This is a genomic window from Mycobacterium malmoense (assembly GCF_019645855.1).
GTDB classification, from domain to species: domain Bacteria; phylum Actinomycetota; class Actinomycetes; order Mycobacteriales; family Mycobacteriaceae; genus Mycobacterium; species Mycobacterium malmoense.
Window position 1 is genome coordinate 1,711,926 of sequence record NZ_CP080999.1, and the last position, 112,442, is coordinate 1,824,367.

Sequence of the window (112,442 nt, forward strand, 5' to 3'; positions counted from 1 at the left end):
GTCGGCGCAGAAGAGGTATTCGCGGGCCAGCACCGGGGTGGCGAGGAACTTCAGCAGCGTGCGGTCGGTCCATGCTTCCATGGTCATCGACGGTCGGCGGCGCCAGACTCGCAATGCCAATCTGAGCACGCCCCGAGGTGGCACGGAGCCCACCAGCACCGCGGCCGGGGCGCTGCGCTGTTCGAGGTAGCGCTGGATCACGAAGCCGCCCAGGGAATGGCCGATCAGCACCGGGCCGCCACCCAGGTCGTCGGCCACCGAACAGACGTCGTCGATGTAGTCGGCGATGGAAACCGTGTGCAACGGCTTCGCCGTGGGGCTGGTGCCGTGCCCGCGCAGGCTCACCGCGACCGCGCGGTATCCCGCATCCGCGAAGAAGTCCAGGAAGTGGTCGTCCCAGCACCACGCGCCATGCCAGCCGCCGTGCACGAACAGCAGCGGCACCGGATGCGCGTCCGTGCAGGACCCCTTGTCGATCACCTCGAGCATGAGCTGACCCCTTAAAGCGGCGCCCCTTAGTCGGCGAGCGTAACGCCACCGCGAAAAATCTGGCCGCGAATCGCAGTGGCGTTACATTCGTGGCGCCGCTGCGCCCCGCGGCGCGGGCCGACCGATCACCATTAGGCTGGCGGCGTGTTTGAATCGCTGTCCGACCGGTTGACCGGTGCCCTACAGGGGCTGCGCGGCAAGGGTCGACTGACCGACGCCGACATCGAGGCCACCACCCGCGAAATCCGGCTCGCGCTGCTGGAGGCCGACGTTTCGCTGCCCGTCGTGCGGGCGTTTGTGCACCGGATCAAGGAACGCGCCCGGGGGGCCGAGGTTTCCGGTGCCCTCAACCCGGCGCAGCAGGTCGTCAAGATCGTCAACGAAGAGCTCATCGGCATCCTGGGCGGACAGACCCGCCGGCTCGCCTTCGCCAAGACGCCGCCGACCGTGATCATGCTCGCCGGCCTGCAGGGCTCCGGTAAGACGACGCTGGCCGGCAAGTTGGCCGCGTGGCTTCGTGGCCAGGGGCACACGCCGCTGCTGGTGGCCTGCGACCTGCAGCGGCCGGCCGCGGTGAACCAGCTGCAAGTCGTCGGTGAGCGCGCCGGGGTGCCGGTGTTCGCGCCGCACCCCGGGGAGTCGCCCGAGTCCGGCCCCGGTGACCCGGTCGCCGTCGCCGCCCAAGGGCTCGCCGAGGCCCGCGCCAAGCACTTCGACGTCGTCATCGTCGACACCGCCGGGCGGCTGGGCATCGACGACGAGCTGATGTCCCAGGCCGCGGCCATCCGGGACGCCATCCACCCCGACGAGGTGCTCTTCGTCCTCGACGCGATGATCGGCCAGGACGCCGTGGCCACCGCCGAGGCGTTCCGCGAGGGCGTTGGCTTCACCGGCGTGGTGCTGACCAAGCTCGACGGCGACGCCCGCGGCGGTGCCGCGCTGTCGGTCCGCGAGGTGACCGGCGTCCCCATCCTTTTCGCCTCCACCGGCGAGAAGCTGGAGGACTTCGACGTCTTCCACCCCGACCGGATGGCCAGCCGCATCCTGGGCATGGGCGACGTGCTGAGCCTGATCGAACAGGCCGAGCAGGTCTTCGACGCCGAGCGGGCCGAGGCCGCCGCGGCCAAGATCGGCACCGGCGAGCTGACCCTGGAGGATTTCCTGGAGCAGATGCTCGCCATCCGCAAGATGGGCCCGATCGGCAACCTGCTGGGCATGCTGCCCGGCGCCGGCCAGATGAAGGAGGCGCTGGCCCAGGTCGACGACAGCCAACTCGACCGGTTGCAGGCCATCATCCGCGGGATGACGCCGCAAGAGCGGGCCGACCCAAAGATCATCAACGCCTCGCGGCGGCTGCGGATCGCCAACGGCTCGGGGGTGACGGTGTCGGAGGTCAACCAGCTGGTCGACCGCTTCTTCGAGGCCCGCAAGATGATGTCGTCGATGCTCGGCGGCATGGGCATCCCGGGCATGGGCCGCAGGTCGGCGACGCGCAAGGCCAAGGGCAGCAAGGGCAAGAAGGGCAAGAAGCGCGGCCCCACGCCGCCGAAGGTCAGGAGCCCACTCGGCGCGGGCATGCCGGGCATGCCGAACATGCCGGCCGGGTTCCCCGACCTGTCGCAGATGCCCGACGGCCTCAACGAGCTGCCGCCCGCGCTGGCCGACTTCGACCTGTCCAAGCTGAAGTTCCCGGGCAACCCGGGCAAGAAGTCGTGACGATCGCGAGCGCGGCGGAGCCGGGCGAAGCGGGTCGTCACCGGCAGAAGTAGCCGCCCGTGCGGATGCACGTGCAGGGTCGCGGGCTACCCGACGAGACCGAGATCGAGCTGTGGATCGTCGACGGCCGCATCAGCACCGAACCGGTCGCCGGGGCCGACACCGTTTTCGGGGCCTCTGGAGGCGGCTGGATCCTGCCCGGCCTGGTCGACGCGCACTGCCACGTCGGGCTCGGCCACCACGGCGAAATCCCGCTCGACGAGGCGATCGCCCAGGCCGAGACCGAACGCGACGTCGGCGCGCTGCTGCTGCGCGACTGCGGCGCACCGACCGACACCCGCAGCCTCGACGACCGCGACGACCTGCCCCGCCTCATCCGGGCCGGCAAGCACCTGGCCCGACCCAAGCGCTACCAGGCCGGCTTCTCCGTCGAACTCGACGACGAATCCCAGCTGCCGGCCGCGGTGGCCGAGGAGGCCGGGCGCGGCGACGGCTGGGTCAAGCTCGTCGGCGACTGGATCGACCGCGGCGTCGGCGACCTCGCCCCGCTCTGGTCCGACGACGTCCTCAAGGCCGCCATCGACACCGCACACGCCCACGGCGCCCGCGTCACCGCCCACGTCTTCGGCGAGGACGCGCTGCCCGGCCTGATCAACGCCGGCATCGACTGCATCGAACACGGCACCGGGCTCACCGACGACACCATCGCCCTGATGCTCGAGCACGGAACCGCGCTGGTCCCCACCCTGATCAACGTCGTCGACAACTTCCCCGGCATCGCCGAGGCCGCCGTGCGCTATCCGGCCTACGCCGCCCACATGCGTGACCTGTACGCCCGCTGCCCCGGGCGGGTCGCGGCGGCGCTGGATGCGGGCGTGCCGGTGTACGCGGGCAGCGACGCCGGCACCATGGTGGCGCACGGCCGGATCGCCGACGAGGTCGAGGCCCTCAAGGGCGTCGGGATGAGCCCGACCGACGCGTTGGGCGCGGCGTGCTGGGATGCGCGGCGCTGGCTGGGCCGGCCCGGTCTCGATCACGGGGCATCGGCCGACCTGGTGTGCTACGCGCGGGATCCGCGGCTGGGCCCCGCCGTGCTGAACCGGCCCGATCTGGTGATGCTGCGCGGCAAGACGTTTCGGCCGACGGGCTGGGCGGGCGCGGCGTCGTGATGGCGGATAGGATCGCTTGAATGGCGTTGGCCAGCGGCGCGACCTTCGCCGGTTACACGGTCGCGCGGAGGCTGGGTTCTGGGGCGACGGGTGATGTCTACCTCGTCCAGGACCCGCGTTCGTCGCGCTGGCTGGCGTTGAAGGTACTTTCGCCGCCGCTGTCGACGGACCGTGACTTCCGTCGGCGATTTCGGGTGGAAACCCCGATCGCGACGAACCTTTATTACCCGCACATCGTCGCCGTGCACGACCGCGGCGAGTTCGAAGACCAGCCCTACATCGTGATGGAGTACGTCGAGGGCATCACCGCCGTGCGGCTCATGGCCGATCGCTTCCCGGCGGTTTCGCCGGCCGGCGAGGCGCTTGCCATCCTGACCGACATCGCCGGGGCCCTTGACTACGCCCACCAGCGCGGGCTGCTGCATCGCGATGTCAAGCCCGCCAACATCTTGTTGACGGACCAGGGAAGGGGCGAACAGCGAATCCTGTTGGCCGACTTCGGGATAGCCCCGCCTGCCGGCACGGTCGCCTATGCGGCGCCCGAACAGTTGATGGGCGCCGACACCGACGGGCGCGCCGACCAATACGCCTTGGCGGCCACCGTGTTTCACCTCCTGACCGGTGCGCCGCCGGTTGAGCACTCCGACCCGGCCGCCGCGCTGCGCCAGCTCCTCGACGACGCGCCGCCGAGGCTCAGCGACCAGCGCCCGGAGCTGGCGCGCCTCGACGGCGTGTTCGCGGCGGCGCTCGCCAAAAGACCCGCCGACCGGTTCGGGACCTGTAGTGAGTTCGCCGAAGCGGCAAACGAACAGGCGGGCGTCTCGACCGGTGATCGCAGCCCCGAGGCCGTGCTGGTGGCCGAATATCCCGCGTACGCCCGGCCCGGGATCGACGACGTCGACCACATCGAGTCGGCCGCCAAAGCCCAACCCGCCGTGCGGAATCCGGAAACCCTGCGGCCTGCGGCCGGGGCACTGGCCCGTCGCCTCGACGACTTCTCCACGACGCCCCGAGAGCCCGCGCCGGGAAGGCGCCTGCCGGGCAACATCGTGGTGGGCGCCGCGGCGGCGGTGCTGTTCGCCGGGCTGCTCGCCGTCGGCTTCGTCGCCGGCCGCAAGACCGACACGACCGCCGCCCCCGCCGCCCGCCCGACGACGAGCGCGTCGGCCGCCCCGACCGCTAGCACCCCGGCCGCCGCGCCCGTCCCGCTCGACGGCACCTACCGCCTCGAGATCCAGCGGACAAAGCAGACATTCGACTACACGCCCGACCCCCAACCACCCGACGTGACCACCTGGTGGGCCTTCCGCTCGTCATGCACGCCGGGCTCGTGCACGGCCGTCGGCGTGCTGCTCGACGACGGCGATCACACACAGGCGAAGTCATCCGACGGCGAGCCCGTCGTCTTGGACTTCCGCGACGGTCGCTGGCTGGCCCGGCCGGAAAAGGCAACGTTCCCGTGCATCGGGCTGGACGGCGTGCAGGCGACGCACGCCACCACGCAGGTGCTGTCGCTGCGGCCGCAGCCGCGGGGCGAGTTCGCGGGCGAAATGACGGTCACCGTGCAAAGCAACGAGTGCGTCCAGCAGGGAGCCGTGCTCCGCGCGCCCGCGGTGGCCATCCGCGACGGCGACGTGCCGCCGGGCGTGACGGTGCCCGACCCGGCCGTGATCCCCGAGAGCCCCACGGCGCCGTCGGGACCCCATCGCTGATCTGATTATCCTCGCTTGACCAGGGCTGATTCCTTCGCCGAAAGAAAGATTGCGAGCGCTTACTATCTATGCTACGGTTCTCGGCAACGCAACCACCTGGAGGAACCGTGACCTACGACGTGATCATTCGCGACGGGCTGTGGTTCGACGGCACCGGCGGTGCCCCGCAAACCCGCACGCTCGGCATCCGCGACGGCGTGGTGGCCACCGCGTCGGGCGAACCGTTGGACGAGACCGGGTGCCTCGAGGTGATCGACGCGGCCGGCAAGTGGGTCCTGCCCGGCTTCATCGACGTGCACACCCACTACGACGCCGAGGTGTTGCTGGACCCGGGTCTGCAGGAGTCGGTGCGCCACGGCGTCACCACGGTGCTGCTGGGCAACTGCTCGCTCTCGACGGTCTACGCGGAGGCCGAGGACGCCGCCGATCTGTTCAGCCGGGTCGAGGCGGTGCCGCGCGAATACGTCTACGGCGCATTGGATTCCGCCAAGACGTGGTCGACGGCCGCGGAATACGTCGAGGCGATCGACGCCCTGCCGCTCGGGCCGAATGTTGGCTCGCTGCTTGGCCATTCGGACCTGCGCACGGCCGTGCTGGGGCTCGACCGCGCCACCGACCCCGCCGTCAAGCCCACCGACGCCGAACTGGGGAAGATGACGGCGCTGCTCGGCGAGGCGCTCGACGCCGGGATGCTCGGCATGTCGGGCATGGACGCGGCCATCGACAAGCTCGACGGCGACCGCTTTCGGTCGCGCGCCCTGCCGTCCACCTTCGCGACCTGGCGGGAGCGGCGCAGGCTGATCGGCGTCCTGCGCAAGCGCGGCCGGCTGCTGCAGAGCGCGCCCGACGTCGAGAACCCCGCGTCGGCGCTGATGTTCTTCCTGACCGGCAGCCGGATCTTCGGGCGCGGCAAGGGAGTTCGGATGAGCATGCTGGTCTCGGCCGATGCCAAGTCGATGCCGTTCGCCGTGCACACGTTCGGGTTTGGCACCCGCCTGCTCAACGCCGTCCTCGGCTCGAGCGTGCGGTTCCAGCACCTGCCGGTCCCGTTCGAGCTGTACTCCGACGGAATCGACCTGCCGGTCTTCGAGGAGTTCGGCGCCGGAACGGCGGCCCTGCACCTGCGCGACCAGCTGGAGCGCAACGAGCTGCTGGCCGACAAGGAATACCGCCGGCGGTTCCGGCGTGAGTTCGACCGCCGCAAGCTCGGGCCGTCGCTGTGGCACCGGGATTTCCACGACGCGGTGATCGTCGAATGTCCCGATAAGTCGTTGATCGGCAAGAGCTTTGGTGCGATCGCCGTCGAGCGCGGACTGCACCCGCTCGACGCGTTCCTCGACGTGCTCGTCGAAAACGGTGAGCGCAACGTGCGGTGGACGACCACCGTCGCCAACCACCGGCCCAAGCAGCTCAACAAGCTCGCCGCCGAGCCGAGCATCCACATGGGCTTCTCCGACGCCGGCGCGCACCTGCGCAACATGGCCTTCTACAACTTCCCGCTAAGGCTGCTCAAGCGCACCCGCGACGCCCACCGGGCCGGCGCGCCGTTCCTGTCCACGCAGCGGGCGGTGCATCGCCTGACCGGCGAGCTGGCGGAGTGGTTCGGCATCGACGCCGGCACCCTGCGCGAGGGCGACCGGGCGGACTTCGTCGTGATCGACCCGGCTGGCCTGAACGACTCGGTGGACGGCTATTACGAGGAGGCGGTGCCGTTCTACGGCGGCCTGCGGCGCATGGTCAACCGCAACGATGACGCCGTGGTCGCGACCGGTGTGGGCGGCGCCGTCGTCTTCGGCGCAGGTCGGTTCCGCGAGGGTTACGGCCGGACCGTGAAGTCGGGCCGCTACCTGCGGGCCGGTCAGCGGCGGGCCGCCCCGAGCGTCGTGAAAGTCGGGGCCTGACATGGCCAGGACCCAGCAGCAGCGTCGCGAAGAGACCGTCGGGCGGCTCCTCGACGCCTGCATCGCCACCATCGTCGAGGTCGGCTACGCCCGGGCGTCGGCCGCCGTGATCACCAAGCGTGCGGGGGTGTCCGTCGGTGCCCTGTTCCGCCACTTCGACACCATGGGCGACTTCATGGCGGCGACGGCGTCCGAGGTGCTGCGCCGGCAGGTGGAGTCGTTCACCAAGCAGGTTGCCGAAATACCGGCCGACCGGCCCGCGCTGGAGGCGACGCTGACCATCCTGCGGGACGTCACCAGCAGCCCCACCAACGCGGTGCTGTACGAACTGATGATCGCCGCCCGCACCGACGAGAAGCTCAACGCCCACCTGCGCGACGTCCTCGCGCAGTACACCGCGAAGATTCTCGACGCCGCGCGTGCGCTGCCCGACGCGGAAAGCTTGCCGGAAGAGACGTTTCCGGTTCTGGTGGCATTGCTGACGAACGTCTTCGACGGCGCGGCAATTGTGCGAGGGGTGCTGCCAGAACCGGATATCGAGGAGGAGCGGATTGCGCTGCTGTCCGCGTTGATCACCGGGATGCTGCCCAAAGGGTAGGTGTGCCGAGCAGACGCAGAATCGCACGCGGGGGACCCGCGCAGTGCGATTCCGCGTCTGCTCGCGGGCCTATAGCGAGCCCTATAGCGAGCCGATGCCGGTCTCCGGGTTGAGCGCGAAACCCCAGTCGAACAGGCTCGCGGCCTGGTCCCAGTACGTCGGCCCGCCCTCTTTCACCAGCCCGTACATCATGGCGATCACCAGCCGTCGGCCACCGCGGCCGGCGGCGCCGACGAACGTCTTGCGGGCCGCGTTGGTGAAGCCGGTCTTGCCGCCGATGGCCCCGGGATAGCGCTGTAGCAGCTCGTCCTGGTTGAGGATTGGGTGATCGCCGTTATCGCCGGGGAACATCGCCGACGGCTCGGCGGTGATCTGCGCGAACACCGGGTTGGCCATGGCGGTCCGGAAGATGACGGCCAGGTCGTGCGCCGTCGACGCCCCGGAGCCGCCGGGCCCGTCCAGGCCCGACGGCGTCGCCGCGTGCGTGTTGGTCGCCCCCAGGGACGCGGCCTTGGCGTTCATCTTGGCCACCGTGGCGTCGGGCCCGCCCATCATGTGCGCCAGCGTGTTGGCGGCGTCGTTGCCCGACACCAGCAGCAGCGCGTCGAGCAGCTGGCGCGCGGTGTAGGTGCGGCCCGGTTTGATGCCGACGCAGTTGCACTCGACCTGGGTGTCCGCCGCGTCGGCGACGACGGTGGAGTCCAGGCTCAGCTGGTCCAGGGCCACCAACGCCAGCAGCACCTTGATGGTGCTCGCGGGCGGGTGGGGGACGTTCTGGTCACGGTCGGCGAGCACCTGACCGCTGTCCAGATCGGCCACGATCCAGGTCTGGGCCGGGCCGTCGGGGATCGGCACCGAGCCGACGGGCTGCGCGCTGTCGGCCAAGACGGCGGCCGCGCTCACGGCCGCACCGCAGGCGCCGACGGCCAGCACGGCGACGGCCCTGACCATGAAGGCCATGAGCTTGCGCATGGGCGCAAAGTTTAACGGCGTGCGCTACCCCCAGACCAACCGCGAGCTACCCCCAGACCAACCGCGAGCGTGCGCGTCTGCACACGACACACCGCGCAACGGTGTGCAATTGCGCACGCTCGCGGCCGAGGGACGGTGTTGAATCGACGCATGTTGAGCCTGGCCGAAATTTCCGACCGCCTAGAGATCCAGCAGCTGCTGGTGGACTATTCCACCGCCATCGACCAGCGCCGATTCGACGACCTGGACAAGGTGTTCACGCCGGACGCGTACATCGACTACACGGCCCTGGGCGGCATCGACGGCCACTATCCCGAAGTCAAGAAGTGGCTCTCGGAGGTGTTGCCGAACTTCCCGGTGTACGCCCACATGCTCGGCAACTTCGCGGTCCACATCGACGGGGACACCGCGTCGTCGCGGGTGATCTGCTTCAACCCCATGGTGCTTCCCGGAGACAAGAACCAGGCGCTGTTTTGCGGGCTGTGGTACGACGACGAGTTCGTGCGCACCCCGGAGGGCTGGCGAATGACCCGCCGGGTCGAATCGAAGGTCTTCCAGAAAGTGATGTGAGGCTCGGGCGGGCGAATTTATGCCCAAGACCCCAGATCTGGCACAATAGGCGGCTGTCCGCCGCGCGACCCACCTCGATCGGGGTGCTTGCGCGCCGGTCACACACGCGAGGCAAAACCGGGTCCGGGCATCCCGCCCTGGCCGCCGAATTGCAGCGTGACACACACAGGAGACATCGCTTAACCATGGCTGTGAAGATCAAGCTGACTCGGCTTGGCAAGATCCGCAATCCTCAGTACCGCATCGCCGTCGCGGACGCCCGCACCCGGCGCGACGGCCGCTCGATCGAGGTCATCGGCCGGTATCACCCGAAGGAAGACCCGAGCCTCATCGAGATCAACTCCGAGCGGGCCCAGTACTGGCTTTCGGTGGGGGCCCAGCCCACCGAGCCCGTCCTCAAGCTGCTGAAGATCACCGGTGACTGGCAGAAGTTCAAGGGCCTGCCGGGCGCCGAGGGCCGCCTGAAGGTCGCCCCGGCCAAGCCCAGCAAGCTGGAGCTGTTCAACGCCGCGTTGGCTCAAGCTGAAGGCGCGCCCACCACCGAGGCCGCGAAACCGAAGAAGAAGGCCTTGGCCAAGAAGGCCGCGAAACCGGCCAAAGCGGCCTCGTCGGAGTCCGACGCCGACGCCGACGACGCGCCGGCCGAGGGCGGCGAGCAGTCCGAGCAGACGACCGAAAGCTGACCGACATGAGCACGGTCGTCGTTGACGCTGTCGAGCATCTGGTCCGCGGGATCGTCGACAACCCCGACGATGTCCGGGTCGACCTCGTGACCAGCCGGCGTGGGCGGACGGTGGAGGTGCACGTGCATCCCGACGATCTGGGCAAGGTGATCGGCCGCGGGGGACGCACCGCGACCGCGTTGCGCACGCTGGTCGCCGGGATCGGTGGCCGTGGCATCCGCGTCGACGTGGTGGACACCGACCAGTAGCGGGGAACTCCCTTGGAGTTGACGGTCGGGCGCGTCGTCAAAGCCCACGGCATCGGCGGCGACGTGGTGGTGGAAATCCGCACCGACGATCCCGCTACCCGGTTTGCGCCGGGTAATACATTGCGCGCCAAGCGATCCCGCGATGACGGGGAACGCGACTATGTCGTCGAGAGCGCGCGCGAGCACGGTGGGCGGCTGCTGGTGCGATTGGCCGGGGTGAACGACCGCGACGCCGCCGACGCGTTGCGGGGCAGCCTGTTCGTCGTGGATTCCGATGATCTCCCGCCGATCGATGAGCCGGACACCTACTACGACCACCAGCTCGAGGGCCTTCGTGTCCGGACGACGACGGGGCAGGACGTCGGTGTCGTCGCCGAGGTGCTGCACACCGCGGCCGGTGAGCTGTTGGCGGTGCGGCGCGGCGCCGAAAGTGCCGAAGTCTTGGTGCCTTTCGTCGGCGCGATCGTGACGTCGGTGTCGCTGGGCGAGGGGCTGATCGAGATCGATCCGCCCGAGGGCCTGCTGGACCTGGCATGAGAATCGACGTCGTCACGATCTTCCCTGCCTACCTGGATCCGCTGCGGCAATCGTTGCCGGGCAAGGCGATTGCGTCGGGCCTAATCGATTTGCGCGTGCACGACCTGCGCCGGTGGACGCACGACGTGCACCACTCGGTGGACGACGCGCCCTACGGCGGCGGCCCCGGGATGGTGATGAAGGCACCGGTGTGGGGTGAGGCGCTGGATGAAATCTGTTCCAGCGAAACACTTTTGGTTGTCCCCACCCCGGCCGGTGCGCTGTTCACCCAGGCGACCGCCCAGCGCTGGACCACCGAGACGCACCTGGTGTTCGCGTGCGGCCGCTACGAGGGCATCGACCAGCGGGTCATCGAGGACGCCGCCCGGCGGATGCGGGTCGAGGAGGTCTCGATCGGCGACTATGTGTTGCCGGGCGGCGAGTCGGCCGCACTGGTGATGATCGAGGCCGTGCTGCGGCTGCTCGACGGAGTTCTCGGCAATCCCGCGTCGCATCAACATGATTCGCACTCGCCGGGCCTGGACCGGCTGCTGGAGGGGCCGAGCTATACCCGGCCGCCGAGCTGGCGCGGGCTCGACGTTCCCGAGGTCCTGCTGTCCGGTGATCACGCGCGGATCGCCGCCTGGCGCCGGGAGGTGTCGCTGCGGCGCACCCGGGAACGCCGCCCCGACCTGGCGGACTGACGCCGCCGAGCAGACGCAAACTCGCACGCGCTGAGCCGAATTCGTGCGATTCTGCGTCTGCTCGCGCGGGAAACTCGCGCGGGAAACCTGGCGCCGGTCAGATTCGGCCGTTGGGAAACATCGTCTTGACGGCCTGGGTGATCGTCTGTCGCGCGGTGGCGTCGTCGGAGGGCTGCAGCGACTGGACCACCATGACGTAGCGGTGGTCGGCGCCGATCACGCCGGTCGACAGGTGCATCCAGTCGCTGCCGATGCAGCACATCCAGCCCTGCTTGACCGCCACCGGCTCGGCGAACAGGCCCTCGGGAATGCCGAACCGCTGCGGATAGCCGTCGATCCCGTTCGGGGTGGACCGCGCCAGGTCGTTGACGATGATCGTGGCCCGCTCCGCCGGCAGCCCGCCCGACCCGTCGAGCAGCATGTCGTAGTAGTGGACCAGGTCGGTCAGCGAGCTCGTCGTGTTCCACCAGCGTCCGTCGCTGGGCGGGGTGGTGGACGAGAGCCCGTACCGGGTGGCGACCTGGGTGATGATGGCCTCGCCACCGCCCTGACCCCAGAACTTTTCGGCGGCGCCGTCGTCGGACGACTGCAGCATGACATCCAACGCCTGGCGGTCCTCCGGGGACAGGGTGGTCTTGCCCTCGGATTCGGCCAGCAGCAGATCGTCGGCGATGAAGAGCTTGGCCACCGATGCGGTGCCGACGATCTGGGTGTTGCCGTTGGACACCAGCTCGCGCGTCTTGCGGTCGAGGACGGCGACCGACAGCGCGGCCCCGCCGGCGGCGGCGTCGTCGATCGCCCGCTGGATGCGGGCCCGGAGACCGTCGAACCCGGAGCTGGGCAGGGCCTGCGTCGGCCCCGGCATCGTGATGGTGTCCAGCAGCAGTTGCACCGTCTCCGGTTGCGTCGGCGACCGGGCGGGCGCGCCGTGTGCCGGCTTGCTGGGCACCTTCGCTTGGACCTGCGGCCCGACCAATGCCTCGTCGCATCCGGCCAACACCAGCGTCATCAGCGCGATGGCGGTGAGCACGGCGGGCGGGCGGGCGCGCATCCTGTCTCTCTTTCGGCCTTGGACGTGCACGTGCGGGCCGTCTCGCCATCCGCCCCGGGGAGTTTCGGGTTCGACTAGCGCGTTTTGGCCCCAGTCATATGTACCATCCACCAGCGCCTTCGGCCCGTCGCGAACCGCGACGTTTACCTGTGATTTTCACTGCGCGCGGGCCGTCTGGCACAATTGTGCAGTTGTCTCCACCGTGTCAGCGGGCCGGGCCGCTTCCCGCCCGCTGCGAGATACGCACTGAAGCCCGAAACCCATCGGCTTGATGACCGCCCCACGCCCGCGCGTGGGCAGCCGCCGCGAGCCGCGACCGCAAGGAAGTGTTTTCTCAAGATGAACAGGCTGGATTTCGTCGATCAGGCGTCGCTGCGCGACGACATCCCGGCCTTTAGCCCGGGTGACACCGTCAACGTCCACGTCAAGGTGATCGAGGGCGCCAAGGAGCGTATTCAGGTGTTCAAGGGCGCGGTGATCCGTCGGCAGGGCGGCGGCATCCGTGAGACGTTCACCGTGCGCAAGGAGAGCTACGGCGTCGGCGTCGAACGGACCTTCCCGGTGCATTCGCCGAACATCGACCATATCGAGGTGGTGACCCGTGGCGATGTCCGCCGCGCCAAGCTGTACTACCTGCGTGAACTCCGCGGCAAGAAGGCCAAGATCAAGGAAAAGCGCTGACCGGGTGCGCCCGTTGCGGGTCGCCCAACCGGTTAGGGGCCGATTCACTCGCCGGTTTACGGGGCCACAATCTGCGCTGGCTACGCTGATCCCGTGACCGATACCCCGGACTCGCCTGAGCCCCCGTCCGACGCTGGCCAGTCAGAGCCGAAGGTCTCTACCCGCGACCCCAGGGACACCCGGGTGCCGGCCGAGGGGTCCCCGCCGCCCGAAGAGGCCGAGCCCAAGAAGTCCGCGCTGCGCGAACTCGCGATCCTGGCGGTGATCGCGGTGGCGCTCTACTACGTCATGCTGACGTTCGTCGCGCGGCCGTACCTGATCCCGTCGGAATCCATGGAGCCCACGCTGCACGGGTGCACGGGCTGCGTTGGCGACCGCATCATGGTGGACAAGCTCACCTACCGCTTCGGCTCACCGCACCCCGGTGACGTAATCGTCTTCAAGGGGCCTCCGTCGTGGAACGCCGGATACAAGTCGATCCGCTCCAACAACACCGCGCTGCGCTGGGTGCAAAACGCGCTGTCGTTCATCGGTTTCGTGCCGCCTGACGAAAACGACCTGGTCAAGCGGGTCATCGCGGTGGGAGGGCAGACGGTGCAGTGCCGGGCCGACACTGGGTTGACGGTCGACGGCAAGCCGCTCAAGGAGCCGTACCTGAGTCCCGCCACCATGATGGCCGACCCGTCGGTGTATCCGTGCCTGGGCAGCGAGTTCGGGCCGGTCGCCGTGCCGCCGGGGCGGCTGTGGGTGATGGGTGACAACCGCACGCACTCGGCGGACTCGCGGGCCCACTGCACCAGCATCCCGGCCGACGCCCTCAAGGGCGTGTTGTGCACCGGCGATCCGATGTCGGGGACCGTGCCGGTGTCCAATGTCATCGGCAAGGCCAGGTTCATCGTGTGGCCGCCGTCGCGGTGGGGTGGTGTGGGATCGGTGAACCCCCAGCAGGGCCAGTGACCATGGTCACCACCTGGCCGCCGCGGACGGTGATCCGCAAGTCGGGGGGTCTGCGCACCCTGGAGTCGGCGCTGTACCGCAGCGGCCTGGGGCCGGTGGCCGGGGTCGACGAGGTGGGTCGCGGCGCGTGTGCGGGCCCGCTGGTGGTGGCGGCCTGTGTGCTCGGCCCGGGGCGATTGGAAAGCCTTGCGGCGCTGGATGATTCGAAGAAGCTGACCGAAAAGGCGCGGGAGAGGCTGTTCCCGTTGATCCGCCGCTACGCCCTGGCCTACCACGTGGTGTTCATCCCTTCCGAAGAGGTGGACCGGCGCGGGGTGCACGTGGCCAACATCGAGGGCATGCGCCGCGCGGTGGCCGGCCTGTCCGTGCGTCCCGGTTACGTGCTGAGCGACGGCTTCCGCGTGCCCGGCCTGCCCATGCCGTCGCTGCCGGTGGTCGGGGGAGACGGCGTGGCCGCCTGCATCGCCGCGGCCAGTGTGCTGGCGAAGGTCAGCCGCGACCGGTTGATGGTCGCGATGGACGCCGACCACCCCGGCTACGGGTTCGCCGACCACAAGGGCTACAGCACGCCGGCCCACTCCATGGCGCTGACGCGGTTGGGCCCCTGCCCCGAGCACCGCTATTCGTTCATCAACGTGCGGCGGGTGGCGACCGGGTCGGGTTCGCAGGTGGTGGCCGTGTGCGAACCGGACCCTCCGGCCGAGCGTGACGGATACCGGTGAGGAAAGATGGGACCAGGTTCCCACCCGGCGACGATGCGGGCCGCGGCGGGTAAAAAGGCCCACGGAACGCCGGGGAAAGTTGTCAGGGAAGAAGGACGTCTGAGCAGGTGAGTGGCAGATGAGTGCAGAAGATCTCGAAAAGTACGAAACCGAGATGGAGCTCTCGCTGTACCGCGAATACAAGGACATCGTCGGCCAGTTCAGCTACGTCGTGGAAACCGAGCGGCGCTTCTACCTGGCCAACAGCGTGGAGCTGATGCCGCGCAACGCCGACGGCGAGGTGTACTTCGAGCTGCGACTGTCCGACGCCTGGGTGTGGGACATGTACCGGCCGGCGCGGTTCGTCAAGCAGGTGCGGGTGGTCACGTTCAAGGACGTCAACATCGAAGAGGTCGAGAAGCCCGAGCTGCGCCTGCCGGAATAGCCCCCGAAAGACTATGCGCCCGGCGTAAGCCGATCGTCGCCGTCGGAGGGCAGTTGACCACGGTTTTCGATGATGGCCCGCGCCACCTCGGCCAGCTTGATGTTCAGGGCCTGGGAGTGGCGCCGCAGTAGGTCGAACGCCTGCTCTTCGGTCATGTCGTGCAGCAGCATCAGCATGCCGACCGCCTTGCCGATTTCGCGGTTGCTGAGCAGTCCACGGCGCAGGGTCGCGGCGTCTTCACCCTTGGTGACCGCGTTGATGGCCACGCTGGCGAACGCTGCGAGCACCGCCGCCCGTCCGGCGGCCTCGGCGTCGAACAGGTTGGGGGTGTCGCTGAACAGGTTGAGCGCGGCTCCCTTGCGCTTGTCGACCAGGAGCCGAAAGCCCATGGCACCGCGCACCGGTGTCTCCGCGACCAGGACGGACGCGAGCTTGGGCCACAGGGACGGCGTGGTCAGGTCCGTGTCGATCTGGGGGGTTTCCTCCTCGATCGCATCGATGCAGGGGCCGTCGCCGGCGCGCCGCTCCAGCTCGTCGATCTGGTAGGCGAGGCGGTCGCTCGCGCCGACGGTGACATAGCGATCGTTTGTGCGCACTAACAGGCTGGCGTGGTCACAGCCCCGGATAGCCAGGGTCGCGGCGACGCAGATGGCCGCGTACATCTCTGTGGCGTCCGAGCCTTGATAGATGATCTCGGCGAGGGCGGCGAAGACGGTCGCCGGATCGGCCTTCTCCCCGGCAGCGCCCGAACCGCCCGCGCCGGCATTCGATTCGTCTGCCATGCTGTGCCTCATTTCTCGCGGTGTCGGTGGTTTGACCCGCACGCGATCGCCGTAGATTAGCGGGCCGCCAAAACGAGCCGCACGCGCTGTTGCCCACGGCCCTTCCATCGAGAGTATCGACTCGCGAATTTCGTCACTCGCGGTTTCAGGGGGACGGAAGGACACCCTGGCGGCGCTCGCTGGGAAGGCGGTCTGACACCCGGGGAGCGCGCGGCCCGCAAGGCTGTAATTTGAGTCCGTGAGATTCGACCGCTCGGCCGCGTCCGGCGATATCCCCGCCGACTACGACGAACACGCGGTTACCGTGGTGCCCCACAAACCAGAGGCCGCGGGCGTGCGAGCGGTGCTGGTCTCGCTGCAGCGGGGGTTCGAGCAGATGGGCGCGGTGCGCACCGCGGCGGCGCTGGCCCGGCTCAACCAGCGCAACGGCTTCGACTGCCCCGGATGCGCGTGGCCCGAGGAGCACGGCGGACGCAAGCTGGCCGAGTTCTGCGAGAACGGCGCCAAGGCCGTCGCCGAAGAGGCCACCAAGCGCACCGTCACACCGGAGTTTTTCGCGCGGCACACGGTGGCCGAACTGGCGGCCAAGCCCGAGTACTGGCTGTCCCAACAGGGCCGGCTCACCCACCCGATGGTGTTGCGCCCCGGTGACGACCGCTACCGGCCGATCGGCTGGGACGACGCCTACCGGGTGATCGCCGAGCATTTGGGCGCCCTGGCGGACCCCGATGAGGCCGTGTTCTACACGTCGGGTCGCACCAGTAACGAGGCCGCGTTCTGCTACCAGCTGCTGGTCCGCTGTTTCGGCACCAACAACCTGCCCGATTGCTCCAACATGTGTCACGAGTCGTCGGGATCGGCGCTGACCGAGTCGATCGGCATCGGAAAGGGATCCGTCACCGTCGACGACGTCGCGCATGCCGACCTGATCGTCATCGCCGGACAGAATCCGGGCACCAACCATCCGCGGATGCTCTCGGTTCTGGAGAAGGCAAAAGTCAACGGCGCCAAGATCATTGCGGTGAATCCTCTGCCCGAGGCCGGGCTGATCCGTTTCAAGGACCCGCAGAAGGTGAAGGGCGTTGTGGGGCACGGTATCCCGATCGCCGACGAGTTCGTGCAGATCCGCCTGGGCGGCGACATGGCGTTGTTCGCCGGGCTGGGCAGGTTGTTGCTCGAGGCCGACGACCGCGCCCCGGGCACCGTCGTCGACCGCGCCTTCGTCGACGCGCACTGTGCCGGGTTCGACGACTACCGACGCCGGACCCTCGGCATCGACCTCGATACGGTCTTCGCCGCCACCGGCATTGGGCGCCCACAACTCGAGCGCGTCGCCGCGATGCTGATGGCGTCGCAGCGCACCGTTGTGTGCTGGGCGATGGGCCTGACGCAGCACACCCATGCGGTCGACACCATCGGCGAGGTCACCAATCTGTTGCTGCTGCGCGGCATGATCGGCAAGCCGGGCGCGGGTGTCTGCCCGGTGCGCGGGCACTCCAACGTGCAGGGCGACCGCACGATGGGCATCTGGGAGAAGATGCCCGAACGGTTCCTGGCGTCCCTGGACCGCGAGTTCGGCATCACCAGCCCGCGCAAGCACGGCTACGACACGGTGGCCGCGATCCGCGCGATGCGCGACGGGCGAGCCACCGTCTTCGTGGGCATGGGCGGCAACTTCGCGTCGGCCACCCCCGATACCGCCGTCACCGAGGCCGCGTTGCGCAATTGCGCGCTCACCGTGCAGATTTCGACCAAGCTCAACCGCAGTCACCTCGTGCACGGTTCCACCGCGCTGATCCTGCCGACGCTGGGACGCACCGACCGCGACATCCGCGGCGGGCGGAAACAGGTTGTCTCGGTCGAGGATTCGATGTCGATGGTGCACCTGTCCCGCGGCGGTCTGCACCCGCCCAGCGACCTGGTGCGCAGCGAGGTGGAAATCGTCTGCGAGCTGGCGCGCACGCTGCTCGGCGCGGCGCACCCGGTCCCGTGGGAGCGTTTCGCCGCCGACTACGACACCATCCGCGACGCGATCGCCGCGGTGGTCCCCGGCTGCGCCGACTACAACCGCAGGGTGCGGGCGCCCGACGGATTCCAGCTTCCCCATCCGCCGCGCGATGCACGCGAATTCCGCACCAGCACAGGCAGAGCCAACTTCGCGATCAACCCGCTGCGGTGGGTGCCGGTGCCGCCGGGCCGGCTGGTGCTGCAGTCGCTGCGCAGCCACGACCAGTACAACACCACGATCTACGGGCTCGACGACCGTTATCGCGGGGTGAAGGGTGGCCGTCGCGTGGTGTTCATCAACCCGGCCGACATCGAGGCGCTGGGCCTGACGGCGGGCAAGCGCGTCGATCTGGTGTCGGAGTGGACCGACGCGGAGGGCCGGCTGCAGGAGCGGCGCGCGAAAGACTTTCTGGTGGTGGCCTATTCGACGCCGGTCGGTAACGCCGCGGCCTACTACCCGGAGACCAATCCGCTGGTTCCGCTGGATCACACCGCGGACAAATCGAACACCCCGGTGTCGAAGGCGATCACGATCCGGGTGGAGCCGGCGACGTAGTGGGGAACGTCACGGCGCGCCGGCGCGCGCACCATCTCACCGCGGAGCGGGCCGTCACGCGGCCGGAGACCCTGGCCGTCGAGGAGCCGCTGGAGATCCGCGTCAACGGCGCGCCGGTCACGGTCACCATGCGCACGCCCGGCTCGGATTTCGAACTTGCACAAGGCTTTCTGCTCACCGAGGGGGTGATCTGGGGTCGCGACGACGTGCTGACCATCCGCTACTGCGGCGGGCGCGGCGAGGACGGGGCCAACACCTACAACGTTGTGGACGTGACCTTGGCGCCCGGGGTCGACCCGCCCGATCTCGACGTCACCCGCAACTTCTACACCACCTCGTCGTGCGGTGTCTGCGGCAAGGCATCGCTGGAGGCGGTGCGGCTCATCGGCCGCTTTTCGCCCGGCTCGGATCCGGCGGCCGTCGCCGCGGGCACACTCAAGGCGATGCCCGGCCAACTTCGCGCCGCGCAAAAGGTTTTCGACAGCACCGGTGGGTTGCACGCCGCCGCGCTGTTCTCGGTCGACGGCACGGCGCTCGTGGTGCGCGAGGACATCGGCAGGCACAATGCCGTCGACAAGGTCGTCGGCTGGGCGCTGGAACACGAGCGGGTGCCGCTGGGGGCCTCCGTGCTGTTGGTCAGCGGACGGGCCTCGTTCGAGCTGACGCAAAAGGCCGTCATGGCAGGGATTCCCGTGCTGGCCGCGGTGTCGGCGCCGTCGTCGCTGGCGGTCTCGCTGGCCGAGGAATCCGGGATAACGCTGGTGGCGTTCCTGCGGGAGAACTCGATGAACGTCTACACCAGGGCGGACCGGATCACGTAAGCACCGCGCTGGCGCGGTGTATACCTGGGTCGATCCGGCAGCTTTCGTTCAGCTGGTCGCGAGTTCGTCGCCCGTGACGCACCTGGAGTGGGTGTGTGGCAGCGCCAGCCGTCGGTGTAGAGCGTCACGTTGCGCTCGGCACCACGTGCACCCCGGCTTGCCGTGGCGCGACCAGGCGAACACCTGGCTGACGTCACCCGGATCGCCGCAGCCACCGACGTCACACCGGTCGCCGGCGACCGTGCGGGAGAGGATGGGGAGGTTGTAAGCCATCGCCGGCGAGCATATGCCGCGAAAGCATCGAAATATTCGTTTCCAACATCCGGCTCCCAGGCCGCCTGTGGATGGTTGCGGCACTGGGGATAACTATGTGCTCCGCTGGCCATTCGGCCTTGGCAGCGCCACACCACGTCGGGGTCACCGCGCACCCTGGCCGGCATGACAACCCAAACGACGATGACCCGGATCCAGCTGGGCGCGATGGGCGAGGCGCTCGCGGTGGACCACCTGACGAGGATGGGGTTGCGGATCCTCGGCCGCAACTGGCGCTGCCGCTACGGCGAGCTCGACGTGATTGCCTCCGACGAGGCCACCCGCACCGTGGTGTTCGTCGAGGTGAAAACCCGCAGCGGCGACGGCTATGGCGGGCTGCCGTACGCCGTCACCCAGCGCAAAGTCCGACGGCTGCGCCGGCTGGCCGGGCTGTGGCTGGCGGGACAAGACCGGCGGTGGGCGGCGGTGCGCATCGACGTGATCGGTGTGCGGGTCGGGCCTAAAAACTCAGGCCGCACCCCGGAGATCACCCATCTGCAGGGGATCGGCTGATGGCGCTCGGGCGCGCATTCTCGGTCGCCGTGCGCGGACTGGACGGGCAGATCGTCGAAATCGAGGCCGACATCACCTCCGGCCTGCCGGGTGTGCACCTGGTGGGCCTGCCCGACGCCGCCCTGCAGGAGTCGCGCGACCGGGTCCGCGCGGCGGTCACCAATTGCGGCAACAGCTGGCCCCAGGCCCGGCTCACGCTCGCGCTCTCGCCGGCGACGCTGCCGAAGATGGGATCGGTCTACGACATCGCCTTGGCCGCCGCCGTGCTTTCGGCGCAGCGAAAACACCCGTGGGAACGCCTGGAGAAGGCGGTGCTGCTGGGTGAGCTGTCGCTGGACGGAAGGGTGCGGCCGGTGCGCGGGGTGCTGCCCGCCGTGTTGGCCGCCAAACGCGACGGCTGGCCGGCCGTCGTTGTCCCGGTGGGCAACTTGGCCGAGGCCAGCCTGGTCGACGGGATCGACGTCTGGGGCGTGCGCACCCTGAGGCAGCTGCAGGGCTGGCTCGGCGGTTCCGGCGACCTGGACAGCAGGCTCGGTCCGGAGGCCACGGAGCCGGAGCCGACGGCGGACCTGGCCGACGTGGTCGGGCAGGCGCAAGCGCGGTTCGCCGTGGAGGTGGCGGCCGCCGGGGCGCATCACCTCATGTTGACTGGGCCGCCCGGGGTGGGCAAAACGATGCTGGCGCAACGCCTTCCAGGATTGCTGCCGCCGCTGTCGGAAAGCGAGTCCCTGGAGGTCACCGCGATTCACTCGGTGGCCGGCCTGCTGTCGGCGGACACACCGTTGATCACCAGGGCGCCGTTCGTGGCACCACACCACAGCTCCAGCGTCGCGGCGCTCGTCGGCGGGGGTTCGGGGATGGCCCGCCCGGGCGCCGTCAGCCGGGCGCATCGCGGGGTGCTGTTCCTCGACGAATGCGCCGAGATCCGCGTCAGCGCGCTGGAAGCGTTACGAACGCCGTTGGAGGACGGGGAAATTCGTCTCGCCCGCCGCGACGGGGTGGCCTGCTACCCCGCCCGGTTCCAGCTGGTTATGGCCGCCAACCCGTGCCCGTGCGCGCCGGCCGATCCGCAGGACTGCGTCTGCGCGGCGGCGGCCAAACGGCGCTATCTGGGCAAGCTGTCCGGCCCCCTGATGGACCGGGTGGACCTGCGGGTGCAGATGCATCCGGCGCGCGCCGGGGCGTTCGCGGTCACCGACGGCGAATCGACGGACCAGGTTCGCCGGCGGGTGGCGGCGGCGCGCGACGCGGCCGCCGACCGCTGGCAACCGCACGGATTTCGCACCAATGCCGAGGTCAGCGGGACGCTGCTGCGGCGAAAGTTCCGGCCCAGCAACGCCGCGATGGACCCGCTGAAAAGGGCGCTGGACCGCGGGCTGCTCAGCATCCGCGGGCTGGATCGGACCCTGCGGGTCGCGTGGAGCCTGGCCGACCTGGCCGGCCGGGTAGCGCCCGGGCCCGAGGAGGTCGCCGCCGCGCTCAGCTTTCGGCAAGCGGGGGCGCGGCGATGAGCGGTCCGGTGTTGGCGTGGGCTTACCTGTCGCGGGTGGCCGAACCGCCGTGCGCGGAGCTGGCGGCCCTGGTGAACCGCGTCGGCCCGGTGGAGGCGGCCGACCGGGTCCGGCGCGGTTTGGTCGACGACGACGTGGCGCGGCACACCGAGGCCAGGCGCCAAATAGACCGGGCAGCAGCCGATCTCGAACTTCTCGCCCGTCGCGGCGGGCGATTGATCACGCCCGGCTGCGACGAATGGCCGGCGCTCGCGTTCGCCGCGTTCGGCAGCGCCGAGGTCCGGTCCCGCGGCGGGCCGCCGATGGTGTTGTGGGCGCTGGGCCCCCAACGCCTCGACGAAGTCTCCCAACGCGCGGCCGCCCTGGTCGGAACCCGCGCCTCGACGGTGTACGGCGAGCAGGTGGCCGCCGACTTGGCCGGCGGGCTGGTCGAGCGCGACGTCGCGGTGGTCTCCGGCGGCGCCTACGGCATCGACGGCGCGGCCCACCGTGCGGCGCTTGACTGCGACGGAATCACCGTCGCCGTCCTCGCCGGCGGGCTCGACATCCCCTACCCGGCGGGTCATTCGGCGCTGCTGCATCGCATCGGCCAGCACGGGCTGTTGTTCACCGAATACCCGCCGGGTGTCCGCCCGGCCCGGCACCGGTTCCTGACCCGCAACCGCCTGGTCGCCGCCGCCGCGGGGGCCGCCGTGGTGGTGGAGGCGGGCCTGCGCAGCGGCGCGGCGAACACCGCCGCCTGGGCACGGGCTTTGGGACGGGTGGTGGCCGCGGTGCCCGGACCGGTGACATCGTCGGCGTCGGCGGGGTGTCATGCGTTGCTGCGCAACGGTGCCGAGCTGGTCACCCGAGCCGACGACATCGTCGAGCTCGCCGGCCGGATCGGCGAACTGGCACCCGAGGAGCCGCGCCCGGCCACGGCGCTCGACGGGCTGAGCGGCGCCGAGCGCCGGGTGTACGAGGCGCTGCCGGGCCGCGGCGCCGTCACGGTCGACGAGATCGCGGTCGCGGCGGGCCTGGCGCCCGAGCGGGTGCTCGGACCGCTGGCGATCCTCGAGGTGGCCGGGTTGGCGCAGCCCGCCGACGGGCGATGGCGGATCGTTCGCACCTGCGCGGCCCCGGCTGCAGGGGCGCGGCTCGTATAGTCGACGTCGGGGTTGGGTCGGGACGGGAGGATAAGTGGCAGGTCGACCGCTGCAGAGCTTCGAAGTTGTCCGCACCGAACAGCTCACGCCGCACATGGTCCGGGTGGTGCTTGGGAGCAGTCATTTCGACGCGTTCGTGCCCAGCAAATTCACCGATTCCTACGTCAAGCTGGTTTTCGTCGCGGACGATGTCGACATGGCCGGGTGGCCCCGGCCGTTGACCCTGGACAGCTTCGCCGGCCTGCCCACCGAGCAGAAGCCCTCGGTACGGACCATGACGGTCCGTCATGTCGACGTCGCGGCCCGCGAGATCGCGGTGGACATCGTGATGCATGGCGAGCACGGGATCGCGGGCCTGTGGGCGGCGGCGGCCCGGCCGGGCCAGCCGATCTACCTGATGGGTCCCGGCGGCGCCTACACGCCCGACCCGGCCGCCGATTGGCACCTGCTGGCCGGCGACGAGTCGGCGCTGCCGGCCATCGCCGCGGCGCTGGAAGCCCTGCCCCCCGATGCGGTGGGCAAGGCGTTCATCGAGGTGGCCGACCAGGAAGACGAGATCCCGCTGACCGCACCGGATGCCGTCGAGGTGAGCTGGGTCTACCGCGGTGGCCGCGCCGACCTGGCTCCCGAGGACCGCGCCGGCGATTTCGCGCCGTTGATCGAGGCGGTCACCGCCACCCAGTGGTTGCCCGGGCAGGCGCATGTCTTCATCCATGGCGAGGCGCAGGCCGTCATGCACAACCTGCGGCCGTACATCCGCAAAGAGCGCGGCGTGGACGCCAAATGGGCCTCGTCCATCTCGGGTTACTGGCGGCGCGGCCGCACCGAGGAAACGTTCCGGCAATGGAAGAAAGAACTGGCTGAGGCCGAGGCCGGGGCTCATTAGGGCCTCGCCAGCCTGGCATTGTCTACCGCATGGCATTCACACCCCATTTCGGGGACTACCAGAACGAGATCTACCTGCAAGGCCTGGCCGGGGTGGTGCCGTCGCTGCCGATGGCCTTCGCGGAGCTGGAGGCCAAAGCCAAAGCGGCGCTGCCGCCGTCGATCTGGTCCTACGTCGCCGGGGGAGCCGGCGACGAGCGCACGCAGCGGGCCAACTGCGCGGCCTTCGAGCGCTGGGGCCTCGTCCCGCGCATGTTCGTGGGCGCCGCACAACGCGACCTCTCCGTCGAGCTGTTCGGCCAGGCCGTGCCGGCCCCGGCGTTCCTGGCGCCGATCGGCGTCATCGGCCTCTGCGCTCAGGACGTCCACGGCGACCTGGCCACGGCACGGGCGGCCGCGGTCACCGGCGTCCCGATGGTGGCCTCCACACTGTCGGCCGACCCGATGGAAGACGTGGCCGCCGCCTTGGGCGATACGCCCGGGTTTTTCCAGCTGTACACCCCGACCGACCGCGAGCTGGCCGCCAGCCTGGTGCACCGGGCGGAGGCGGCCGGGTTCAAGGGCATCGTCGTCACCCTCGACACCTGGGTCACGGGCTGGCGCCCCCGCGACCTGAGCACGTCGAACTTTCCCCAGCTGCGCGGGCACTGCCTGAGCAACTACACCAGCGACCCAGTGTTCCGCGCCAGCCTGCAGCGCCCGCCCGAGGAAGACCCGCAAGGCGCCGTGCTGCGCTGGGTGCAAGTCTTCGGAGCGCCCCTGAGCTGGGATGATCTCCCATGGCTGCGGTCGCTGACCGACCTGCCGCTGCTCGTGAAGGGCATCTGCCATCCCGACGACGCCCGGCGCGCCAAGGACGGCGGCGTCGACGGCATCTACTGCTCCAACCACGGCGGCCGGCAGGCCAACGGCGGCCTGCCCGCGCTGGATTGCCTGGCGGCGGTGGTCGAGGCGGCCGACGGCCTGCCCGTGCTCTTCGATTCGGGCATCCGCAGCGGCGCCGACATCATCAAGGCGCTCGCGCTGGGCGCGACCGCGGTGGGCGTCGGCCGTCCGTACGCCTACGGCCTGGCGCTGGGGGGCGTCGACGGCGTCGTGCACGTGCTGCGCGCGCTGCTCGCCGAAGCGGACCTGATCATGGCCGTCGACGGATATCGGACGCTCAAAGATCTCACCCCGGACACGCTTCGGCGCGTCGACTGAGACCGAGCGGGCCACGCCTGCGACCGTGGGGGAGTGCAGGCGATCCTCGAGGAGTTCGACGAGTACCTGGCCCTGCAATGCGGCCGCTCGGCGCACACCCGCCGGGCATACCTGGGCGACCTGCGCTCGCTGTTCGCGTTTCTGGACGGGCGCGGCCTGGACGGGTTGAGCCTGCCGGTCCTGCGGGCGTGGCTGGCCGCGGCGGCCGGCGCCGGCGCGGCCCGCACCACGCTGGCCCGTCGCACCTCGGCGGTCAAGGCGTTCACCGCGTGGGCGGCGCGGCGCGGCCTGCTCACCGCGGATCCGGCGGCTCGGCTGCAGGTGCCGAAGGCCCACCGCGCGCTGCCGGCGGTGCTGCGCCAGGATCAGGCGCTACAGGCCATGACGGCCGCGAAATCCGGTGCGGAGCAAGGCGATCCGCTGGCGTTGCGGGACCGGCTGATCGTCGAGATGCTGTACGCGACCGGCATCCGGGTGAGCGAGCTGTGCGGCCTGGACGTCGACGATGTCGACACTCGGCACCGGCTGGTGCGTGTGCTGGGCAAGGGCAACAAGCAGCGCACCGCGCCGTTCGGCGCGCCGGCCGCCGACGCGCTTGGCGGCTGGCTGGCCGACGGGCGTCCCGCCCTGGCGACCGCGGACTCCGGGCCGGCGCTGCTGCTGGGCGCGCGCGGCCGCCGGCTCGACGTGCGCCAGGCGCGCACCGTGGTGCACCAGACCGTCGCCGCGGTCGACGGCGCGCCCGACATGGGGCCGCACGGGCTGCGACACAGCGCGGCCACGCACCTGCTCGAGGGCGGGGCCGACCTGCGGGTCGTCCAGGAGCTGCTCGGCCATTCCAGCCTGGCGACCACCCAGCTCTACACCCACGTCGCGGTCTCCCGACTGCGGGCGGTGCACGACCAGGCCCACCCGCGCGCCTAAGTGGGCCTAAGTGGGCCTAAGTGGCGCGAGCAGACGCAGACTCGCACGTCCGGGCCCCGGATCGTGCGAGTCTGCGTCTGCTCGGCGCCGCAAAGCGCTAGCGGCTTGAGGCGGATCGGGGTGGACTTCAGCAGGCCCAGCGGATCGACATAGTGGGCGCCCGACGCCGGGCCCCACATCGCGCCCCAGTGCAGGCACGCCGCGGCCGCGCAGCCGGCATGCCCGGCCACCAACTCGCCGATCACGGTCCGCGCCGTCACGGCCTGACCTGCCCGGACGGCGGCCCGGACCGGCTCGTAGCTGGTGCGCAAGCCGCCGGGATGGGCCAGCGACACCACCGGCCGCCCGGCCAGCTGCCCGGCGAACACCACGGTCGCGGCGCCGGCGGCGTACACCGGCTGACCGGGGGCGCCGGCCAGGTCCACGCCGCGGTGCCCGCGATTCCAGTCGGGTGACGGGGCGTCGAAACCCCGGACGACCGCCGGCCGCGGCCGCAGCGGCCAATCCAGCCGGGCGTCGTCGGCAACCGCCGGTGCCGCGCTGACCAGCGCCCAGCACAGCACAAGCGCCGCCCCTCGCATCGGTTCAGTTCAGCGCAGCAGGCAGCGGGCGGGCCAGTCACCGCAGCCAACCCTGTGGAATACGGCGTGTAAACTTCTCGGCGCAGCTCGCACCAGCGGGCTGACTTCACGCGCCTGCAGCCAACCGATTGCCGTGCGGTCCCGTCAAGACGGGTGCGGCATTCCGCAGACGCCAGGGCCCGGCTCACCCGATGCCGGGCGACAACCGACACAAGTAAGGCATACGCATGGCCGTAGTCACCATGAAGCAGCTGCTGGACAGCGGCACCCACTTCGGGCATCAGACCCGTCGCTGGAATCCCAAGATGAAGCGGTTCATCTTCACCGACCGCAACGGCATCTACATCATCGACCTGCAGCAGACGCTGACCTTCATCGACAAGGCGTACGAGTTCGTCAAGGAGACCGTCGCCCACGGAGGCACCGTGCTGTTCGTCGGCACCAAGAAGCAGGCGCAGGAGTCGGTCGCGGCCGAGGCCACCCGCGTCGGCATGCCCTACGTGAACCAGCGCTGGCTGGGCGGCATGCTCACCAACTTCTCCACCGTGCACAAGCGGCTGCAGCGCCTCAAGGAGCTCGAGGCGATGGAGCAGACCGGCGGCTTCGAGGGCCGCACCAAGAAGGAGATCCTGGGCCTGACCCGGGAGAAGAACAAGCTGGAGCGCAGCCTCGGCGGCATCCGGGACATGAACAAGGTGCCGTCGGCGGTCTGGGTCGTCGACACCAACAAGGAGCACATCGCCGTCGGCGAGGCCCGCAAGCTGAATATCCCGGTCATCGCGATCCTGGACACCAACTGCGACCCCGACGAGGTCGACTACCCGATCCCGGGCAACGACGACGCGATCCGCTCGGCCGCGCTGCTGACCAAGGTGATCGCCTCCGCGGTCGCCGAGGGCCTGCAGGCCCGCGCCGGGCTGGGCCGCGGCGACGGCAAGCCCGAGGTGGAGTCCGCCGAGCCGCTCGCCGAGTGGGAGCAGGAGCTGCTGGCCTCGGCGACGGCCACCGCAACCGCCACAACCGCCGCCCCCACCGAAGCCGCTACGGGCGCAACCGAATCGACCACTGACCCCTCATAGGAAGGCTGAGATGGCGAACTTCACCGCCGCCGACGTCAAGCGGCTTCGGGAACTCACCGGTGCCGGCATGCTCGACTGCAAGAATGCGCTGGCCGAAACCGACGGCGACTTCGACAAGGCCGTCGAGGCGCTCCGGATCAAGGGCGCCAAGGACGTCGGCAAGCGCGCCGAGCGGGCCACCGCCGAAGGCCTGGTCGCTGCCAAGGGTGGGGCGCTGATCGAGCTCAACTCCGAGACCGACTTCGTCGCCAAGAACGCCGAGTTCCAGGCGCTGGCCGAGCAGGTCGTCGACGCCGCGCTGGACGCCAAGGCCACCGACGTGGACACGCTCAAGGCGGCCACAATTGGCGACAAGACCGATAAGACCGTGGAGCAGGCCATCGCCGACCTGTCCGCCAAGATCGGCGAGAAGCTCGAGCTGCGCCGCGTGCAGTACTTCGACGGCAACGTCGAGACCTACCTGCACAAGCGCGCCGCCGACCTGCCGCCCGCCGTCGGTGTGCTGGTCGAGTTCGAGGGGGAGAACCAAGACGCCGCGCACGCCGTCGCGCTGCAGATCGCCGCGCTGAAGGCGCGCTACCTGTCCCGCGGGGACGTGCCCGAAGACGTCGTGGCCAGCGAACGTCGCATCGCCGAGGAGACCGCCAAGGCCGAGGGCAAGCCGGAGCAGGCGCTGCCCAAGATCGTCGAGGGCCGGTTGAACGGCTTCTTCAAGGACGCCGTCCTGCTGGAGCAGCCGGCGGTGTCGGACAACAAGAAGACCGTCAAGGCCCTGCTCGACGAGGCCGGCGTGACGGTGACGCGGTTCGTCCGCTTCGAGGTGGGCCAGGCTTAACCCAGGCTTAGCAAGCGCGCGTGACCGGGCTAGCGTCGTTGCCATGCGACGCGTGCACGCTTTCGGTGACGATGCCCTCGGTGACCTCGACGCGGTCGGCCTGGCCGACGCCCTACGAGCCGGCTCGGTCGGCAGGGCCGACGTCGTCGAGGCCGCCATCGCCCGCGCCGAGGCTCTCAACCCGGCCCTGAACGCCCTGGCGTACGAGGCGTTTGGGCGGGCCCGGGAAACCGCGAACGCCGATCCCGCGAGTGGCTTCTTTAGTGGCGTGCCGACGTTCCTCAAGGACAACGTCGACGTCGCGGGCCAGCCGACGATGCGGGGCACCGACGCGTGGACCCCGCGCAACGCCGCCGCCGACGGCGAGTTCACCCGGCTGTACCTGGGAACGGGGCTCACCTCGCTGGGCAAGACGCAGATGTCGGAATTCGGCTTCAGCGCATCCGCCGAACACCCCCGGCTGGGTCCGGTCCGCAACCCGTGGGACACCGAGCACACCGCGGGCGCCTCGTCCTCGGGATCGGGTGCGTTCGTCGCCGCCGGCGTGGTGCCGATCGCGCACGCCAACGACGGCGGCGGCTCGACCCGAATTCCGGCCTCCTGCAACGGGCTTGTCGGGCTCAAGCCGTCGCGCGGCCGGTTGCCGCTGGACCCGGATTTCCGCCGGATGCCGGTGCGCATCATCGCCAACGGCGTGCTGACCCGCTCGGTGCGCGACACCGCCGCCTTCTACCGGGAGGCCGAACGGATCTCACGTAACCCCAAGCTGGCGCCGATTGGGGACGTCACGCGGCCGGGCAAGCAGCGGTTGACGATCGCCGTGCTGACCCGCTCGGTGCAGCGCGAGTGCGGCCCCGAAGTGCGCGAGCTGACGCTGAAGTCGGCGGCGCTGCTCGAGGAGCTCGGCCACCGCGTCGAGCACGTCGCCGACCCCCCGGCGCCGGCCAGCTTCGTGGACGATTTCGTGCTGTATTGGGGGTTTTTGGCGCTGGCACAGGTACGCGGCGGGCGGCACCTGTTGGGCGACACGTTCGACCGCGACCGGCTGGACAGCCTGACGCTCGGCCTGTGCCGCCACGCCAGCCGCAACATCCACCGGGTCCCGCTGGCGATCGTGCGCCTGCGCGGGCTGCGCCGGCGCACCGCGCGGTTCTTCGGCACCTACGACGCGGTGCTCATGCCGACCGTGGCCGACGAGACGCCGCGGATCGGATACCTGGCTCCCACCGACTATGAGCGGGTGATGGACCGGCTGATCGACTGGGTGGCGTTCACCCCGATGCAGAACGTCACGGGCGAGCCGGCGATTTCGCTGCCCCTGGCCCAATCCGCGGACGGCATGCCGGTGGGCATGATGCTTTCGGCCGACCTCGGGCAGGAGGCGCTGCTGCTGGAACTGGCCTATGAACTCGAAGAGGCTCGGCCATGGGCCCGGATCCAAGCCCGCGAGTGAACCCGTCCTTACCGGTCAGTCGGATCCGAGCCGGTCGAGCATCCGTTTGAACTCGCGCTGCTGTGCCGGGGTCAGTTTGGCCAGGATGCGGGAATCGGCGACACGGACCGCCGCCTCGGCGCGCTTGAGCAGGGTCCGGCCCGAGGCGGTCAGCGTGGCCGGTAGCGCACGCCCCGAGGACACCGATTCTGGTCGCTCCACGGCGCCCACCTTCTCCAGGCCGTGCAGCACCGTGTTCATCGCCTGCGGTGTGACGCCCGCATGCCGGGACAGTTCGGCGCTGGACCGTCCAGGGAACATCGAAAGGATGCGCAGGCAAACGAATTCGGGGAGCGTCAGGCCGAGCGGACCCAACACCGAGGAAACCTCGGGTCGCAGCACGGCTCCCACCCGGTAGAGCAGGTAACCAAGCGGAGCGTCTTCGGCCTGAACCATGTCAATGATATTGACATATCTCGGGCCTCCGGATGCGCACCTTGCGGCAATGCGCCGATAGTCCCGGGGAATCGTGGTTTTGCGGCGCCCAAAGGGGTAACCCACGTCGGGATGCACACCTGAAGGAGCGCGCATGGGCGATATGACCGAAGTCACCGAAGGGGTGGCCGAGCGTGCGCGGCGGGAAGCCGACGCATACCGCGGCGACAACCCCCGACCGTTGGAAGGCTACCCGGTGGTCCTCGGCGTCTACGGCATCGTGGTCGCCCTCACGGCCCTCGTTGCCGCGGCCACCGGGCGAAAGTTGCCCGAGCGCTGGGGCGTCCAGGATCTCGTCACCGTCGCCGTCGGCACCCACAAGCTGTCCCGCACGGTGTCCAAGGATGCGGTGACCAGCCCATTGCGGGCGCCGTTCGCCCGCTACGCCGGTTCGGGCGGCCCGGCCGAGGTGATGGAGGAAACGCGGCACGGCAGCGCGCTGCGCCACAGCCTGGGGGAGCTTTTGACCTGCCCCTTCTGTCTCGACATGTGGGTGGTCACCGCGTTTGTCATCGGATTGGTCTTCGCGCCCAGGTTCACCCGCGTGGTCGCGGGCACCTTCGCCGCCCTGGCCGGTGCCGACTTTTTGCAGCTCGCCTACGCGAGGGCACAGCAGATTACCGAGGGCTGACGAGCGAGGAGGTTTGATGCCCAAGACCACAAAAGGCGGCACGCTGAGGAAGAGCGAACCGCCCAGCACCTCGCAGTGTTCCGACGCCAAAGGGCGACGCTCGGCGTTAATCCGGGGTTTAAGCGTGGCCGCGACGGGCTATGCGGACTTTTGTGCGGTTGTCGCTCTTTGGGTGAGCAACTGTTCGACACGAAAGGAATGAGCATGAAGGTCACCACAACCGCTGTAAAGAGTGCCATTGCGGCCGGGGGAATTGCGGCTGCAGGCGTTTTGACCGCAGCTACCGCTTCTGCTGCGCCGCCCAACATTCAGGGGTTCGGGACCAGCGAACAACTTGTCGACGGGCCGTTGGTCACCGATTACACGGTGAGCAACCTGCAGCCCAGCAACGCCGCGATCCCCGGCTACACCCCTAAGGGAACGCTCTACCAGGCGGACATCACCGCCAGGTCGGACGGCGGGCTCGTTACCCCCATGGTTAACGATTTCATCGCCCGCGGGCCCAACGGTCAGAACTACCGGGTGATCGACAAGGTCGGGGCCCCGAACGGCCTTAACCCGGCGCCGATCCCTCAGGGCAGCGAGTCGACCGGCACGCTGTACTTCGACGTGACCGGCGCACCCCCGAACGGCGTCGTCTACAACGACGGAATGCAAGACATTCTGATCTGGACGTCGAACGTGCCGGGAGGCTCGGCGCCTGGGGCACCGAACTCAAGTCCGGCACCGGGCGCCCCGCCCGCCCCGGCGGCGCACACCTAATCCGATTGCGACCATCGGCGCCGAGTGTGTAACTCGACCGGCCGCTGCGGCTCAAGGCTTTCCCGCTGGCGATCTCCTGCCGGGCAAGATCGGATCCCGAGCGCGCCCGGGACGACAATTACGTCGACCGCAAGACGCCATTCAAGAAGGCACGGACGCCCTGGCGCGCAAACGCGCGCGGCCGCTCTTTTTCGAGTCTCACCGCTACGCGATCGAGTCGGTGGTGGATGCCGACGTTGAGGTCCAGATCGGGCTTAGCGCCGGCTCTCTGACGATCCATTCCGGTTGCGGTGGCGTTACCGCCATGTACCCAACGCCGCGGACGGTGTCGACCATCGATTCGTATTCGGCTCCGAGCTTGGCGCGCAGCCGTCGCACGTGAACGTCGACGGTGCGGACACGCCCGTTGCAGTCATAACCCCACACCTCGTGCATTAGCCGGGTCCGGCTGAATGCCCGGCCGGCGTGCTGCACAAGGAAATTCAACAGCTTGAACTCGGTCAGCGTCAGGCCCAGGTCCTTGCCGCCCAGCGACCCCGTGAAACTGGCCGGGTGAAGGACAAGGTCACCGAATTTCAGTGCGCCGTCCAGTGCGGCACGCCGGCGTTTGATCGCCAGCCGCAGCCGTGCCTGCAGCTCGTCGGCGCTCACCGCGGGCAGCATCACGTCGTCGACATTCCAGTCGACGTCAACCGCGACGAAATCCGCCGGTGCGACCACGGCCACCACCGCGATGCCCGGCGCGTTAGCCGTCAGCCGACGGCAGACCGTCCGGGCCGCCGCAAGGTCGGCGCGCGCGTCGATGATCGCAACGTCGACATTGTCGTGCTGCCCGTCGACGTAATCGGCGAGCGGCGCGCGCCGTACCGTGTGCGCGAACGAATTCAGCGCTGGCAAACCCGCTTCGAAATTGTCCTCATCGGTGAGGAGTAGTACGTCCAAAGACATCTCCAAAGCTCATGACGGTTGTGCCATCGCCCCATCCGTAGGCACCTCCCGTGGAGATGTCTGCCAGCGCACCGCTGAGTACCCAACTCAGAGTAGAACTAACCAACTTTTTCCGCGTCGGCGATCAATGCGTCCGGAGCGTGTCGGCGCGTCGCGACGTGTTTGCTCTCGGCCTCGCGAAAACCGATGGGTCCGGCCCGTTTTCACGAGCCGGACCCATCCTTCCCCAGTTACTGGTTGGACTTTTGGCGCTCCTCGGCCGCCTTGGCGCCGGCCCGAGCGGCCTCCGCCTGGGCCTCCTTCTTCGCCGCGTCGCGCTGTGCTTCCGCCTTGTCCTGCTGGGCCTGGCCCTCGCGAGTGAGGTCGTCGCGACCGGACACGGCCCCGACGGCTTCCTTGACCCTGCCCTTGACGTCCTCGACGACGCCCTTCACCGCTTCGGCCGGTCCCGATTTGTTGGTGTCCGCCATGAATTGACTCCCTCTGTGGCGTATGTGGTTTGGGCGACTCATGCCCAATGCCGATCGACCAGGCGATCGGCCCGATACACGGCGGTGCCGGTCCTTGTTCTCAAGACCATAGATTTTCCCGCCGCGTTGATGCGGATTCCCCGTGCCGCCGGATGCTCAAACATCACCCCGCCGACGCGGCATTGTGCTGCGATGAGGCAGGATGTGAAATGCCGTTCCGGGTGGGATCGTCCGGGATGGCACTGTCATGCGAGGAGTCTGATGACGGAGCCCTGGGAGTCCCAAGTCGCCGGCGCGGCGGCTCCGAAGCCGGAGCCGACGAGCGGCAACGGCGTATCGGCATCTTCACCGGACCTTGAGCATCGTGCCGGCCGGCCGGCGGGACGATCGAAGTATTCGAGGGTGTTGCTCAAGCTCGGCGGTGAAATGTTCGGCGGCGGCCAGGTCGGGCTGGATCCCGATGTGGTTGCGCAGGTGGCCCGCCAGATCGCCGAGGTGGTGCGCGACGGCGTGCAGGTGGCCGTGGTGATCGGTGGCGGAAACTTCTTCCGCGGCGCGCAGCTTCAGCAGCGCGGCATGGAACGCACGCGTTCGGACTACATGGGCATGCTCGGCACCGTGATGAACAGCCTCGCGCTGCAGGACTTCCTGGAAAAGGAGGGCATCGTCACCCGAGTCCAGACGGCGATCACCATGGGCCAGGTGGCCGAGCCCTACCTGCCGTTGCGCGCCGTCCGCCACCTGGAGAAGGGCAGGGTGGTGATCTTCGGGGCCGGCATGGGGCTGCCGTACTTCTCCACCGACACCACGGCCGCGCAACGGGCGCTCGAGATCGGCGCGGAGGTGGTCTTGATGGCCAAGGCGGTCGACGGCGTGTTTTCCGAGGACCCGCGGCAAAACCCCGAGGCCAAGCTGATCACCGCGATCAGCCATCGCGAGGTCATCGACCGCGGGCTGCGCGTGGCCGATGCCACCGCGTTCAGCCTGTGCATGGACAATGGCATGCCGATCCTGGTGTTCAACCTGCTGACCAATGGCAATATCGCCCGGGCGGTCGCCGGTGAGAAGATCGGGACGCTGGTCACCACCTGAAGGGAAGCAAATGATCGATGAGGCTCTCTTCGATGCGGAAGAGAAGATGGAGAAGGCCGTATCGGTGGCCCGTGACGACTTGTCCACCATCCGGACCGGCCGTGCCAACCCGGGCATGTTCTCCCGGATCGTGATCGACTACTACGGCACCAACACCCCGATCACCCAGCTGGCCAGCATCAACGTCCCCGAGGCGCGGCTCGTCGTCATCAAGCCCTACGAAGCCACTCAGCTGCACGCCATCGAGACGGCGATCCGCAACTCCGACCTCGGGGTGAATCCCACCAACGACGGCACGCTCATCCGGGTGGCCGTGCCGCAGCTCACCGAGGAGCGCCGGCGCGAGCTCGTCAAGCAGGCCAAACACAAGGGGGAGGACGCCAGGGTTTCGGTGCGCAACATCCGCCGCAAGGCGATGGAGGAGCTGCACCGCATCCGCAAGGACGGCGAGGCCGGCGAGGACGAGGTTGGCCGCGCGGAAAAGGATTTGGACAAGACCACGCATCAGTACGTCACCCAGATCGATGAGTTGGTCAAACACAAAGAAGGCGAGCTGCTGGAGGTCTAGCGGCCGCTCAGCAGCCAAGTCCGTTTAAGTCCGTGGCAACTTCCGATGCCGGCGCAAGCGCCCCGCCCGACGAGCCGGCGCGTCGGGTCAAGAAAACCATGCAGCAGGCCAAGAAGGCGTCCCGGGCGGGACGCGACCTGCCCGCCGCGATCGCGGTCGGCGCAAGCATCGGCGGCGTGCTCATCGCGACGCTGGTGTTCGCGCCCCGGTACTGGGTGCTCATCGTCGCCGCGGCCATCTTCGTCGCCACCCACGAGGTGGTGCGGCGGCTGCGGGAAGCCGGATACGTCATCCCGGTCATTCCGCTGCTCGCCGGCGGCCAGGCCACCGTGTGGCTGACCTGGCCTTTCCACGCCGCCGGCGCGTTGGCCGGCTTCGGTGCCACCGTCGTCATCTGCCTGTTCTGGCGGCTGTTCATGCAAGACAACAGCAAGCGGCCCGAGCCGTTCGCCGGTTCACCGTCGGCGAACTACCTGCGGGACGCGTCGGCCACCGTTTTCCTGGCCGCGTGGGTCCCGCTGTTCGCTTCCTTCGCCGCGTTGCTGGTTTACCCGAAAGACGGCGCGGGACGGGTGTTCTGCCTGATGATCACCGTCGTCGCCTCCGACGTGGGCGGATACGCCGTGGGGGTGCTGCTCGGCAAGCATCCGATGGTTCCGGCGATCAGCCCGAAGAAGTCCTGGGAGGGATTCGCCGGGTCGCTGGTCTGCGGGATCACCGCGGCGATCCTTACCGCGACCTTCCTGGCCGACAAATCGCCGCTGGTGGGGGCGCTGCTGGGCGTTATCCTGGTGCTCACCTGCACGCTCGGCGACCTGGTGGAGTCCCAGGTCAAGCGCGACCTCGGCATCAAAGACATGGGACGCCTGCTCCCCGGCCACGGCGGTCTGATGGACCGGCTCGACGGCTTACTGCCGTCGGCGGTGGCGGCGTGGGTGGTGCTCACACTGGTGCCCTGATCCGATACTGGACTGGTCATGGCCCCACAGTTGATGTTCTCCGAGCCGCGCCCGGGCAGGCCGCCGCGGCACCTGGCCGACCTCGACGCGGAAGGCCGCGCGTCGGCCGTCGCGGAGCTGGGCCTGCCGGCGTTTCGGGCCAAGCAGCTCGCGCACCAGTACTACGGCCGGCTGATCGCCGACCCGCGGCAGATGACCGACCTTCCGGCGGCCCTTCGCGACCGGGTCGCCGAGGCGATGTTCCCGACGCTGCTCACCGCGGTCGCCGAGGTCACCTGCGATGCCGGCCAGACCCGAAAGACGTTGTGGCGGGCCGTTAACGACCCTGCTGGCGCCACCGTCGAGTCGGTGCTGATGCGCTACCCGCAGCGCAACACGGTGTGCATCTCCTCGCAGGCCGGCTGCGGCATGGCGTGTCCATTCTGCGCCACCGGTCAGGGCGGGCTGACCCGTAACCTGTCTACCGCCGAGATCCTCGAACAGGTGCGTGCCGCCGCCGCGGCTCTGCGCGACGACTTCGGTGATCGGCTCTCCAACGTGGTGTTCATGGGCATGGGCGAGCCGCTGGCCAACTACGCCAGGGTGCTGGCCGCGGTACATCGCATCACCGAACCGAACCCGCACGGCTTCGGCATCTCTGCCCGCTCGGTGACGGTGTCCACGGTGGGTCTGGTCCCGGCGATCCGGAAGTTGGCCGACGAACGGCTCGGGGTGACGCTGGCGCTGTCGCTGCACGCGCCCGACGACGAACTCCGCGACACCCTCGTCCCGGTGAACAACCGCTGGAAGATTGCCGAGGCTTTGGACGCCGCCCGCTACTACGCCGACGTGACCGGTAGGCGGGTATCGGTCGAGTACGCGCTGATCCGCGACGTCAACGACCAGGAGTGGCGGGCGGACCTGTTGGGTAGGCGGCTGCGTCGTGCATTGGGGCCGCTGGTGCACGTGAACCTGATCCCGCTCAACCCGACCCCGGGCAGCGACTGGGACGCCAGCCCCAAGACGGTGGAGCGCGAATTCGTCCGCCGGGTCCGGGCGAACGGGGTGTCCTGCACGGTGCGCGACACCCGCGGTCGTGAGATCAGCGCCGCCTGCGGGCAGCTGGCCGCCGACTCCCGCTATTGACTCTGCGTCCACCAGGGAAAAGTGCGAGTAGAGCCCCTGGTGGCCGCAGAGTCATCAATATCCCAGGTGCAATGAACCGCGGCGACGGCCCACACGTTTCTCGCGCATGAGCATCTTTCGCTTGTTGTCCGCGCTCAAAGTGTTAGCCCTCGTGGCCGCCCTGATATTCGGGCTGGCCGAACCTCCGCGCGCGGTGGCCGAGGATCGTCTGCAGTTCACCGGGATAACCCTCAGCGGCGCGCCGTTCAACGGCGCCAGCCTGCAGGGCAAGCCGGCGGTGCTGTGGTTCTGGACGCCGTGGTGTCCGTTCTGCAACGCAGAGGCTCCTTCTCTCAGCCAGGTCGCGGCCGCCAATCCGCGCGTCACCTTCATCGGCATCGCGGCGCACTCGGACGTCGGTGCGATGCAGAACTTCGTCTCCAAGTACAACCTGAACTTCACCAACCTCAACGACGCCGACGGCTCGATCTGGGCCCGCTACAACGTCCCCTGGCAGCCGGCGTGGGTGTTCTATCGGGCCGACGGCAGCTCGACGTTCATCAACAACCCCACGTCGGCGATGTCCCAGCAGGAGCTGTCGGGCCGCGTCGCCGCGCTGACGTCATAGCCGTGGATCAGGGCCTGGTCGGTCTGGCCTTCGCCGCCGGGTTGGTGGCCGCGCTGAACCCGTGCGGGTTTGCCATGCTGCCCGCCTACCTGGTCCTGGTGGTGGGCGGGCAGCAATCCGAACGGCGGGGACTGGCGCCCATCGGCCGGGCGCTGGCGGCCACCGTGGAGATGGCGCTCGGCTTCCTGACGGTATTCGGGTTGTTCGGCGCGCTGACCATATCGGCGGCCACGACCGTGCAGCGGTACCTGCCGTACGGGACCGTGGTGATCGGCATTGTGCTTGTCGCGCTTGGGGTCTGGCTGCTGTCGGGTCGGGAGCTCACCGCGCTGACGCCCCGGCCCCTCGGCCCACGGTGGGCGCCGGGCGCGCGGGGGCTCATAGGCATGTACGGGTACGGCGTCAGCTATGCGGTCGCCTCGCTGTCGTGCACCATCGGGCCGTTCCTGGCGGTCACCGCCGCCGGCCTTCGGAGCGGATCGATCGTCACGGGCGCGGCGATCTACCTCGCCTATGTCGGGGGACTGAGCCTGGTCGTCGGCGTGCTTGCCATCGCCGCCGCGACGGCCAGCTCGACCGTGGCCGACCGCTTGCGGCGAGTCCTGCCGTTCGTCAACCGGATCGGCGGCGCCCTGCTGGTGCTGGTCGGGCTGTACGTGGCCTACTACGGGGTCTACGAGCTGCGTCTGTTCAATACCAACGCGAATCCCCAGGATGCGGTGATCGCGGCAGCCGGCCGGCTGCAGGGCGCGCTGGCCGGCTGGGTGCACCAGCATGGCGTGTGGCCGTGGGTTGCGGCGTTGTCCGTGCTGATCGTCGGCGCATTCGCCGGCACTTGGTACCGACGGGCGCGGTAGCACCACTGCGACACTTGAGGTGACACTAAAATGATGTCAGCATGACGTCATGGAACTGCAACCCTACGTCGACGCCGTCCGCCACGAGCTGAACACGGCAGCCGCCGGCGCGGACGCGCGGGACCTGGCCGACCGGCTGAGCGCCCCGCTGGAATCGGCTATGCGGCTGGCGCTGCTGGAAGCTCTGTCGGCCGCCGCCGAAGAAATCACCCGCGAGCTGGCGCCCCGGTCCGTGGACGTCCGGCTGCGGGGCCGCGACCCGGAGTTCATCGTCAGCGCGCCGCTCGACGAAGCACCTGATGACACCGCGTTCGTCGCCCAAGTCGCCCAATACGACGACGACAGCGGCGGCACCTGGCGGGTCACCCTGCGCCTCCCCGAGGGGCTGCGGTCGGCGGTCGAGGCGGCCGCTCGCCGCGACGGGGCGTCGCTGAACTCCTGGCTGGTGCGCGCGGCGGCCATAGCCAGCCAAGGTGCCAGTCAGGGGGCCGGATCCGAGTCCGGCCGCTCCGCCCGCGCTTCCGGCCACCGCGTGACCGGCTGGGTGCGCTGACGCCACCGAAGACGCCATCAACGAAGGAGAACGAACATGCCGACCTTTGACACCCCCGAGCCGATCGCCGTCCGGATCGAAGCCGGCGGCGGATCGATCCGGCTCGTCGCGACCGACCGCGCCGACACCGTCGTCGACGTGCGGCCCCGCGACGAATCGCGGAATTCCGACGTCTGGGCCGCCGAGCACACCAGGGTGGACTTCCACGACGGCAGGCTGGCCGTATTGGGCCCCAAACGCGCCTTGCCGCTCGTCCGGGGCGGGGCCATCGACGTCGAGATCGCGCTGCCGTCACGGTCGCGGGTGCACGCGTCGCTGGCCTCGGCCGACCTGCGCGCCGAGGGCGACTTCGGCGACTTCCGGGTCGCCTCGGGCAGCGGAGACGTCGACGTCGACTCCGTCACGGGAAAGGTCAAGGTGGCCAACGCATCCGGGTCGCTCACCCTGCGCGCCGCGGAAGGCGCCGTGTCGGTGGCGACCGCGTCGGGTGATGTGACGGTCGGGGATCTCGACGGCGACTTGAAGTTCAAGGCCGCCAGCGGCTCGCTCACCGTCGACCGGTTGCGCGGCTACGTGAAGTCGCGGACCGCGTCGGGATCGGTGGACGTCGCGGCCGCCGTCCGCGGCGGCGTATCGGCCCACACCAGCAGCGGCGAGGTCACGGTCGGGGTTGTCGAGGGCAGCGCGGCCCGGCTGGACATCGTCACCGCATCCGGAGACGTCAGCAACGACCTGCGGCCGTCGGACGGCCCGCAGCAGGGCGACGAGACCTTCGTCCTGAACGTGCGCAGCGGCTCCGGAGACGTCAACATCCGCCGGGCGAACCCGGCGACGGCTACCTGATCCAGCCGCGCCGGCGGCCCCACCAATCGCGCACCAGCACGAACAGCGTCAGCGCGGCGAATCCGATCAGGAACCAGTTCTCGACGTGACCGACGTGGTTGCCGCGCAGCATCGCCAGCAGAAATATGAAGATGACCACCCCGGTGGTGTGCCAGGTGCGGATGTTGATCCTGCTCCACCCCCAGGCCGCCGACGGCACCTCGGCGACGTCGACGCCGTTGAAGTGCTCGACCTCGGTACTGGCCACGGCGAATCCCCTTCGGATCGGATCGGCTTCTGCCACAGATTCTGGCACACCCGCCGCGCGGCGCCGCACGGCACAATGGGTGAGTGACCAACCCGACCGCCGACGGCCGCCTGCGCGTGCTGGTGCTGGGCAGCACCGGCTCGATCGGCACCCAGGCGCTGGAGGTCATCGCGGCCAACCCGGACCGCTTCGAGGTGGTAGGCCTGGCCGCCGGGGGCGCGAACCCGGACACGCTGGCGCGCCAGCGCGCCGAGACCGGCGTCACCAACGTCGCGATCGCCGACGAGCGCGCGGCGGCCAAGCTCGGTGACGTCCCCTTCACGGGGCCCGACGCGGTCACCCGGCTGGTCGAGGAGACCGACGCCGACGTCGTGCTCAACGCGCTGGTCGGGGCGCTGGGCCTGCGACCGACCCTGGCCGCGCTGGCCTCCGGGGCCCGGCTGGCGCTGGCCAACAAGGAATCGCTGATCGCCGGCGGTCCGCTGGTGTTGCGGGCGGCGCGGCCGGGGCAGATCGTGCCCGTCGACTCCGAACACTCCGCGCTGGCCCAGTGCCTGCGCTGTGGCGCGCCCGACGAGGTCGCCAGGCTGGTGCTGACCGCCTCCGGCGGGCCGTTTCGCGGCTGGACGGCCGCCGATCTCGAGGCCGTCACCCCCGAGCAGGCCGGCGCCCACCCGACCTGGTCGATGGGCCCGATGAACACCCTGAACTCCGCGTCGCTGGTCAACAAGGGGCTCGAGCTCATCGAAACCCACCTGCTGTTCGGCGTTCCCTACGACCGCATCGACGTCGTCGTGCACCCCCAGTCGATTGTTCATTCGATGGTCACCTTCGTCGACGGCTCGACGATCGCCCAGGCCAGCCCCCCGGACATGAGGCTGCCGATTTCGCTGGCGCTGGGCTGGCCGCACCGGGTGCCCGGGGCGGCCCTAAGCTGCGACTTCACGACCGCCGCTAGCTGGGAATTCGAGCCGCTGGACAGCGATGTCTTCCCCGCGGTCGAGTTGGCCCGGCACGCCGGGCAGGCCGGCGGCTGCATGACCGCCGTCTACAACGCCGCCAACGAAGAGGCAGCGGCGGCCTTCCTCGAAGGCCGCATCGGTTTCCCGGCAATCGTCAGGACCATCGCCGACGTGCTGCACGCCGCCGACCAATGGGCCGCTTCACCGGCTACCGTGGATGACGTACTCGACGCGCAACGCTGGGCCCGCGAGCGCGCGCAGCGGGCGGTCACACAGGAGGTCCTACCAACCCGATGATGTTCGCTATCGGCATCGTGCTGTTCGCGCTCGCCATCCTGATCTCGGTGGCCCTGCACGAGTGCGGCCACATGTGGGTCGCCCGCGCCACCGGCATGAAGGTGCGCCGCTATTTCGTCGGCTTCGGCCCCACGCTGTGGTCGACCCGGCGCGGCGAAACCGAGTACGGCGTCAAGGCCGTTCCGCTGGGCGGGTTCTGCGACATCGCCGGCATGACCCCGGTCGAGGACCTGGCGCCCGAGGAAGCCGACCGCGCCATGTACAAGCAGAAGACCTGGAAGCGCGTCGCGGTGCTGTTCGCCGGCCCCGGGATGAACTTCGTCATCTGCCTGGTGCTGATCTACGGCATCGCGCTGGTCTGGGGGTTGCCCAACCTGCACCCGCCCACCAAGGCCGTGGTCGGCGAAACCGCTTGTGTGGCACCGGAAGTGGCGCCGGGCAAGGTCGGGGACTGCACCGGGCCCGGTCCGGCGGCGCTCGCCGGGATTCGCGCCGGCGACGTCGTCGTCAAGGTCGGCGACACCCCGGTGTCCAGCTTCGAGGACATGGCCGCCGCGGTGCGTAAGCTGCGCGGCACCGTGCCGATTGTCGTCGAGCGGGGCGGCACCACGGTCACCGCCTACGTCGACATCACGCCCACCCAACGCTTTGTCGCCAACGGGCAGGGCGGTCAGCCCCAGCCCGCCACGGTCGGCGCCATCGGCGTCGGGGCCGTCCGGCAGGGGCCCGCGCACTACGGCGTCCTGTCGGCGATACCGGCCACCTTCGCCTTCACCGGGGACCTGACCGTCGAGGTGGGCAAGTCGCTGGTCACGATCCCGACGAAGGTCGGGGCGCTGGTGCACGCCATCGGCGGCGGGCAACGCGACCCGCAGACGCCGATGAGCGTCGTCGGGGCCAGCATCATCGGCGGCGACACCGTCGACCACGGGCTGTGGGTGGCATTCTGGTTCTTCCTGGCCCAGCTGAACCTCATCCTGGGCGCGATCAACCTGGTGCCGCTGCTGCCCTTCGACGGCGGCCACATTGCCATCGCCGTGTTCGAGAAGATCCGCAACCTCATCCGGTCGGCCCGTGGCATGGTCGCGGCCGCGCCGGTGAACTATCTCAAGCTGATGCCCGCCACGTACGTGGTGTTGGTGTTGGTGGTCGGCTACATGCTGCTGACCGTGACCGCCGACCTGGTCAACCCGATCAGGCTCTTCCAGTGACGTCCATTGGCCTGGGCATGCCGGAGGCGCCGGCGCCGACGCTGGCCCCGCGGCGCCCCACGCGCCAACTGATGGTCCGCGACGTCGGGGTCGGCAGCGACTACCCGATCTCGGTGCAGTCGATGTGCACCACCAAGACCCACGACGTCAACTCGACACTGCAGCAGATCGCCGAGCTGACCGCGGCCGGTTGCGACATCGTGCGGGTGGCCTGCCCGCGCCAGGAGGACGCCGACGCGCTGGCCGAGATCGCCCGGCACAGCCAGATCCCGGTGATCGCCGACATCCACTTCCAGCCGAAGTACATCTTCGCCGCCATCGACGCCGGCTGCGCGGCGGTGCGGGTAAACCCCGGCAACATCAAGGAATTCGACGGCCGCGTCGGCGAGGTGGCCAAGGCCGCCGCGGCGGCCGGCATCCCGATCCGCATCGGCGTCAACGCCGGCTCGCTGGACAAGCGGTTCATGGCCAAGTACGGCAAGGCCACGCCCGAGGCGCTGGTCGAGTCGGCGCTGTGGGAGGCCTCGCTGTTCGAGGAGCACGGCTTTTCCGACATCAAGATCAGCGTCAAGCACAACGACCCCGTCGTGATGGTCGCGGCCTACGAGCAGCTGGCCGCCCAGTGCGACTACCCGCTGCACCTCGGCGTCACCGAGGCCGGTCCCGCCTTCCAGGGCACCATCAAGTCGGCGGTGGCGTTCGGGGCGCTGCTATCGCGGGGCATCGGCGACACCATCCGGGTGTCGCTGAGCGCGCCGCCGGTCGAGGAGGTCAAGGTCGGCAGCCAGATCCTCGAGTCGTTGAACCTGCGGCCGCGGTCGCTGGAGATCGTGTCCTGCCCGTCGTGCGGTCGCGCGCAGGTCGACGTCTACACCCTGGCCAACGCGGTCACCGCCGGCCTGGACGGCCTCGACGTGCCGCTGCGGGTGGCCGTGATGGGCTGCGTCGTCAACGGTCCGGGCGAGGCCCGCGAGGCCGACCTGGGCGTCGCGTCGGGAAATGGCAAGGGGCAGATCTTCGTTCGGGGCGAGGTGATCAAGACCGTGCCCGAAGCCCAGATCGTCGAGACGCTGATCGAGGAGGCCATGCGGTTGGCCTCGAAAATGGGAACCGATCCTGGAGCAGAAACGAGCGGTTCGCCGATTGTGACCGTAAGCTGAGAGGGACCAGTGCCTCTGCACTGGTCGTCATTTCGCACCACAGGGAGTTCGCCCGATGTCGGCTCCGCCCATCTTTCGCCTTGTCGGCGACCGGCGGGTGTCCGTGGTGCGTGATGCCGCCGCCGTGTGGCGGGTCCTCGACCACGACCCGGTCGGCTCGTGCATGGTCGCGGCCCGCGTCGCGGACCACGGCATCGACCCCAATTCGATCGGCGGGGAACTGTGGACCCGCCGCGGCCCGGACGAGTCGCTGTGCTTCGCCGGCGCCAACCTCATGCCGCTGCGCGGCGCCCCGGCCGACCTGAGCGCCTTCGCCGACGAGGCGATGAGCGGGACGCGGCGGTGCTCGTCGCTGGTCGGCAGGGCGCACCTGGTGATGCCGATGTGGGAGCGGCTGGAGCCGGCATGGGGCCCGGCGCGCGACGTGCGCGACGACCAGCCGCTGATGGCGCTCACCACCCACCCGAACTGCGACATCGACCCCGCGGTGCGGCAGGTCCGCCCCGACGAGCTGGACGCCTACCTGGTGGCCGCCGTGGACATGTTCATCGGCGAAGTGGGCGTCGACCCGCGGCTCGGCGACGGTGGTCGCGGCTACCGCCGACGGGTGGCCAGCCTGATCGCGGCGGGCCGGGCCTGGGCCCGCTTCGAGCGCGGTCAGGTCGTCTTCAAGGCCGAGGTCGGCTCGCAGTCTCCGGGGGTCAGTCAGATCCAAGGGGTTTGGGTGCATCCGGAGTGGCGCGGCCTGGGCCTGGGCACCGCCGGCACCGCCACGGTGGCCGCCGTGATTGTCGGCAGCGGCCGCATCGCCAGCCTGTACGTGAACAACTTCAACACGGTGGCGCGCGCCGCGTATGCCCGGGTGGGCTTCGCCGAGGTCGGCACCTTCGCGACGGTGTTGCTGGACTGAGTGCCCGCCACCCCGCCGAGCGCCACCTCGCCGAGCGCCACGCTAGCGTGACGCTCGGCGATCAACGCCACGCTAGCGTGACGTTCGGCGGAGCAGCCGCGCGATAACGGTTAGGTCTCGGTGTGTCTGCGCCGGTATCGGAGCCACAGTTCTTAACATCAGCACCGATGGCAACAGAAACAACACTAGCCTCATCCGTCTCAGGTCTACTGCTCGTCGCGGTGATCGCCCTGTCCGGATGCACTCCGCGGCCCGACGGACCCGGACCGGCCGCCGAGAAGTTCTTCGGCGCCTTGGCCGTCGGGGACACCGCGACCGCGGCCCAGCTCAGCGACAACCCCAACGAGGCCCGCGAGGCGCTCAACGCGGCCTGGGCCGGGCTGCAGGCCACCCACCTCGACGCGCAGATTCTCGGCGCCAAGTACGCCGAGGACACCGGCACGGTCAACTATCGCTTCACCTGGCACCTGCCCAAGAACCGGACCTGGAGCTACGACGGCCACCTGAGGATGGCCCGCGACGAGGGGCGCTGGGAGGTTCGGTGGGCCGCGACCGGGCTGCACCCCAGGCTGGGTGAGCACCAGACGTTCGCGTTGCGGGCCGACCCGCCGCGGCGCGCCTCGGTGAACGAACTCGGCGGCAGCGACGTGCTCGCGCCGGGCTACCTGTATCACTACACGCTGGACGCCACCCAGGCCGGCAACGGGGCTGCCCTGATCGGGACGGCTCACGCGGTGGTCGACGTGCTACACCCCTTCAACAACGCGCTGGCCGACCCGCAGCTGCTGGCCGAACAGGCCAGTTCGGCGACCCAGCCGACGGACCTGGTCACGCTGCACCCCGACGACAACGACAAGGTCTTCCCGGTGATCGGCAGGCTGCCCGGCATCGTGGTCACCCCGCAGGCCGAAATGTTGCCGACCGACCCGCATTTCGCGTCGGCCGTCGTCGGTGAGGTGAAGAAGGCCGTGATGGACCAACTCGACGGCCAGGCGGGCTGGCGGGTGGTCAGCGTCAATCAGAACGGCGTCGACGTCGCCGTGCTGCACGAGGTCGAAGGGTCGCCGGCGCCGTCGGTGTCGATCACCCTGGACCGGGCGGTGCAGAACGCCGCGCAGCGTGCCGTGGACACCCGGGGCGGCAAGGCGATGATGGTCGTGATCAAGCCGTCGACCGGGGAGATCCTGGCGATCGCGCAGAACAGGGGCGCCGACGCCGACGGCCTGATCGCCACCAATGGCCTGTTCCCGCCGGGGTCGACCTTCAAGATGGTCACCGCCGGGGCCGCCGTCGAGCGCGACATGGCCACGCCCAACACGATGTTGGGCTGTCCCGGCCGCATCGACATCGGGCACCGCACGATCCCCAATTACGGCGGCTTCGATCTGGGCGTGGTGTCGATGTCGCGCGCGTTCGCCAGTTCCTGCAACACCACGTTCGCCGAGCTGAGTAGCAGGATGCCGCCCCGCGGCCTGACGCAGGCGGCCACCCGCTACGGCATCGGGCTGGACTACACGGTGGACGGCATCACCACGGTGACCGGGTCGGTGCCGCCGACGGTGGACCTCGCCGAGCGCACCGAAGACGGCTTCGGCCAGGGCAAGGTGCTGGTCAGCCCATTCGGCATGGCCCTGGTCGCAGCGACCATCGCCGCCGGGAAAACCCCAGTGCCGCAGCTGATCGCCGGGCGGCCGACGACGGTCGAGGGTGACGACACCCCGATCTCACCGAAGATGGTCGACGCGCTACGGCCGATGATGCGGCTGGTGGTGACCAACGGGACCGCCAAGGAGATCGCCGGCTGCTGCGGCGAGGTGTACGGGAAGACCGGCGAGGCCGAGTTCCCGGGCGGATCGCATTCCTGGTTCGCCGGATACCGCGGCGACCTGGCGTTCGCGGCGCTCATCGTCGGGGGAGGCAGCTCGGAATACGCGGTCCGGATGACCAAGGTGATGTTCGAATCGCTGCCGCGGGACTACTTGGCCTAGGGCCAATGCCGCGGCCGCTCTGCCGGCGAGTTCGTTCTTCGCAGCGGCGAACAGATGGTGGACATGCTGACCTGCGAGAGCTGGTGGCCCAGGTTGCTGGGGGCCATCGGACCTGCGATTAACAGGCTCTGGACCATGTCCTTTGTCTATGTGGGCAGCGCCAGCGACCGCCGCAAGGACGCGCCCGGCGAAGGAACGCCGCATGTCGTGTTGACCGGGCGGGTGGTCTGCGGCTCGGTGGTCATCCGGGGACCGCGGCGTTCGTTTCTGCGCCGCCAGCGAGGTTCGATAGCGGGGCTGGCCGCATCGAGTGTGCGTTGATGGCGTGGCGTGTGTCTGTAGGGCGGGAAGACGGCCGGATTCCCGCCCTACAGACACACTGAAGGCCGCTGATGCACACTCAATGCCGAATTGGACCGCACCGCACGCTTCCGCGCCGCCGCCGGGTAGGGCGTCATTAAGATCACTTAATGAAAGTGCCTGTAATAGAGGATTTTTGGTCTTGCAGCGCCGGCGGCACGACCGAGCCTTCGGTACAGAGCACTCTTGAGGCACGGAAACGGATGCCAACCGGCGGCGCCAAGTAATCCTTATCGGTGGCCGATTCGCCCGTCACTGCCGCGGCCCGCGTGATTGCGACGTCAGCTACTTTCGTGCGCGGCTGTATGTCGCCGAGCAGCACACGCGCCACCCACTCGACATGGCTGACCAATTCCTCCAAAGTCATTCTGCCGGTGAGCAACCCGATCAGCGCGCCGGTCAACGCGCCGCTGAGACCGAAAGCGACGTGTCGAAGATCTTCCGGCGCGACAACGTCGACGAGGCGATCGAGAATCTCGGCGTTCGTGCACAACATTTGGTTGATCGCGACTTTCGCCCCGGGCTCGGTGGAGATGGCCAACTGCACCGTCAACGCGGTCATCTCAAGGTCAACATGAAAGGCGTGTTGGAAGCGCCGTAAGTAGTCCAAGATGCCCGACAACGGGTCCTCGGCGGGCGGTTCGTCGGCGAGGATGGGCCGGACCACGCGATTCTGCCAGTCGTCCAGGGCCGCCGCTACGAGGTCCTCTTTGGAGCTGAAGTACTTATAGACGGTGGCCAGCGCCACTCCTGATCGCTGGGCCACGCTGCGCATCTGCACCGCCTCGACGCCGGCCTCGACGATCAGGTCGATGACCGCCTCGACGATCCTGGCCCGCCGCTTCAGCTGATTGCGGGTCACCTTCGCCAAGGGAACGTGATCGACCCGGAGGCGTTCAGACGGCGGTGGCGAAGAGGAGCCAAATGGTAAGGCGGTCACAATGCGGCCTCCTGCTCGAGTTCCGGCTGCGAGCATCGGGATGCATTGAGAAAGCGTTTCTAATGCGGGCACAATTATACGCACGACAAAGGTAGAACAGTGTTTCATTTTTGCCGTGGCGGTGACGCGCGACGTTCCGATTTCACCCGGGCCGCGGCACGCATGGCTCGCGGCCTCTCGATCGAGCGAGAGGGCCCACCCCTCCGCCCGAGAGCGCCGGCCATCTTCGCGAGATTCACTATGCGCTAAGCCGATTTTCACGACATATATCAACCTCGTTGACATATATCAGCCGCGTTGATATAAAAGACTGTATGACTCAGCCGACCCAAGAGATGTTCGAATCCGCTTATCGGGGCGAGGGCACCGAGATGGGCGAAGGCAACCGGCCGCCGTGGAGCATCGGCGAACCGCAACCCGAGATTAGGGCATTGATCGAGGCCGGGAAGTTTCACGGTGACGTGCTCGACGCCGGCTGCGGGGAGGCGGCGGTGTCGCTCTACCTGGCCGAGCGCGGCTTCACCACAGTCGGCCTGGACCAGTCGCCCACAGCCATCGCGATGGCCCGCGAAGAGGCCGCAAAGCGGGGCCTGACCAACGTCACCTTCGACGTCGCAGACATCAGTGCCTTCACCGGCTACCCGCCGGGTTCGGAGGGCCGGTTCGGCACCATCGTCGACAGCACCCTGTTCCACTCGATGCCCGTCGAGCTGCGCGATGGCTATCAGCGGTCGATCCTGCGTGCGGCGGCGCCAGGCGCGAAGTATTTCGTGCTGGTCTTCGATCGCGGCAGCATGCCGGCCGACGGACCGGCCAACCCGGTCACCGAGGACGAACTGCGCGATGTGGTTTCCAAGTACTGGGTGGTCGACGAGATCCGGCCGGCACGTATCCACGCCAACGTTCCCGAGAACTTCCTCGAGGCCTTCGAAGGCTTCGCCGGCGCCGACATCCGCGACGAGAGCAACGGCCGCAAGTCGGTGGGTGCCTGGTTGCTGTCGGCCCATCTCGGCTAACTGGGATAAATCGCGCCCGCGTGCCTGCGCAATTGGTGGTGCGCAGGCACGCGCAACGCTTTTTGCGGCTGCGGCAAGAGCGCTCGCGCGCGACGCGGTACGCGTCCCGACCCGATCACCACGCCGGCGTCGGTCCTTGGCGCCAAGCTATGACGGGTTCGTCAAGCCAAGGCAGGATTCGCTCCGCCGCGCGCGTACGGCACGACGGCCCAGTTCTTTCCGATGAAAGTCGGCTCGTGGTTCTCCTTATGTCGTGCTAATATTTCGCACGCATTAGAAAATGCTTTCTCAATGCATCCCGATGCTCGCAGCCGGAACTCGAGCAGGAGGCCGCATTGTCACCGCGTCACAGTAGGCGCCGCGTAAACACCCCCGAGTCGATCAGGCTCAGCCCTTTCCCTCGGCAAAGGTGACCCGCAATCAGCTGAAGCGGCGGGCCACGATCGTCGATGCGTTCATCGACCTCATCGTCGAAGCCGGCGCCGAGGCGACGCAGATGCGCAACGGGCAGGGCCGCGTGGTCCGCGTGACGTCCGATGCTGTCTGATCCGGCCGCTGCGGCGTGGGTCGTCGCCGGTCGGCCCTCCGTACACGCGCACTCACCGCTGATTGGCCGCTGCGCGCGCTGCGGCGAGCACGGACCCACAGTCAGCGGCGCGCGCGTCATCCCCGAAAAATTCACCGGCTTTGAAACCTGGCCGCTCGGGACACGCCGGCTCTGCGTACCGTGCGCATGGGCATTCAACCGCGCACCAGCCACCCAGCCCGCCCTGCTGATCACCACCGACAGCGTCAACTCCTACCTCAACGGCGCCGCGCTGGCCGAGGTGCTGACCGCCGGCGAGCTGCCCCCCACCCACGCGATCGTCTTACCGACGGCCCGGCGCCGCCACATCCTGCCCACCGCACGCTGGGGCCACCTAGCCACCGACGGCCTGGTCGTGCGCTGGGACGCCGGCGCGGCATCCAAGCTGACCAACCTCGCCTGGCTACGCACCACCGTCGGCGCCACCTGGCCCCAACTAAGCCGCTCAGCACCACCACCACGACTTTTGGCCACCCAACCACCCGAGCAGGCGTCACGGATCAGAACCGCATGGTCACTACTGGACCGCTGGCGCTGCGTCCCACCCCTGTGGGCGGCCGCCCGCGTCCTCACCAACACACCCACAGCGGCGTTGGACAACGCCCCGGCCCTCGCCACGCCCAGCGCTCCCGAACATCAGACTGGCACCTAACGCCCTAATCCGCGGTGCCAGCAGGCACGACCCACTGGCACGGTTGGCCGGTCACCGCCGAAATAAGGTCGAAGTCCGCGTCATAGTGCAGGACTGTGAGTCCGCGTTCTTCGCCGGCGGCGGCGATCAGCAGGTCAGGTATCTTGCGCCCACGCTGGCTTCGCTGAGCGAGGAGCCGCTGCACCTGAAGCGCGCGGCGATGATGCGATGCAGTCGACTCCACGAGGTCGAATGCGCCCAACGCCGCTGCGAGGCGGTCCCATTCGAGCTCATTGCGCGCGGAATATCCGACCGCGAGATCGGTGATGCGGGCGCGGGCGAGTTCGCCCGCGGCGGCGAGCGGCTCGACTACTTGCCGCACTGCGGGCCAGCCGAGTCGTTTGATCACGCTGGTGTCTATGAGATGCGTCAGCGCCATGCCGCGGCGCGATCGGATGACGGTGCGGCGGCCAGTGAGTCGAGCGCGGCGGCCACGCGCTGCGCTCGGTGGGATGTGGTGAGGCGCAGAGCGGCGTTCACCGTCTCTTTAATCGTGCTTGTTCCCAGTTCTGCGCGAGCCATGTCCAGTGCCTGCTCGTCGATGTCGACCAGATGCTTTGCCACGAAGCCAGTATATATTGATGGCAGCTCGATATATACGCGACGGCCGGGGTCGCGGGAGGCCCTCCGGCGCGGCTCCTCGAGTGTGCGTCGACGGCGTCGAGCGTGCGCTGAGGGCGGGAAAACTGACGAATCGCCGCCCCACGTTCACGCTCGACGGCCAACCCGACGATCGTCGCCGCGAAGGAAGCGCGATTAAGCTAGCGGCATGCCTGCCCGCACCGCCCTGTCACCCGGAGTGATCTCCCCGACCCTGCCGGTGCCCGCCCGCATCCCGCGCCCCGAATACGTCGGCAAGCCGACCGCCCGGGAGGGCAGCGAGCCGTGGGTGCAGACCTCGGAGGTGATCGAGAAGATGCGCGTCGCCGGCCGGATCGCGGCCGGCGCGCTGGCCGAGGCGGGCAAGGCGGTCGCGCCCGGGGTGACGACGGACGAGCTGGACCGGATCGCCCACGAGTACATGGTCGACAACGGGGCCTACCCCTCGACCTTGGGCTACAAGGGATTCCCGAAGTCGTGCTGCACGTCGCTCAACGAGGTCATCTGCCACGGCATCCCCGACTCGACGGTGATCGAGGACGGCGACATCGTCAACATCGACGTCACCGCCTACATCGACGGCGTGCACGGCGACACCAACGCGACCTTCCTGGCCGGCGACGTCTCCGAGGAACACCGGCTGCTCGTGGAGCGCACCCGCGAGGCGACGACGCGCGCGATCAACGCCGTCAAGCCCGGCCGCGCGCTGTCGGTGATCGGCCGTGTCATCGAGTCGTATGCAAATCGGTTCGGCTACAACGTTGTTCGTGACTTCACCGGTCACGGTATCGGCACCACGTTCCACAACGGGCTGGTCGTGTTGCACTACGACCAGCCCGCCGTGTCGACGATCATGCAGCCGGGGATGACGTTCACCATCGAACCGATGATCAATCTCGGCTCGCTGGACTACGAGATCTGGGATGACGGCTGGACCGTGGCCACCAGGGACCGCAAGTGGACCGCGCAGTTCGAGCACACCCTGCTGGTCACCGACACCGGCGTCGAGATCCTCACGTGCCTCTAGCGCGAGCAGACACAGAATCGCACTGCGCGGGCCGCAATCATGCGATTCTGCGTCTGCTCGCCGCGAGGCTCGGCCCGGCGAACACCGCTGAAAGGTGAGCGGGGCTCTGCTGGTCGCCGGCACCAGCTCCGACGCGGGGAAATCCGTGGTGGTGGCGGGGCTGTGCCGGTTGTTGGCGCGCAGCGGCGTCAAGGTCGCGCCGTTCAAGGCGCAGAACATGTCCAACAACTCGGTGGTCACGGTCGACGGCGGCGAGATCGGCCGCGCCCAGGCGATCCAGGCGCGCGCGGCGGGGCTGGAGCCCAGCGTGCGATTCAACCCGATCCTGCTCAAACCGGGCAGCGACCGGACCTCGCAGCTGGTGATCAAGGGCCGGGTCGCCGACTCCGTCACGGCGAAAAGCTATGTGCAGCATCGCGACCGGCTCGCCCGCGTCGTTGGAGACGAATTAGCTTGCCTGCGTGGCGAATTCGATGCGGTGATCTGCGAGGGCGCCGGTTCGCCGGCCGAGATCAACCTGCGCGCCACCGATCTGGCCAACATGGGGCTGGCCAGGGCCGCGGACCTGCCGGTGATCGTGGTCGGCGACATCGACCGCGGCGGCCTGCTCGCGCACCTGTTCGGGACGGTCGCGGTGCTCGAGCCCGACGACCAAGCGCTCATCGCCGGCTTCGTCGTCAACAAATTTCGCGGCGACCCCGCGCTGCTGGAACCCGGGCTGCGACAACTCCATACGATGACCGGCCGCCCCACCTACGGCGTGCTGCCCTACGCCGACGAGTTCTGGCTCGACGCCGAGGACTCGCTCCAGGTGGTCGCCCGCCGCGTCGTGGGCACGCCCACGCCGCCGCGCGGCACCGAGTGGCTCAAGGTCGCCGCCGTCCGGCTGCCCCGGATCTCCAACTCCACCGACGTCGAGGCCCTGGCCTGCGAGCCCGGCGTGCTGGTGCGTTGGGTCACCGACCCCGCCGATGTGGCCGATACCGACCTGATCGTGCTTCCGGGCAGCAAGGCCACCGTCGCGGACCTGTGCTGGCTGCGCGGCCGCGGCCTGGCCGACGCGATCGCCGGCCACGCCGCGGCCGGCAAGCCGGTGCTGGGCATCTGCGGCGGGTTTCAGATGCTGTGCCGCCGCATCGATGACCCGGTCGAATCCGGCGCCGGGGAGGTCGCCGGGCTCGGGCTGCTCGACGCGGATATCGCCTTCGCCGAACCCAAGACGCTGCGCCGCTGGCAGCAACCGCTGACCGGATACGAAATCCACCATGGGCGGCTCTCCCGGTGCACCGAGGAGACCTGGTTCGCGGTCGACGACCAACCGCAGGGCATCGTGCGCGGCGCCATCTTCGGCACGCACTGGCACGGCTTGCTCGACAACGACGACTTCCGTCGCGCCTGGCTCACCCGCGTCGCCGACGCGGCCGGGCGGAGCGGCTTCGTCGTCGGCGACACCAACGTCGCCGCGCGACGCGACACCCAATTGGACAGGATCGCCGACCTGCTGGCGGCCCATCTCGACGTCGGCGCCGTCCTCGGCCTGCTCGACGGCCCACCCCCGCGGCGCCCGCACCTCGCAACCCGGTTGCGGCCGTAGGAAGGCTCGCGCTGCGCTGGCCGTTGGCTGTAGCGTGCGTAAGTGCCCTCGATGATGACCACGCTCGACGGGTTCCCCGTCCCGGTCGCCGTAGCCGGCCCGGAGAAGGGCGTCGTCGTTGTCATTCTGGGCGACGAGCGGCGCGCGCCCATCGCCTATGACGCGGTGTGCGAGCGCCTGCATACCGCGTCGCTTCGGACCGTCGTCATCGGCCTCGACCGGCGGCTCACCCCCAAGTCGGTGGTCGGCATCCTCGACGCGCTGGGGATCGGGTGGGCCGTGGTGGTCGGCGACCGCGCCGGGGGCGAGCTTGCGTGGGAACTGGCGGCGACGAGGCTGGGCCGGTTTGTCGGTCTGGTGGTCATCGACCGCGGCCATCCGCGGGTGGCCGACTCCGACGGCGTGGTGCTCGACGAACACTGCCCGCCCGTGGAGATCGGCACCACCGTGCTGGTCAGCTCCGCGGCCGCTCGCACGGTGGCCCGCAACAGCCAGCGGTTCGTTTACGCCGAATACCGCGTGGTGGACCTCGGCCGCCGCACCGTGCAGGAGTCGACCGCGCAGTTGGCCGCCGAGATCGTGTTGCGCACCAGCACCTGGTAGCGCGCCTGGTTGACTAGCGGCCATGGTGGGCGAACAGAGCGCTGCGACCGGTCCGGGTCCGATGCTGTCGTTGGCCGCCCTGGAACAACTGGTGGGGATCGGCGCGGTGGACACCGTCGTCGTGGCGTTCGCCGACATGCAGGGCAGGCTGATCGGCAAGCGGGTGGCGGCCCGGCTGTTCGTCGAGGAGGTGGCCGCCCGCGGCGCCGAGTGCTGCAGCTACCTGCTGGCCGTCGACGTCGACATGAATACCGTTGCCGGCTATGCGATGTCGAGCTGGGACACCGGCTACGGCGACATGGTGATGACGCCGGACCCGTCCACCCTGCGGCTCGTTCCGTGGCTGCCCAACACGGCGCTGGTGATCGCCGACCTGCGCTGGGCCGACGGCGGCGCGGTCAGCGTTGCGCCGCGGGCCGTCCTGCGCCGCCAGCTCGACCGGTTGGGCGAGCGGGGATTGGCCGCCGACATCGCGACCGAGCTGGAATTCATCGTGTTCGACGAGTCGTATCGCCAGGCCTGGGCCAGCGGGTACCGCGGGCTGACGCCGGCCAGCGACTACAACATCGACTACGCGATCCTGGCGTCGTCGCGGATGGAGCCGCTCCTGCGCGACATCCGCGTCGGCATGGTCGGCGCGGGCCTGCGGTTCGAGGCCGTCAAGGGCGAATGCAACAGGGGTCAGCAGGAGATCGGGTTCCGCTACGACGAGGCGCTGGTCACCTGCGACAACCACGCCATCTACAAGAACGGCGCCAAGGAGATCGCCGACCAGCACGGCAAGAGCCTGACGTTCATGGCGAAATACGATGAGCGCGAAGGCAACAGCTGCCACATCCACCTTTCGCTGCGCGGCGCGGTGTTCGCCGATGCCGGCGGCCCGCACGGCATGTCCCCGACGTTCCGCCATTTCCTCGCCGGCCTGCTGGCCACGCTGCGCGAGTTCACGCTGTTTTATGCGCCGAACATCAACTCCTACAAGCGATTTGCCGACGGCAGCTTCGCGCCCACGGCGGTGGCGTGGGGGCTGGACAACCGCACCTGCGCGCTGCGGGTCGTCGGCCCCGGCCCCAACCTGCGGGTCGAATGCCGGGTCCCCGGCGGCGACGTCAACCCCTACCTCGCGGTGGCGGCGCTGATCGCCGGCGGGCTGTACGGTATCGAAGGGGGCCTGGAGCCCCCCGAGCCCTATGCGGGTAACGCCTACGAGGCGACCGGCGTCGAGCGGCTGCCCGCCACGCTGGCCGAGGCGGCGGCGCTGTTTGAGGCGTCGGCACCGGCGCGGGAGGCGTTCGGCGACGACGTCGTCGCGCATTACCTGAACAACGCCCGCGTGGAGCTGGCGGCCTTCAACACGGCGGTCACCGATTGGGAGAGGATGCGTGGTTTTGAACGCCTCTGAGTCCGATGGTGGCGACCCGCCGCGCTTGCGATCGCCACGAAGCCGGCCGGTCGTGGGCCTGACCGGCTACCTGGAGCAGGTGCGGACGGGGATCTGGGACGTCCCCGCGGGTTATCTGCCCGCCGACTACTTCGAGGGCGTCATCGGCGCCGGTGGCGTCGCGGTGTTGCTGCCGCCGCAGCCGGCCGATGCCGACGCCGTCGGCGCGGTGCTGGACAGGCTCGACGGCCTGGTCATCACCGGCGGCTATGACCTGGACCCCGCGGCCTATGGCCAGCGGCCGCACCCGACCACCGACCAGCCCCGCACGGCCCGCGACGACTGGGAGTTCGCGCTGCTGCGGGGCGCGCTGGACCGGGGGCTGCCGGTGCTCGGCATCTGCCGCGGCGCGCAGGTGCTCAACGTCGCGTTCGGCGGCACGCTGCACCAGCACCTGCCGGATGTGTTGGGCCACAACGGGCATCGGGCCGGCAACGCCGTCTTCACCACGCTGCCGGTAACGACGGTGCCGGGGACGAAGCTGGCCGCGCTGATTGGGGAGTCGGCCGAGGTGCGGTGCTACCACCACCAGGCGGTCGCCGAGGTCGGCGCGGGCCTGGTGGTCAGCGCGTGGGACGCGGACGGCGTGGTCGAGGCGCTGGAGGTGCCCGGGGACGCGTTCGCGCTTGCGGTGCAGTGGCATCCGGAGCAAGACCTGGACGACCTGCGGCTGTTCACGGCGGTGGTGGACGCCGCGGGGATGTACGCGGGGCGCCGATGCAGCTGATCAATCCCGCCACCGAGGACGTGCTGGCCTCGGTCGACCTGCTGGATGCCGCCGCCGTCGACGACGCGGTGGCGCGGGCGCGGGCGGCGCAGCGGCGCTGGGCGGGGTTGTCACCGGCGCAACGCGCCGCGGGCCTGCGGGCATTCGCCGCCGCCGTCGACGCCCACATCGACGAGCTGGCCGCGCTCGAGGTGGCCAACTCGGGCCACCCCATCTCGTCGGCCGAATGGGAGGCCGGCCACGTCCGAGACGTGCTGACGTTCTATGCCGGCAGCCCGGAACGGTTGTCCGGCAAGCAGATTCCTGTGGCCGGCGGGCTGGACGTCACGTTCCACGAGCCGCTGGGCGTGGTCGGCGTGATCACGCCGTGGAACTTCCCGATGACCATCGCGTCCTGGAGCATCGCGCCGGCCCTGGCCGCCGGCAACGCCGTACTGGTCAAACCCGCCGAACCGACGCCGTTGACCACGATCCGCCTTGGCGAGCTGGCGGTCGAGGCCGGACTGGACGCGGACCTGCTGCAGGTGCTGCCCGGTGAGGGCGCGGTGGTGGGGCAGCGGTTCGTCACCCACCCGGACGTCCGCAAGATCGTGTTCACCGGCTCCACCGAGGTCGGCAAGAAGGTGATGGCCGGCGCGGCCGCGCACGTCAAGCGGGTAACGCTGGAACTGGGCGGCAAGAGCGCCAACATCGTCTTCTCCGACTGCGACCTGGAACGCGCGGCGGCGACCGCGCCGGCTGGAGTGTTCGACAACGCCGGCCAGGACTGCTGCGCCCGCAGCCGGATCCTGGTGCAGCGCAACATTTACGACCGGTTCATGGAGCTGTTCGAGCCGGCGGTCAAGGCCGTCGTGGTCGGCGACCCGGCGTCCCGCGACACCGAGATGGGCCCGCTGGTGTCGGCCGCGCACCGCGACAGGGTGGCTTCCTACGTGCCAGACGGCGCCCCCGTCGCGTTTCGCGGCAGCGCGCCGTCAGGACGCGGATTCTGGTTTCCGCCAACGGTCCTCACCCCGGAGCGCACCGACCGCGCCGTCACCGACGAGATCTTCGGCCCCGTCGTCACCGTGCTGGCGTTCGACGACGAGCATGATGCAATCACGCTGGCCAACGACACCGCCTACGGGCTGTCGGGATCGATCTGGACCGACGACCTGTCCCGAGCGCTGCGGGTGTCGCGGGCCGTCGAATCCGGCAACCTGTCGGTGAATTCGCACTCGTCGGTCCGCTACCACACGCCGTTCGGCGGCTTCAAGCAGTCGGGTCTGGGTCGCGAGCTCGGACCGGACGCGCCGCTGCATTTCACCGAGGCCAAGAACGTGTTCATCGCGATCAGCGAGGAGGGCTAGCGCTGCCATGACGGATCTCACCCGACGGCTGGCGGGCCGGGTCGCCGTCATCACCGGCGGGGGCGGCGGCATCGGATTGGCCGCGGGACGGCGGATGCACGCCGAGGGCGCGACGATCGTCGTCGGCGACATCGACCGCGACGCCGGTGCCGCAGCCGCCGACGAGCTCTCGGGTTTGTTTGTGCCGGTTGATGTTTCGGACGAGAGCGCGGTCAACGCGCTGTTCGACGTCGCGGCGCAAACCTACGGCCGGGTCGACATCGCGTTCAACAACGCCGGCATTTCGCCACCGGAAGACGACGTGATCGAAAGCACCGAACTCGCGGCGTGGCACCGAGTCCAGGACGTCAACCTCACGTCGGTGTACCTGTGCTGCCGGGCCGCGTTGCGGCACATGGTGCCCGCGCGCAAGGGCTCGATCATCAACACGGCGTCGTTCGTCGCGGTGCTGGGATCGGCGACGTCGCAGATCTCCTACACCGCCTCCAAGGGCGGGGTGCTGGCCATGTCGCGGGAGCTGGGCGTGCAATTCGCCCGGCAGGGCATCCGGGTCAACGCGCTGTGCCCGGGACCGGTCAACACCCCGCTGCTGCGAGAGCTTTTCGCCAAGGATCCCGAGCGTGCGGCTCGCCGGCTGGTGCACGTGCCGTTGGGCCGCTTCGCCGAGCCCGGCGAAATTGCTTCCGCGGTAGCATTTTTGGCCAGCGACGACGCGTCGTTCATCACCGCCTCGACGTTCCTGGTGGACGGTGGTATCAGCTCGGCCTACGTCACGCCCCTCTGACCCGGCTCGGCCGCTAACGGAACAGGGGGCACGGTGGTGGTGGTTCGTCGGTTTGGGCCGGGCGGATCGGTTCGCAGACCCAGCCGCGCTGCAGCTCCGCGGTGGCTTGGTTTGGCGTCGCCTCGGACACCCACCCCCTGGGCACCGACAACGCCCCGACCGACGTCCCGCGATCGAAACCCGCGGTGAACGGTGCGCCGCTGGCCCCACCCGGCCCCGCCAGGAGCGACCGCAGCCCCGCGGCCTTGTGCAACATCGCCGTCTTGGCCAGCGCCGCTTCCTTGTTGAGGGAATTCAGGTGTTCGATCGCGACGTCCGACGGTGCCGACAGTGAACTCAGTTTCGACAGCGACGATGTCACCGGTGACAGCGACGCGTCGAACGGCGTCAGCGGTGACGCGCAAAGCGCCCGCAGCGCCTCGGGGATGGCCGACATCACTTGGTAGCCAGCCGACATGATCTCCGGCGCCGCGATCGCGGCCCAGGTGACGGCCGCGCCGTGGCCGGCCGGTCCCCCGGTGGTGGGCGGCGATGTGAACGGCGTCACCGTCGACGCCTCGGCCGAGGCGCTGGCATAGGCGTACATGACGTCGGCGTCCTGGGCCCACATCCGTTCGTACTCGGCCTCGTTGTCCCCGATGGCCGGGCTCAGTTGTCCCAGGCAGTTCGCCGAGGCCAGCCACACCCGCCGCGCGCGGTTGTCGTCGATCGCCGTCGGCGGCACGGTCGCCGCGAACGCCGACTCGTAGGCACTCGCGGCAGCCGCGGCCTTGGTGGCCGTCTGCTGGGCTCGCGCGGCGGTGGCGATCAACCACCCCAGGTAGGGCGCCGTGACTTGGGTCGTCGTCATAGCCACGGGACCCTGAAATCCCGTGGCCGGCTTGGCGATCGCCGAGGTGTGGACCGCCACCGCTTCGCAGAGCCGCGCGGCCAGACCCTCCCACGTTTTGGCGACGGCCATCATCGATCCCGAGCCGGGACCTGAATACAGTAGACCGGAGTTGATTTCCGGCGCCCGCGTCCCGAAATCCATCGCTATCTCACTTGAGATGGTGTGACGGGTCGGGCGGAGTGAATTGTGCTGAAAAGCATGGACTTTTCCTTCAAGACATAGACCTACGGAGACAGACCGACGCTGTTGGTTGTCGTGTCGTGGGGCCGACTAGTTCTTTTGCCCGCTACAGCCGCGGGCGATGTGGCGTAAGCCGATCAAGGCAGCGGTGTTGAGGCGAGTGAGCGTGCGCGCTGGCCTCACGGCGCCGAGTCGGACGGCACGACAGCGTGGCGCTGACCTATCAGCGACGGGCGACGCAGAGCTGGGTCAAGATGTCTTGGTCGACGGGGGCAGCAGGGGGCGCAACGGCTTGTGGCCCGCCCGGATGAAACTCTGACGTGGTGAACGAGATCGGCAACGGCGACCCGAGCGATTGCGGCGAGATGCGGGTCCACGTCGGCGGCCGGTCGTGGGTCATCCACATGCTTTTGAACGGCTTCTTATTGGTCGGTGCGGAGCCCCATGAAGAGCCGCGGGCACCGTGGCTCGTGCAGGTGGAGTTGGCGTGCAGTTGCACCTGGCCGGCGTGTGCGATGGCATCTGTGGTGGCGTCTGTGGCCCTGTGCGACCACGCCACCGGCTCCGGCAGCGTGGCCGCGGAATACTTGGGGCGCAACGGCGAACCCGCGATGAGGGCGATGAAGAGGCTGGACGCCGCCGCGATTGCGATGGCCGCCCGCCATCGCCGACTTCTACCAGCGCCCCGAAGACCCACAGTGGCCTGACTGTACAACACGGAACCTGCTCGGCGATCCGAGCAAGCTGTGAATACCGTCAAAGTCTGGTGTGTGTTTGCGGGGGGACTTGCGAGGGAAAGGGAGTGGCTATCGTCCGGTGTCGCGCCGCCGGAGCCCGCTTGCCCACCGGCCGATCGCTATGGCGGCACTGTGGAACTCGGCGCCGACGGAGCTTGCCTCGGGCGCCTGCAGCCAGGCCCGCGGCACCGACAACGCCCCGATCGGCGTCCCGCGTCCGAAACCCGCGGTCGCTGCCGCACGGCCACGCCTGGTCGCCTTGGCCGCACCGCCAATGGCGACGGCGATGGGCACGCTGGCGTCCTTGGCGAATCCCAATCTCAGAGAACTCAGCTTCGACAGCGACGGCGACATCGACAAGAGAGCCGTGTTGAACCGTTGCGACGATGCCGAGGCCAGCTCCTTCAGCGCTCGGGGCAGCAGGGAGATCACCTGGGCGCCGGCCGAGACGATCTCCTGCCCCGCCGCCGGGGCCTGGCCCGAAGACGCGGGCGGCGACGTGAACGACGTCATGGTCGAGGCGGCCGCCGAGGCGTCGGCGTAGGCATACATGGCGGCGGCGTCCTGGACCCACATCCTCTCGTAATCGGCCTCGGCCGCCGCGATGGCCGGGCCGCTTTGACCCAGCGGGTCCGTCGCAACCAGCGACTTCCACAATCTGCGGTTGGCGGCGATCACCTGCGGGGGCGCCATCGTCGCGAACGCCGACGCGTACGCGCCGGCGGCGGCCCTGGCCTGGGCGGCCGTGCGTGCGGCCAGGGCGGCGGTGGCCCTCAGCCACCCGATGTAGGGTGCCGCGCTGCGGCCCGTCGCCGTCGCGGCCGGGCCCTGCCATCCGCCCAACAGCCCTGAGGTCACCGTTTGATAGTTCGTTGCCGCGTCGTCGAGCTCGGCGGCGAGCCCGTCCCAGGCCGCCGCGGCCGCCAGCATCGACGCCGGGCCCGGGCCCGAATACATTCGCGCGGAGTTGATTTCCGGCCGTAGCGCCCCGAAATCCATCGCTAGCTCTCCCCGAATGTGGCCGGGGGTGATTGCGCCGCGCCGGCAAATCCGGCGCGCACGGTTGTGTTGGCTGGAGACATGGTTTTTCCCTCGAAAGTATGGCGAAATGGTTCGGCGTTGCCGTGCCTCGGCGCAAGCCGATCAGAGCGCTCTGGTGGTTACTGTGCGCCGGCCGCATGACACACGAAACGAGCTGGCGCGAGCGCCGATCAGCGTCGGGAGACGCAGAGTTTGGTCAACAGATCGTGGCCGGTGACGCCTGCCGAGGGTGCGCGCGGGCACGTGTCGCCCGGCTGACGCGCCCCGGCTGACGATCCGAGCGGCGTCGGCAACCAGAACGATCGCGGCGCGGAAAGGGCGAAAGTCATTGGCCGATCGCGCTTTAACCCCGCGCTCTTGAACGCCTTGTCGTCGTTCAAGGTGGAGCCGAAACCGGGATGACTCGCCCATGCGGAGCCAGCCGCGGCGCCCGGTGACGCCGCCACCGATTGCGGTGTCCCGACCGCGATCTCGGCTCGCAAGGCCCAGCATCCAAGGGCAGCGGCGAAAAGCGACAACGCGGCAACGATGGCGATCACCGAGCGCCGTCGTGACCGTCGTGAAGGCGTGCCCGCACCCCGGAAACTCACAGTGTTTCCACTGTAGCAGCGACGATGATTCGCCGGCCACCGAGACGTGCTGTTGCTTGAAAGCCGGCGTGGAGGGCCGCTTCTGACGGCGCGGGGCCGGGCCCGGTTATCCGGCGGCCGGTGGATGGGTCACCATGGTCGGCCTGAATCCGTAGCGGGGGACGTCACTAATGCCACGTCCGGACGGGCCGGCCATCGGCATGCCGCCGAGCATGCTTGACAGCCCGTTGCCGACCCCCGGGACGCCCACGGCGGGGCTCGGCAAGGCCGACGCGGCGGCACCGAGGGGAGCGGTGGCCGTCCAGGCGGGCGGCACCGATAGCGGACCGATCGAGGCGGCGCTGCCCACACCCGCCGACACCGCGCTGCCGAGGCCGCCCACCGTGTTGCCGAGTCCGGTTGCGGCGGCTTCCCCGGCCGCCCCGGCGGCACCGGCCGCATCGGCGGCACCAGCCGCATCGGCGGCCGCGCCGGCGCCCTCCAGGCCGACGAAATCGGTCATCGTGCCCAAGAAATTGCCCGGCATGTAGAAACCGGAGGAGAACAAGGTGTTCAGCCCGTTGTCGTTGAGGAAGACGCCCAGCGGGGACCCGTCGGTTCCGGCCAGGAAGTTGAGGATGCCCTGGGGGCTGGAGAGGTCGACTCCGCCCAGCCCGAGCCAACTCTCCATCTGTTCCAGGGCCGCCGCCGGCGTCGTCCCGCCCAGCCCGGGCACCGCGAGTTGCTGCAGCGCGGTGGGCAGCTCGGAAACCAGCTGTGAGAGCGTGGCCTGGGTCGCCGTGCCCGTGCTGGTCGCCGTGCTGGCGGCTTGAGTGAGGGCGGCCTGGTCGCTGGTGGTGGACGGGGGCCCAGCGAAGGGGGTCAGCGTCGATGCCGTTGCGGACGACCCCGCGTAGCCGTACATCGCCGCGGCGTCCTGGGCCCACATTTCGCCGTAGTGCGCCTCGGTGGCCGCGATCGCCGGAGTGTTTTGGCCCAGCAGGTTGGTGGCGACCAGCACGGCCAGCTGTGCACGGTTGGCCGCGATGACCAGCGGGGGCACCGTCATGGCGAACGCGGCTTCATAGGCCGCGGCGGCGGCCTTGGCCTGGCTCGCGGCCTGCGCGGCCTGGGCGGCGGTGGCCCCCATCCACGTGACATACGGCGTGGCCGCCGCCGCCATCGACATCGATGCCGGACCCCGCCACGAGCCACTGGTCATGTCCGCGATCGTCGAACCGTAATTGCTTGCGGTCCACGACAATTCGGTGGCCAAGCCATCCCAGGCCGCCGCGGCCGCCAGCATGGGACCGGAGCCGGGGCCGGCATACATGCGGCCGGAGTTGACTTCTGGTGAATATGCTGCAAAGTCCATCGCTTCATTGACCTTTCAGCTGGCGGCGACCGCGTTGGCGGGCTCGGCCGCGGAGCCGACGGCTTGCGTGTTGTGCGCCGCGGCGGAAAGTGTTTCGGGTACGATCTCGACAAACAACATAAAATGCTCCAATCCAGAAATAGTTCCGACGCATGGCAGAGCGCCCGTGTGGGCGCACGCCGGCAACGCACGTCAGCGATCCGCTGCTACTCGTGAAAGATGTTCTGCTGCAATATTTTTAGGCAGCACAAATTAAGCAGCACGCCGAGACCGGTGGGAAAGCCGCGGTCATCGGCTTCTGCCAATGGCTCAGCCCATGGATGAGGCGGAGCTACAAATGCGATGCGCAGCGCGGCGGAGATCGCGACTTGACGAAAGCCCAAGCCGCTTTATCGACGCGTTTCAGCCGACGCGTTCGGCCCGCACCGCTCACATCTCCTCTATCCGCGTGCGGTGCCGAACCGGTAAGGCGCACAGCCGTTTACCCGGGTTGGGGAACCCGGCGGTCCCGAGCGCGACGACGGTTGCCGACCAAGCGAAGAACTGGCCATTGGCATCCCCTCAGCGTCGAAAAGGAAGTTCCCGCACTAAGACCGTAACCACGTGGCCTGTGCTCATGCAATCAATTTGTGACAATAACTGCAAGCAGTTTGCATGAGTTACCCGGCCCCCGAAGTGGCTCAGAACACGATCAGCGGAATCGCCATTTCGGTGGCGGTGGCGGCGCCGTGGAAACCTATGAGGCGAGCCGTTTCCGGCGGCTCGTGTCCGGTCGCCAGCACGGCCGCGTCGCCGGTGCAGACGACGACGACATCGCCGATCCTCGCCAGGTGTGCCGGGCTGACCGGTCCGAACATCCCGGTGGCCACGGCCTGCTCGCGGCTGTAAACCCGTGCCTGGCCGTCCAGCGCCTCGCTCCAGGCGGCCCGCACGTCGGCCGCGGCGCCCGGCTCGGTGTGCAGGTAGCGCACCCGCGGCTCGCCGGCGACCACCCGCACTCCCTCACCCAGCCGCGGGTCGGTATCAAGGTCGACGCGGGCGTCCGGCGGGACGTTGAGGCCGCCGTGGTCCGCGGTCACCAGCAGCACCGCGCGCCGGGGCAGCGTTTCGGCCAGGCGAGTGAGCAGCGCGTCGACATGTGCCGCCGCCGTGTGCCATTGGGGCGATCCGATGCCGAACGCGTGGGCCGCGGTGTCCAGCTCGCCGGTGTAGCCGTAGACCAGGCCCGGCGCCGCACGCAGCTCGTCGATCAGCTCCGCGGCGTAGTCGTCAGTGGCGTGGGTCGGGCGGAAGCGGGCGCCGCGATACGCCGCGTCGGTCAGTCCGCTGCCGATGAACGGCGCGGGCAGCACGGCGCGCGCACCGATGCCGGCTTGCGTGAGCCGTTCGAACCAGGTCGGCAGCGGCTGCCATGCGGTGTGGGGTGGGTCGTCGCGCCACCGGATGTGGTTGAGGACCCGGTCGGTGCCGGGAACGTTGAGGGTGAAGCCCAGGATGCCGTGCTCGCCGGGCTGGGCTCCGGTGCCCAGCGACACCAGGCTCGTCGGTGTGGTCGACGGGAAGGTGCAGCTGAGCTCGCCGAGCCGGCCGGCGCCACCGGCCAGCACGGACGCGAGCAGCGGCGCACTGCCGGCCAGCTCCGGTAGCAGGTGCCGGCCCATCCCGTCCACCAGCACGATCGCGACGCGATCGGCCCGGTCTCCGACGCAATCCGCCAGGCCCAGCTTGTCGACCGCGCCCGGGGCGCCGAGCAGCGCGGCCGCGGCGGGCAGCACGTCGCAGATTGAACCGACCACGCCGGTCAGTCTGGCATGAGGCTGGCTCGTGGCGATCGCGAGCGTGGCGGAGCCGGGTGAAGCGGGTCGCCACCATCAGGCTCGTGGCGATCGCGAGCGCGGCGGAGCCGGGTGAATGGGGGTACCTCCCGCTTGCGGGGGAGGGTCGCCACCATCAAAATCAGGCGTGCGCCAGCCGTTGACTCGTCACGCGCAGCTGACGATCGGTGCTGTCGGTGAGCGCGCGGACCTGCTCTGGAGACAGCCGGCCGCACAGCCGGCCCCAGTGCACCGCGACCTCGTCGCCGACAGCGACGTCGGGCACCGCGCTGTACCCGTCGGCCCAGACGTCGAGCACGCACGCCGAGGGTTCGGACAGCGCGAGCGCCTGACCGTCGTAGACGAGCCGCCGGCACATCACCTCAACGTCCTTGTCGTCGCGGGAAACGACTGTGCCCCAAGTGATCCGGCAATTGTCCAGTACGCCGAGCGGGTGCTCGTCCATACCCCGCCCCAAAAAACGCGTCCACGGGTACACGCCGAACACGTGGAAGCAGTGGTTGGCGGCGGCCTCGCGGACTAGGCCCGCCGTCAGATGCGACCAGTACCGGCCCGCCTGCGGACCGATGACGGCCAGCAACGCGTCGAAGAAGTCTTGCGGGTCCAGGCCGGCGCCGATGCCGCCGCCGAGCCAATACGATTCGACAAGCCGATAATCCAGCGGGTCGGCGACGCCGGTCAGCGCCGACAGCACCCGCAGGTACGGCCACGCCCCGGAGAACGTGGTTGCCGCGCGGCGCACCTCGTCGGCCGAACCGTCGCGCAGGGTGGCTCCCAGCGGCGGACCGCAGTAGCCCAGCGCATTGGGCGCATAGGCGTACCGGGCGAACATCTCAACGCCGGGCTGGAACGTCAAGTGCGCGCCACCAGCTTGACCGCATCACGGTGCATGCGGCCGAAGTTGTAGTAGGCCGCGCACGCACCCTCGGGGGACACCATGCACGTCCCGATCGGGGTCTCGGGCGTGCAGGCGGTGCCGAAAACCTTGCATTCCCAAGGCTTGAGCACGCCCTTGAGCACCTCGCCGCACTGGCAGGCCTTCGGGTCGGCGACCCGCACGCCCGGCATCGCGAACCGCAGCTCGGCGTCGAACTCCGCGAAATCGTCGTGCAGCCGCAGCGCGCTCTGCGAGATGAAACCCAGCCCCCGCCATTCGAAGTGCGGCCGCAGCGCGAACACCTTGCCCATCAGCGCCAGCGCGGCCGGGTTGCCGCGCTCGGGCACCACCCGCTTGTACTGGTTCTCCACCTCGCAGCGGCCCTCGCGGATCTGGCGCAGCAGCATCGCGACCGCCGCCAGGATGTCCAGCGGCTCGAAACCGGCCACCACCAACGGCTTTCGATACACCTCCGGCACGAACCGGTAGGGGCGATTGCCCACCACGGTCGACACGTGCCCGGGCCCGATGAAACCCGACAGCCGCAGGTCCGGCGACTCCAGGATGGCCTTGATCGGCGGCACGATCGTGACGTGGTTGCAGAACACGCTGAAGTTGGGCAGGCCCAGGTCGCGGGCCCGCACCAGCGTCACCGCGGTCGACGGCGCGGTGGTCTCGAAACCGATGGCGAAGAACACCACGTGCTTGTCCGGGTTGTCGACCGCGATCTTCAGCGCGTCCAGCGGGGAGTAGACGAACCGCACGTCGGCGCCGCGGGCCTTGGCGTTCAGCAGGCTGCCATCGGAGCCGGGCACCCGCATCATGTCGCCGAAGCAGGTGAAGATGACGTCGGGCTGGCCGGCCAGCCACATCGCGTCGTCGATGCGGCCCATGGGGATCACGCAGACCGGGCAGCCCGGGCCGTGCACCAGTTCGACGTTGCCGGGCAGCAGGTGTTCGATGCCGTGCCGGTAAATGGTGTGCGTGTGCCCGCCGCACACCTCCATGAACTTGAAGTGTTCGCGGTCCCCGGCCAGGCGCTCGATGGCGGCGATCAATTTGCGGGCCGCCGCCGGATCGCGGAACTCGTCAACGAATTTCATTGCGGTCCTTCCTGGTTAGACGATCGACGAGGAGTCGAAGGCCGCCATCTCGGTGGCATACGCGTCGCCGAGTTTCTGGATGGCGGCCAGGGTGAGCAGCGCCTCGGTCTCGTCGATCGTGGCCATCGCGAACCCGACGTGGACCAGCACCCAGTCGTCGGGCGCGGGCATGTCGTCCTCGAGCAGCCGCACGCTGATGGTGCGCTGCACGCCGCCGACGTCGACCTTCGCCAAATAGTTTGCGGGGTCCGTGATCTCGACGATCCGGCCCGGAATCCCCAGACACATAACAGCTCCCTTCAGCAGAACTCAGCAGATTCGGGGCAGCGGGTCGCCGACGAGCATGTCGACGATCCGCGTCCCGCCGAATCCGGTACGCAGCACCACGCTTTCGGCCGGTTCGGCCACGATCTCCCCGACCTCGGCCGCGTCGGCGCCCAGGGGATGCGACCGCACCGCGGCCAGCCCGGCCTCGGCCTCCTCCGGCGCGACGACGGCGACGAACTTGCCCTCGTTGGCGACGTAGAGCGGGTCGATGCCGAGCAGCTCGCACGCGCCGTTGACCATGGGCCGCACCGGCAGTCGCTCCTCCTCGAGCAGCACCCCCAGGCCGCAGGCCTGGGCGAGTTCGTTGCACACGGTGCCGACCCCGCCCCGGGTGGGGTCCCGCAGCCAGCGGGTGGACGGGGCGGCCGCCATCAGCAGCTCCACCAGTGGGCTCAGGGAGGCGGTGTCGGAATGAATATCGGCCTCGATGGCCAGGTCGCCCCGGGCGAGCATGACGGCCATGCCGTGATCGCCCATCGACCCCGACAGCAGCACCCGGTCGCCGGCGCGCACCGACGCGGGCGACAGCGCGCGCCCCGCGGGAACGACGCCGGCCCCGGTGGTGGTGACGAACACGCCGTCGGCCGCGCCCTTGGGCACCACCTTGGTGTCGCCGGTGACGATCTGCACGCCCGCGCCCGCGGCCGCGACCGCCATGTCGGCGACGATCTCCTTCAATTCCGCGACGGGAAAGCCCTCTTCGAGCACGAACGCCGCGGAGATCCAGGACGGCACGGCGCCGGCCATCGCGAGGTCGTTGCAGGTGCCGTGGACGGCAAGCTCGCCGAGGGACCCACCGGGAAAACGCCTGGGCTGCACCACGAATGAATCCGTGGACAGCGCCACGCGCTCGCCGCTGGGCAACGCCAGGACCGCGCCGTCGCCGAGCGACTCCAGCACCGGATTGCGGAACGCCTCCACGAACACCGCGTCCACCAGCGCGGCCGACGCCTTTCCGCCGGCCCCGTGCGCCAGGGTCACGTGGTCGTCGAGCAACCGGGGGCGGCGCTTGCGGAACGACTCGATCCGCTCGATCACCTCGCCCTCGGCGAACCGCGGCCCCGACGACAGGTATTCGCGCGCTGAGTTGTTCATGCGGCCCCCTCGTCACAGAGATGTTCGTGCACCGTCGACCACAGCCGATAGCCCAGCAGCGCTTGGGATTCCTGAATCCGGTGCACGCTTTGCGAACGAACGACGAAGCAGGCGTCCACGGCGGGGTTGTCGGCGAAGGCGCCGCCGTCGTAGCCGGCGAAACCGATGGTGTACAGGCCGCGCCGGCGCGCCTCGGTCAGCGCCGTGAGCAGGTTGGGCGAATTGCCGCTGGTCGACATCGCGATCGCGATGTCGCCGGCCTTCGCGCGGGCGATCAGCTGGCGGGCGAACACCAGCTCGAACCCGACGTCGTTGCCCAGCGCGGTCAGGATCGCCTGATCGGCGGTCAACGACCAGGCGGGTAACGGCGTGCCGGTCGGCGGCCGGGCGAACAAGCCCGCCAACGTGGTGGAATCGGTGCAGCTGCCTCCGTTTCCGAAGGTGAACAGTCGCCCGCCCGCGGCGAATCGGCGGGCCATCTCGGTGGCGGCCGCCTCCAGCAGTCCGGCGTTGGCGTCCAGCGTGGAGCGCCGCAGCGCCAGGCTCTCGGCCGCTTTCGCCTGCGCCGACGCGGCCAGGTCGGCGAGCAGCGAGTGCGGGTTGTCTTCCTCGGCGTCGATGAACGGGTACAAGAAGTTGGTGGGCTCGTCGCTCATGCGCCGTCCTCCTCGTCGGCTGCGCCGGCATCTGCGTCGTCGGCTCCGTTAGATTGCGCCGCTCCTTCGATCCCGGCTGCGCCGGCATCTGCGTCGTCGGCGCGGCCGATCGCCGTGCCGGCGTGCACCAGCACCAGCTCACCGGCGGTGACCGGGTCGACGAGCGTGGTCACCACGTTCTCGACGCCCAGCGCGGTGCGCACCGCGGCCATCCCGTCTTCCGACGCGCTTATCACCTCACCGAGCCGGCCCTCGTCGGAGCACGTGACGCAAACTTCCTCGGCGCGTGCGGGTTTGAGCAAACCGGGGTGTTCGAAGCACACGTGGGTCAGCTCCCACAGCAGGTGATAGAACAGCACGAAGCCGCCCGTCGCGGGCACCGCCGGGTCGGGGTCGTCGAGCCACAGCACGTGGTCGGCTGGGCTAGCTTTGACGCCGCCTCGTGGGCGGTCACCGCTGCCGATCCAAATCGTGGTGACACCCCATGCCGGGGCGCGGCGCATCACCGAGCGCACCCGCGCGTCGTCCGCGCCGGAGACGGCGACGACGATGTCGCCGGGCGACACCGACACCCGCACGAGATTCACCAGGTCGGGTCCCGTCAGCGCCACCGCCGGCAACGCCCGTTTCCCCACGATCACCGGGTGCACGAACTCGACCGCGATGTGCAGCGCGTGCGGTTCGGCCGACGGCGCGATCGACCACATGGTGGCGCCCGCGGCGAATCGCCTGGCGAGCGTGAAAGCGGTGGCGGCCAAGCCCTCGGCCAGTTCGGCGCCCAGCCCGCGATCGATCGCGGTGGTGGCCATCACTTTGCCTCCCTCCTGTCGTCCTCTAACGCGGTCAGCATCGAGACCGCGGCCTGACCCAGCGCCAGCCCGCCGTCGTTCGGCGGCACCGTGTGGTGGGTCAGCACCTCGAATCCCGCCCGGCGCAATCGCTTACGGCACGCGCGGAGCAACAGCACGTTCTGGAACACCCCGCCGGTAAGGCCCACCAACCGGATCGGGCCGGCCACCTGAGCGACCACCGTGACGACGGCGTCGGCGACCGCCTCGTGGAACGCCGCGGCCAGCGACGCGGGCGGTGTGCCGGCGTACAGGGCCGACACCATCGTCTGCACCATGGTGCCGGGATCGATCACCCCGTCGGCGCGCACCATGAGCGGCAGCGACGGCCCGGGTGCCTCACCGGCCGACTCGGCCAGCGCCTCGAGCTCGGCGGCGGCCTGGCCCTCGTAGTCGATCCGGTGCCGCACGCTCAACAGGGAGGCGACGGCGTCGAACAGTCGGCCCATGCTCGAACACGGCACGCATCCCGTCCCGCTCTCCAATTGCGAACGGGTGAACCGCAATTCGTCCGGTGTCGCCGCGGCGACCGGCGCCAGGTCCGGGGTCCAGTCGATGCCGGCCATCCACAACTGGGACAGCGCCATCCGCCACGGGTTGCGCACCGCGGCGTCACCGCCCGGCAGCGGCACCGGCAGCAGGTGGCCGGCCCGGACGAAACGGTGGCTGTCGGTTCCGAGCGTGAGAATCTCGCCGCCCCAGATGGTTTGGTCGCGGCCGTAGCCGGTGCCGTCGAAGGCGACCCCGACGATGGGTTCGCCGATGCGCCCGTGCTCGGCCAGCAGCGAGACCACGTGCGCGTGGTGGTGTTGGACCAGGTCTAGCGGCCGATCGCCGGCGTGCCGCTCCGCCCAGCTTCGGGTGTGGTATCCGGGATGCAGATCGGCGGCCAATCGCGCTGGCGCACCGCGTATTTCGCTGAGCTGGCCCACCGCGCGCTCGAACGCGCGCAGCGTCTCCCAGGTGGCCATGTCGCCGATGTGACCGGACAGGTAGGCGCGCGGGCCGTCGGTGAGGCAGAAGGTGTTCTTCAGCTCCCCGCCGACGGCGAGCACGGCCGGGCCCGCCCGCCCGAAATCGACCGGTAGCGGCGCATAGCCGCGGGACCGGCGGATCGGCAGTTCGGACGCCCCTGCCTGGTCCCTGACGACGCGCACCACCGAGTCGTCGCACGGCACGTGGATCGGGCGGTCGTGATCGAGGACCGCGTCACAGAGAACCGAAAGCCTTTGTGCGGCATCGTCGTCGGTGAAACAGATGGGCTCGTCGGAACGGTTCGCACTGGTCAGCACCAGAGCGTCGGGCACCTCTTCGGCGGCCCCGGGCACCGGCGCCAGCAGCAGGTGATGGACGGGGGAGTACGGCAGCATCAGCCCGAGCAGCGGGCTACCGGGTGCGACGGCGGCGGCGACCGGCGCGCCGTTGCTTCGGGGGAGCCGCCGCAGCAACACGATCGGGCGGGCGGGGCTTGACAGCACGGCGGCCTCGTCGTCGTCGACGAGGGCGTAGCGGCGCGCCACCTCGAGGTCGCGGACCAGCATGGCGAAGGGCTTGGCGCCCCGCGCCTTTCGTGCCCGCAGCGCACCGACCGCCTCGTCGTCGTCGACGGCGCAGGCCAGGTGATAGCCACCGATGCCCTTGACGGCGACCACTGGGCCTCCTGGGCCCCCCGCCAGCGCGTGCTGGGTGGCCGCCAGCGCGGCATCCGATCCGTCTACCCGGCCGGCCGGAGACGAGAACCACAGCGACGGACCGCATTCGGGGCAGGCGATCGGCTGCGCGTGGAACCGGCGATCCGCCGGATCGTGGTATTCGGCGGCGCATCGCTCGCACATGGCGAATGCCGACATGGTGGTGGCCGGCCGGTCGTACGGCAGCTCGCGGATGATGGTGAACCGCGGCCCGCAGTTGGTGCAGGTCACGAACGGGTGCCGGTAACGCCGGTCGTGCGGGTCGAACAGCTCGGCGACGCAGTCGTCGCACACCGCGATATCGGGCGGCATCGGCGTTCGGGCGCCCGCGATCGTCCGGCTCGCCACGATCCGGAACTCGGGCGCGCACCCGCGGTCGGCGGTGAGGTCGGTGACCGAGACCGCGGTGATCCGCGCCAGCGGCGGGGCCTCGGCCCGTAGCCGGCGGCCGAATTCGTCCAGCCGCGCGCGTTCGCCCTGCGCCTCGACAAAGACCGCGCCCGAATCGTTTCCGACGAATCCCCCCAGGCCCAGCTCGGTGGCGATCCGGTGGACGAAAGGACGAAAGCCGACCCCCTGAACGACACCGGTCACGGTGAAGCGCCGCCGAACGTCCTCGGACCCCGACAATACGGCAAGCATCAGGGGCGACTCGGTCATCTCAACCGCCCTCCAGGCCGGCCGCCGGATCGGTGCCGCCCCTGCCCATCAGCTCGAGACCGGCCATCGCCTGCTCGGCCCCGGCGCGGTCTGTCTTCTCGACGGCGAAGCCCATATGGATGATTATCCAGTCACCGGGCGCGAACGTCTCTTCCGGCAGCATGCCGACGTTGACCTTGCGCCGCTCACCGGCGACGTCGACCAGCGCGAGCTGCCCCTCGTAGCCGTCCAGCATCCGGATCACTTGACCGGGTATCCCCAGGCACATGGCTCAGCGGTCCTCCCGCACGGGCGCGGCCGCCGAGGTTTGCAACGCCGCGACGATCTCCTCGACGGCCCGCGCGGCCCGGGGGACGGCCTTGGCCACGGGTTCGGTGAGGCCGATGCCCTCCTCGACGCTGCCCGCCTCGCACCCGACGACGACCGTGTAGGGCGGGCTGCCACCCAGCGCCCGCAGGCTGGCGAAGACCGCGGCCGGATCCATGCCGTGGGCGTCGAGACCGGGTGTGCCGGAACCGGATTCGTGGTCGGCCTGGAAGACGTGCAACGTGCCCGGGTTGCCGCGGCTGGGTACCGCGTCGACGAGGACCAGCGTGTCCCATTCCTCGAGCAGGTCGTAGGCCAGGTGCATGCCCGCAATGCCGTAGTCGATGACGCGGACGCGCGGATCGTCCTGGCCGATCTGGGCGTTGCGAACCACCTCCGAGCCGAACCCGTCGTCGCCCAGGAAGATGTTGCCGATCCCGGCCACCAGGATGCGCGCTGTCATCGGTATCGCCCGATGGGCTACATCCGCCTCAGTTTCAGGTAGCGGCGGGCATCCGGCAGCGATATCACTCCCAGCACCAGGGCGACCGCGAGAACCAGGGCGATGATGGCGATGAATATCCAACCCAAGACTTCCATTTCGAATTCCTTTCACGGGTTTGTCGGGCTGTGCTGTGCTTCCAAGGGCTCGACCTCGTCGGGGGAGAAGTACAGGTGGCGGCCGTACCAGTCGTGTAGGTCGGCGGCGGGGTCGTCGTCGACGACGACCCCGACATGCCTGTTGCCCTCCACGTCCTCGTGTACCGACATGACGCGGGCGGCCTTGCCGGCGACGAAGATGTCCTGCGCGTCGGCGTTGCGCCGCGGCCGCAGCCGGACCCGGCTGCCCCGGGCGACCCGGATCCCGTTGACCAGGACCGCGTCGATCTCGGGGCGGACGGCGTTGTCGGCCAGCGGATCCCACCAGTCGACGCCCTCGGGAATCTCGGGGACCAGGCCGGAGATCGCGTGTGGATCGCGCAGCACGCCGTGCAGGCGGGCCATGGCCTCGGGCGGCATGGCGTCGCACCGCTCGATGATCCGCGCGGCCCGCGGATCGGTGGCCCGGGCCTGCGCCTTCTCCTCGTCCGTCATCGTCATCACGCGCAGGGTGAGGATCTCGTCGATCTCGGTGCAGTCATACAGGGCGGTGTCGCTCTGTTCGGCAACCTCGGGGTGGTCGTAGAGGATGATCGGCGAGATCAGCAGGATGTCGTCGGCGCCCGGCGGGCCGGCCAGCACGGGGAAGCAGCGGTGCTGGCCGCACCGGGAAACCGCGTCGGAGGCGCCCGGCGGTGACTCGAGCAGCGAAATAAAATGGCCACCAACAACTTCGGCGATGAGGTGGGTCCCGATCATGGACCGCGCGATCGTGTCGTTCTTGTCGGTCGCGCGAGCCCCGACGTTGCGGAGCCGCACCGACACCCGGCGCAGGTCGCCGTCCGGCTCGCAGGACACCGCCAGCTCGCCGCGCACTTCCCGCCGGTCGCGGACCAGGCGTCCGCCGTCGACGAGCTCGACGTCGGTCGCCGCGGGCGCGATCACCGGCAGGGTCCAGGGCTGATCGTCGAAGGCGAGGGGACCGAAGGACAGTTCGCGTTCGACGGCCTCGTCCCAGGTCAGCCACGACCCGGCCGGTGTGGTCAGCTCGTCGACGGGTTCGAATTCGCCGTGGGCGAACTCGCGCTCGGCCCGGCGGCGCTGCAGCTGCAGGAACCGCACCACCAGGGTGATCGCCCGGGCACCCTCGACCGGAAACTCCGCCGCCATCGTGTCGTCCTCGCCCAGGCCGGCGTCCGCGGCGCCGGGCGGGCCCAAAACCCCAAACTGCCACCGTGATTGGTTCTTGCTCGACGTCCCCCGGTACGGGTAGAGCAGGTAGCCCTCGTAGAGCACCGCGTCGGCGACGGCGCGGGCCCGGTCCCAGTTCGAGGTCCTGAAAGTCACCGCGCCGCCTCCCGGTCGGCGTCCAACAAAGAGATGACCGCGTGGTCGAGGTCGAGCAGCCCTCGCGCCGACTTGTAGGCGGCCAGCGCCGCGATGGTGTCGTGACCGAACCGCACCCAGCCGGTGTTCGGATAGTGCTGCGCGATCAGGTCCCGCCAGACCGCGACCGGCATATCGTAGCGATGCTCGCAGTCCCAGGGCACCTGCTGCACCGAGAACCCACGCTCGGACTTGACGAAAAGCGTTCCGCTGAACAGGAACTGGAGCGGCAGCGCGCCGTCGCGCAGCGCGTGCAGGTACTTGGCGGCGGCGACCTCGAAGTCGTAGGTGCAGTCCATCCGGAGCGCCACCGTCGTGTTGCCGGCGAAGCCCGGGACCATCGCGCTGCAGTGCTGCCAGAGGAAGGTGCGTTGGGTGGTCGCCCAGCGCTCGCGGGGCCCGAACAGGTCGACCAGCCCGGCGGCCTCGGCGTCGGAGTAGGAACGCCGCAGCGGCTCGATCCGGACCTGGCAGCGCAGCGCGATCGCGTGCACCGGATCGTCACCGCCGGCCGCCACGCCGACGCGGGCGGTCAGCACCGGGCTGACGGCGTACGGTTCGGGAGCCACGTCGAGAACCGCGAAGCTGATGTCCAGGTGCTCTCCGGTCATGGCGCCGTCCTCACGGCGCGGGCTTCGATCTGCGCGAAGAAGCCGTCGATGAATGCCCGCGCCTCCTGGCCGCCGTCGAACCCTCGCCACAGCATGCGCAGCCGCCCGACGAACTCGTAGCAGGCGTCGATCGGCACCAGATACGTTTGCGGAGCGACTAACTCGTCAGCTTCGCTGGATGGGACCCGGACCAGCAGCGCCTCCACGTCGTCGGCCAGCAGGCCCACCCGCGGGTCGGCGCGGCCGAGGGCGTCCCAGACGTCCAGGTCGAGTTCGGATTCAGTGGCGCCGGCCGGGCCGGGATAGAAGGCGACGGTGCGCCCCAGCGCGGAGTTGGTGAAGAAGAAGGCCACGCCGACCGGGATCTGCAGCGCCTCCCACGCGCGGCGGTCCAGCGCGAACTCCGGAAACGCCAGATACCGGTCCGGCACCGCCCGATAGCGCAGGTCGGCGCCGCTGTCGGTGAACAGCAGATAACAGGCCCGGCAGACGCACATCAACTGCCGGCCGGCCACATTCACCACGTGCTGGTGCTCGTCGGCAATCCGTTCCGAGCACATCTCGCACCGTTCGCCGGCGGGCTCCGGGGCCCGCCGATCGCTTCTGATGCGGTTAAGCACCTCGTACGGGCTGGTCATGCCGGGGCGCCCATCGGTTCGCCCCGCAGCGCCACCGACAACACGCCGTCACGGGTCAGCAGCGGAAGCGGGTCGAGGTGGGTGCCATGAGGGCCGGCACCCGCGTGCACGACGTCGAAACCCGTTCGACAGCGCGGACATCGCAGCAGCGCGTCCCGCAGTTCCGCGCCCGCCAGCGTGTCGTCGCACACCGGGCAGCGGTCCCGGTAGGCGAGCGTCTGGTCGCCGACCCGGCACGCCAACACCGTCGTCCCGGCAACCAGAAAGCCACCGACCTCGCCGGGTTCCAGGCCGGCCAGCTCGGCCGCCGGGTGCCAGGCGGTCGAGCTGTGTCCATTCGAACGCAGGGGGGCCAGCAGCGATTCGGCCGGAATCGTCGCGCCGGTGCCGGGTTCGGCCGTCACCACTTCGATCGACGAGATCTCCGGCGCGGCCGCCCGGACCGCGTCCTCGACCGCCAGCTCCAGCGTCACCGCCGAGGAGGGGCAGCTCTTGCAGCTGCCCCTGAAGGCCAGCCGCACGGTATCCCCGTCGACCCCGATCAGGTCCACGTCGCCGCCGTGCGAGCCCAGGTAGGGCCGCACCCGGTCCAGCGCGTCGGACACCCGCCGGCGCTCGTCGTGCGGGTGCAGGCCGTGGACCAGGAGCAGGCTGGCCACCAGGTCGTCGGTGGCCAGCCGCTCGGCCATACCCGGGTCCTGGCCAGGCTGGGAGAGTAACTGGATGATCCGTTCCAGCCCGGACCCGTAGAGCCCGACGACCTCGCGGACCAACTCCTGGGCGCGTTCATACGCGGCGGCCCCGCTCGCCGCGCAGGAATCCAGCAGCGTCTGGATCCGATCGCCCGCGGTGCGCCACTGCGCGTCGTTCTCGGTGATCGGGCGATCCGCCATGTCATTCCCCGACGGGCGACTGCGTCGGTGTGTGCAGTCTGTCCAGGGTCTTGCCCTTCCCCAGATACATGTGCACACCGCAGGGCAGGCACGGGTCGAAGCTGCGCACCGTGCGCATGACGTCGATGCCCTTGAAGTTCTCCCGGCTGTTCTCCTCGAAGATCGGTTGACCCTGCACCGCGTCCTCGTAGGGGCCGGGCGTGCCGTAGCTGTCGCGCGGGTTGGCGTTCCACGGGGTGGGCGGGTACGGGTGGTAGTTGGCGATCTTGCCGTTCCGGATCACCAGGTGGTGGCTGAGCACACCGCGCACGGCCTCGGTGAAGCCGCAACCGATGGCCTCGTCGGGCACGTCGAACTTCTCCCAGGTCTTGGTGCGTCCGGCGCGGATTTCCGTTAACGCCTTCTCGGCGAAGTGCAGCGCGCACGCCGCGGCGTAGGCCTGGAAGTAGGTGCGGGCCCGGTCGCGTTCGATCGTGTTGCTGCCGTACTGGGGGATCTTCCACTCCAGCTCGACCGGGCCCTTCAGCGCGGTCTTGGGCAGGTTGATCTTGACGCTGTTGCCGGTCGCCTTGACGTAGTCGATGTCGACGAGGCCGGCCAGCGCCGTCGCCCACAGCCGCGCAAGCGGCCCGCCGCCGGTGTCCAGCGCCAGGTGGTCCTTGCCGTCGAACCAGCGCGGCGACATCACCCAGCTGTACTTGCCGCCGTCCATGTCCCGCTTCTGCGGGTGCGGGTTGGTGTGCTGGTTCCACGGGTGGCGCCGGTCCACCGCGTTGCCCAGCGGATCGGTCTTGACGAACATCTCCTGGTCGGTCCAGTCATCGTAATACGAACTGCCCAAAAGGATCCGGATGCCCAGGTTGATGTCCACCAGCGAGTGGGTGAGCAGCTTGCCGTCGACCACCACGCCCGGGGTGACGAACATTGCGTTGCCCCAGCGCTCCATGTCCTTGTACTCGAAGTTGCACACCTCGGGGTCCTGGAAGGAGCCCCAGCAGCCCAGCAGCGTGCGGCGCAGGCCGACCTTGTCGTAGCCGGGCAGCGCGTCGTAGAAGAAGTCGAACAGGTCGTCGTGCATCGGCACGACCTTCTTCATGAACTCGACGTAGCGCATCAGCCGGCTCATGTAGTCGGTCATCAGCTGGATGGTCGCGACGGTGCCCACCCCGCCCGGGTACAGCGTGGACGGGTGCACGTGGCGACCCTCCATGAGGCAGAACATCTCTCGCGTCCAGCGGCTGACCTGTAGCGCCTCGCGGTAGAACTCGCCGCTGAACGGGTTGAGCGAGCGCATGATGTCGGCGATCGTCCTGTACCCGTGCGCGTCCGCGTGCGGCGCCGGGGTCTTTTCCGCCAGCGACAGCACGCTCGGGTTGGTCTCGGCGACCATCTTCTCGCAGAAGTCCACCCCGACCAGGTTCTCCTGAAAGATGTTGTGGTCGAACATATATTCCGCGGCCTCGCCGAGGTTGACGATCCACTCGCCGAGGTGCGGCGGCTTGACCCCGTACGCCATGTTCTGCGCGTAGCACGAACACGTCGCGTGGTTATCGCCGCAGATGCCGCAGATGCGGCTGGTGATGAAGTGGGCGTCGCGAGGGTCCTTGCCCTTCATGAAGATCGAGTAGCCGCGGAAGATCGACGAGGTGCTGTGGCACTCGACGACTTCCTTGTTCTCGAAATCGATCTTGGTGTAGATGCCCAGGCTGCCCACGATCCTGGTGATCGGGTCCCAGGCCATGTCGACCAGCTGGCCGGGTTCCCGCTTGGCGTGTGTGGGCTCGGGAATGATGGTTGTCATCGCACTGCTACTCTCCGCCCGAGGGGCTGCTGGATGAATGTGCTGCTGTCTGAAGGGAAAAGCGACGCGGCGCCACCCACCAGGGGCCTACCAGGTTCTGCGGGCTCCGGTGGTGAGCTGGTTGCCGTTGTGGCGCCAGCGCGGCTCCTTGTCCAGCGTGTGCTCGGTGATGCCCCGCAGGCTGCGGATCAGGGTCCCGTACAGGCCCGACGCCGTGCTGGAGAACTTGCCGCCCGGCGGCTCGTCCATGAACGGCATGAACTTGTCCGGGAAGCCCGGCATGGTGCATCCGATGCAGATGCCGCCGACGTTCGGGCAACCACCGACACCGTTGATCCATCCGCGCTTGGGCACGTTGCATTTCACGACCGGGCCCCAACACCCAAGTTTGACAATGCATTTCGGCGACCCGTACTCGGTGGCGAAATCACCCTGCTCGTAGTAGCCGGCCCGGTCGCACCCCTCGTGCACGGTGTTGCCGAACAGCCATTGGGGCCGTAGCGCGTCGTCGAGTGGGATCATCGGCGCCTGGCCGGTCGCCATGTAGAGCAGGTAGGTCAGCGTCTCGGACAGGTTGTCCGGCTGGATCGGGCAGCCCGGAACGCACACGATCGGGATGCCCGCCTTGCTCTTCCAATTCCAGCCGAGGTAGTCGGGCACGCCCATCGCACCGGTCGGATTGCCGGCCATCGCGTGGATGCCGCCGTAGGTGGCGCACGTCCCGACCGCGACGACCGCGGTGGCCTTGGGCGTCAGCCGGTCGAGCCACTCGCTGGTGGTCATCGGCTGGTTGGTGGCCGGGTCGTTGCCGAACCCGCACCAGTAGCCCTCGTCCTTGATCTTCTCGTTGGGAATGGATCCTTCGACGACGAGCACGAAGGGCTCCAATTCGCCGCGATCAGCCTTGAAGAACCACTCGAGGAAGTCGTCCGCCCCTCCGCTGGGTCCGCATTCGAAGTCGATCAAGGGCCAGTGCACGGCGACCTTCGGGAGGCCGGGGAGCGCCCCGAGCGCGATCTCCTCGACGCTGGGCTGGGTGGCGGCAGTCAACGCCACCGAATCGCCGTCACAACTTAGCCCCGCGTTGATCCAGAGAACGTGGATCAATGTTTCTTCCGCTTTGACTGCTGCTTCCGTTGGCATGCTGCAGCTTTCCGGGGCGGGCTGAAGCCCCTGACGCCGCCGGAGTCGACCGTCGGCCCACTTGCGCGGCGCTCTTTTTGGGTCTACGCCTGCCGTCAGGAGTTGTCAACGGTTCCCCGGCTCGAGGCGACCCCACAAACGTTGCATAGGCTTTCTTACCAGGTTCAGTTCCGCTGTTTAACAACGGATTTCGAGTGGTCGCCGCAATCGATGACGGGTCGGTGAACCGGACCGAAATAGTTGGCCCATCTAGGTCTTAATGCAAGTCGTTCGCAAGAGTGCGGGCCGGAAATCGACTGCCCCACACTGACGCCGGACTCAGGCCCCGGTATCGTGGGCGAACCGTCGCAGCCACCCGAACCACGCGTCCATGCCGGCTCCGGTGCGTGCGCTGACCGGCAGGATCGTCGCGGTGATGTTGACCTGACGCACGTGTGCGACGTACGCGTCCACGTCGACGTCCAGATGGGGGATCAGATCAATTTTGTTGAGGAGCACCACATCAACCGATCGAAACATTACCGGGTATTTCAGCGGCTTGTCCTCGCCCTCGGTCACGGAATAGACCATGGCCTTGGCGTGCTCACCGACGTCGAACTCCGCCGGGCAGACCAGGTTGCCGACGTTCTCGATGATCACCAGGTCCAGTCCGGGCAGGTCGAGGCCCGGCAGCGCGCGGTTGACCATGGGCGCGTCGAGGTGGCATTCACCGCCAAACCCGTTGCTGGTGTTGAGCAGTGACACCTGGGCGCCGCGGCCGCTGAGCTTGGCCGCGTCCAGGTCGGTGGCGATGTCGCCTTCGATCACCCCGATCGCGAGCTCACCGGCGAGCTCGTCGAGCGTGGCCTGCAGGATGGTCGTCTTTCCCGATCCCGGTGAGCTCATCAGGTTGAGGGTGCGGATCCCGTTGCCGTCGAACGCCGCCCGGTTGGTGTCGGCGAGAATGTCGTTCTCGGCGAAGATCGCCTCCAGCACGTCGATGCGCTGTTTGCCGGTCTGGTAGCGACTGTGATCCCCGTGTTCGTGGTGGGGGTGGTCGTGCTCGTGGCTGTGCACGGTTCCGTCGTCGTGCCGGTGAAACCTACCCACGGTCAAATCCATTCATGGAGAACGCCTTTCACGAGACGTCGAGCGACGTCACCAGGAACTCGTTGCCGCGGAGCACCTCGACGTCGGGGCTGTCGCACCACGGACACCAGATGGACCAGGCCGACGTGATCTCCGACCGCCGGTCGCACGCGCGGCAGCGCACCTCGGCGCCGACGCACTCGAGTTCCAGCTCGGCGTCCGGCATGTCCTCCGAGTCCCGCACGAGCGTCCAACAGAACGACAGCGATTCCGGCACCACCTGCCGCAGGGCCCCGATCCGCACGCGCACCACGTCGACGTGCCGGCCGTCGGCGTGCGCCTTGACGACACCGGCGATCGCCTCGCACAGCGACAGCTCATGCATCGCCGATCACCGGCGTCCCGCGGGCAGGCCCATGAGGACTTTTCTACACCCGAATCGTGGTCATGGGGCCACACCTCGGGCCGGCCGGTCAGCTGGCGGTTTCGGCCTCGAGAGCCGGGGACGTCCACTTTTCTTCGATGCGGCCGTAGCGCCAGACGAGCAGGGCCACCGCCCAGGTAAGGACGAACATGCCGACGACGACGAAGCCGACGGTGTTGAGGTCGAGGCCGCCCAGCCATTCCCACAGCGGGCCCCGCCAGCCCAGCTGGCCGGCGAACAGGCCCAGCAGCTCGACGCTGCCGATCACCAGCGCGACGGCCACCGACAACGCGGTGATGGTGATGTTGTAGTAGATCTTGCGCACCGGGTTGGAAAAGGCCCAGCCGTAGGCGAAGTTCATGAACGAACCGTCAATGGTGTCCAGCAGGCACATGCCGGCGGTGAACAACACGGGCAGGCACAGGATGGCGTACCAGGGCAGCCCGGCCGCCGCGCTGGTGCCCGCCAGCACCAGCAGCGCGATCTCGGTGGCGGTGTCGAAGCCGAGCCCGAACAGCAGCCCGACCGGGTACAGGTGCCAGGACTTGGTGATCGATTTGGTGAAGCGGCCGAAGAACCGGTTGACCAGCCCCCGGTTGTCCAGTTGCTGTTCCAGCTCCGCCCCGTCTTTTTCCGGGTCGTAGTCGCCGCGGCGCAATCGCGCGAACACGCGCAGGATGCCGACCAGCACGACGACGTTGAGGACGGCGATCAAATACAGGAACACGCCCGAGACGCTGGTGCCGATGAGGCCGGTGTAATGATGCAGCGTCGACGAGTCGTCCTCGACCGGCCCGACGATGGCCCTGACGCCGGTCGTCAGCAGCAGCGCCAGCGCGAAGACCACCGTCGAGTGGCCCAGCGAGAAGAAGAAGCCGGCGGCCAGCGGACGCTGCCCGTCGGCCATCAGCTTGCGGGTGGTGTTGTCGATGGCGGCGATGTGATCGGCGTCGAAGGCGTGCCGCATGCCCAGGGTGTAGGCCGCCAGCCCGACGCCGATGCCAAACGCCTTGCCGCCCAAGCTGAGCCGCGCGGGATCCACGATCAACACCAGGGTCAGCCAGCCGACCAGATGCAGCGCGACGATCACCGTCAGCATCGATCCCAACCGCCACCACTCGGCCGGCGCCAGGGCGCCATGCAGCCTGGCCAACCCTGACCGCCCGGAAGCGAGCCCACTGGTCATGTCCGTCCTTCCGGCGTCGGGCAGAAGGCAACAGCCACGACTGTAGGGTCGTTGGCGCGCTGGATGCAAGCGACTTGCAGGAACCGTCGGGGCGCCGTTGCCCGGTTGCACTGGCAATCTCGGGGGTCCGGCGCGACACTGAACGGGTGACCCCCAAGCCGTCGGCCCTTGACCCCGCCGCCACCGAGCGGATCGGGGAGTTCCTGCGCGCCCGCGGGCTGCGGCGGATGGCGTCGCGCATTCAGGTGCTCGCCGTGCTCGAACCGGTCAACGGGCACCTGGCGGTGGCCGAGATCCACCAGCGGGTGCGGGCGTGCCTGCCGCCGGGCACCCAGCCGCCGGACCTGGCGACCATCTACCGCACGGTGACCACCCTGGTCGATCAGGGGGTGTTGCACGCGTTGACCCTCGACGGCGGCGTCACCACCTACGGGCTGGCCACCGCCCCCCACCACCACGCGGTGTGCACGCAATGCGGCTCGATCATCGAGGTGCCGGCGCGGCAGCTGAGCTCGGCGCTCGAGCACGCGATGGCGGGCAGTTCCTTCGCGCTGTCGGACGCGGCCGGGCTGACGCTGCGCGGCCTGTGCCCGCGGTGCCAGCGCCGCTGACTCGGTCCCGATGGTGGCGACCCGCCGCGCCCGGCTGGGACGTTGCTGCCGCGCTTGCGGTCGCCACTAGTGCAGGCCCAGCAGCGCGTTTTCGACCACCTCGGGCAGCGCCGGATGGATCCAGTACTGCCCGCGCGCCATCTCGGCGGCGGTGAGCCCGAAGCTCATCGCCTGGATCAGCGGCTGGATGATCGACGACGCCTGATGGCCCATGATGTGCGCGCCCAACAGGCAGCCGCTGTTGCGCTCGGCGATGAGCTTGACGATTCCGGTGGTGTCTTCCATCGCCCAGCCGTAGGCGACGTCACCGTAGTCCTGTATCGCGACCGAGATGTCGAATCCCCGTGCGACAGCCTGGTTTTCGGTCAATCCCACGGTTGCCAGCTGGGGGTCGGTGAACACCGCGGAGGGGACGAAGCGGTGGTCGGTCACGGCCATCGACTCGGTGTCGTCCCAGTCGCACAGCAGGTTGTGTTGCACGACGCGGGCCTCGTGGTTGGCGACGTGCTTGAGCAGATAGGGCGACGACACGTCGCCGAGCGCGAAAACGCCGCGCGCCGAGGTCCGTTGGTATTCGTCGACCACAACCCGGCCGTTCTCGACGTCGACGCCGGCCTGTTCGGCATCCAGCAGGTCGGCGTTGGACACCCGGCCGGTCGCGACCAGCAGCAGGTCGGCGTTGACCGTGCAGCCGTCGTCGAGTTCCAGCGCGACACCGGAGCCGCTGTTCGCGGCGTGCGTGACCTTGCGGTGGGTGCGCAGCTCCCACTTGGTGGACGCGATGCGGGTGAACCGTTCGCAGATGGTGTCGTCGCAATGCCGCAGCATGCAGCCGCCGCGGATGACGATGGTGACCCGCACGCCGAGGGCGGAGAAGATGTGCGCGAATTCGGCTGCCACAAAGCCGCTTCCGATGATCGCGACGTGCTCGGGCAGCTCGGCGATCCGCATGACGGTGTCGCTGGTGTGATACGCGACGCCCGACGCCAGGATCGCCGGCGGGATCGCCGGGCGGGAGCCCGCCGCGATCACCACCTGATCGGCGGTGAATTCCTCACCCGCGTCGGTGCGTAACAGGTAGCGGCCGTCGGGCTGCACGGGGCCGAACCGGGTGTGCCGGCGATACACGTCGATGTTGGGCGCCGAGCGCCGATAGTCCTCGCCGCTGAGCGCGATCGGATCGATCCGTCCGAAGACGCGCGAGACGATGTCGTCCCAGCGCACCCGGTCGACGTGGGCGTCGATGCCGTAGCGCGCCGCGTCCCGCACCGTGTTGGCGACCTCGGCGGCGTAGACGAACATCTTGGTGGGAATGCAGCCGACATTCAGGCAGGTGCCGCCGAAGGTGCCCTGCTCGCAGATCGCCGCCCGCTTGGCGGCGTAGCGATCGTCGAGAATGCTGTTGCCCGAACCCGTTCCGATGATCGCGATGTCATACGTCTCCACGCTGTCACCCTTTCCCGGACGGTGCCGGCGCGTCGGTGTTGTCGCTGCTGAGGTAGTCGTCCAGCCACAGGTCCAGTTGCCGATACGCCGCCTCGCGCGGCCGCGCCAGCGACAAGAACACGTCGTGTTTGGCGTCGGCCACCGGAACGATGGTGGTGTGGTTCCCGATGCAGCCGGCCCACCTGGCGATCTGGGCGACGTCGAGAACTGCGTCGCCGCAGTGCATGGAGGCGGGGTCGCCGCTTTCTCGCACGCTGTGATCCGAACGCAGGATCAGGTTCGGCACACCGACGTCGAGCCCGCGATGCAGCCGGGCCTGGCCGCGGCGGATGGCGTGCAACCAGCCCAGGGTGATCGGGAAGCCGCCCACCGGTTTCCACTGCAGGTTGTAGTCGAACTCGCCGTGGTAGTCGCGGTGCAGAGTGGTGCCGTAACCGCCGTCGGTGGGCGAGCGGACCACGCCCTTGGACCGGACCCGCGACAGGCCGGCGATCAGCGCCGAGGTCGCCGAAAGCCGCAGCAACGCCGGGCCGTGCAGGTCCAGAAACGGGCTGTTGAGCACCAGGCCGCCGACGCCGGCGTGCGCCGTCGCATCGCGCCGGCGCAGCCGGTCCAGCCACAACGACACGATGAGCCCGCCCGAGGAATGGCCGTACACGAGGATTTTGGCGGGCCGGCCCCGCTCGCGGATGGCCGACAGCGCGCGTTCGAGTTCGGCGTCATAGCGGGCGAGGTCGGTGATGAAGTGCGGGGTCTGGCCGTCGCGGCGCGACCGGCCGCACTTCTGTAAATCCAGCGCATAGAAGGCAAAGCCGCGATCGGCGAAGTGATCGGCCAGCTCGGTGTTGAAGAAGTAGTCGGTGTAGCCGTGCACGGCCAGGACCGCATGATCGGCTCCGGTGGGCTCGCCGCGCCGGATCAGCGTCGCGACGATATCGCCCTCGCCGACCGGATCGGACCCGAGCGGGATCGTGCGCTGCCAATAGCCGGGCAGCACGTCGGGCAGCCAGCCAGTCACGGGGCCAGCTTAGAGCTTTTGCTGGTGACGGGCGGGCCGCACGCCGTCAGCGCCCACGTCGCGTCGGGATAACCTGGGACGGTGCCAGGGCTAGCCAGGACCGACGTCGCGCTGATCGGCGCCGGCATCATGAGCGCGACGCTGGGCGCGTTGCTGCGGCGCCTGGAGCCGGGCTGGTCGATCACCGTGATCGAGCGGCTGGACGCCGTCGCCGCCGAAAGCAGCGGCCCCTGGAACAACGCCGGCACCGGGCACTCCGCGCTGTGCGAGCTGAACTACACCCCGCAGAACCCCGACGGCTCGATCGACATCACCAAGGCGGTCCGCATCAACGAGCAGTTCCAGGTGACCCGGCAGTTCTGGGCCTACGCCGTCGAGAATGGCGTCCTGACCGATCGCGGCTTCCTCAACCCCGTCCCGCACGTCAGCTTCGTGCGCGGGGCGGCCCGCGTCGACTATCTGCGGCGGCGCCAGCGGGCGCTGGCCGGCAACCCGCTGTTCGCGCGCACCGAATTGATCGACGACGCGGACGAGTTCGCCCGCCGGCTGCCGTTGATGGCCGCCAAGCGCGACTTCGCCGAGCCGACCGCGCTCAACTGGGCCGCCGACGGCACCGACGTCGACTTCGGTGCGCTGTCGCGACAGCTCATCGGCTTTTGCGTGCGGGGCGGCGCCACCGCGCTGTTCGGTCATGAGGTCCGCGGCCTGACCCGCCGGCCCGACGGCGGCTGGACGCTGCTGATCCGTAACCGCCGCACCGGCGAAAAGCACCGGCTGAACGCCAAATTCGTGTTCGTCGGCGCCGGCGGTGACGCGCTGCCGCTGCTGCAGAAGTCCGGCATCAAGGAGGTCAGGGGCTTCGCCGGCTTCCCGATCGGCGGCCGGTTCCTGCGCGCCGACAACCCGGCGCTGGTTGCCGCGCACCGCGCCAAGGTGTACGGCGTGCCGGCGCCGGGCGCCCCACCGCTCGGCGCGCTGCACCTGGACCTGCGGCTCGTCAACGGCAAGTCGTGGCTGGTGTTCGGCCCGTACGCCGGCTGGTCGCCGAAGTTTTTGAAGCACGGCCGCATCAGCGATCTGCCCCGCTCGGTCAGGCCGGACAACCTGGTGTCGATGCTCGGTGTCGGGGCCACCCAGGCGGCGCTGGTCAGGTATCTGATCGGCCAGCTGCGGCTCTCCAAACGCGACCGGGTGCGCGCGCTGCGCGAATTCGCGCCCAGCGCAGTCGATTCCGACTGGCAGCTGACGGTGGCCGGTCAGCGGGTGCAGGTGATCCGGCGGGACGGGCGCAGGGGCGGGGTGCTCGACTTCAACACCACCGTGCTGGGCGCCGCCGACGGCAGCATCGCCGGGCTGCTGGGAGCCTCCCCGGGCGCGTCGACCGCCGTGCCGGCCATGATCGAGGTGCTGCAGCGATGCTTCCCCGACCGCTACCGCTCCTGGCTGCCCACGCTCAAGGAGATGGTGCCGTCGCTGGGATGTGAGCTGTCGCGGGAGCCCGCGCTGTTCGACGAGGTGTGGTCGTGGGGCACGAAAGCATTGGGGCTGGCCGCATGACCGAAGCACTGCGCCGCGCCTGGTCCAAAGACCTCGACGCCCCAACCCTCTACGAGCTGCTCAAGCTGCGGGTCGAAGTATTCGTCGTCGAACAGGCCTGCCCGTACCCGGAGCTGGACGGGCGCGACCTGCTCGCCGAAACCCGGCATTTCTGGCTGGAGACGCCCGACGGCGAGGTGATCTGCACCCTCCGGTTGATGGAGGAGCACGCCGGCGGCGAGAAGGCGTTCCGGATCGGGCGGCTGTGCACCCAGCGCAGCGCCCGCGGCCAGGGCCACACCACCCGGCTGTTGCGCGCCGCGCTGGCCGAGGTCGGCGACTACCCGTGCCGGATCGACGCCCAGACCTACCTGGCCGACATGTACGCCCAGCACGGGTTTGTCCGCGACGGCGACGATTTCGTGGATGGCGGCGTTCCGCACGTGCCCATGCTCAAGCCCTCACGCCTAGCTCTCCCCCTCGCCGCTTCGCAGCTGGGGGTGCCCCCACCTCAGGCGGAGCAGCCGTGAAGCCCTATCCGTTCAGCGCGATCGTCGGGCACGATCAACTGCGGCTCGCGCTGCTGTTGTGCGCCGTGCGCCCAGAAATCGGCGGCGCGCTCGTCCGCGGCGAGAAGGGCACCGCCAAGTCGACGGCCGTGCGCGGGCTGGCGGCGCTGCTGGCAGTCGCGACCGGGGGCGACGCGGGGTTAGTCGAAATGCCCTTGGGCGCAACCGAAGACCGCGTGATCGGCTCGTTGGACCTGCAGCGGGTGCTGCGCGACGGCGAGCACGCGTTCTCACCGGGACTGCTGGCTCGCGCACACGGCGGCGTGCTCTACGTCGACGAGGTCAACCTGCTGCACGATCACCTGGTCGACGTGCTGCTCGACGCCGCGGCGATGGGCCGGGTCCACATCGAACGCGACGGCATCTCCCATTCGCACGAGGCCCGGTTCGTGCTGATCGGCACGATGAATCCCGAGGAGGGCGAGCTGCGCCCGCAACTGCTGGACCGGTTCGGCCTCACCGTCGACGTGCACGCGTCGCGCGACGTCGACGTGCGGGCGCGGGTGATCCGGCAGCGACTGGCCTACGAGGCCGACCCGGACGCGTTCGCGCAGCGCTACGCCGACGCCGACGCCGAGCTGGCCCGGCGGATCGCCGCGGCGCGCGCCCTCGTCGATCAGGTGGTGTTGCCGGACAACGAGTTACGCCGCATCGCGGCGTTGTGCGCGGCGTTCGACGTCGACGGCATGCGGGCCGATCTGGTGGTGGCCCGCACGGCCGCCGCGCACGCCGCCTGGCGCGGCGCGCACACCGTCGAGGAGCAGGACATCCGGGTGGCGGCCGAACTGGCGTTGCCGCACCGGCGCCGCCGCGACCCGTTCGACGACCCCGGCATCGATCGCGACCAGCTGGACGAGGCCCTGGCGCGCGCCGGGGCCGAAGACCCGCCACCCGAGCCCGACCCCGATCCCGACCCGCCGGGCGGCGGCGGCCAGGCCGCTGACATGGTTGCGCCGCAACCCAACTCGCGGTCATCGAGCAAGCCCAGCGCGCCGCCGTCGAAAACCTTCCGCGCCCGGGCGCTGACCGTCCCGGGGGTCGGCGAGGGCGCACCGGGACGACGGTCGCGGGCCCGCAACACCTCCGGCAGCGTGGTGGCGGCCGCCGACCCGAGCGACACCGGCTCCGGCGCGCACGGGCTGCACCTGTTCGCCACCTTGCTGTCGGCCGCCGAGCGCGCCGGGGCGGGACCGTTGCGGCCGACGGCGGAGGACGTGCGCCGGGCCATCCGCGAGGGACGCGAAGGCAATCTGGTGATCTTCGTGGTCGACGCGTCGGGTTCGATGGCCGCCCGGGATCGCATGGCCGCGGTCGGCGGGGCCACCCTGTCGCTGCTGCGCGACGCCTACCAGCGCCGCGACAAGGTCGCGGTGATCACGTTCCGCCAACGGGAGGCGCGGCTGCTGCTCCCGCCGACATCGTCGGCGCACATCGCCGGCCGGCGACTGGCCCGATTCGACACCGGCGGCAAGACCCCGCTGGCCGAGGGCCTGCTGGCCGCGCGTGAGCTGATTGTCCGGGAAAGGGCCCGTGACCGCGCGCGGCGTCCCCTGGTGGTGGTGCTCACCGACGGTCGCGCCACCGCCGGGCCGGACCCGTTGCGCCGCAGTCGGATTGCTGCGGCGCGGCTGCGCGCCGAGGGCGCCGCCGCGGTGGTCGTGGACTGCGAGACGTCGTATGTGCGGCTGGGATTGGCCCGCCAACTCGCCGACCAGCTCGGCGCGCCGGCCATCCGGCTGGAGCAGCTGCACGCCGACCACCTGACGCGGGCCGTGCGCGGCGTGGCCTGAGGTATCCTCATATGCCACAAGGCAATCCGCTGCAAGTCCCCGACGACGGCCTGACCACCCGCGCCCGGCGCCACACGCCGGTGCTCGCGGTGCACACCGGCGCGGGCAAGGGGAAGTCGACGGCGGCGTTCGGAATGGCGTTGCGCGCGTGGAACGCCGGTCTCAACGTGGCGGTCTTCCAGTTCGTCAAGAGCGCCAAGTGGAAGGTGGGCGAGGAGGCGGCCTTCGCCCAACTCGGCCAGCTCCACGATGAGCAAGGCATCGGCGGGGCCGTCGAATGGCACAAGATGGGCGCGGGCTGGTCCTGGACGCGCAAGGCGGGCAGCGAGGTCGATCACGCCGCGGCCGCCGCGGACGGCTGGGCCGAGATCACCCGCCGCCTGGCCGCCCAACGCCACGACTTCTACGTGCTCGACGAATTCACCTATCCCCTGAAGTGGGGCTGGGTCGACGTCGACGACGTCGTGGACGCCCTGCTGGCGCGGCCCGGCCACCAGCACGTCGTCATCACCGGACGCGATGCCCCGCCGCGGCTGGTCGAGGCCGCCGACCTGGTCACCGAGATGACCAAGGTCAAGCACCCGATGGACGCGGGCCGCAAGGGCCAGAAGGGCATCGAGTGGTGACTTCCTCCCGCGAGCGTGCGTGTCTGTACGGCGACACGCCGCCCAGCCTGTCATTCTGCGCACGCTCGCGGTACAAGGTAGCTGGGTGGGTGGGGTGGTGACCCAGGTTCCCGCGGTGGTTGTGGGTGCGCCCGCGTCGGGGAGCGGGAAGACCACGGTCGCAACGGGTTTGATCGGGGCCCTGCGCGGCGCCGGCCACACGGTGGCGCCATTCAAGGTCGGCCCCGACTTCATCGACCCCGGCTACCACGCCCTGGCCGCCGGGCGGCCAGGGCGCAACCTCGACCCGGTGCTGGTGGGGGAACGGCTCATCGGGCCGCTATACTCCCACGGCGCCGGCGGGGCGGACATCGCCGTGATCGAGGGTGTGATGGGGCTGTTCGACGGGCGCATCGGCCCCACCCCGGCCGGCCCCGCCGCGGGCTCCACCGCGCACGTCGCCGGCCTGCTGGGTGCTCCGGTAATCCTGGTGGTCGACGCGCGCGGCCAGAGCCACAGCATTGCCGCGCTGCTGCACGGGTTTTCGACGTTCGACGCCGCGACCCGGATCGCCGGTGTGATCCTCAACCGGGTCGGATCGCCCAGGCACGAGCGGGTGCTGCGCCAGGCCTGCGAACGGGCCGGTGTCCCGGTGTTGGGCGCCATTCCGCGCACCGCCGAATTGGAGCTGCCGACAAGGCATCTGGGCCTGGTCACGGCCATCGAGTACGGCCGCCGCGCGCGGGCCGCAGTCGAGGCGATGACCGCCCTGGTTGCTCGGCACGTCGACCTGGCCGCCGTGGTGGCCGCCGCCGCCAGCAGGCTCGCCGCAACGCCGTGGGACCCGGCGGCGGCGGTGGGGGAGCCGCCGGGCGTCCACGCCACCGTGGCCATGGCGGCCGGAAAGGCGTTCAGCTTCGGCTACGCGGAACACGCCGAGCTGCTGCGGGCCGCCGGTGCCGACGTGGTCGAGTTCGATCCGCTCGTCGACCCGTTGCCCGACGGCACCGACGCGGTGCTGCTGCCCGGCGGTTTCCCCGAACAGTTCACCGCCGAGCTGGCCGCCAACGACGTCGTCCGCCGCCAGATCAACGAGCTGGCCGCCGCCGGCGCCCCGGTGCATGCCGAATGTGCCGGGCTCGTCTACCTGGCTTCCGAACTCGACGGGCACCCGATGTGCGGGGTGCTGGCCGGATCGGCACGGTTCACCCCGCGCCTCACCCTGGCGTACCGCGACGCCGTCGCCGCGGCCGATTCGCCGCTGTATTCGGTCGGCCGGCGGGTTGTTGGGCACGAATTCCACCGAACCGCAGTCACTTTCACCGAGAGCTACCAGCCCGCATGGGTCTACCGAGGCGACGGCGCGGAGACCGTGCGAGACGGCGCCGTGCACGCCGGCGTCCACGCGTCGTATGTGCACACTCACCCGGCCGCGGCGCCCGAGGCGGTGGCGCGCTTCGTCGCCCACGCCGCGACGGCCCGCCGGCGAGCGTAACGCCACTGCGAAAAATCCGGCGGCGAATCGCAGTGGCGTTACGTTCGCGGAGCCGAGATCGGTAGACATTAGGCTTGGCGGGTGACCGAGAGCCCCTACCTGGTCGGACTGCGGCTGGCCGGCAAGAAGGTCGTCGTGGTCGGCGGGGGCACTGTCGCGCAGCGCCGGTTGCCCTTGCTCATCACCAGCGGCGCGGACGTGCACGTCATCTCGCGCAGCGTCACCCGGGCCGTCGAGGCGATGAACGGAATCACCCTGTCCGTGCGCGAATACCGCGACGGCGACCTCGAAGGGGCCTGGTACGCGATCGCGGCCACCGACGACGCGGAAGTGAACGCGGCCGTGGTCGCCGAGGCCGAACGCCGCCAAGTCTTTTGCGTCCGTGCCGACATCGCCGCCGAGGGGACCGCGGTGACACCGGCGTCCTTCAGCTACGCGGGGTTGTCGGTGGGGGTGCTGGCCGGCGGCGAACACCGCCGGTCGGCGGCCATCCGGTCGGCCATCCGGGAAGCCCTGCAGCGCGGCGTCATCACCGGAGGCAGCGAGAGCGACGACGTCGTCAAGGGCGGGGTGGCGCTGGTCGGCGGCGGTCCCGGCGACCCCGAACTGATCACCGTGCGCGGCCGCCGCCTGCTCGCCCAGGCCGACGTGGTGGTCGCCGACCGGCTCGCGCCGCCCGAATTGCTCGCCGAGCTGCCGCCCCACGTGGAAGTCATCGACGCCGCCAAGATCCCGTATGGGCGTGCCATGGCCCAGGAGGCGATCAACGACGTCATGATCGAACGGGCCCGGTCCGGGCGCTTCGTGGTCCGCCTCAAGGGCGGCGACCCCTTCGTCTTCGCGCGGGGTTATGAGGAAGTGTTGGCGTGCGCCGAGGCCGGAATCCCGGTGACCGTGGTGCCCGGTGTGACGAGCGCCATAGGCGTGCCCGCGTTGGCGGGCGTCCCGGTCACTCATCGGGCGATAAATCACGAATTCGTGGTGGTCAGCGGTCATATCGCGCCCGGGCATCCCGAATCGTTAGTGAATTGGGACGCATTGGCTGCAATGACGGGCACCATCGTCCTGCTGATGGCGGTCGAACGCATCGAGCTGTTCGTCGACGTCCTCCTGAAAGGCGGCCGACCTGCGGATACGCCGGTGTTGGTGGTCCAGCACGGGGCGACGCCCGCTCAACAAACGCTGCGGGCTACGCTGGCCGACACGCCCGAGAAAATCCGCGCGGAGGGGATCCGACCTCCCGCGATCATCGTTATCGGGGCCGTAGTGGGCCTTAGAAAGGGCCCAAGTGGCGTTCGGGGTTTAAACGATTCTTAAGATTACTGTAAGGTAACTCGTTATGACGGCTCTCAACGACTCAGAGCGGGCGGTCCACAACTGGACATCTGCCCGCCCCGATCGTCCGGCCCCGATGCGCACGACGCACTCGGCGGAGACCGCCTCACAACGCATTGGCAGGTATTACCCGACTTGGCTGCCCTCCCGTCGCTTCATCGCCGCGGTCGTCGCGATCGGCGGTATGCAGCTGCTGGCGACCATGGACAGCACCGTCGCCATCGTCGCGCTTCCCAAGATTCAGAACGAGCTGAGCCTGTCTGACGCCGGCCGGAGCTGGGTCATCACCGCGTACGTGTTGACCTTCGGCGGGTTGATGCTGCTCGGCGGGCGCCTCGGTGACACCATCGGGCGCAAGCGCACCTTCATCGTCGGGGTCGCACTGTTCACCATCTCGTCGGTGCTGTGCGCCGTGGCCTGGGACGAGGCGACGATGGTCATCGCCCGGCTCTCGCAGGGCATCGGGTCGGCCATCGCGTCGCCGACCGGCCTCGCGCTGGTCGCGACCACCTTCCCCAAGGGTCCGGCGCGCAACGCGGCGACGGCGGTGTTCGCCGCGATGACCGCGGTCGGCTCGGTGGTGGGCCTGGTGGTCGGCGGGGCGCTGACCGAGGTGTCGTGGCGGCTGGCGTTCCTGGTGAACGTGCCGATCGGGCTGGTGATGATCTACCTGGCCCGCACCGCGCTGCGGGAGACCAACAGGGAGCGGATGAAGCTCGATGCCGCGGGGGCCATGCTGGCCACGCTGGCGTGCACCGCCGCCGTTTTCGCGTTCTCGATGGGCCCGGAAAAGGGCTGGATTTCGATCACCACCATCGGTTCGGGTCTGGTCGCCGTGGCGGCCGCCATCGCGTTCGCCGTGGTGGAGCGCACCGCCGAAAACCCCGTCGTGCCGTTTCACCTGTTCCGCGACCGCAACCGGCTGCTCACGTTCACCGCGATCCTGCTGGCCGGCGGCGTCATGTTCAGCCTGACGGTGTGCATGGGCCTGTACGTGCAGGACATCTTGGGCTACAGCGCGCTGCACGCGGGCGTCAGCTTCATCCCGTTCGTCATCGCGATGGGAATCGGCCTGGGTGTGTCCTCGCAGCTGGTGTCGCGGTTCTCACCGCGGGTGTTGACCATCGGCGGCGGGATCCTGCTGCTGGGGGCGATGCTGTACGGCTCCGCGTTCGTCCACCGCGGCATCCCGTATTTCCCCGGCCTGGCGGTGCTCATCGTGGTCGGCAGCGTCGGTATCGGCATGGTCGTCGTCCCGCTCACGCTGTCGGCGATCGCCGGCGTCGGCTTCGACCAGATCGGCCCGGTGTCGGCGATCGCGCTGATGGCGCAGAGCCTCGGCGGGCCGCTGGTGCTGGCCGTCATCCAGGCCGTCATCACCTCGCGCACGCTGTACCTGGGCGGCACCACCGGCCCGGTGAAGTTCATGAACGACCTGCAGCTGCATGCGCTCGACCACGGCTACACCTACGGCCTGCTCTGGGTGGCCGGAGTGGCCGTCATGGTCGGTGGTGCGGCGCTGTTCATCGGCTACACCCCTGCGCAGGTCGCCCACGCGCAGGAAGTCAAGGAAGCGATCGACGCCGGGGAGCTGTAGCTCCCCCTGGCCTCAATGCGCCCGTGAGCGCGGGGTCCGAAACCGGCACTACCGGGTGTCGCCCGCCCCAATCGTCCGCAGCGGCGCGAAGAGTCACCGAGCCTGTAATTTTGCAGGCCCCCACTCGCACTTCCTCTGCAGATTTACCGGCTCGGCGTCGGCGCCACGCGGTCATGGCGGCAGCGGCCCGCGGCGTCCTCCGGCTAGGCTGGCCCGCTGTGATCACCCGGATGTCCGAGCTGTTCCTGCGCACCCTGCGTGATGACCCCGCCGACGCCGAAGTGCCCAGCCACAAACTGCTGATCCGGGCCGGCTACATCCGGCCCGTCGCGCCCGGGCTCTACAGCTGGCTGCCCCTCGGGTTGCGGGTGCTGCGCAAGATCGAACGCGTGGTCCGCGAGGAGATGAACGCGATCGGCGGGCAGGAGATCCTGTTCCCGGCCCTGCTGCCACGCGCGCCGTACGAGACCACGAACCGGTGGACCGAATACGGCGAGAGCGTGTTTCGGCTGCAGGACCGCCGCGGCAACGACTACCTGCTGGGCCCGACGCACGAAGAGGTCTTCACCCTGACCGTCAAGGGCGAATACAGCTCCTACAAGGACTTTCCGCTGGTGCTGTACCAAATCCAGAACAAATACCGCGACGAGGCGCGGCCGCGGGCGGGCATCCTGCGCGTGCGGGAGTTCCTGATGAAGGACTCCTACTCCTTCGACATCGACGACGCCGGGCTCAAGGCCGCCTACCACGCGCACCGCGAGGCCTATCAGCGCATCTTCTCCCGGCTCCGGGTGCGCTACGTCATCGTGTCCGCGGTGTCGGGCGCGATGGGCGGCAGCGCGTCCGAGGAATTCTTGGCCGAAAGCCCCGTCGGTGAGGACACGTTCGTCCGGTGCCTGGAATCCGGGTACGCGGCCAACGTCGAGGCCGTCGTGACCGCCCGCCCCGAGGCCCGGTCGATCGACGGGCTGCCCGAGGCGAAGGTCTACGACACCGGCGACACCCCGACCATCGCCACCCTGGTGGACTGGGCCAACGGGGCCGGTCTTGGCCGCACCGTCACCGCGTCCGACACGCTGAAGAACGTCCTGCTCAAGGTTCGCCAGCCCGGCGGGGACTGGGAGCTGCTGGCGATCGGGCTGCCGGGCGACCGGGAGGTCGACGACAAGAGGCTGGGCGCGGCGCTCGAACCGGCCGAGCACGCGTTGCTCGACGACGCCGACTTCGCCAGGAACCCGTTCCTGGTGAAGGGCTATATCGGGCCAAAGGCATTGCGCGACAACGGTGTTCGCTACCTTGTCGACCCGCGGGTGGTGGACGGCACCAGCTGGATCACCGGGGCCGATGAGCCCGGCCGCCATGTGGTGGGGCTGGTGGCCGGCCGGGATTTCACCGCCGACGGCACCATCGAGGCCGCCGAGGTGCGCGACGGCGATTTGTCGCCGGACCGTGCTGGTCCATTGGTGTCGGCGCGCGGCATCGAGATCGCGCACATCTTCCAGCTCGGCCGCAAATACACCGACGCCTTCGCCGCCGACGTGCTCGGCGAGGACGGCAAGCCGGTGCGGCTGACCATGGGCTCCTACGGCCTCGGGGTGTCGCGGATGGTGGCCGTCATCGCCGAGCAGCACCACGACGAGCTGGGCCTGCGCTGGCCGCCGGCGGTCGCGCCGTTCGACGTGCATCTGGTGATCGCCAACAAGGACGCCGAAGCTCGCGCCGGCGCCACCGCCCTGGCCGGCGAGCTGGACCGGCTGGGCGTCGAGGTGCTGCTGGACGACCGGCAGGCCTCGCCCGGGGTGAAGTTCAAGGACGCCGAGCTGCTGGGTGTGCCGTGGATCGTCGTGGTGGGGCGCGGCTGGGCGGACGGCGTGGTCGAGCTGCGCGACCGCTTCGGCGGGGAAACCCGCCAGCTGACCGCCGGGGCCTCGCTGGCCACCGACATCGCCGCGGTGCTGACCGGTTAGCGGGCTACTCGTTGCCGCCCGGGAAACTCGTCGTGATGGGCCAGGCACCCAGCAGCTTGTTCCATCTGGCGGCCATGACCGCGCTTTGCGTCAGTGCGGTGGAGGCAAACGCGCGGTCGTCGGCCGTCTCGGCGTGCTCGATGACGGCCCGCCACGCCGTCGCGCCGTCGTTTTCCATCCGCACCGCCAGGCGCGCCGCGTCCGCGGCGCTGCCCACCAGCATGGGCAACTGGTAGCCGGCGGCGGCGACCGGGGCGTTGACCTTGCGGGCGGCCAGCATCGCGATGACGTCGTCGCGACGCTGGCGGTGCTGTTCGAGGGCTTCCACCACCAGGTCGTTGACGCTGGGCGGTGATAGCGCGGACACGATGCCGTAGCCGTAGATGGTCGAGTGCTCGATGGCCAGCGCATCGCACAGCGCCGCGTTGTCGGCGTCCTTGCCGGAGCTCATATCGAGGGACCCCCGGGCACCAGCGCCACCGTGGCCGACGCGGTGCAGGAGGCGGCGATGGAGGCGAGCAGCCCCGCCCGATAGCCCGGCGAGGTGGCCACCAGCCGGCTGGCGCTCTCGGCCGATGCGCGCAGCGAATCGATCACGTCGCCGAGCGGCGGGGGTGGTGGTGGCGGGCCCGCCGGTTCGGCCGGGCTGGGACTGGTCGTTTCGCTCGAGGAGCTTGAGGAGGCGGTGAGCTTGCCGGCGGCCCGCGAGATTTCCGTGGACAGGGCGCGGGCGTGCGCGGCGCGTTGGGTGGCGACCACCGTCAGCGCGGCGGCGATCTGGGGTGGGTTGCCGACGGCCGCCGCGGCCGCGGCCGCCAGCGCGCTGTCCTTCCTGGCCTGGTCTAACGGCCCCCACAGGTCTTCGGCGGCGGGCGGCTTGGGCGGGGGCTCGCCGCAGGCGGACACCACCACCCCGAACGCGGCGAGAGCCGCGCCGCCGGCGAGCAGACCCCGCCTGCTGGTAACGGGTACTGCGCGAGGCACAGCAACATCCTGCCACTGGTACGAACGCGGACACGATGCGGTGAGCCTTGACCGAGCGGCCGTCACGCCGTCCCCCGAGAATCCTGGCGTATCGTTGATAGCTGACTCTCGCGGAACGGCAGCTGCGTTGCGCGGGACACCGGACCCGCCCCGAAGCCACGTGGGCGGCGACATCCGCCAGATGACCGGACAACTCAAGATGAGGAGCTCGCCGTGACCACCGGGCTACCTTCGCAGACGCAGGTAATCGAGCTACTCGGGAAAGAGTTCGCGCGCGCCGGTTATGAAATCGAAGACGTGGTCATCGACACCCGGACGCACCCGCCGCGGATCGCGGTGATCGCCGATGGCGACCACCCGCTCGACCTCGACACCATCGCCACCCTGTCGCGTTCGGCGTCGGCTTTGCTGGACGGCTCGGACCTTGTTGACGGCGACCGGTATCTGCTCGAGGTCAGTTCGCCCGGCGTGGACCGCCCGCTGACCAGCGAGAAGCACTTTCGTCGCGCCCGAGGCCGCAAGGTCGAGATCGCGTTGTCGGACGGGTCGCGGCTGACCGGGCGGGTCGGCGAAACGCACGATCGCGCCGTCGCGCTGGTGGTCCGCGCGGGCCGGGACTGGACGGTGCGCCAGATCCCGCTCGCCGAAATTGTGAAAGCTGTTGTCCAGGTGGAGTTTTCGCCGCCGGTTCAGATCGAGCTGGAGTTGGCGACTGGGGCGATCGGGGATCGGGCCGACAGGACGGAGGCCGGAGCATGAACATCGACATGGCCGCGCTGCATGCGATCGAGGTGGATCGGGGCATCTCGGTCAACGAACTGCTCGAGACGATCAAGTCCGCGCTGCTCACCGCCTACCGGCACACCCAGGGTCACCAGACCGACGCGCGCATCGAGATCGACCGCAAGACCGGCGCCGTCCGGGTGATCGCCTGCGAGACCGACGAGGACGGCAACGTCATCAGCGAATGGGACGACACTCCCGAGGGTTTCGGCCGCATCGCCGCCACGACCGCGCGTCAGGTGATGCTGCAGCGATTCCGGGACGCCGAGAACGAGCGCACCTACGGCGAGTTCTCCACCCGGGAGGGTGAGATCGTCGCGGGCGTGATCCAGCGCGACAGCCGAGCCAACGCCCGCGGCCTGGTCATCGTCCGGATGGGCACCGAGACCAAGGCCTCCGAGGGCGTGATCCCGGCGGCCGAACAGGTTCCCGGCGAGAGCTACGAGCACGGCAACCGGCTGCGGTGCTACGTGGTGGGGGTGACGCGCGGGAGCCGCGAGCCGCTGATCACGCTGTCACGCACCCACCCCAACCTGGTCCGCAAGCTGTTCTCGCTGGAAGTCCCCGAAATCGCCGACGGGTCGGTGGAGATCATGGCGGTGGCCCGCGAGGCCGGCCACCGCTCCAAGATCGCGGTCAGGTCGAACGTTCCTGGCCTGAACGCCAAGGGTGCCTGCATTGGCCCGATGGGGCAGCGGGTCCGCAACGTGATGAGCGAGCTCTCGGGGGAGAAAATCGACATCATCGACTACGACGAGGACCCGGCTCGCTTCGTGGCCAACGCGCTGTCGCCCGCCAAGGTGGTGTCCGTGTCGGTGATCGACCAGGCCGGCCGGGCGGCCCGCGTGGTGGTGCCCGACTTCCAGTTGTCGCTGGCCATCGGCAAGGAGGGCCAGAACGCCCGGCTGGCCGCGCGGCTCACCGGGTGGCGCATCGACATCCGCGGGGACGCACCGGGGGATCCGGAGAGCCAGCCCGAACCCGGCGCCACCCATCCGATGGCGCACGAGCGCTAGGCGCGGTGACAATGCAGCCGCGCCGCGCGCTGAGATCGGGGTAATCGAGCAGTTCTCGCCAACTGAGCGGCGCGCATCGTTGCCAGCGTATCCCGCGTGGTTTGGGCCACCATCAACTCACGGGGTCCTCCTCGGGGCAAGTCCTGGCCTCCCCTCGGTCAGCCACGAGACGAAGCCGGACGCCTGAGAGGGGCATGCTTCATCTGCCCACGGCCAGATGTCGGTGGATGCTGGGAAGCTCGCCGGTGAGATGGCCCGGCATACTCCGCCGACGAGACGGCGCTGACCAGCACCCTTCGTGTGCCGGTGAAACCGGCCCGGTTGACGCGGGAACTGACGTTCATACTGCACCCGCGGCGTGAACCGACGACGCCCGAGAAGGGCGGTGGCGACCGATTCACACGAGTTGGTCGACACGCTTTAGACTGAGCCGTGATCCAGCGCGAACTTTCGGCTCCCCTAACCAGCCGGGCGCACAGAAGCACTGATGGACCGGTGCGGACGTGCGTGGGGTGCCGAAAGCGAGAGCTGGCCGTCGACCTGCTTCGAGTGGTGGCTGTGCCGACCGGGAACGGTGAATACGCCGTGATCGTTGACACAGGCAGTAGCCTGCCGGGGCGGGGTGCATGGTTGCATCCCGTGCCGCAGTGCACGCAACAGGCGATTCGGCGGCGGGCTTTCACCAAAGCGTTGCGCATCGCCGGTTCACCGGACACCTCCGCGGTGGTCGAGCACATAGAGTCTCTGGGAGTCTCAGGGAGCCTCTAGGCGCGCCCGATCGTCTCGGCAACAGAACAGGTAGCAAAGAACATGAGCACACCGTGAAGCCCCGATGACAATGTGTCATAGCTAATACCCGAGGCGCGGCCCGCTGCTGTCGCCTCATAGACAGGAGATGTAGTGGCAGGTAAGGCCCGCGTACACGAGTTGGCAAAGGAACTCGGTGTCACCAGCAAGGAAGTTCTCGCCCGACTGAACGAACAGGGCGAATTCGTCAAATCCGCGTCGTCGACGGTAGAGGCACCGGTCGCTCGCCGGCTGCGCGAGTCCTTCGGGGGCGGCAAGCCGGCCGCCGGTGCCGCTGGGGGCTCCGTCAAAGCCCCGGCACAGGCCTCCGCGAAAGCCGCCAAGGGCCCCGACGCGTCACTCGACAAATCCCTTGATAAAGCCCTCGACAAGGCGATCAACAAGGCCGTCGGCAACGGCGAAGCGACCGGCGCGCCCGCCAAGCCCGCCCGGCCCGCCGAAATCGGCGGGGTGGCGGCAACCCCGACCGCGACCACGGAAGCGCCACCGGCGCCCCGGTGGCCGTCGGCGCCGGGTCAGCCCGGAGCGCCGACCACCGGGCAGCCGGGCCCCCACCCCGGCATGACACCAGGACCGCGTCCCGGTCCGATGCCCAAGCCCGGAGTGCGCACCCCGCGCGTCGGCAACAACCCGTTCTCGTCGGCGCAACCCGTCGACCGGCCCATCCCGCGCCCGCCGGCGCCCCGCGCCGGCGGGGCCAGGCCCGGTGCGCCGCGCCCGGGCGCTTCGCCCGGCAGCATGCCACCCCGACCCGGCGGCGGTGGGCAGGGCCGCCCGGCGCGTCCCGGTGCCCCGCGGCCCGGGGGTGGCCGGCCCGGTGGTCCCGGCGGCCGCTCCGACGGGGGCGGCGGCAACTATCGCGGCGGCGGTGGAGTCGGCGCCGCGCCCGGAGGCGGTTCGGGAGGTTTTCGAGGCCGTCCCGGCGGCGGAGGCGGTGGCGGCGGCCGTCCCGGGCAGCGTGGCGGTGCCGCCGGCGCGTTCGGCCGTCCCGGCGGCGCGCCCCGACGCGGCCGCAAGTCCAAGCGGCAGAAGCGCCAGGAATACGACTCGATGCAGGCGCCCGTCGTCGGCGGCGTCCGGCTGCCGCACGGCAACGGCGAAACGATCCGGTTGGCCCGCGGCGCATCCCTGAGCGACTTCGCCGAGAAGATCGACGCCAACCCGGCCGCGCTGGTGCAGGCGCTGTTCAACCTCGGCGAGATGGTGACGGCCACCCAGTCGGTCGGCGACGAGACCCTCGAGCTGCTGGGCAGCGAGATGAACTACAACGTCCAGGTCGTCAGCCCCGAGGACGAGGACCGCGAGCTGCTGGAATCCTTCGACCTGACCTACGGAGAGGACGAGGGCACCGAGGAAGACCTGCAGACCCGCCCGCCGGTGGTGACCGTGATGGGTCACGTCGACCACGGCAAGACCCGCCTGCTGGACACCATCCGCAAGGCCAACGTCCGCGAGGCCGAGGCCGGCGGCATCACCCAGCACATCGGCGCCTACCAGGTTGCGGTCAACCTCGACGGCACCGAGCGGCCGATCACCTTCATCGACACCCCGGGCCACGAGGCGTTCACCGCCATGCGTGCCCGCGGCGCCAAGGCCACCGACATCGCCATCCTGGTGGTCGCCGCCGACGACGGCGTGATGCCCCAGACGGTCGAGGCCATCAACCACGCGCAGGCGGCCGACGTGCCGATCGTGGTGGCGGTCAACAAGATCGACAAGGAGGGCGCCGACCCGGCCAAGATCCGGGCCCAGCTCACCGAATACGGTTTGGTGGCCGAGGATTTCGGCGGCGACACGATGTTCGTCGACATCTCGGCCAAGCAGGGCACCAACATCGAGGCGCTGGAGGAGGCGGTGCTGCTGACCGCCGACGCCGCCCTGGACCTGCGGGCCAACCCCGACATGGAGGCCCAGGGTGTGGCGATCGAGGCGCACCTGGACCGCGGCCGCGGGCCGGTGGCCACCGTGCTGGTGCAGCGCGGCACGCTGCACGTCGGCGACTCGGTGGTCGCCGGCGACGCCTACGGCCGCGTCCGCCGCATGGTCGACGAGCACGGCGACGACGTCGAGGAGGCGCTGCCGTCGCGGCCCGTGCAGGTCATCGGTTTCACCTCGGTGCCCGGCGCCGGCGACAACTTCCTGGTCGTCGACGAGGACCGCATCGCCCGCCAGATCGCGGACCGGCGCAGCGCCCGCAAGCGCAACGCCCTGGCGGCGCGTTCCCGCAAGCGGATCAGCCTGGAGGACCTGGACTCGGCGCTGAAGGAAACCAGCCAGCTGAACCTGATCCTCAAGGGCGACAACGCCGGTACCGTCGAGGCCCTGGAAGAGGCCCTGATGGGCATCCAGGTCGACGACGAGGTGGCGCTGCGCGTCATCGACCGCGGCGTCGGCGGCATCACCGAGACCAACGTCAACCTGGCGTCGGCCTCGGACGCGATCATCATCGGCTTCAACGTGCGCGCCGAGGGCAAGGCGACCGAGCTGGCCAACCGCGAGGGCGTCGAGATCCGCTACTACTCGGTCATCTACCAGGCGATCGACGAGATCGAGAAGGCCCTGCGCGGCATGCTCAAGCCGATCTACGAGGAGAACCAGCTGGGACGCGCCGAGATCCGGGCGCTGTTCCGGTCCTCGAAGGTCGGCATCATCGCCGGCTGCCTGATCACCTCCGGCACGGTGCGCCGCAACGCGAAGGCCCGCCTGCTGCGGGACAACATCGTGGTCACCGACAACCTCACGATCACCTCGCTGCGACGGGAAAAGGACGACGTGACGGAGGTCCGCGAGGGCTACGAATGCGGCATGACGCTGGGCTACTCCGACATCAAGGAGGGCGACGTCATCGAGTCCTACGAGCTGGTCCAAAAGGAACGAGCCTGACCACCGCCGACGATGCAGAAGGGTGCAGAAGGGATTGTGTGATGAGGTGGGGGTACACCTCCACAAGTGGGAGGTACCCCCACCCGCTTGCGGGGGAGAGGCGGTGAATCGATATGCCTGACGCCTCCCGGGCGCGCCGCCTGGCCAAGCGAATCAACACGATCGTCGCCTCGGCGATCGAGTTCGAGATCAAGGATCCCGGGCTGGACGGGGTGACCATCGTCGACACGAAGGTCACCGCCGACCTGCACGATGCGACGGTGTTCTACACGGTGATGGGACGCACGCTGGACGACGAGCCGGATTACGAGGCCGCGGCGGCGGCGCTGGAGCGGGCCAAGGGCGTGTTGCGCACCAAGGTCGGCGCGGGCACCGGCGTGCGGTTCACCCCCACCCTGACGTTCACCCGGGACACGACGTCGGACAGCGTGCGCCGGATGGACGAATTGCTGGCCCGCGCCCGCGCCGCGGACGCCGATGTGGCGCGGGTTCGCTCGGGCGCCAAGCCGGCCGGGGAGGCCGACCCATACCGTATTACGGGGGCCGGGGATGAGCTCGACGGGAGCACCGGTGACGACGATCGACCCGAACACTGAGCTGGCCGGCGCCCCACCAGCGGGGGCACCGGCGCCGCCCGTGGACGCCCTCGGCGCCGTCGAGCTGCTGGCGGCCGCCGCGACGATCGGGGTGGTCGCCCATATCCATCCCGACGCCGACACCATCGGCGCCGGGCTGGCGCTGGCCTTGGTGCTGGACCGGTGCGGCAAGCGCGTGGAGGTCAGTTTCGCCGCACCGGCGACGCTGCCGGAGTCGCTGGCGTCATTGCCCGGCTGCCACCTGCTGGTCGGCCCGGACGCGATGCGCCGCGATGTCGATTTGGTTGTGACCGTTGACGTTCCGAGCGTCAAGCGGCTGGGGGCGTTGAGCGAGTTGGCCGTCGCCCCCGGGCGCCAGCTGCTGGTCATCGACCACCACGCCTCCAACGACATGTTCGGCACCGCGAACTTCGTCGACCTGTCGGCGGATTCCACCACGATGATGATTGCCGACATCCTGGACACCTGGGGCAAGCCGATCGATCCGGACGTCGCGCACTGCATCTACGCCGGGCTGACGACCGACACGGGGTCGTTCCGCTGGGCCAGCGCCCGCGCCCTTCGGCTGGCGGCGCGGCTGGTGGACATCGGCGTGGACAACGCCGCGATCAGCCGAACACTGATGGACAACCATCCGTTCGCATGGCTGCCGCTGCTGTCGCGCGTGCTGGGCTCGGCGCGGTTGCTGCCGGACGCGGCCGGCGGTCGCGGGCTGGTGTACGCGGTTGTCGAGAACCGGGACTGGATCAGTTCTCGCCCCGAGGAGGTCGAGAGCATCGTCGACATCGTCCGCACCACGCAGCAGGCCGAGATCGCGGCGGTCTTCAAGGAGGTCGACCCGCGGCAGTGGTCGGTGTCGATGCGGGCCAAGGCCGACGTGGATCTGGCGGCGGTCGCATCCAGGTTCGGCGGCGGCGGCCACCGGCTGGCCGCGGGCTACACCACCACCGGCGCGATCGACGATGCCGTGGCGTCGCTGCGCGCGGCCCTTGGCTAGAACGCCCAGCTTCCGGAGCGCTGCAAAACGAACCCGTGGTCCCCGCTGGTGGTATCCAGACAGGCGACCAGATTGTCGGCCCCCACGGCGCACGTCACGTTTAGGTACGACAATTTCTGGCCCGCACCCAGTGATTTGCCGCCGGACGGCAAGGTCGGGGCGCTGCCGTCACATCCGCCGTAGGACATGCGGCTCAATTGGTAGCCCGGTCCCTTGAAACTCACCGAACCCACCACGCAATCGCCCGGTTTCGGGTGGCCGCCGCCGGGAAAGGGAACGTCGTCCATGCCGGGCATGTCTCCGCTGCATTTGATGTCTCCCGACGGTTGCGGGGCGGGCGGCAGACCGCCGTAGAAGTCGCACACCACGGCGGCCGCGGCGGAAAAAGTTATCCGGGGAGACGTGCCCGGGCGCGACGTCGTGAGATAGCCATCCGCCGGGACGGAAGTGAAACCGTCGAGATTGGGAAATCCGGGTGGCGGCTGCGCGGCCGCCTGCGGCGCGACGGCCGCGACCGCTAATGCCGCCGCCAGGGCCAGGCCGCCGAGGGCCCGCATGGTGACGGACCGCATGGTGAGGCGGCCGGCGCGCATCGATGCCTCCTGCAGCGACTTTTTGTCTCGTTGTTGGGATCGTATTGGCTATCGCCGGGCCGCCCTAACGCACCTGGGCCCGCCCGCGTCGCAGCACCGCTTCGCGGTTGGCGGCGATGTCGTCGCCGCTGGTCCGGAATTGCCGGGCCGCCATCGCTTCCAGCCATAGCCCCGCGCCGGTTTGCGACTCGTCGATCCGGTGATACGACGCCAGCAATGCCCGCACCGCGTTCTGATTGTTGCCGACGATCGCCGCCGCCACCTGCCGAGCCGTCGGCAACAGCCGGTCGTGCGGCACCACCTCGGTCACCAGGCCGGCGCGCAGCGCCTCGGCGGCGGACAGGTAGTCCCCGGTGAGGCTCATGCGCCGGGCCAGGCCGACGCCCACCTTCTGCGGCAGCCGCACGCTGAGCCCCCAGGTGGGCAGCAGCCCCACCCGGGCGTGCGTGTCGGCGAAGCGCGCCTGCTCCGAGGCGATCAGGATGTCGCAGTACAACGCCAGCTCCAGCCCGCCGGTGACCGCGGCGCCGTTGACCGCGCCGATCACCGGTTTGCTCATCGCCGGCCACCGCGGCGAGATGTCCGGGAGCGCCGACTGGCCACCCAGCTCCTTGAGATCCAGTCCGGCGCAGAACACCGGATCGGTACCGGTGAGGATGACGACGTCGACGCCGTCATCGGTTTCGGCGTCGGTCAGGGCCGCAAAGAACCGGTCCCGCAACGCCGAGGACAGCGCGTTGCGGGCCTGCGGCCGGTTGAGGGTCAGCGTGCGCACCCGCTCGTCGGTGTCGATCAGCAGGATGTCGTCGGTCATGAGTTCACCGTAGCCAGTCACTAAACCCGCCAACGCGCTCGGTCAACTCCCAGCCGTCACGCTTATCGTTGACGCATGACCGCGCCCGCGCTCAAGGAGTGGAGCGCGGTGGTGCACGCGCTGCTGCAGGGTCGTCAGCGCGTGCTGCTGCGCAAGGGCGGCATCGGGGAGAAGCGGTTCGAGGTTGCGGCCCAAGAGTTTTTGCTGTTCCCGACGGTCGCGCACAGCCACGCGCCGCGCGTGCGGCCCGAGCATCGCGACCTGCTGGACGCCGGCGCCGCCGACAGCACCGACGATCGGCTGGTGGTGCGGGCCGCGGCGAAAGTTGTTGCCGCGGTGCCGGTTAACCGGCCGGAGAACCTGCCGGCGATCGAGGATCTGCACATCTGGACCGCCGAGTCGGTGCGCGCCGACCGGCTCGACTTCCGGCCCAAGCACAAGCTGGCGGCGCTGGTGGTGTCGGTGATCCCGCTGGTCGAGCCGGTGCCGCTGGCCCGCGTCCCGGAGTATGCGGGCTGCAAGAGCTGGGTGCGGCTGCCGGTGCGGCCGCGGTTGGCCGCGCCGGTATACGCCGCCGCGTTAAACGAGGTCGCCGTCCGGGTCCGCGACGCGGTCGGCTGACAGGTCGCCGGGGCCGACGGGAAGCAGCAGCCGGGACCGCCCGTAGCGCACGGCGTGGGTGGCCGGCCTGGACTGCCGGCCCGTCAACAAAGGCTCTCCCGTGCCGAGGTTGCGCGCGTAGCGGGGAAACCAGCCGCCTGCGATCAGCACGCGGATGCGTGAGCCCGCGCGGAAGCGGTGCGCGATGCCGTCGAGCTCGACCCTGACGGTCCCGGCCGCTTTCCGGGTGGCGCCCAGCCGTCGGTAGCCGTCGCTGACATTCCGGGAACGGCCCTCGGCCCGGATTCCACTGACCTCGCTCACCCGGACAAACAGGTCCACGTGGGGATTGTCCGAGCTGTGCGCCAGCTCGACGACCGGACTTCCGTAGACGTACACATCGCGGGTGAGGGTGAGGCTGGTGAAGGCGAGCACGTCGTCGCGCACGGCGAGCCGGCTGTCGTCGCGGTAGCCGCCGTTGGAGGACAGCAGGGGGCCGCCGGTGGTGGGCGTCGGGTCGGTGGGGTCGTAGCGAAAGGTCGCCGGCGCCAGGCCCGTCAGGCCCGTCGGCGCCGTCTCGCCCAGGTGGCCGCCGGGCCGCAGGTACAGCGCGCGTTCGGTGGTGGCGGGCGGCCAGTCGGGCAGGTTGCGCCAGGCCTGACCGTTGTCCACGCCGGTGACGTAGACGCGGACCCTGCTGGGGCGGCGGGGGGCGGCGCCGCCCAGGTGGGTGTCCAGCCACTCCAGTGAGTCCCGCGTGCTGGTGGCCAGCCCCTTGGTCAGCAGCTGGGTGTGCGTCCAGGGCCCGATGGTGAGCGCGGCGTCTGGGCCCCGGCCGCGCAGGTGCGCGTACTGCTGCAGCGTCTGCCGCAGGAAGATGTCCTGCCAGCCCCCGATGAGCAGCACGGGCACCCGCATCCGGTCCAGCGCCTCGGTGAACCGCAGCGCATCCCAGAACGGATCGTCGGCGTCGGTGTGCTCGACCCAGGATTCGAACCACGGCGCGCCCGCACCGAGCAGCGTCCGCGCGGCAGGGCCCATCGGCGCCTGGCCGACGGCGCGGGCAACCTTCCGTGGGGCGCTCAACTGGCGCAGCGCGGCCCGGACGCGCACCGGGTCCTCCTGGTGGGAAACCAGGTCGCTCCAGCCCAGGAAGTCGTTGACCGCGAACGAGCCGGTACCCCACACGGAGGCGTTGAAATCGTGTGGGCCCACGGTGATGACGGCCGCGGCCAGTTCCGGCGGCGGATCCCGCAATATCGCCCACTGGGTGAATCCCAGGTACGACAGCCCGATGGTGGCGAATCGGCCCGTGAACCAGGGTTGCTCACGCAGCCAAACGACCGTGTCGGCGCCGTCGGCGGCCTCGTTGACCATCGGCTCGAACGCCCCGCCCGACCCGAACGTTCCGCGCACGCTCTGCAGCACGACGTGGTAGCCGCGGGCCGCGTACAGCCGGGCGAACGCCAGCGAGAACGGAAACCCGCGCCCATAGGGCCCGCGCACCAGCACGGTGCCGACCGGGTTGGGGCCGATCGGCGCGTAGTGGTCGGCCACCAGGCGGACCCCGTCGCGCATCGGCACGCCGACGCGGTCCACGGTGTAATCGGTGGTCGGCCGCGGCAGGCCCAGCAGCCGGCCAAGGGCGTTGCCGCCGACATGCCTCAGGGTGCCCGGCGTGTGGCTCACGGTCCCCAGGCTAAATGGGCGGCGTGCCCCCTAGAACTTGTAGTAGGGCGCCAGGTCGTTGGCCCGCTGCAAGTTGGTGGACATGCAGTCGACGTCGGGGTTGGAGTAGATGGTCGAGAAGAACAGCGACTGCTGGATCACCCCATAGCTGGACTTGAACGTCACCATGCAGGAGTAATACCAGTAGCTGTTGTGATAGGTCGGCTTCACAACCCAGTACTGCGCGGCGCGGTGGCCCTGGATCGTGGTCTCGACGGCGTCCGCGGGCAGGCTTTGCGCGTAGGTGCGCCAAATGATGGGCTCCACGGCCATCTGATAGTTGCCCGCGTCGAAGTGGCAGCGCAGCCCGTCCTCGTGTTGGGGCGGTGTGAACGCCAACCCGAGCCGCTGCAGGGCGTCGAACGGGATGTCCTCGCACGCGTCGAACGGGCGTGGGTCGGTGGTCGCCACGATCGGGCTTTTCATGGTGGTGGTGGTTTCCATCGGCGCCGCGGTCGACCGCAGCTCGACGGGCCCGCCCGCGCCCGGCGTGGGCGAGGCGCCCTGCCAGCCCACCGTGCCCCCGATGACCGCCGTGGCAAGCGCACCAAGCGCTCCAATCAGACGCACATTGGCGAACACGACACCTCCTGATGCCTCGGCGGTCCTTGCCGGGGAGTGTACAAGTCACGTGCGCGCCGTCACAGTGAAACCTGAACTTGTTCTAGTCCGGCCTTTCAACGGGGCCCCGACCGGGCGCCGCCGGCGGGCGGGCAAGGCCGTGAAACGGCCCGGTCGAATCCGGGTCATTAGGGTGGTTAGTCGTGGCCGGGCAGAAATCGGGGCAGGAATCGACCAACGGGGGACAGCCCACGCTGTGGGCGGTTTCCGACCTGCACACCGGTCACCTCGGTAATAAGCCGGTCACCGAATCGCTGTACCCGTCGTCTCCGGACGACTGGTTGATCGTCGCCGGCGACGTCGCCGAACGCACCGACGAGATCCGTTGGTCGCTTGACCTGCTGCGCCGCCGCTTCGCCAAGGTGATCTGGGTGCCCGGCAACCACGAGCTGTGGACCACCAACCGCGACCCCGCGCAGGTCTTCGGCCGGGCTCGCTACGACTACCTGGTCACCCTGTGCGACGAGATGGGCGTGGTGACGCCCGAGCATCCGTTCCCGGTGTGGACCGAACGCGGCGGCCCGGCCACGATCGTGCCGATGTTCCTGCTCTACGACTACACCTTCTTGCCCGAGGGGGCCACCAGCAAAGCCGAGGGCCTGGCCATCGCGCGGCAGCGCAACGTGGTGGCCACCGACGAATTCCTCCTCTCGCCCGAGCCGTACCCCACCCGCGAGGCCTGGTGCCACGAGCGGCTCGCGGTCACCCGAGCCCGCCTCGAGGAGCTGGACTGGATGACGCCGACCGTCCTGGTGAACCACTTCCCGCTGCTGCGCGAGCCCTGCGACGCGCTGTTCTACCCCGAATTCTCGCTGTGGTGCGGCACCACCAAGACCGCCGACTGGCACACCCGCTACAACGCCGTCTGCTCGGTCTACGGACACCTCCACATTCCCCGAACCACCTGGTATGACGGGGTGCGCTTCGAGGAGGTGTCGGTGGGTTACCCGCGGGAGTGGCGGCGCCGCAAGCCGTACAGCTGGCTGCGCCAGGTGCTGCCGGACCCGCAGTACGCGCCCGGCTACCTCAACGACTTCGGCGGTCACTTCGTGATCACCCCCGAGATGCGCCGGCAGGCCGAGCAGTTCCGGGAACGATTGCGGCAGCGGCAGTCGCGATGACGGGACGCACGCTGGTGTCGGCGGTGCTGCCCGACACGGTGTCCGAAGACCTGGCGTATGAGGAGGTGTACTCCGACCCGCCCGGCCTCGTCCCGTTGCCGGAAGAGGAGCCGCTGATCGCCAAGTCGGTCGCCAAGCGGCGCAACGAGTTCGTCACCGTCCGGCACTGCGCGCGGATCGCGCTGGGCCGGCTCGGCGTGCCGCCGCTGCCGATCCTCAAGGGCGACAAGGGAGAACCGTGCTGGCCCGACGGCGTGGTGGGCAGCCTCACCCACTGCACGGGCTACCGCGGCGCGGTGGTGGGACGCGCCGGCGCGGTGCGTTCGGTGGGCATCGACGCCGAACCGCACGACGTGTTGCCGAACGGCGTGCTGGACGCGATCACGCTCGACGAGGAACGCCACGAGATCGCCGCTCTGCCCGAGGGCCTGCATTGGGACCGAATCCTGTTCTGCGCCAAGGAAGCAACGTACAAGGCATGGTTTCCGCTGACCAGGCGGTGGCTGGGTTTCGAGGACGCCCACATCGTGTTCGACATCGATCCGCCCGGCACGGGAACCGCCGGCGTGTTCGTCTCCAAGATCCTGATCGACGGCGAGGCGCTGTCGGGCCCGCCGCTGACCGCGCTGCGGGGCCGGTGGTCGGTCGACCGTGGGCTGGTGCTTACGGCGATCGTGCTATGAGCGGTTTGGTGGTCGTCGACAAGCCGGCCGGAATGACCAGTCACGACGTCGTGGCACGCTGCCGTCGCGTCTTTTCCACCCGCCGGGTCGGCCACGCCGGCACGCTGGACCCGATGGCCACCGGCGTGCTGGTGATCGGCGTCGAGCGCGCCACCAAGGTCCTCGGCCTGCTGACGGCGACGCCGAAGTCGTATGCCGCCACCGTCCGCCTGGGCCAGACCACCTCCACCGAGGACGCCGAAGGTGAACTGCTGCAATCCGTTTCGGCGTCGGGTGTGACGATCGAGGCGATCGCCGCCGCGATCGCCGGACTGCGCGGCGACATCGAGCAGGTGCCGTCGGCGGTCAGCGCGATCAAGGTGGAAGGCCGTCGCGCGTATCGGTTGGTGCGCGAGGGCCACGCCGTCGAGCTGGCGGCCCGGCCGGTGCGCATCGACCGCTTCGACGTGCTGGATGTCCGCGCCCACGACCGGCTGGTGGACGTCGACGTCGAGGTCGACTGCTCGTCGGGAACCTACATCCGCGCGCTGGCCCGCGATCTCGGCGCCGCGCTCGGGGTGGGCGGGCACCTGACGTCGTTGCGGCGCACCCGCGTCGGCCGCTTCGGGCTGGACCGGGCGCGCTCGCTCGACGACCTGGCGCAGCGGCCCGAGCTGACCTGGACCCTGGACGAGGCGTGCCTGCTGATGTTTCCGCGCCGCGACCTGTCCGCCCAGGAGGCGCAGGCGACCAGTCACGGCCGGTCCCTTTCGGCGGCCGGCATCGGCGGCGTCTATGCGGCCGCCGACGCCGACGGCCGGGTGATCGCGCTGCTGCGCGACGAGGGCCCGCGGACCAAGCCGGTGGTGGTGATCCGCCCGGCGACGCTGTAATGGGCCGCGCGCCCTTCGCCGAGCCTGTAAATCTGCAGACAAAGTCCGAGTCGAGACCTGCAAAATTACAGGCTCGGCGGCTATGCAAAAGGCTATGCAAGGGGCCCCGGCCGACGGTCCCACACGGCCAAGTTGCACACTGGGGGCCGGGTCTAATTGGGTCTAATTGCGGCCTGGGCAATCGCCAGCGGGCCGCTTCTCCAAGCCGTTCGGAAGGGGCCAAAGATGTCCAACAAGGTTTACGTCGTCGGCGTGGGGATGACGAAGTTCGAAAAGCCGGGCCGCCGCGAGGGCTGGGATTACCCGGACATGGCCAGGGAGTCGGGCACCAACGCGCTGGCCGACGCCGGCATCGACTACCGCGAGGTGCAGCAGGGCTACGTCGGCTATGTCGCCGGCGATTCCACGTCCGGGCAGCGCGCGCTCTACGAGCTGGGCATGACCGGGATCCCGATCGTCAACGTCAACAACAACTGCTCCACCGGCTCGACGGCGCTGTTCCTGGCGGCGCAGGCCGTTCGCGGCGGGATCGTCGACTGCGCCCTCGCGCTCGGCTTCGAAAAGATGCAGCCCGGCTCGCTGGGCGGCGGCTTCCAGGACCGCGAATCGCCGATGGGCAAGCACGTCAAGGCGATGGCCGAGATCGACGAGTTCGCGATGCCCGTCGCGCCGTGGATGTTCGGCGCCGCCGGCCGCGAGCACATGAGGCAATACGGCAGCACCGCAGAGCATTTCGCCAAGATCGGCTACAAGAATCACAAGCACTCCGTCAACAACCCCTACGCGCAGTTCCAGGAGCCCTACACCCTCGACGACATCCTGGCGGCGAAGATGATCTCCGACCCGCTGACCAAGCTGCAGTGTTCGCCGACGTCGGACGGGTCGGGCGCGGCGATCGTGGCCTCGGAGGGCTTCGTCGACCGCCACGGGCTGGCCGGTCAGGCGGTGGAGATCGTCGGCCAGGCCATGACGACCGATTTCGCGTCGACGTTCGACGGCAGCGCCAAGGGCCTCATCGGCCACGACATGAATGTCCAAGCGGCGCAACGGGTCTACGACCAGTCCGGGCTGGGTCCCGAGGACTTCCAGGTGATCGAGCTGCACGACTGCTTCTCGGCCAACGAGCTGCTGCTCTACGAGGCCCTCGGCCTGTGCGGCCCGGGCGAGGCGCCCAAGCTGATCGACAACGGCGACACCACCTACGGCGGGCGCTGGGTGGTCAACCCGTCCGGCGGCCTGATCTCCAAGGGCCACCCGCTGGGTGCGACCGGGCTGGCGCAGTGCGCCGAGCTGACCTGGCAGCTGCGGGGAACCGCCGACAAGCGCCAGGT

The 112,442-nt window shown here is 69.5% G+C and carries 114 protein-coding genes and 4 pseudogenes (2 of these 118 cut by a window edge); 72 read left to right on the forward strand and 46 right to left on the reverse strand.

The genetic code is table 11. From position 1 onward, the window contains the following. Positions 1-489, reverse strand: partial view of an alpha/beta hydrolase gene (locus K3U93_RS07925; RefSeq protein ID WP_083009964.1) — the 5' portion only. It extends 309 nt beyond the left edge of the window; 489 of the gene's 798 nt are visible here — the first part of the coding sequence; the start codon lies at positions 487-489; its stop codon lies off the left edge, out of view. A gap of 144 nt (positions 490-633) precedes the next feature. On the opposite strand from K3U93_RS07925, the gene ffh reads away from it, so the two are divergent. From ffh to K3U93_RS07950, 5 genes are all read left to right on the forward strand, one after another. Further along, positions 634-2,205, forward strand: coding sequence for a signal recognition particle protein (ffh, locus tag K3U93_RS07930; RefSeq protein ID WP_071508999.1), 1,572 nt, complete (start codon positions 634-636; stop codon positions 2,203-2,205). Between the two features lie 65 nt (positions 2,206-2,270). Further along, positions 2,271-3,374, forward strand: a complete 1,104-nt coding sequence (locus K3U93_RS07935) for a metal-dependent hydrolase family protein (protein ID WP_139796838.1) — start codon at positions 2,271-2,273, stop codon at positions 3,372-3,374. A gap of 20 nt (positions 3,375-3,394) precedes the next feature. Next, a complete protein-coding gene (locus K3U93_RS07940) occupies positions 3,395-5,086 on the forward strand; it encodes a serine/threonine-protein kinase (RefSeq protein ID WP_083009965.1) in 1,692 nt (563 codons plus the stop codon). Positions 5,087-5,154: 68 nt separating this feature from the next. Then, positions 5,155-6,987, forward strand: a complete 1,833-nt coding sequence (locus K3U93_RS07945; RefSeq protein WP_071510311.1) for an N-acyl-D-amino-acid deacylase family protein — start codon at positions 5,155-5,157, stop codon at positions 6,985-6,987. Between the two features lies 1 nt (position 6,988). Then, the gene (locus K3U93_RS07950; RefSeq protein WP_071510310.1) at positions 6,989-7,585 is read left to right on the forward strand and encodes a TetR/AcrR family transcriptional regulator; all 597 of its coding nucleotides are present in this window, start codon (positions 6,989-6,991) and stop codon (positions 7,583-7,585) included. Between the two features lie 81 nt (positions 7,586-7,666). On the opposite strand, the gene K3U93_RS07955 is transcribed toward K3U93_RS07950, so the two are convergent. Further along, complete coding sequence (locus tag K3U93_RS07955) at positions 7,667-8,557, reverse strand: D-alanyl-D-alanine carboxypeptidase family protein (RefSeq protein WP_083009966.1); 891 nt, start codon at positions 8,555-8,557, stop codon at positions 7,667-7,669. A 150-nt stretch (positions 8,558-8,707) separates the two neighbouring features. Between K3U93_RS07955 and K3U93_RS07960 the strand changes: the two genes are divergently transcribed. The 5 genes from K3U93_RS07960 (at position 8,708) to trmD (ending at position 11,278) form a co-directional block, all read left to right on the forward strand. Continuing rightward, on the forward strand, positions 8,708-9,127 hold the full coding sequence (locus K3U93_RS07960) for a nuclear transport factor 2 family protein (RefSeq protein ID WP_083009967.1): 420 nt from the start codon (positions 8,708-8,710) through the stop codon (positions 9,125-9,127). 185 nt (positions 9,128-9,312) lie between these two features. Next, a complete protein-coding gene (rpsP, locus tag K3U93_RS07965) occupies positions 9,313-9,810 on the forward strand; it encodes a 30S ribosomal protein S16 (RefSeq protein ID WP_083009968.1) in 498 nt (165 codons plus the stop codon). Between the two features lie 5 nt (positions 9,811-9,815). Then, complete coding sequence (locus tag K3U93_RS07970; protein WP_036354608.1) at positions 9,816-10,058, forward strand: RNA-binding protein; 243 nt, start codon at positions 9,816-9,818, stop codon at positions 10,056-10,058. Between the two features lie 12 nt (positions 10,059-10,070). Beyond that, on the forward strand, positions 10,071-10,595 hold the full coding sequence (gene rimM, locus K3U93_RS07975) for a ribosome maturation factor RimM (protein ID WP_083009969.1): 525 nt from the start codon (positions 10,071-10,073) through the stop codon (positions 10,593-10,595). Beyond that, positions 10,592-11,278 carry a tRNA (guanosine(37)-N1)-methyltransferase TrmD gene (gene trmD / locus K3U93_RS07980; RefSeq protein ID WP_083009970.1) on the forward strand — a complete coding sequence of 229 codons (687 nt, stop codon included), beginning with the start codon at positions 10,592-10,594 and terminating at the stop codon, positions 11,276-11,278. The genes rimM and trmD overlap by 4 nt, the downstream gene beginning before the upstream one ends. A gap of 97 nt (positions 11,279-11,375) precedes the next feature. Here the strand turns inward: trmD and K3U93_RS07985 are convergent, their stop codons facing one another. Further along, positions 11,376-12,329: a serine hydrolase gene (locus K3U93_RS07985; RefSeq protein ID WP_083009971.1), complete on the reverse strand. Its 954-nt coding sequence runs from the start codon at positions 12,327-12,329 to the stop codon at positions 11,376-11,378. A 339-nt stretch (positions 12,330-12,668) separates the two neighbouring features. Here K3U93_RS07985 and rplS point away from each other — a divergent pair, with 339 nt between their 5' ends. From rplS to K3U93_RS08005, 4 genes and pseudogenes are all read left to right on the forward strand, one after another. Continuing rightward, a complete protein-coding gene (rplS, locus tag K3U93_RS07990; RefSeq protein WP_071510321.1) occupies positions 12,669-13,010 on the forward strand; it encodes a 50S ribosomal protein L19 in 342 nt (113 codons plus the stop codon). 93 nt (positions 13,011-13,103) lie between these two features. Next, on the forward strand, positions 13,104-13,967 hold the full coding sequence (lepB, locus tag K3U93_RS07995; protein WP_083009972.1) for a signal peptidase I: 864 nt from the start codon (positions 13,104-13,106) through the stop codon (positions 13,965-13,967). Positions 13,968-13,969: 2 nt separating this feature from the next. Then, positions 13,970-14,800, forward strand: a pseudogene (locus tag K3U93_RS08000) (ribonuclease HII). A 7-nt stretch (positions 14,801-14,807) separates the two neighbouring features. Further along, positions 14,808-15,113 carry a DUF2469 domain-containing protein gene (locus K3U93_RS08005; RefSeq protein WP_071510301.1) on the forward strand — a complete coding sequence of 102 codons (306 nt, stop codon included), beginning with the start codon at positions 14,808-14,810 and terminating at the stop codon, positions 15,111-15,113. A gap of 11 nt (positions 15,114-15,124) precedes the next feature. Here the strand turns inward: K3U93_RS08005 and K3U93_RS08010 are convergent, their stop codons facing one another. Continuing rightward, positions 15,125-15,895: a GAF and ANTAR domain-containing protein gene (locus tag K3U93_RS08010; RefSeq protein ID WP_071510300.1), complete on the reverse strand. Its 771-nt coding sequence runs from the start codon at positions 15,893-15,895 to the stop codon at positions 15,125-15,127. Positions 15,896-16,133: 238 nt separating this feature from the next. Between K3U93_RS08010 and K3U93_RS08015 the strand changes: the two genes are divergently transcribed. Together K3U93_RS08015 and fdhD are read left to right on the forward strand one after the other, a co-directional pair. Then, positions 16,134-18,458, forward strand: a complete 2,325-nt coding sequence (locus tag K3U93_RS08015) for an FdhF/YdeP family oxidoreductase (protein ID WP_083009973.1) — start codon at positions 16,134-16,136, stop codon at positions 18,456-18,458. Then, on the forward strand, positions 18,458-19,279 hold the full coding sequence (gene fdhD, locus K3U93_RS08020; RefSeq protein ID WP_083009974.1) for a formate dehydrogenase accessory sulfurtransferase FdhD: 822 nt from the start codon (positions 18,458-18,460) through the stop codon (positions 19,277-19,279). Before K3U93_RS08015 ends, fdhD begins: the two co-directional genes overlap by 1 nt. Positions 19,280-19,327: 48 nt before the next feature. On the opposite strand, the gene K3U93_RS08025 is transcribed toward fdhD, so the two are convergent. Further along, positions 19,328-19,552 (reverse strand): hypothetical protein, encoded by a 225-nt coding sequence (locus K3U93_RS08025; RefSeq protein ID WP_071510297.1) that lies wholly within the window; start codon positions 19,550-19,552, stop codon positions 19,328-19,330. Between the two features lie 165 nt (positions 19,553-19,717). Between K3U93_RS08025 and K3U93_RS08030 the strand changes: the two genes are divergently transcribed. From K3U93_RS08030 to K3U93_RS08055, 6 genes are read left to right on the forward strand one after another with little or no spacing between them, the layout of a single operon-like run. Continuing rightward, entirely contained in the window at positions 19,718-20,104 is a 387-nt protein-coding gene (locus K3U93_RS08030) for a YraN family protein (protein WP_071510296.1), read from the forward strand. Beyond that, positions 20,104-21,615 (forward strand): YifB family Mg chelatase-like AAA ATPase, encoded by a 1,512-nt coding sequence (locus tag K3U93_RS08035; protein ID WP_071510295.1) that lies wholly within the window; start codon positions 20,104-20,106, stop codon positions 21,613-21,615. Before K3U93_RS08030 ends, K3U93_RS08035 begins: the two co-directional genes overlap by 1 nt. Next, the gene (gene dprA / locus K3U93_RS08040; protein WP_071510294.1) at positions 21,612-22,760 is read left to right on the forward strand and encodes a DNA-processing protein DprA; all 1,149 of its coding nucleotides are present in this window, start codon (positions 21,612-21,614) and stop codon (positions 22,758-22,760) included. The genes K3U93_RS08035 and dprA overlap by 4 nt, the downstream gene beginning before the upstream one ends. A 34-nt stretch (positions 22,761-22,794) precedes the next feature. Beyond that, a complete protein-coding gene (locus tag K3U93_RS08045; RefSeq protein ID WP_071510293.1) occupies positions 22,795-23,646 on the forward strand; it encodes a siderophore-interacting protein in 852 nt (283 codons plus the stop codon). Positions 23,647-23,675: 29 nt separating this feature from the next. Next, a complete protein-coding gene (locus K3U93_RS08050; protein WP_071510292.1) occupies positions 23,676-24,848 on the forward strand; it encodes an alpha-hydroxy-acid oxidizing protein in 1,173 nt (390 codons plus the stop codon). Between the two features lie 33 nt (positions 24,849-24,881). Continuing rightward, positions 24,882-25,772 (forward strand): tyrosine recombinase XerC, encoded by an 891-nt coding sequence (locus K3U93_RS08055; RefSeq protein WP_071510291.1) that lies wholly within the window; start codon positions 24,882-24,884, stop codon positions 25,770-25,772. 95 nt (positions 25,773-25,867) lie between these two features. Here K3U93_RS08055 and K3U93_RS08060 read toward each other — a convergent pair. Next, positions 25,868-26,353: pseudogene (locus K3U93_RS08060) on the reverse strand (M23 family metallopeptidase); the annotation flags it as partial. Positions 26,354-26,580: 227 nt separating this feature from the next. On the opposite strand from K3U93_RS08060, the gene rpsB reads away from it, so the two are divergent. Genes rpsB through K3U93_RS08075 form a run of 3 tightly spaced genes read left to right on the forward strand, consistent with a single transcriptional unit; the run spans position 26,581 to position 29,720 of the window. Further along, positions 26,581-27,432 (forward strand): 30S ribosomal protein S2, encoded by an 852-nt coding sequence (gene rpsB, locus K3U93_RS08065; RefSeq protein ID WP_071510290.1) that lies wholly within the window; start codon positions 26,581-26,583, stop codon positions 27,430-27,432. 10 nt (positions 27,433-27,442) lie between these two features. Next, a complete protein-coding gene (gene tsf, locus K3U93_RS08070; RefSeq protein ID WP_071510289.1) occupies positions 27,443-28,267 on the forward strand; it encodes a translation elongation factor Ts in 825 nt (274 codons plus the stop codon). 43 nt (positions 28,268-28,310) lie between these two features. Continuing rightward, complete coding sequence (locus tag K3U93_RS08075) at positions 28,311-29,720, forward strand: amidase (RefSeq protein WP_071510288.1); 1,410 nt, start codon at positions 28,311-28,313, stop codon at positions 29,718-29,720. Positions 29,721-29,735: 15 nt separating this feature from the next. Here K3U93_RS08075 and K3U93_RS08080 read toward each other — a convergent pair whose 3' ends face one another. After that, positions 29,736-30,155, reverse strand: a complete 420-nt coding sequence (locus tag K3U93_RS08080) for a MarR family winged helix-turn-helix transcriptional regulator (RefSeq protein WP_071510287.1) — start codon at positions 30,153-30,155, stop codon at positions 29,736-29,738. Between the two features lie 133 nt (positions 30,156-30,288). Between K3U93_RS08080 and K3U93_RS08085 the strand changes: the two genes are divergently transcribed. Together K3U93_RS08085 and K3U93_RS08090 are read left to right on the forward strand one after the other, a co-directional pair. Beyond that, positions 30,289-30,825 carry a DUF1360 domain-containing protein gene (locus K3U93_RS08085; RefSeq protein ID WP_071510286.1) on the forward strand — a complete coding sequence of 179 codons (537 nt, stop codon included), beginning with the start codon at positions 30,289-30,291 and terminating at the stop codon, positions 30,823-30,825. Positions 30,826-31,029: 204 nt separating this feature from the next. After that, the gene (locus tag K3U93_RS08090; protein WP_071510285.1) at positions 31,030-31,587 is read left to right on the forward strand and encodes an MPT63 family protein; all 558 of its coding nucleotides are present in this window, start codon (positions 31,030-31,032) and stop codon (positions 31,585-31,587) included. A 204-nt stretch (positions 31,588-31,791) separates the two neighbouring features. Here K3U93_RS08090 and K3U93_RS08095 read toward each other — a convergent pair whose 3' ends face one another. Further along, positions 31,792-32,535 carry a winged helix-turn-helix domain-containing protein gene (locus K3U93_RS08095; RefSeq protein ID WP_083009976.1) on the reverse strand — a complete coding sequence of 248 codons (744 nt, stop codon included), beginning with the start codon at positions 32,533-32,535 and terminating at the stop codon, positions 31,792-31,794. Positions 32,536-32,765: 230 nt separating this feature from the next. Next, a complete protein-coding gene (gene mbp1, locus K3U93_RS08100; RefSeq protein WP_071510284.1) occupies positions 32,766-33,005 on the reverse strand; it encodes a microaggregate-binding protein 1 in 240 nt (79 codons plus the stop codon). Between the two features lie 261 nt (positions 33,006-33,266). On the opposite strand from mbp1, the gene pyrH reads away from it, so the two are divergent. The 8 genes from pyrH (at position 33,267) to K3U93_RS08140 (ending at position 39,609) form a co-directional block, all read left to right on the forward strand. Next, positions 33,267-34,097 (forward strand): UMP kinase, encoded by an 831-nt coding sequence (pyrH, locus tag K3U93_RS08105; protein ID WP_071510283.1) that lies wholly within the window; start codon positions 33,267-33,269, stop codon positions 34,095-34,097. Positions 34,098-34,107: 10 nt separating this feature from the next. Then, entirely contained in the window at positions 34,108-34,665 is a 558-nt protein-coding gene (gene frr, locus K3U93_RS08110) for a ribosome recycling factor (protein WP_071510282.1), read from the forward strand. A gap of 32 nt (positions 34,666-34,697) precedes the next feature. Then, a complete protein-coding gene (locus tag K3U93_RS08115; RefSeq protein WP_071510281.1) occupies positions 34,698-35,624 on the forward strand; it encodes a phosphatidate cytidylyltransferase in 927 nt (308 codons plus the stop codon). An 18-nt stretch (positions 35,625-35,642) separates the two neighbouring features. After that, entirely contained in the window at positions 35,643-36,749 is a 1,107-nt protein-coding gene (rlmN, locus tag K3U93_RS08120; protein ID WP_071510280.1) for a dual-specificity RNA methyltransferase RlmN, read from the forward strand. Positions 36,750-36,855: 106 nt separating this feature from the next. Then, a complete protein-coding gene (gene dsbE / locus K3U93_RS08125) occupies positions 36,856-37,356 on the forward strand; it encodes a disulfide bond-forming protein DsbE (RefSeq protein ID WP_071510279.1) in 501 nt (166 codons plus the stop codon). Between the two features lie 2 nt (positions 37,357-37,358). Next, positions 37,359-38,213, forward strand: a complete 855-nt coding sequence (locus tag K3U93_RS08130) for a cytochrome c biogenesis CcdA family protein (RefSeq protein ID WP_071510278.1) — start codon at positions 37,359-37,361, stop codon at positions 38,211-38,213. Positions 38,214-38,262: 49 nt separating this feature from the next. After that, positions 38,263-38,766 carry a histidine kinase gene (locus K3U93_RS08135; RefSeq protein WP_071510277.1) on the forward strand — a complete coding sequence of 168 codons (504 nt, stop codon included), beginning with the start codon at positions 38,263-38,265 and terminating at the stop codon, positions 38,764-38,766. A 36-nt stretch (positions 38,767-38,802) separates the two neighbouring features. Next, the gene (locus K3U93_RS08140) at positions 38,803-39,609 is read left to right on the forward strand and encodes a DUF4097 family beta strand repeat-containing protein (protein WP_071510276.1); all 807 of its coding nucleotides are present in this window, start codon (positions 38,803-38,805) and stop codon (positions 39,607-39,609) included. Here K3U93_RS08140 and K3U93_RS08145 read toward each other — a convergent pair. Next, positions 39,602-39,856, reverse strand: a complete 255-nt coding sequence (locus tag K3U93_RS08145; RefSeq protein WP_071510275.1) for a DUF2631 domain-containing protein — start codon at positions 39,854-39,856, stop codon at positions 39,602-39,604. The two genes, K3U93_RS08140 and K3U93_RS08145, sit on opposite strands and share 8 nt — an antisense overlap. An 83-nt stretch (positions 39,857-39,939) precedes the next feature. On the opposite strand from K3U93_RS08145, the gene dxr reads away from it, so the two are divergent. The 6 genes and pseudogenes from dxr to K3U93_RS08175 form a co-directional block, all read left to right on the forward strand. Continuing rightward, positions 39,940-41,115, forward strand: a complete 1,176-nt coding sequence (gene dxr, locus K3U93_RS08150; protein ID WP_071510274.1) for a 1-deoxy-D-xylulose-5-phosphate reductoisomerase — start codon at positions 39,940-39,942, stop codon at positions 41,113-41,115. Further along, on the forward strand, positions 41,112-42,326 hold the full coding sequence (locus K3U93_RS08155) for a M50 family metallopeptidase (protein WP_071510273.1): 1,215 nt from the start codon (positions 41,112-41,114) through the stop codon (positions 42,324-42,326). Before dxr ends, K3U93_RS08155 begins: the two co-directional genes overlap by 4 nt. A gap of 17 nt (positions 42,327-42,343) precedes the next feature. Further along, the gene (gene ispG / locus K3U93_RS08160; protein ID WP_071510319.1) at positions 42,344-43,486 is read left to right on the forward strand and encodes a flavodoxin-dependent (E)-4-hydroxy-3-methylbut-2-enyl-diphosphate synthase; all 1,143 of its coding nucleotides are present in this window, start codon (positions 42,344-42,346) and stop codon (positions 43,484-43,486) included. Between the two features lie 55 nt (positions 43,487-43,541). Next, entirely contained in the window at positions 43,542-44,396 is an 855-nt protein-coding gene (locus K3U93_RS08165) for a GNAT family N-acetyltransferase (protein ID WP_071510272.1), read from the forward strand. Positions 44,397-44,563: 167 nt separating this feature from the next. Further along, the gene (locus tag K3U93_RS08170) at positions 44,564-46,384 is read left to right on the forward strand and encodes a penicillin-binding transpeptidase domain-containing protein (protein WP_071510271.1); all 1,821 of its coding nucleotides are present in this window, start codon (positions 44,564-44,566) and stop codon (positions 46,382-46,384) included. A gap of 144 nt (positions 46,385-46,528) precedes the next feature. Next, a pseudogene (locus K3U93_RS08175) lies at positions 46,529-46,705 on the forward strand (hypothetical protein); the annotation flags it as partial. Positions 46,706-46,847: 142 nt separating this feature from the next. Here K3U93_RS08175 and K3U93_RS08180 read toward each other — a convergent pair. Continuing rightward, positions 46,848-47,945, reverse strand: coding sequence for a TetR/AcrR family transcriptional regulator (locus K3U93_RS08180; protein ID WP_230981616.1), 1,098 nt, complete (start codon positions 47,943-47,945; stop codon positions 46,848-46,850). A gap of 53 nt (positions 47,946-47,998) precedes the next feature. Here K3U93_RS08180 and K3U93_RS08185 point away from each other — a divergent pair, with 53 nt between their 5' ends. The 3 genes from K3U93_RS08185 (at position 47,999) to K3U93_RS08195 (ending at position 49,938) form a co-directional block, all read left to right on the forward strand. Then, the gene (locus K3U93_RS08185; protein WP_071510268.1) at positions 47,999-48,700 is read left to right on the forward strand and encodes a class I SAM-dependent methyltransferase; all 702 of its coding nucleotides are present in this window, start codon (positions 47,999-48,001) and stop codon (positions 48,698-48,700) included. Between the two features lie 409 nt (positions 48,701-49,109). Further along, on the forward strand, positions 49,110-49,247 hold the full coding sequence (locus K3U93_RS08190; RefSeq protein ID WP_176219915.1) for a hypothetical protein: 138 nt from the start codon (positions 49,110-49,112) through the stop codon (positions 49,245-49,247). Further along, complete coding sequence (locus tag K3U93_RS08195; RefSeq protein ID WP_071510267.1) at positions 49,237-49,938, forward strand: hypothetical protein; 702 nt, start codon at positions 49,237-49,239, stop codon at positions 49,936-49,938. Before K3U93_RS08190 ends, K3U93_RS08195 begins: the two co-directional genes overlap by 11 nt. Before the next feature lie 4 nt (positions 49,939-49,942). On the opposite strand, the gene K3U93_RS08200 is transcribed toward K3U93_RS08195, so the two are convergent. Both K3U93_RS08200 and K3U93_RS08205 read right to left on the reverse strand, forming a co-directional pair. Further along, a complete protein-coding gene (locus tag K3U93_RS08200; RefSeq protein ID WP_071510266.1) occupies positions 49,943-50,356 on the reverse strand; it encodes a PIN domain nuclease in 414 nt (137 codons plus the stop codon). Next, complete coding sequence (locus K3U93_RS08205; protein ID WP_083009978.1) at positions 50,347-50,541, reverse strand: hypothetical protein; 195 nt, start codon at positions 50,539-50,541, stop codon at positions 50,347-50,349. Before K3U93_RS08205 ends, K3U93_RS08200 begins: the two co-directional genes overlap by 10 nt. 205 nt (positions 50,542-50,746) lie before the next feature. Between K3U93_RS08205 and map the strand changes: the two genes are divergently transcribed. From map to K3U93_RS08240, 7 genes are all read left to right on the forward strand, one after another. Further along, a complete protein-coding gene (map, locus tag K3U93_RS08210; RefSeq protein ID WP_083009979.1) occupies positions 50,747-51,604 on the forward strand; it encodes a type I methionyl aminopeptidase in 858 nt (285 codons plus the stop codon). Between the two features lie 94 nt (positions 51,605-51,698). After that, positions 51,699-53,198: a cobyric acid synthase gene (locus tag K3U93_RS08215; RefSeq protein WP_083009980.1), complete on the forward strand. Its 1,500-nt coding sequence runs from the start codon at positions 51,699-51,701 to the stop codon at positions 53,196-53,198. A 51-nt stretch (positions 53,199-53,249) separates the two neighbouring features. Next, the gene (locus K3U93_RS08220; protein ID WP_071510262.1) at positions 53,250-53,801 is read left to right on the forward strand and encodes an alpha/beta fold hydrolase; all 552 of its coding nucleotides are present in this window, start codon (positions 53,250-53,252) and stop codon (positions 53,799-53,801) included. A 22-nt stretch (positions 53,802-53,823) separates the two neighbouring features. Next, positions 53,824-55,203 (forward strand): glutamine synthetase family protein, encoded by a 1,380-nt coding sequence (locus K3U93_RS08225; protein WP_083009981.1) that lies wholly within the window; start codon positions 53,824-53,826, stop codon positions 55,201-55,203. After that, positions 55,169-55,969 carry a gamma-glutamyl-gamma-aminobutyrate hydrolase family protein gene (locus K3U93_RS08230; RefSeq protein ID WP_230981661.1) on the forward strand — a complete coding sequence of 267 codons (801 nt, stop codon included), beginning with the start codon at positions 55,169-55,171 and terminating at the stop codon, positions 55,967-55,969. Before K3U93_RS08225 ends, K3U93_RS08230 begins: the two co-directional genes overlap by 35 nt. Further along, on the forward strand, positions 55,960-57,318 hold the full coding sequence (locus K3U93_RS08235; RefSeq protein ID WP_083009982.1) for an aldehyde dehydrogenase family protein: 1,359 nt from the start codon (positions 55,960-55,962) through the stop codon (positions 57,316-57,318). Before K3U93_RS08230 ends, K3U93_RS08235 begins: the two co-directional genes overlap by 10 nt. A gap of 7 nt (positions 57,319-57,325) precedes the next feature. Next, a complete protein-coding gene (locus K3U93_RS08240) occupies positions 57,326-58,102 on the forward strand; it encodes a 3-oxoacyl-ACP reductase (RefSeq protein ID WP_083009983.1) in 777 nt (258 codons plus the stop codon). A gap of 13 nt (positions 58,103-58,115) precedes the next feature. Here K3U93_RS08240 and K3U93_RS08245 read toward each other — a convergent pair whose 3' ends face one another. Then, on the reverse strand, positions 58,116-59,135 hold the full coding sequence (locus tag K3U93_RS08245; RefSeq protein WP_083009984.1) for a PPE family protein: 1,020 nt from the start codon (positions 59,133-59,135) through the stop codon (positions 58,116-58,118). 362 nt (positions 59,136-59,497) lie between these two features. Here K3U93_RS08245 and K3U93_RS08250 point away from each other — a divergent pair, with 362 nt between their 5' ends. Next, positions 59,498-59,881, forward strand: a complete 384-nt coding sequence (locus K3U93_RS08250; protein ID WP_176219917.1) for a hypothetical protein — start codon at positions 59,498-59,500, stop codon at positions 59,879-59,881. A 99-nt stretch (positions 59,882-59,980) separates the two neighbouring features. Here K3U93_RS08250 and K3U93_RS08255 read toward each other — a convergent pair whose 3' ends face one another. From K3U93_RS08255 to nicT, 24 genes and pseudogenes are all read right to left on the reverse strand, one after another. Continuing rightward, positions 59,981-60,910 (reverse strand): PPE family protein, encoded by a 930-nt coding sequence (locus K3U93_RS08255; protein WP_083009986.1) that lies wholly within the window; start codon positions 60,908-60,910, stop codon positions 59,981-59,983. Positions 60,911-61,122: 212 nt separating this feature from the next. Beyond that, on the reverse strand, positions 61,123-61,542 hold the full coding sequence (locus K3U93_RS25785; RefSeq protein ID WP_071510254.1) for a hypothetical protein: 420 nt from the start codon (positions 61,540-61,542) through the stop codon (positions 61,123-61,125). A 106-nt stretch (positions 61,543-61,648) separates the two neighbouring features. After that, the gene (locus K3U93_RS08260) at positions 61,649-62,896 is read right to left on the reverse strand and encodes a PPE family protein (protein ID WP_083009987.1); all 1,248 of its coding nucleotides are present in this window, start codon (positions 62,894-62,896) and stop codon (positions 61,649-61,651) included. 15 nt (positions 62,897-62,911) lie between these two features. Further along, positions 62,912-63,016, reverse strand: a complete 105-nt coding sequence (locus tag K3U93_RS08265; RefSeq protein ID WP_139796826.1) for a PE domain-containing protein — start codon at positions 63,014-63,016, stop codon at positions 62,912-62,914. Positions 63,017-63,576: 560 nt separating this feature from the next. Further along, the gene (locus K3U93_RS08270; protein WP_083009988.1) at positions 63,577-64,692 is read right to left on the reverse strand and encodes an alkaline phosphatase family protein; all 1,116 of its coding nucleotides are present in this window, start codon (positions 64,690-64,692) and stop codon (positions 63,577-63,579) included. A 160-nt stretch (positions 64,693-64,852) separates the two neighbouring features. Next, a complete protein-coding gene (locus K3U93_RS08275) occupies positions 64,853-65,587 on the reverse strand; it encodes a DUF6390 family protein (RefSeq protein ID WP_254893598.1) in 735 nt (244 codons plus the stop codon). Then, positions 65,584-66,711, reverse strand: coding sequence for a hydrogenase formation protein HypD (gene hypD / locus K3U93_RS08280; RefSeq protein ID WP_083009990.1), 1,128 nt, complete (start codon positions 66,709-66,711; stop codon positions 65,584-65,586). Before hypD ends, K3U93_RS08275 begins: the two co-directional genes overlap by 4 nt. 15 nt (positions 66,712-66,726) lie before the next feature. Continuing rightward, entirely contained in the window at positions 66,727-66,999 is a 273-nt protein-coding gene (locus tag K3U93_RS08285) for a HypC/HybG/HupF family hydrogenase formation chaperone (RefSeq protein WP_083009991.1), read from the reverse strand. Between the two features lie 21 nt (positions 67,000-67,020). Further along, positions 67,021-68,133, reverse strand: coding sequence for a hydrogenase expression/formation protein HypE (gene hypE / locus K3U93_RS08290; RefSeq protein WP_083009992.1), 1,113 nt, complete (start codon positions 68,131-68,133; stop codon positions 67,021-67,023). Beyond that, entirely contained in the window at positions 68,130-68,789 is a 660-nt protein-coding gene (locus tag K3U93_RS08295; protein ID WP_083009993.1) for a D-sedoheptulose-7-phosphate isomerase, read from the reverse strand. Before K3U93_RS08295 ends, hypE begins: the two co-directional genes overlap by 4 nt. Then, a complete protein-coding gene (locus tag K3U93_RS08300) occupies positions 68,786-69,598 on the reverse strand; it encodes a HypC/HybG/HupF family hydrogenase formation chaperone (RefSeq protein WP_083009994.1) in 813 nt (270 codons plus the stop codon). Before K3U93_RS08300 ends, K3U93_RS08295 begins: the two co-directional genes overlap by 4 nt. Next, the gene (hypF, locus tag K3U93_RS08305) at positions 69,598-71,988 is read right to left on the reverse strand and encodes a carbamoyltransferase HypF (RefSeq protein WP_083009995.1); all 2,391 of its coding nucleotides are present in this window, start codon (positions 71,986-71,988) and stop codon (positions 69,598-69,600) included. The genes K3U93_RS08300 and hypF overlap by 1 nt, the downstream gene beginning before the upstream one ends. A gap of 1 nt (position 71,989) precedes the next feature. Continuing rightward, entirely contained in the window at positions 71,990-72,256 is a 267-nt protein-coding gene (locus K3U93_RS08310; RefSeq protein WP_083009996.1) for a HypC/HybG/HupF family hydrogenase formation chaperone, read from the reverse strand. Positions 72,257-72,259: 3 nt separating this feature from the next. Further along, positions 72,260-72,757 carry a hydrogenase maturation protease gene (locus K3U93_RS08315; protein WP_083009997.1) on the reverse strand — a complete coding sequence of 166 codons (498 nt, stop codon included), beginning with the start codon at positions 72,755-72,757 and terminating at the stop codon, positions 72,260-72,262. A 17-nt stretch (positions 72,758-72,774) separates the two neighbouring features. Then, the gene (locus K3U93_RS25645; protein WP_420915381.1) at positions 72,775-72,894 is read right to left on the reverse strand and encodes a DUF6893 family small protein; all 120 of its coding nucleotides are present in this window, start codon (positions 72,892-72,894) and stop codon (positions 72,775-72,777) included. Then, positions 72,885-74,241 (reverse strand): annotated as a pseudogene (locus tag K3U93_RS08320) (hypothetical protein); the annotation flags it as partial. The gene K3U93_RS25645 and the pseudogene K3U93_RS08320, both read right to left, overlap by 10 nt. Further along, a complete protein-coding gene (locus K3U93_RS08325) occupies positions 74,238-74,891 on the reverse strand; it encodes a DUF6084 family protein (protein WP_083009999.1) in 654 nt (217 codons plus the stop codon). The gene K3U93_RS08325 and the pseudogene K3U93_RS08320, both read right to left, overlap by 4 nt. Beyond that, positions 74,888-75,529: a DUF5947 family protein gene (locus tag K3U93_RS08330; RefSeq protein ID WP_083010000.1), complete on the reverse strand. Its 642-nt coding sequence runs from the start codon at positions 75,527-75,529 to the stop codon at positions 74,888-74,890. Before K3U93_RS08330 ends, K3U93_RS08325 begins: the two co-directional genes overlap by 4 nt. Continuing rightward, positions 75,526-76,422 (reverse strand): NifU family protein, encoded by an 897-nt coding sequence (locus K3U93_RS08335; protein WP_083010001.1) that lies wholly within the window; start codon positions 76,420-76,422, stop codon positions 75,526-75,528. Before K3U93_RS08335 ends, K3U93_RS08330 begins: the two co-directional genes overlap by 4 nt. Before the next feature lies 1 nt (position 76,423). Beyond that, on the reverse strand, positions 76,424-78,223 hold the full coding sequence (locus K3U93_RS08340) for a nickel-dependent hydrogenase large subunit (protein WP_083010002.1): 1,800 nt from the start codon (positions 78,221-78,223) through the stop codon (positions 76,424-76,426). Between the two features lie 87 nt (positions 78,224-78,310). Then, on the reverse strand, positions 78,311-79,366 hold the full coding sequence (locus K3U93_RS08345) for an NADH-quinone oxidoreductase subunit B family protein (protein WP_083010003.1): 1,056 nt from the start codon (positions 79,364-79,366) through the stop codon (positions 78,311-78,313). A gap of 318 nt (positions 79,367-79,684) precedes the next feature. Next, entirely contained in the window at positions 79,685-80,455 is a 771-nt protein-coding gene (gene hypB / locus K3U93_RS08350) for a hydrogenase nickel incorporation protein HypB (protein ID WP_083010064.1), read from the reverse strand. A gap of 28 nt (positions 80,456-80,483) precedes the next feature. Then, positions 80,484-80,819 carry a hydrogenase maturation nickel metallochaperone HypA gene (locus tag K3U93_RS08355; RefSeq protein WP_083010004.1) on the reverse strand — a complete coding sequence of 112 codons (336 nt, stop codon included), beginning with the start codon at positions 80,817-80,819 and terminating at the stop codon, positions 80,484-80,486. 88 nt (positions 80,820-80,907) lie between these two features. Continuing rightward, positions 80,908-82,044: a Nickel transporter NicT gene (nicT, locus tag K3U93_RS08360; protein ID WP_083010005.1), complete on the reverse strand. Its 1,137-nt coding sequence runs from the start codon at positions 82,042-82,044 to the stop codon at positions 80,908-80,910. Positions 82,045-82,190: 146 nt separating this feature from the next. Between nicT and K3U93_RS08365 the strand changes: the two genes are divergently transcribed. After that, positions 82,191-82,655 (forward strand): Fur family transcriptional regulator, encoded by a 465-nt coding sequence (locus K3U93_RS08365; protein ID WP_083010006.1) that lies wholly within the window; start codon positions 82,191-82,193, stop codon positions 82,653-82,655. Positions 82,656-82,721: 66 nt separating this feature from the next. On the opposite strand, the gene mtr is transcribed toward K3U93_RS08365, so the two are convergent. Both mtr and K3U93_RS08375 read right to left on the reverse strand, forming a co-directional pair. After that, complete coding sequence (gene mtr, locus K3U93_RS08370; RefSeq protein WP_071510231.1) at positions 82,722-84,101, reverse strand: mycothione reductase; 1,380 nt, start codon at positions 84,099-84,101, stop codon at positions 82,722-82,724. 4 nt (positions 84,102-84,105) lie between these two features. Next, a complete protein-coding gene (locus K3U93_RS08375; RefSeq protein WP_139796827.1) occupies positions 84,106-85,119 on the reverse strand; it encodes an alpha/beta hydrolase in 1,014 nt (337 codons plus the stop codon). A gap of 81 nt (positions 85,120-85,200) precedes the next feature. Here K3U93_RS08375 and mqo point away from each other — a divergent pair, with 81 nt between their 5' ends. The 8 genes from mqo to K3U93_RS08415 all read left to right on the forward strand — a co-directional run bounded on the left by mqo (position 85,201) and on the right by K3U93_RS08415 (position 96,013). After that, the gene (gene mqo / locus K3U93_RS08380) at positions 85,201-86,676 is read left to right on the forward strand and encodes a malate dehydrogenase (quinone) (protein ID WP_139796828.1); all 1,476 of its coding nucleotides are present in this window, start codon (positions 85,201-85,203) and stop codon (positions 86,674-86,676) included. Continuing rightward, a complete protein-coding gene (locus K3U93_RS08385; RefSeq protein ID WP_083010007.1) occupies positions 86,673-87,185 on the forward strand; it encodes a GNAT family N-acetyltransferase in 513 nt (170 codons plus the stop codon). The genes mqo and K3U93_RS08385 overlap by 4 nt, the downstream gene beginning before the upstream one ends. Further along, a complete protein-coding gene (locus K3U93_RS08390; protein ID WP_071510230.1) occupies positions 87,182-89,014 on the forward strand; it encodes a magnesium chelatase subunit D family protein in 1,833 nt (610 codons plus the stop codon). Before K3U93_RS08385 ends, K3U93_RS08390 begins: the two co-directional genes overlap by 4 nt. Before the next feature lie 11 nt (positions 89,015-89,025). Then, positions 89,026-89,640, forward strand: coding sequence for a cob(I)yrinic acid a,c-diamide adenosyltransferase (gene cobO, locus K3U93_RS08395; RefSeq protein ID WP_083010008.1), 615 nt, complete (start codon positions 89,026-89,028; stop codon positions 89,638-89,640). 97 nt (positions 89,641-89,737) lie between these two features. Beyond that, positions 89,738-91,114, forward strand: a complete 1,377-nt coding sequence (locus K3U93_RS08400; protein ID WP_139796840.1) for a cobyrinic acid a,c-diamide synthase CobB — start codon at positions 89,738-89,740, stop codon at positions 91,112-91,114. Positions 91,115-91,195: 81 nt separating this feature from the next. Then, positions 91,196-92,431, forward strand: a complete 1,236-nt coding sequence (gene cobA, locus K3U93_RS08405; protein ID WP_083010009.1) for a uroporphyrinogen-III C-methyltransferase — start codon at positions 91,196-91,198, stop codon at positions 92,429-92,431. Positions 92,432-92,453: 22 nt separating this feature from the next. Beyond that, positions 92,454-94,046, forward strand: coding sequence for an MFS transporter (locus K3U93_RS08410; protein ID WP_071510226.1), 1,593 nt, complete (start codon positions 92,454-92,456; stop codon positions 94,044-94,046). 218 nt (positions 94,047-94,264) lie between these two features. After that, the gene (locus K3U93_RS08415) at positions 94,265-96,013 is read left to right on the forward strand and encodes a proline--tRNA ligase (protein ID WP_071510225.1); all 1,749 of its coding nucleotides are present in this window, start codon (positions 94,265-94,267) and stop codon (positions 96,011-96,013) included. A gap of 4 nt (positions 96,014-96,017) precedes the next feature. Here the strand turns inward: K3U93_RS08415 and K3U93_RS08420 are convergent, their stop codons facing one another. Next, positions 96,018-96,464: a ferritin-like domain-containing protein gene (locus K3U93_RS08420; RefSeq protein WP_071510224.1), complete on the reverse strand. Its 447-nt coding sequence runs from the start codon at positions 96,462-96,464 to the stop codon at positions 96,018-96,020. Beyond that, the gene (locus K3U93_RS08425; protein ID WP_071510223.1) at positions 96,461-96,997 is read right to left on the reverse strand and encodes a hypothetical protein; all 537 of its coding nucleotides are present in this window, start codon (positions 96,995-96,997) and stop codon (positions 96,461-96,463) included. Before K3U93_RS08425 ends, K3U93_RS08420 begins: the two co-directional genes overlap by 4 nt. Before the next feature lie 213 nt (positions 96,998-97,210). Between K3U93_RS08425 and rimP the strand changes: the two genes are divergently transcribed. From rimP to K3U93_RS08455, 6 genes are all read left to right on the forward strand, one after another. Then, positions 97,211-97,756 (forward strand): ribosome maturation factor RimP, encoded by a 546-nt coding sequence (gene rimP / locus K3U93_RS08430; protein ID WP_071510222.1) that lies wholly within the window; start codon positions 97,211-97,213, stop codon positions 97,754-97,756. Beyond that, on the forward strand, positions 97,753-98,796 hold the full coding sequence (gene nusA / locus K3U93_RS08435) for a transcription termination factor NusA (RefSeq protein ID WP_071510221.1): 1,044 nt from the start codon (positions 97,753-97,755) through the stop codon (positions 98,794-98,796). The genes rimP and nusA overlap by 4 nt, the downstream gene beginning before the upstream one ends. A 558-nt stretch (positions 98,797-99,354) precedes the next feature. Continuing rightward, complete coding sequence (locus K3U93_RS25470) at positions 99,355-99,564, forward strand: YlxR family protein (RefSeq protein WP_338156888.1); 210 nt, start codon at positions 99,355-99,357, stop codon at positions 99,562-99,564. Positions 99,565-99,696: 132 nt separating this feature from the next. Further along, on the forward strand, positions 99,697-102,486 hold the full coding sequence (gene infB / locus K3U93_RS08445) for a translation initiation factor IF-2 (protein ID WP_083010010.1): 2,790 nt from the start codon (positions 99,697-99,699) through the stop codon (positions 102,484-102,486). Between the two features lie 113 nt (positions 102,487-102,599). Then, positions 102,600-103,082, forward strand: a complete 483-nt coding sequence (rbfA, locus tag K3U93_RS08450; protein ID WP_071510219.1) for a 30S ribosome-binding factor RbfA — start codon at positions 102,600-102,602, stop codon at positions 103,080-103,082. Then, a complete protein-coding gene (locus K3U93_RS08455) occupies positions 103,057-104,079 on the forward strand; it encodes a DHH family phosphoesterase (RefSeq protein ID WP_139796842.1) in 1,023 nt (340 codons plus the stop codon). Before rbfA ends, K3U93_RS08455 begins: the two co-directional genes overlap by 26 nt. Here the strand turns inward: K3U93_RS08455 and K3U93_RS08460 are convergent. Together K3U93_RS08460 and K3U93_RS08465 are read right to left on the reverse strand one after the other, a co-directional pair. Continuing rightward, a complete protein-coding gene (locus K3U93_RS08460) occupies positions 104,076-104,672 on the reverse strand; it encodes a hypothetical protein (protein ID WP_420915383.1) in 597 nt (198 codons plus the stop codon). The genes K3U93_RS08455 and K3U93_RS08460 overlap by 4 nt on opposite strands. A gap of 64 nt (positions 104,673-104,736) precedes the next feature. After that, entirely contained in the window at positions 104,737-105,486 is a 750-nt protein-coding gene (locus K3U93_RS08465) for an enoyl-CoA hydratase (RefSeq protein ID WP_071510218.1), read from the reverse strand. 75 nt (positions 105,487-105,561) lie between these two features. Here K3U93_RS08465 and K3U93_RS08470 point away from each other — a divergent pair, with 75 nt between their 5' ends. Continuing rightward, complete coding sequence (locus K3U93_RS08470; RefSeq protein ID WP_083010012.1) at positions 105,562-106,107, forward strand: DUF1802 family protein; 546 nt, start codon at positions 105,562-105,564, stop codon at positions 106,105-106,107. Here K3U93_RS08470 and K3U93_RS08475 read toward each other — a convergent pair. Next, positions 106,066-107,784, reverse strand: coding sequence for a CocE/NonD family hydrolase (locus tag K3U93_RS08475; protein ID WP_083010013.1), 1,719 nt, complete (start codon positions 107,782-107,784; stop codon positions 106,066-106,068). The genes K3U93_RS08470 and K3U93_RS08475 overlap by 42 nt on opposite strands. Positions 107,785-107,805: 21 nt before the next feature. Next, positions 107,806-108,396, reverse strand: coding sequence for a DUF3558 domain-containing protein (locus K3U93_RS08480; protein WP_071510216.1), 591 nt, complete (start codon positions 108,394-108,396; stop codon positions 107,806-107,808). A gap of 182 nt (positions 108,397-108,578) precedes the next feature. Between K3U93_RS08480 and pptH the strand changes: the two genes are divergently transcribed. The 4 genes from pptH to K3U93_RS08500 all read left to right on the forward strand — a co-directional run. Continuing rightward, on the forward strand, positions 108,579-109,556 hold the full coding sequence (pptH, locus tag K3U93_RS08485) for an ACP phosphodiesterase PptH (RefSeq protein WP_083010014.1): 978 nt from the start codon (positions 108,579-108,581) through the stop codon (positions 109,554-109,556). After that, on the forward strand, positions 109,553-110,239 hold the full coding sequence (pptT, locus tag K3U93_RS08490; RefSeq protein WP_083010015.1) for a 4'-phosphopantetheinyl transferase PptT: 687 nt from the start codon (positions 109,553-109,555) through the stop codon (positions 110,237-110,239). Before pptH ends, pptT begins: the two co-directional genes overlap by 4 nt. Next, positions 110,236-111,111, forward strand: coding sequence for a tRNA pseudouridine(55) synthase TruB (gene truB, locus K3U93_RS08495; RefSeq protein WP_083010016.1), 876 nt, complete (start codon positions 110,236-110,238; stop codon positions 111,109-111,111). Before pptT ends, truB begins: the two co-directional genes overlap by 4 nt. Positions 111,112-111,336: 225 nt before the next feature. After that, a protein-coding gene (locus K3U93_RS08500) for a lipid-transfer protein (RefSeq protein WP_083010017.1) crosses the window boundary here: on the forward strand, positions 111,337-112,442 show its 5' portion. 85 nt of this gene lie beyond the right edge of the window; only the first 1,106 of its 1,191 coding nucleotides appear in the window; the start codon lies at positions 111,337-111,339; the stop codon falls past the right edge of the window.

Bases quoted from the DNA above. Each gene is read 5' to 3' on its own strand.
- K3U93_RS08185 (WP_071510268.1), top strand. From the start codon at position 47,999: ATGACTCAGCCGACCCAAGAGATGTTCGAATCCGCTTATCGGGGCGAG.
- nicT (WP_083010005.1), bottom strand. From the start codon at position 82,044: ATGACCAGTGGGCTCGCTTCCGGGCGGTCAGGGTTGGCCAGGCTGCAT.
- rplS (WP_071510321.1), top strand. From the start codon at position 12,669: ATGAACAGGCTGGATTTCGTCGATCAGGCGTCGCTGCGCGACGACATC.
- nusA (WP_071510221.1), top strand. From the start codon at position 97,753: ATGAACATCGACATGGCCGCGCTGCATGCGATCGAGGTGGATCGGGGC.
- K3U93_RS08030 (WP_071510296.1), top strand. From the start codon at position 19,718: ATGACAACCCAAACGACGATGACCCGGATCCAGCTGGGCGCGATGGGC.
- K3U93_RS07945 (WP_071510311.1), top strand. From the start codon at position 5,155: ATGCTACGGTTCTCGGCAACGCAACCACCTGGAGGAACCGTGACCTAC.
- K3U93_RS08355 (WP_083010004.1), bottom strand. From the start codon at position 80,819: ATGCATGAGCTGTCGCTGTGCGAGGCGATCGCCGGTGTCGTCAAGGCG.
- K3U93_RS08095 (WP_083009976.1), bottom strand. From the start codon at position 32,535: ATGTCTTTGGACGTACTACTCCTCACCGATGAGGACAATTTCGAAGCG.
- K3U93_RS08090 (WP_071510285.1), top strand. From the start codon at position 31,030: ATGAAGGTCACCACAACCGCTGTAAAGAGTGCCATTGCGGCCGGGGGA.
- K3U93_RS08335 (WP_083010001.1), bottom strand. From the start codon at position 76,422: ATGGCGGATCGCCCGATCACCGAGAACGACGCGCAGTGGCGCACCGCG.
- K3U93_RS08460 (WP_420915383.1), bottom strand. From the start codon at position 104,672: ATGCGCGCCGGCCGCCTCACCATGCGGTCCGTCACCATGCGGGCCCTC.
- K3U93_RS08465 (WP_071510218.1), bottom strand. From the start codon at position 105,486: ATGACCGACGACATCCTGCTGATCGACACCGACGAGCGGGTGCGCACG.
- K3U93_RS08315 (WP_083009997.1), bottom strand. From the start codon at position 72,757: ATGACAGCGCGCATCCTGGTGGCCGGGATCGGCAACATCTTCCTGGGC.
- K3U93_RS08385 (WP_083010007.1), top strand. From the start codon at position 86,673: ATGACCGAAGCACTGCGCCGCGCCTGGTCCAAAGACCTCGACGCCCCA.
- K3U93_RS08025 (WP_071510297.1), bottom strand. From the start codon at position 19,552: ATGGCTTACAACCTCCCCATCCTCTCCCGCACGGTCGCCGGCGACCGG.
- K3U93_RS08240 (WP_083009983.1), top strand. From the start codon at position 57,326: ATGACGGATCTCACCCGACGGCTGGCGGGCCGGGTCGCCGTCATCACC.
- K3U93_RS08195 (WP_071510267.1), top strand. From the start codon at position 49,237: ATGCTGTCTGATCCGGCCGCTGCGGCGTGGGTCGTCGCCGGTCGGCCC.
- K3U93_RS08265 (WP_139796826.1), bottom strand. From the start codon at position 63,016: ATGTTGTTTGTCGAGATCGTACCCGAAACACTTTCCGCCGCGGCGCAC.
- K3U93_RS25645 (WP_420915381.1), bottom strand. From the start codon at position 72,894: ATGGAAGTCTTGGGTTGGATATTCATCGCCATCATCGCCCTGGTTCTC.
- ispG (WP_071510319.1), top strand. From the start codon at position 42,344: ATGCCGGAGGCGCCGGCGCCGACGCTGGCCCCGCGGCGCCCCACGCGC.
- mbp1 (WP_071510284.1), bottom strand. From the start codon at position 33,005: ATGGCGGACACCAACAAATCGGGACCGGCCGAAGCGGTGAAGGGCGTC.
- K3U93_RS08325 (WP_083009999.1), bottom strand. From the start codon at position 74,891: ATGACCGGAGAGCACCTGGACATCAGCTTCGCGGTTCTCGACGTGGCT.
- K3U93_RS08330 (WP_083010000.1), bottom strand. From the start codon at position 75,529: ATGACCAGCCCGTACGAGGTGCTTAACCGCATCAGAAGCGATCGGCGG.
- hypE (WP_083009992.1), bottom strand. From the start codon at position 68,133: ATGAACAACTCAGCGCGCGAATACCTGTCGTCGGGGCCGCGGTTCGCC.
- K3U93_RS07970 (WP_036354608.1), top strand. From the start codon at position 9,816: ATGAGCACGGTCGTCGTTGACGCTGTCGAGCATCTGGTCCGCGGGATC.
- K3U93_RS08300 (WP_083009994.1), bottom strand. From the start codon at position 69,598: ATGGCCACCACCGCGATCGATCGCGGGCTGGGCGCCGAACTGGCCGAG.
- K3U93_RS08255 (WP_083009986.1), bottom strand. From the start codon at position 60,910: ATGGATTTCGGGGCGCTACGGCCGGAAATCAACTCCGCGCGAATGTAT.
- K3U93_RS08135 (WP_071510277.1), top strand. From the start codon at position 38,263: ATGGAACTGCAACCCTACGTCGACGCCGTCCGCCACGAGCTGAACACG.
- K3U93_RS07960 (WP_083009967.1), top strand. From the start codon at position 8,708: ATGTTGAGCCTGGCCGAAATTTCCGACCGCCTAGAGATCCAGCAGCTG.
- K3U93_RS08140 (WP_071510276.1), top strand. From the start codon at position 38,803: ATGCCGACCTTTGACACCCCCGAGCCGATCGCCGTCCGGATCGAAGCC.
- cobO (WP_083010008.1), top strand. From the start codon at position 89,026: ATGCCACAAGGCAATCCGCTGCAAGTCCCCGACGACGGCCTGACCACC.
- pyrH (WP_071510283.1), top strand. From the start codon at position 33,267: ATGACGGAGCCCTGGGAGTCCCAAGTCGCCGGCGCGGCGGCTCCGAAG.
- K3U93_RS08035 (WP_071510295.1), top strand. From the start codon at position 20,104: ATGGCGCTCGGGCGCGCATTCTCGGTCGCCGTGCGCGGACTGGACGGG.
- K3U93_RS08420 (WP_071510224.1), bottom strand. From the start codon at position 96,464: ATGAGCTCCGGCAAGGACGCCGACAACGCGGCGCTGTGCGATGCGCTG.
- K3U93_RS08220 (WP_071510262.1), top strand. From the start codon at position 53,250: ATGATGACCACGCTCGACGGGTTCCCCGTCCCGGTCGCCGTAGCCGGC.
- K3U93_RS08005 (WP_071510301.1), top strand. From the start codon at position 14,808: ATGAGTGCAGAAGATCTCGAAAAGTACGAAACCGAGATGGAGCTCTCG.
- K3U93_RS08470 (WP_083010012.1), top strand. From the start codon at position 105,562: ATGACCGCGCCCGCGCTCAAGGAGTGGAGCGCGGTGGTGCACGCGCTG.
- truB (WP_083010016.1), top strand. From the start codon at position 110,236: ATGAGCGGTTTGGTGGTCGTCGACAAGCCGGCCGGAATGACCAGTCAC.
- tsf (WP_071510289.1), top strand. From the start codon at position 27,443: ATGGCGAACTTCACCGCCGCCGACGTCAAGCGGCTTCGGGAACTCACC.
- rlmN (WP_071510280.1), top strand. From the start codon at position 35,643: ATGGCCCCACAGTTGATGTTCTCCGAGCCGCGCCCGGGCAGGCCGCCG.
- K3U93_RS07985 (WP_083009971.1), bottom strand. From the start codon at position 12,329: ATGCGCGCCCGCCCGCCCGCCGTGCTCACCGCCATCGCGCTGATGACG.
- K3U93_RS08075 (WP_071510288.1), top strand. From the start codon at position 28,311: ATGCGACGCGTGCACGCTTTCGGTGACGATGCCCTCGGTGACCTCGAC.
- map (WP_083009979.1), top strand. From the start codon at position 50,747: ATGCCTGCCCGCACCGCCCTGTCACCCGGAGTGATCTCCCCGACCCTG.
- K3U93_RS08200 (WP_071510266.1), bottom strand. From the start codon at position 50,356: ATGGCGCTGACGCATCTCATAGACACCAGCGTGATCAAACGACTCGGC.
- K3U93_RS08340 (WP_083010002.1), bottom strand. From the start codon at position 78,223: ATGACAACCATCATTCCCGAGCCCACACACGCCAAGCGGGAACCCGGC.
- K3U93_RS08345 (WP_083010003.1), bottom strand. From the start codon at position 79,366: ATGCCAACGGAAGCAGCAGTCAAAGCGGAAGAAACATTGATCCACGTT.
- trmD (WP_083009970.1), top strand. From the start codon at position 10,592: ATGAGAATCGACGTCGTCACGATCTTCCCTGCCTACCTGGATCCGCTG.
- K3U93_RS08225 (WP_083009981.1), top strand. From the start codon at position 53,824: ATGGTGGGCGAACAGAGCGCTGCGACCGGTCCGGGTCCGATGCTGTCG.
- K3U93_RS08050 (WP_071510292.1), top strand. From the start codon at position 23,676: ATGGCATTCACACCCCATTTCGGGGACTACCAGAACGAGATCTACCTG.
- K3U93_RS08165 (WP_071510272.1), top strand. From the start codon at position 43,542: ATGTCGGCTCCGCCCATCTTTCGCCTTGTCGGCGACCGGCGGGTGTCC.
- K3U93_RS07940 (WP_083009965.1), top strand. From the start codon at position 3,395: ATGGCGTTGGCCAGCGGCGCGACCTTCGCCGGTTACACGGTCGCGCGG.
- rpsP (WP_083009968.1), top strand. From the start codon at position 9,313: ATGGCTGTGAAGATCAAGCTGACTCGGCTTGGCAAGATCCGCAATCCT.
- K3U93_RS08080 (WP_071510287.1), bottom strand. From the start codon at position 30,155: ATGGTTCAGGCCGAAGACGCTCCGCTTGGTTACCTGCTCTACCGGGTG.
- K3U93_RS08310 (WP_083009996.1), bottom strand. From the start codon at position 72,256: ATGTGCCTGGGGATACCCGGTCAAGTGATCCGGATGCTGGACGGCTAC.
- dprA (WP_071510294.1), top strand. From the start codon at position 21,612: ATGAGCGGTCCGGTGTTGGCGTGGGCTTACCTGTCGCGGGTGGCCGAA.
- K3U93_RS08245 (WP_083009984.1), bottom strand. From the start codon at position 59,135: ATGGATTTCGGGACGCGGGCGCCGGAAATCAACTCCGGTCTACTGTAT.
- K3U93_RS08010 (WP_071510300.1), bottom strand. From the start codon at position 15,895: ATGGCAGACGAATCGAATGCCGGCGCGGGCGGTTCGGGCGCTGCCGGG.
- hypD (WP_083009990.1), bottom strand. From the start codon at position 66,711: ATGAAATTCGTTGACGAGTTCCGCGATCCGGCGGCGGCCCGCAAATTG.
- K3U93_RS07950 (WP_071510310.1), top strand. From the start codon at position 6,989: ATGGCCAGGACCCAGCAGCAGCGTCGCGAAGAGACCGTCGGGCGGCTC.
- hypF (WP_083009995.1), bottom strand. From the start codon at position 71,988: ATGACCGAGTCGCCCCTGATGCTTGCCGTATTGTCGGGGTCCGAGGAC.
- K3U93_RS08085 (WP_071510286.1), top strand. From the start codon at position 30,289: ATGGGCGATATGACCGAAGTCACCGAAGGGGTGGCCGAGCGTGCGCGG.
- K3U93_RS08170 (WP_071510271.1), top strand. From the start codon at position 44,564: ATGGCAACAGAAACAACACTAGCCTCATCCGTCTCAGGTCTACTGCTC.
- K3U93_RS07955 (WP_083009966.1), bottom strand. From the start codon at position 8,557: ATGCGCAAGCTCATGGCCTTCATGGTCAGGGCCGTCGCCGTGCTGGCC.
- K3U93_RS08235 (WP_083009982.1), top strand. From the start codon at position 55,960: ATGCAGCTGATCAATCCCGCCACCGAGGACGTGCTGGCCTCGGTCGAC.
- K3U93_RS08410 (WP_071510226.1), top strand. From the start codon at position 92,454: ATGACGGCTCTCAACGACTCAGAGCGGGCGGTCCACAACTGGACATCT.
- K3U93_RS07935 (WP_139796838.1), top strand. From the start codon at position 2,271: ATGCACGTGCAGGGTCGCGGGCTACCCGACGAGACCGAGATCGAGCTG.
- K3U93_RS08155 (WP_071510273.1), top strand. From the start codon at position 41,112: ATGATGTTCGCTATCGGCATCGTGCTGTTCGCGCTCGCCATCCTGATC.
- K3U93_RS08260 (WP_083009987.1), bottom strand. From the start codon at position 62,896: ATGGACTTTGCAGCATATTCACCAGAAGTCAACTCCGGCCGCATGTAT.
- K3U93_RS08285 (WP_083009991.1), bottom strand. From the start codon at position 66,999: ATGTGTCTGGGGATTCCGGGCCGGATCGTCGAGATCACGGACCCCGCA.
- pptT (WP_083010015.1), top strand. From the start codon at position 109,553: ATGACGGGACGCACGCTGGTGTCGGCGGTGCTGCCCGACACGGTGTCC.
- K3U93_RS08295 (WP_083009993.1), bottom strand. From the start codon at position 68,789: ATGAGCGACGAGCCCACCAACTTCTTGTACCCGTTCATCGACGCCGAG.
- rpsB (WP_071510290.1), top strand. From the start codon at position 26,581: ATGGCCGTAGTCACCATGAAGCAGCTGCTGGACAGCGGCACCCACTTC.
- dsbE (WP_071510279.1), top strand. From the start codon at position 36,856: ATGAGCATCTTTCGCTTGTTGTCCGCGCTCAAAGTGTTAGCCCTCGTG.
- rbfA (WP_071510219.1), top strand. From the start codon at position 102,600: ATGCCTGACGCCTCCCGGGCGCGCCGCCTGGCCAAGCGAATCAACACG.
- frr (WP_071510282.1), top strand. From the start codon at position 34,108: ATGATCGATGAGGCTCTCTTCGATGCGGAAGAGAAGATGGAGAAGGCC.